This window comes from Kitasatospora sp. MAP12-44 (assembly GCF_029892095.1).
Classification (GTDB): domain Bacteria; phylum Actinomycetota; class Actinomycetes; order Streptomycetales; family Streptomycetaceae; genus Kitasatospora.
The window spans coordinates 7877896-7993238 of record NZ_JARZAE010000004.1 but is presented as its reverse complement, the minus strand read 5'-3'; the positions used below and the strand labels follow the sequence as shown (position 1 = coordinate 7993238).

Here is a 115343-nt window from a genome sequence, read left to right as displayed (position 1 = left end):
GAGCAGGCCGCCGGCGACGGCGCCAAGCGCTGGGACACCTCCCGCAACGCCGCGCTGAACGAGATCCTCGGCTTCTACGGGCTCGGCTACTGGTACACCTGGCAGGTCACCATCCTGGGCCTCGGCCCGGTCTGGCAGAGCGAGAACGAGGCCCTGCGGGCCCGCGCCGCACAGCTGCTGACGGAGGGTCATGTGATGGCCTTCGGTCTCTCCGAGCGCACGCACGGCGCCGACATCTACTCGACCGACCTGATCCTCACCCCGGACGGCGAGGGCGGCTTCCGCGCCAACGGCTCCAAGTACTACATCGGCAACGGCAACGTGGCCGGACTGGTCTCGGTCTTCGGCCGCCGCTCCGACGTCGAGGGCCCCGAGGGCTACGTCTTCTTCGCCGCGGACAGCCGGCACCCGGCCTACCACCTGGTCAAGAACGTGGTGAACTCGCAGATGTACGTCAGCGAGTTCCGCCTGGAGGACTACCCGGTCACCGCCGAGGACGTCCTGCACACCGGCAAGGCCGCCTTCGACGCCGCGCTCAACACCGTCAACGTGGGCAAGTTCAACCTCTGCACCGCCTCGGTCGGGATCTGCGAGCACGCGATGTACGAGGCCGTCACGCACGCCCACAACCGGGTGCTGTACGGCAAGAAGGTCACCGACTTCCCGCACGTGCGCCGGGAGTTGACCGACGCCTACGCCCGCCTGACCGCGATGAAGCTGTTCAGCGACCGGGCCGTGGACTACTTCCGCACCGCCTCCCCCGAGGACCGCCGCTACCTGCTCTTCAACCCGATGACCAAGATGAAGGTCACCACCGAGGGCGAGAAGGTCATCGACCTGATGTGGGACGTCATCGCGGCCAAGGGCTTCGAGGCGGACACCTACTTCGACAAGGCCGCGCGCGACATCCGGGGCCTGCCGAAGCTGGAGGGCACCGTCCACGTCAACCTGGCGCTGATCCTCAAGTTCATGGGCAACTACCTGTTCGCGCCCACCGAGTACCCGGCCGTGCCGACCCGCACGGACGCCGCGGACGACACCTTCCTCTTCCAGCAGGGCCCGGCCCAGGGCCTGGGCGCGATCCGCTTCCACGACTGGCGCACCGCGTACGACGCGCACGCCGGGGTGGCCAACGTGGCCCGCTTCCGCGAGCAGGCCGACGGCCTGTGCGCGCTGCTGCTCGCCCACGCCCCCGACCAGGCGCAGCAGCAGGACCTGGACTTCCTGCTGGAGATCGGCCAGCTCTTCGCGCTGGTCGTCTACGGCCAGCTGATCCTGGAGCAGGCCGAGCTGATCGGCCTGGACGGCGACCTGCTGGACGGGATCTTCGACGTCCTGGTGCGCGACTTCTCCGCGCACGCGACCGAGCTGCACGGCAAGGCCTCGGCGACCGAGGAGCAGGCCGCCTGGGCGCTCGCCCACGTCCGCCGCCCGGTGGCCGACGCCTCGCGCGCCGAGCGCCTGTGGGAGCAGGTCGCCGCGCTCTCGGGCGCGTACGAGATGCAGCCGTAAGCACCTGCACGACAGCACCCGCACGACCGCGGGCCGTGACCACGCTGCTGGTCACGGCCCGCGGTGCGTCCGGCTCTCAGGAGTGCGCCACCCGCCGGTGCCGGCCGTTGCCGGCGCCGCGCGCGCTCATCATCCTGGCCGCCAGGGCGAGCATCGCGATCACCGTCGCGCCCCAGAAGACCGCGAAGACCACCAGTACCGCGATGGTCGACACCTGCGGAGCGATCAGCCCCAGCCCCAGCGAGGCCGCGACCATGAAGAACACGGTGTGGATCTTGATCTCGTAGAGCGCCCGCATGGTCTGGCGCAGTCCGGGCTGGTACGGCAGATCCTGCTTGTCCGGCTTGCCGGCCGCGGCTTCGACCGCCGTCGGTCCGGCGGGCCCGGCGTCGCTCGTGGGTTCCATCGCCGCCTCCTCGATGAGTCCGATTCGGTGAGTCCGATCCGATGCGTCCGATTCGATGAGTCGCCCGCCGCGCCCGCGCGGCCGGGATGCTTCCATCTTCCGCCCGCAGCGCGCCGAGCGCCGCCCGGCGCCCGGCGCCCGTGGTCCCGCGTGGCGGTTGGCAACCGCCGCGTCCGCGGGCTGTGATGGAGACCTCAGCCCGCACACGGAGGAGTCGGTCATGGTCGCCCGCACGGCACACGTCATCATCGGAGCGAGCCTGGCCGGCGCGAGCGCCGCCCGGACGCTGCGCGAGGAGGGGTACGACGGACCGCTCGTGCTGATCGGCGACGAGAACGAACTCCCGTACGAGCGGCCCCCGTTGTCCAAGGGCTACCTGATGGGCGCGGAACCTCGGGAGAAGGTCTACGTGCACCCGCGGGAGTGGTACCGCGAGCAGCGGATCGACCTGCGGCTCGGCGTCGAGGCCACCGCCATCGACCCGGCTGAGCACCACGTCACCCTCTCCGACGGCGGCCGGCTGGACTACGCCAAGCTCCTGCTGACCACCGGCTCCGCCCCGCGCCGGCTGCCCGTCCCGGGCGACGACCTGGACGGCGTGCACTACCTGCGCCGGGTCGGCGACAGCGACCGGCTGCGGGCGGCGTTCCGCTCCGCCGGCCGGCTGGTGGTGATCGGCGCGGGCTGGATCGGCCTGGAGACGGCGGCCGCCGCCCGGTCCGCCGGGGTCGAGGTGACCGTGCTGGAGCGCGCCGAGCTGCCGCTGCTGCGGGTGCTGGGCCGCGAGGTGGCCGAGATCTTCGCCGCCCTGCACCGCGAGAACGGCGTCGGGTTCCGCTTCGGCGCGCGGGTCGAGTCACTGGTCGGCGGCCCGGACGGCGCCGTCACGGGCGTCCGACTGGCCGACGGCACGGTCATCGAGGCCGACGCCGTGGTGGTCGGCATCGGCATCACGCCCAACACCGCGCTGGCCGAGGCGGCGGGCCTCACGGTGGCCAACGGCGTGCAGACCGACCAGAGCCTGCGCAGCTCGTCGCCGGACATCTACGCGGCCGGCGACGTCGCCAATGCCTACCACCCGCTGCTCGGCCGCCACCTGCGCGTGGAGCACTGGGCCAACGCCGTGCACCAGCCGCGCACCGCCGCCCGGGCGATGCTCGGCCAGGACGTCGCCTACGACCGGACGCCGTACTTCTTCACCGACCAGTACACCCTCGGCATGGAGTACACCGGCTATGTCGAGCCGGACGGCTACGACCAGGTGGTCTTCCGCGGGGACGTCGCCGCCCGCGAGTTCATCGCCTTCTGGGTGGCCGGGCAGCGGGTGCTGGCGGGCATGAACGTCAACGTCTGGGACGTCACCGACCCGATCCGCGATCTGGTCCGCTCCGGCCGCCCGCTGGACCTGGCCGCCCTCGCCGACCCCGCCGTCCCGCTCACCGCGATCCCCGACGCCGCCTGAGGCGGCTCAGTCGGCTCAGGCGGCGTCAGGCCACGGCGACGGACCGGTGAAGGCACCGGTCTCGCCGTCCACCAGCCACAGGTGGTCGTGGTCGTCGCCCTGCCCGATGACGAGGAGGTGGTCTCCGGTCGCGACGAGGTCACCGGGAAGCGGGCGACTCCACAGCACCCGGCCGCGACGGATCACCAGCAGGCGTTGGCCCCTACGGGACACCCGGACCGCGTAGCAGTGGTTCCCGCCCTCGAGGAGGGTGACGTAGGTCTTGACGAAGCGCTCGCCCAGCGGGATCCCCCAGGGCAGCCGCAGCGGCGCGAGCCAGCGGTGACGACGGCTGCCACCGACTTTCGCCGCAGAGAGCCGGCCCCGGCGTCGCAGCGGGTAGATCCAGCCGTCGATGACGGTGACCGGGTCGGCGGCGTACGGCAGTGGCCGGACCGTGTGCAGCGTCTGGGTGAGCATCGGCGACTCGAAGGGGCGGACGCGGTGCACCGAGCGCGCCCCCGGGGCGGAGAACCACACCGTGCGTCCGCCGTCGGCGACGGTCGCCTCGTAGCTCCGGTAGCGCTGCCAGCGCGGGCGGATGGTGAGAGCGCCGGCGGCTTCGCCGGTCGCGGCCGAGAACCACTGCAGTCGGTCGTCGTGCCGGTTCCAGGCCAGGACGAAGGACTGCTGGCCGTCGCCGTCTCGGCCGGCTTCCGCAGCCGTCAGGAAGGCGCCGGAGTAGGCGTCCGGCTCGCTGCGCCACAGCTCCTCGCCGGTGCGCGCGTCGAAGGCCCGGGTGCGGCGGTGCTTGCGGCCCTCGGTAGTGGCGATCACCCGGCCCCCCGTGAGCAGGACCGACCCGACGTCGCGGAACTCGCGGTGCCAGAGCTCGCTGCCGTCCTGGAGGTCGACGGCGGTGATCCGGGCGGGTAGCTCGTCCTCGTCCCTCTTGCCCCGCCACAGGACGAGGGTGCTCGCGTCCGCGGCGAACCCCCAGACCTGCTCGCGGTCGCGGACGCACACGCGTTCCCCGCTCGCCGCGCTCAGCACGGTGAATCCGATCGGCTCTCGATCCCGGCAGTAGCGGCCCTGGGGCGTACTGCTGGGTATCACCAGGTACTCCCCAGCGACGACGAGGTTCTCGGGGGACAGATAACTGGCGCTCTCGACCGGCTCCGCGCTCTGCCATCGCAGGTGCCCGTCCTCGCGGTCGAGAGCGACCAACCGCCCGGCGACCATGACGTGCACGGTGTCCCCGTTGACCATCGGCCGCTGCAGGCTTCCGAGCGGAGCCGTCAGGGTCCACAGTCTGCTGATCGAGTCCCTGCTGACGGTGATCGGTACGGCGTCGGTGACCATCGGTATCCCCCCGGAACTGGCGAGTGCGCCCGATGATCATCTCGTACGCCGCATCCCCGTGCCAAGAGGCCTCCATGCCAAGGGCTTTCCCGTGCCAAGGGGATCAGCGCGGCTCGGGGAGCATCGGGAGCGGGCCGGTGCCCAGAGTCATCTTCGGGACCGCCCGGACCGCCGGGCCCGGCACCGGCCGCAGCCGCCAGCGCGCCGCGATCCGGGTCAGCGCCAGGGTGGCCTCGGTCAGCGCGAAGCTGTCGCCGACGCACTTGCGGGCGCCGCCGCCGAAGGGCACCATCGCCCCGCGCGGGATCTCCCCCAGCCGCTCGGGCAGCCAGCGGTCGGGGTCAAAGGCCTCGGGGGCCGTGAACAGCGCCGGGTCGTGGTGCAGCGCGTACGGACTGAACGCCACAGTGCTCCCGGCCCGCAGCCGGCGCCCGGCAAGCTCGGTGTCCACCGTGGTCACCCGGGTGAGCAGCCAGGCCGGCGGCCGCAGCCGCAGGGTCTCGGTCAGGACCCGGCGGGCGTACTCCAGCGCGGGCAGGTCCTCGACCCGCGGCGGGCGGCCGCCGAGCACGTCGTCGAGCTCGGCGTGCAGGGCGCGCTCGGCCTCGGGGTGGGTGCCCAGCAGGTGGAAGGCCCAGCCGAGGGTGTTGGCGGTGGTCTCGGTGCCGGCCGACAGCACCGTCATCACCTGGTCGTGGATCTGATGGCCGGTCAGCCCGGCGCCGGTCTCCTCGTCGCGGGCCGCCAGCAGCGCCGAGAGCAGGTCGCCGCGGTCGGTGGGATCGCCGCGGTGCGCCTCGATGATGGCGTCGATCAGCTCGCCGAGCCCGGTCAGGGCCTGCTGGAAGCGGCGGTTGCCACGTGTCGGCAGCCGGTCCAACGGGCCGAGCGGCAGCACCATCCGGCGGTAGAGGCCGTCCAGGACCACGGCCAGGCTGTTCGCCAGCTCGTCCATGGCCCGCTCGTCGATGTCGGTGGCGAAGAGGGTGCGGGCCGTCACCCGGGCGGTCAGGATCTGCATCCGGGCGCCGATGTCCACCGGCACGCCCTGCTGCCAGTCCGCGGTGACCCGGTCCGCCTCGGCGGCGGCCGCCTGCGCGTACGTCCTGATCCGGGACGGCTGGAAGGCGGGTTGCACCAGCCGCCGCTGCGCCCGGTGTTCGGAGCGGGGGCAGGTGACCAGGCCGTTCCCGATCAGCAGCCGGACCTTGTCGAAGAGCGGGCCGCCCTTGTCGAAGGTCTGCGGGTCCTGCAGGACCTGGCGCACCAGCTCCGGGTGGCAGACCAGGTGGGCGGGCGAGCGGCCGAAGTGGACGGTGACCACGTCGCCGCGGGCCGGCAGCTCGGCCAGGAACTCCAGCGGCCGTCTGCGCAGCGGGACGGCGTGGCCCAGCAGCGGCAGCCGTCCCGGTGCCGTGCCGGTGCTGAACTCCCTGGTCGTGGTCGATGCCATGCAGCGTCCCCCTCGTCCGCGCGGGCAGGTGCGAGGGCCGGCCGCCCGACCGGCTCCTCGCAGCAGGGGCATGCCACCCGTGGCACGGCGGGAAACGGTCGGCCGCCACCCTGCGGGAGCACGCGGGGCGCCCGGCGCGACCGCCCAGCGCGGGCTCCCCCGGTACGGGCTCCGCGCACGCCCGCGAGTGCCCCGGCCGCCCGCCCGCCGCCCGGCACCCGGCCGACTGGGGCTCAGCTAGGGCCTGTCCGGCAGATCGAAGGCGAAGCGCAGCGAGCGCACCCGGTGGTCGAAGCTCGACGGGACCAGCTCCGGTGCGCCCACCGACCGCACCTCGGGCAGTCGGCTGAACAGCTCCCGGTAGAGCAGCGTCATCTCCTGGCGAGCCAGCCGGGCGCCGAGGCAGAAGTGCGGACCGCCGCCGCCGAATCCCAGGTGAGGATTGGGACTTCGGGTGATGTCGAAGACCTCCGGATCGCTGAAGACCTCCTCGTCCCGGTTGGCGGAGCCGAAGAAGAGCACCACCTTCTCGCCGCGGGCGAAGTGTGCCCCGCCCAGCGTGCAGTCACTGGCGAGCGTGCGGCGGAACTGGATGATCGGGGTCGAGTGGCGGATGATCTCGTCCACCGCGCCCTCCAACCGGCCGTCCAAGTCCGCCAGCAGCAGCGCTCGTTGCTCGGGGTGCTCGGTGAGCAGATGCAGGCCGTGGGCCAGCGCGTTGCGGGTGGTCTCGACGCCGGCCACCAGTAGCAGCGAGAAGAAGGCGCCCAGTTGACGGTAGGTCAGCTGCCGCCCCTCCAGATCGGCGGTGACCAGCGCCGAGATCAGGTCGTCGGTGGGCCGGCGCCGGCGCTCCCGGCCCAGGTCGGCGACCATGCCCTGCATCCTGGCCAGCGCACGAAGCCCCCGCCCGGGAAGCCGGATCCGCCGATGCAGCGGACGCCGCACGCCGGTGTGCTCCGAGGCGTGGTTCACCTCGGCCAGGATCGGCGGGCGCAGCTCCTCCGGGATGCCCATCATGGTGCAGATCACCTGGAACGGCAGTTCGGCGGCGACCGCCGTGACGAAGTCCACGGGCCGGCGCTCGATGACGTCGTCCACGATCCGCGCCGCCACGGCCCGGATGTCCTCCTCGACCCGGGCGATCAGCCTCGGGGTGAAGGCCCGCGAGACGATCCGGCGCAGCCGGGCGTGCTGCGGGTCGTCCAGATTGACCATCGAATCGCCGAACAACGCGCGCACCCAGCGCGGCGGTTCGGGCGTGGTGACGCCGGGCGCGCTGCGGAAGACCTCCGGCATCCGGCTGGCCGCCACCACGTCCGCGTGCCGCACCAGCGCATGGAACCCGCGCCCGGCCCGCAGCCGCGACGCCGGACGCTCCACGAAGTAGGCGGGGGCGCCCAGTCGGCGCAGCTGGGCGAAGGCCGCCGCCTGCTCGGCGGCGGGCAGGCCCCAGAACGCCGGATCCGCCAGGTCGACCCGCGCATCGAGATCCCGCTCCCCGGACGCCGCTGCCCGGCCCGTCCTCGACACCACAGCCACCTGTCCGCCTCCCACCGATCACACCGAGTGACCAGTTATACGCGCAGGGCAGCGTACAGCGCCAAACGCCGTACCACCCGAACGAGTTACCCCGCGGCCGGCCTAGCCCCAGGGGTCGCCCTCGGCGGTCATGTTCTCGGCGGCCAGGCGGTCCTCGTCGGCCTGCTGGGGCTTCGCCTGGGCCGACTCGGCGGACTTCTCGATGTCGACGGCGAACGCGTCCGCAGCCTCGTCGTGCGCCAGGGCCGCGCGTTCAGCGGGATCCGCGTGCTCATGCGCCTTGGACCGGAACCTGTCGAAGATGCCCATGTCTCCTCCTCGGGTTGGTCGGACCGATGAGCTGCCCTCCTTGTCACAGTACGTCCCGCGATGTGCCACCGGGAGCCCGAACGAGCGAGGTGACCACCCGGTGGCCGTCAGCCCCGGGCGAGGGCCCGGAGCTGGCTGTAGGCGCCGTTGAAGTGGTCCTGGTCGCCGGGGAGATCCGTTCATCCGTCCGCAGGGTCCCCGCCGCGCAGGCGTCGGCTGACCTCCCCCAGCGCCTCGGCCAGCACCCGCAGCTGCTCCGCGTCCAGCACGTCGATCAGCGCCTCGCGCACTGCGGCGACATGCCCCGGCGCCGCCTCCCGCAGCACGGCCATGCCCTGCTCGGTGAGGTGCGCGAAGACTCCGCGGACGTCACTGGGACAGGACCGCCGCCCCACCAGTCCAGCCTTCTCCAGCTGCACCACCTGGTAGGTGAGGCCGCTCTTGGAGGTGATCAGCCGCTCGGCCAGATCAGCCATCCGCAGCGAGTGGTCCGGCGCGGCCGAGAGGTGCACCAGGATCTCGTACTGGGTGTGCGACAGCCCCGCACCGTCCTTGAGCTGCTGTTCCAGGTGGCGCGCCACCAGGTGGCCCGCCGCGAGGAAGCCTCGCCACGCCGCCATCTCCTGCTCGTCCAGCCACCGGGTCTCCGCCATACCGAGAAGCCTATCCCGGTTGTTCAAATTTGAATCCAGGTGTACGGTCACCCAGAGTTCAAATTTGAACAACCAGCTTCACCCTCCCCCGCCCGCCCCTGGATGACCGGAGACCGGACATGCCTCGCACTCACGCCGTCGCCGAAGCACCCGAACTGCCCCAGGTGCCGTCCGCCCGTGTACGGACCAAGGTGCGCGTCCCGCTGCGCTTCGGCGACGGCTACCGCGTCGAAGCCGACATACTGACCTTCCACGACCTCGCCGACGGCGCCGAGCACCTGGCACTGGCCCTGGGCAACCCGGCCGCGGCCGCCACCCCGCTGGTCCGGCTGCACTCCGAGTGCCTCACCGGGGACGTCTTCGGCTCGGAGCGCTGCGACTGCGGCCCCCAGCTGCGCGAAGCCGTCGAGCAGATCGCCCACGTCGGCGGCTACCTGCTCTACCTGCGCCAGGAGGGCCGCGGCATCGGCCTCTACAACAAGTTGGACGCCTACGCCCTGCAGGACGGCGGCCGGCTGGACACCTATGCCGCCAATGCCGCCCTCGGCCTGCCCGAGGACGGCCGCGACTACACCGCCGCGGCCCAGATGCTGCACACCCTGGGCGTCGACCGGATCGACCTGCTCAGTAACAACACCGACAAGGCCGAGCAGTTGGCCGCCCTCGGCATCGAGGTCGCCACCCGCGTCCCGACCGGCGTCCACACCTCCCCCAGCAACCTGCACTACCTGCGCACCAAGGCCCACGGCACCGCGCTGACCCACGCCCACACCATCCAGCTGCTGCCCGCCGGCGCGTAGGCGCTTGCGCGCTCAGCGCAGCACGCGGCCGGGCAGGTCCGAGCCCACGTAACCCTCCGCGAACAACTGCGCCCCGCTCAGCGAGTCCCGTAGGTGGGCCAACCGGGAGAGCTGCATCCGATGCATGAACGGAGCATCCGAACCGCCGCCCGACGGGCTGTGGGTGAGGTGCAGCAGCCAGTGCGAGAACTCCTGGGCCCGCCAGACCTCCGGGAGGCGGGCGGCCGAGTAGCCGTCCAGCAGGCGCGATCCCGCGCCGGAGTAGTGGGCGACCAGCCCGCGCGCCAGCTCGGCGGCGTCGGCGATGGCGAGGTTCATGCCCTTGCCGCCGGCCGGTGTGATGATGTGCGCCGCGTCACCGACCAGGAAGAGCCGGCCGTACTGCATCGGCTCGACCACGAAACTGCGCATGTCCAGCACGCTCGTCTCGGTGATCGGGCCGGTCTTCAACTCCCAGCCGTCGACGGCGAGCCGCCGGCGCAGGGTGGCCCAGATCCGCGCCTCGGGCCAGTTCTCCACCGCGTCGCCTATCGGGCACTGGAGGTAGAAGCGGCTGACGCTGGGGGTGCGCAGCATATGGCCGGCGAAGCCCTCCTCGTGCAGGGCGTAGATGATCTCCTCGGTGGACGGCGGGACCTCGGCCAGGATGGCCAACCAGCCGAACTCGTGCTGCTTGGAGTACGCCTGCAGCCGCCCGGTCGGCACGGACGCGCGCGCGGCGCCGTAGAAGCCGTCGCAGCCGGCGACGAACTCGCAGTCGAGGTCCAGCGGTTCCCCCGGGCCGTCGTCGGCGCCTCCGCCCTCGCCGCCCTCGCCGCCGGCAGTCGGCTCGCAGCGCAGCACCGCCCGGCCGCTGTCCAGTCCGGCCACCCCGACCACCGGGTGCGAGAAGAGCAGGGTGCCGCCCGCACCGAGGAACGACGCGATGAGATCGCGGACCAGGAACTGCTGGGGGTAGACATGATGCGCACGGCCGCCGGAGAGTTCGGCGTACGGAACGGAGAACCGCTCGCCCCGGTAGCGGAACTCGCAGCTGCTGTGCCGCCCGCCCTGCGCCAGCAACTGGTCCGCCAGGCCGTGGCGGGCCAGGAAGTCGGCCGTCCGGTGCTCGATCACCCCGGCCCTGGCCCGGGCTTCGACGTGGGCCCGGGTGTGCCGCTCGACCACCACGCACTCGATGCCCGCCTGCTGCAGGACGTTGGCCAGCACCAACCCGGCGGGCCCCGCACCGATGATCCCCACCTGAGTCCGAAGACGCATGACTCCCCCAGTCCGGATGGTCCGTCAGGAGCGGTCCGACCGGCGCCGATCCGCTCCACCCCCTTGCGCCAGTCGCCCGGGGCCCGTGCGGCACAGCCTATGCGCCCGGAGCATGACGGTGGATCAGTTGATCTCCTCCGGACGGCTACTGGCGCGCGCTGGCTGATGCGACGGTCAGCGCAGTGGCCAGCGCAGCGGTCAGCGCGGCAGCTCGCCCGGGCCGTACAGCTTCGGGCCCTCGCCGTCGCGGTCCAGCGTGCTCAGCACGGTCCGCAGGGTCTCGCGCAGTTCAAGCACCTGCTCGCGGCTCAGCGGGTCGAACAGGTGCTGGCGCACCGCCTCCACGTGCCCGGGCGCCGCGGCTGCCAGGACCTCGAAGCCCTCGTCGGTCAGCTGCGCGAAGGTGGTCCGGCGGTCGCCGGGGTGCTTGACGCGCCGGACCCAACCGGACTCCTCCAGCCGGTTGACCGCATGCGAGAGCCGACTGGGCGAGGAGCGTGCGAGCCGGGCGAGCTCGCTCATGGTCAGCTCCCGCCCGGGAGCCTCGGAGAGCATCACCAGGATCACGTAGTACGCGTGCGGCAGGCCGGAGTCCCGCTGCAACTGGCGGTCCAGCGCCTCGTTCAGCAGCCGCGAGGTCCACAGGAACGCGCGCCAGGTCTGCTGCTCGTCCTCATCCAGCCATCGGGTCTCGGTCATGCGACTATCCTAGTGGCAATACTTGAACGCTCAACCGTTGAGTGCTCAAGCAATCTCGTCTACACTGACACTTGAAAGCTCAAGTACCCCCACGCCAGACCACCAGACCACCAGACCGCCACACAGCGACGAATCCGAAGGAGAGCCGGCCATGCCCGTGCGACGCCTCAACCACGCAGTCCTCTACATCCGTGATGTGGCCCGGTCCGTCGAGTTCTACACCGACGTGTTCGGCTTCAAGGTGGACGTGGAGATCCCCGGCCGCGCCGCCTTCCTGAGCGCCGAGGACACCCTCAACGACCACGACCTCGGCCTCTTCTCGGTCGGCGCGCAGGCCGGCGGCCCGGTGCCCGGCCAGGTCGGCCTCTACCACCTCGCCTGGGAGGTCGGCACGCTGGGCGAGCTGTCCGAGATCGCCGCCCGGCTGCGCGAGCGCGGCTCACTGGTCGGCGCGACCGACCACCGGGTCTCCAAGTCCGTCTACGCCAAGGACCCCGACGGCATCGAGTTCGAGGTCATGTGGCGCGTCCCGCGTGCGGACTGGCCCGGCGACGACGGCCAGAGCGGCCTGCGGCCGCTGGACCTCCAGGACTCGCTCGAGCGCTGGGGCGCCGACCTGAAGACCGGCGCCGCAGCGGGCTCCCCCACCTGATCGGACCTCAGAGCCTGGATGAAAGCCTGGCTCTCAGTCCTCACCCAGCACGGCGTACCACTCGGTGTCCCCGCGGTCGAACGGGTCGGCCGGCTCGACCTCCTCGGCCGCCCGCATCGGGGGCTGCTCCTGCCAGTTACCGAGCTCGGTCGTGGTGGTGGTGCTTTCGCGTTCCATCTGGTCTCCTCCGGGTTGTCGATCTTCGACTGCTGATCGTGGCCGACCCGTTACCCGAGTCGATCACGCCCAAACGGAACAACCTCCCGGTTCCACCGGATGGCCGCCCTGGTACAGCCACCCGGCCTACCATTCGGCTATGCAGGATCCCTTGAGCCGCGAACCGGAGACTCGTCCGCGGTGGGGTCCGCGGTGGGGTCAGCGGTGGGAGCTGATCAGGGAGAAGCGGCCGCCCTGCGGGTCGTTCAGGTGGGCGACCCGGCCGTAGGGGGTGTCGGTGGCGGGGGTGATGGCGCTGGCGCCCAGGGCCAGCGCCTGGGCGACCGAGCTGTCGGTGGCCGCCACGGAGAAGTAGACGTGCCAGGCGGGCCGGTCCTCGACGCCCGTGTCGTCGGCGAGCCGGGCCAGCGCGGCCACGCTGCGGCCCTCGGTGCGCAGCACCACCCGGTCATGCTCCCAGCGGACCTCCAGCTGCCGGGGGTCGCGGGCGTCCCAGGCGAAGACCTCGCCGTAGAAGAGCGCCGCCTCGAAGGCGTCGCGGGTGCGCAGCTCGATCCAGACCGGCGCGCCGGGGGTGCTCAGCCAGGAGGACCCGCCGTGCTCCTTGCCCTCCCAGATCCCGAACGGGGCGCCCGCCGGGTCGGCGGCGACCGCGAGGCGTCCGGCGTCGAAGCCCAGCGGGCCCACCGCCATCGTGCCGCCCCTGGCCCGCACCCGCTCGGCGGTGACGTCGGCGTTCTCGGTGCCGAAGTAGGTGGTCCAGGCGACCGGCAGCTGCAGGTCCGCCGAGCTGCTCAGCCCGGCCACCGCCACACCGTCGACCACAGCGCGGACGTACGGGCCCCAGCGGTCGGGGCCGGGCTCGAAGCACCAGCCGAGCAGCGGCCCGTAGAAGGCCTGTGCGGCGTCCAGGTCACGGGCCATCAGGGTCACCCAGCTGGGAACCGCAGGCACGCACCGCACCGCTGCCCGCCCCACTGCTGCCTCGGTCATCGGTGCTTCCTCCTCCGTACACGGCTGGTTTCCCTCGACCGTACCCGCACCGTGCCCGCGCCGCAGCGGCGTCGGACCGGGCCTACGGGTGGGTCATCCGCAGGACGTCCAGCGCCTCGTCCAACTGGGCCTCCGTCAGCAGCCCGCGCTCGACGTAGCCGCGGTCGATGACCACCTGACGGATCGTCCTGGACTCGGCGAGCGCCTGCTTGGCGACCTTCGCGGCCTCCTCGTAGCCGATGTAGCGGTTGAGCGGGGTGACCACGGACGGGGAGGACTCGGCGTAGTGGCGGGCCCGCTCGACGTTGGCCGTGACGCCGTCGACCGTGCGCTCCGCCAGCAGCCGGGACGCGCTGGCGAGCAGCCGGACCGACTCCAGCAGGTTGCGGGCGATCACCGGCAGCATCACATTGAGCTCGAAGTTGCCGCTTGCCCCGGCCATCGCCACGGTCGCGTCGTTGCCCACCACCTGGGCCGCGACCATCGCGACCACCTCGGGGATCACCGGGTTGACCTTGCCCGGCATGATCGAGGAGCCGGGCTGGAGGTCGGGCAGGTTGATCTCGCCCAAGCCGGTGCGCGGGCCCGAGGCCATCCAGCGCAGATCGTTGACGATCTTGGTGAGGCCGACCGCGACGGTCCGCAGCTGGCCGCTCAGCTCGACGAGCGCGTCGCGCGCGCCCTGGGCCTCGAAGTGGTTGCGCGCCTCGGTCAGCGGCAGGCCGGTGGCCCGGGCCAGCTCGGCGATCACGGCGGCGGAGAAGCCGGGCGGGGTGTTGATGCCGGTGCCGACGGCGGTACCGCCCAGCGGCAGCTCGGCGACCCGCGGCAGGGTCGCGCGCAGCCGCTCCTGGCCGTAGCGGACCTGGGCCGCGTAACCACCGAACTCCTGGCCGAGCGTGACGGGCGTGGCGTCCATCAGGTGTGTCCGGCCCGCCTTGACGACCTGGGCGAACTCGCCCGCCTTGCTCTCCAGCGCCGCCTCCAACTGGGCCAGCGCCGGCAGCAGGTCGTCGGTGACCGCCTGGGTGGCGGCGATGTGGATCGAGGACGGGAAGACGTCGTTGGACGACTGGCTCGCGTTGACGTGGTCGTTCGGGTGGACCGGGCTGCCCAGCCGCTCGCTCGCCAGGGTGGCCACCACCTCGTTGGTGTTCATGTTGGAGGAGGTGCCCGAGCCGGTCTGGAAGACGTCCACCGGGAAGTGCTCGTCCCAGCGGCCCTGCGCCACCTCCTCCGCGGCCGAGACGATCGCCCCGGCCACCGGCTCCTCCAGGATGCCCAGCTCGGCGTTGACCTTGGCCGCCGCGGCCTTGATCGCGGCCAGCGCCGCGATATGCGCGCGGCCCAGGCGCTGCCCGGAGACCGGGAAGTTCTGCACCGCCCGCTGGGTCTGCGCCTGCCACTTCGCGTGGGCGGGAACCCTCACCTCGCCCATCGAGTCGTGCTCTGTCCGGTACGCCTGCCCCGGCTGGTCCGTCTGCTTCGGTTGGACCGTCTGCTCCGGTTGGTACGTCTGCTCATCGCCCATGGCGCCACACCTCCACCCAGCTCAGCCCGCCCGGGCCGCCGGGTTATTTCCGCCGACCGGGTGAGATCGATCATCAGCAGGTCACGCTCAGGGGGTTTTGCGCGGTTCACCCCGATAGGTGCCGAACGACCAGCGGTTTCCCTCCGGATCGCGGGCGGCGAAGTCGCGCGAACCGTAGTCGGTGTCGTGCGGCTCGCTGGTGATCTCGGCGCCGGCGGCCTTGGCGCGCGCGTACAGCGCGTCGGGGTGATCGGTCACCACGTAGGCGCCGAACGAGCCGGGGACCAGGGGCCAGCGGTCGTCCGGGGTCTCCCGGGCGCTGCCCAGCATGATGCCGCCGCCCTCCGGCCAGGCCAGCTGGGCGTGGTGCACCAGCTCGCCCTCGCCGTAGACCACGACCTCCTCGAACCCGAACGCCTCCGTCAGGAAGCGGATCAGCGCGCGGGCGTCGCGGGACCGCAGACTGGGCCAGACCTGCGGCGCTGGTGTCAGCTCGGCCATCTCGACCGGACCTCCTCGGATGGACTCGCCCCGGTCTCCCCGGGGCACGGGTCCAGCCTCTCGCCGCAGCGGGCGGCGTGCCACGCGGTCACTGCAGGATGTTGACCGCCCGGGCCACCACCAGCACCACCGTCAGCAGCGACACCGCCGACTGCAGCATCATCAGCATCTTGGCCCAGAGCGAGAGCGGCATAGTGTCCGTCGGGCTGAAAGCGGTCGCGTTGGTGTAGGCCACGTAGAGGTAGTCGAAGAACCCCGGTTCCCAGTTGGGCGGGGCGATGTCCGGCTGCTGCATCTGCGGGAAGAGCAGGTCGGGGTAGTCGGCGGTGCCGCGGGCACGGGCCGCCGGGCCGCCGCGGTCCCACTCCCAGTACCAGAGCGCGAAGGCGATCACATTGGTCGCCCAGACGGCGGCGCCGGTACCGAGCAGTCCGAGCGCGGTGGGCGCTCCGGCGCCGGTGACCAGCTCGCGGACCAGCTTGACCGCCGACCAGCCGTTGGCGAGGCTGATCGCCGCGACCAGGGCCAGGCTCAGCGCGCGCAGCACCCGCGAGCTCTGGTCGAGGCGGCGGTGCGGGTTCATCGCGACCAGCGCGATCAGCAGGCCGACCTCCAGGGCGGGCAGCAGCCAGCGCGGGTGGATGCTCAGCCGGGCCGGCAGGAAGAACTGCAGCGCGACAGCGGAGAGGATCGCGACCGTCACCGCCCAGCGCTGCTCGGCCTCGGTCTCGGCCCGCCAGGCCGGGCGGGTGGGGATGCCCGGGCGGGTGGGGATGCCCGGGCCGGCCTCGGCCTGCGGAACCCCGTCAGCGTCGGCACCGGTCACCGTGCTGTCCACGGACGCTCCGGAGCCGAGCAGGGCCTCGATCCGGTCGAGCCGGCGATGGAGCAGTGCGGCGAGGTGGTCCGGCTCGGGGCTGTCCTTCTCGTCATGGGTACTCATGGCGCTCATTGTGCTGGGTGGCCTGCGGGCCGCTGACGGCACGGGGTGCCCGGAGCCGGAGCCCGGGGCGGCTCTCAGACCTCGCGGCGGACGGCCAGCAGCGCCGCGTCATCCGTCAGCCCGCCCACGACGTAGGCCTCGACGTCGGCGAGGAGTTGGTCGAGCAGCCCGCCCGGGTCGTGGGCGGGCAGTGTGGCGAGCCGGGTGGCCAGTGGGTAGAACACTCCGCCGGCGTCCCTGGCCTCGGACACCCCGTCGGTGTAGAGCAGCAGTAGGTCGCCGGGGTGCAACTCGACCTCACGGACCAGGTAGTGCTCGCCGGTCAGCTCGCGCAGGCCCAGCGGCGGTGCGAAACCGGGAGGCTGCACCTCGCTGACCGCGCCAGTGCGGCGCACCCGGAGCATCGGCGCGGGGTGACCGCAGTTGACGACCTCCGCCACTCCCGATCGCCCGGGCAGGCCGACCAGGACGGCGGTCACGAAGCGGTCGCTCGTCGACCCGCGGGCGAGGGCGGAATCCAGCCGCTCGGCCACCACGGCAAGGTCGGCCTCGGTGCGGGCCGCCTCACGGAAGGCTCCGAGGACGTCGGCGGCGGTGTCGACGGCTCCCAGGCCCTTGCCCTGGACATCGCCGAGCAGGATCCGCACGCCGTGCGGGGTGTCAAGCACCTGATAGAGATCCCCGCCGATCCGGGCCTCCGCGGCGGCGGCCTCGTACCGGACGGCCAGACTCAGCGGGCCGATCCGCGCGGGCACCGGGCGCAGCAGGGCCCGCTGGGCCGCCTCGGAGACGGTGCGGACCTGGCGCAGCTCGCGGTCGCGGGCGCGCAGCAGCACGACGTTGGCAACGCTGGCCAGGGTGACCGCCGCGACGGCGATCAGGGCGGCCGCGTGCACGGACGCGGGCACGTCGCGGTTGGCCAGACTGAGCAGCGCGACCGCCACCAGCGCGATCAGCCCGGCCAGGAGCGGGACCCGCGCCGAGCGGCTGCCGGTGCCGGCCAGCACCGGGACAGCGGCCAGCACGGGCGAGACGGTGGTCCCGGGGCCGGTGAGCAGATCGGCCGCGACGGCGGCGGCGAGCAGCAGGTAGGCGCCCAGCAACAGGCCGCGCCAGCGTTGGGGCAGGCCATGCGACCGCCGGGGCGGGCCCACCGCCACGGCCGGCTGCTGCTGGAGCTGCTCGGGCACGGTCTGCTCCCTTCCGTGTCGCGTCCACCCTCAACTCTCCGCCGTTCGCAGCGGCCCGGCGACGTGGCCTCGCGCCCACGCCGGGGCTAGGGCGAGGGCGAGGGCGCGAGGCCACCGGCTCAGCGCAGCAGGGTGTCCAGGAACGGGGTGCTGAAGACGTGGTGCGGGTCGTAGCGGTTCAGGGTCGCCACGGCCTCGTCCCAGCCCGGGCCGCCGCCGGCCCGGTGGCTGTCCGGGATCACCCTGGTAATGACGTCCTGGTCGGCCCAGGTGGCGTCGGCGGTGTAGGCCCAGCCCTTGGACCACTCGACGCGCAGCGCGGCCCGGGTGCCGTCGAAGGTGGTCAGCAGGAACTGCTCCAGATCGCGGCCGAACTGGTGCAGCCCCGGGGTGGAGGGCAGCGTCAGCACGTCGAACCAGACCGCGACGTCCCACTCGGGGTGGTCGGGCCGCGGGCTGAGCGCGGAGAGCAGCGGCGCCCTGGCGCCCGGCACGCCGACCACCGCCGGATCGTCGAGGCCGGTCACCCGGATCTCCACCGCGCCGTTGATCGGGAAGGCGCCCCGCCCCTGGTACTCCGTCAGCAGCTGCTGGTAACCCGAGGTCACCTGGTTGACCACCCACTGCACGTCGGCCCGTTTGGCGAGCACGGCGTATCCGTTGGCCGTCATCCGCAGCGTGGTCGGCCGGACGTACTGTAGGAGGGTCCGCGAGGGGCCCCAGAGGTCGGAGCCCAGGCCGTCCGCGAGCAGGTGGGTGATCACGTCCAGCGTCAGCAGGTCGCGCAGCAGGCCGCCGGAGAGCAGCACGTCGGTGAGGTCGCCGGTCAGGCCGAGCCGGGCGATCAGGAACTGGAGTTGCCCGAAGACCGGTGCCAAGGCCCAGGAGCCGCCGACCAGTTGGCCGGCCAGGTCGGCCACCGGGGTGGGGATGCTGTCGGAGAACGGGTAGTTGTAGGGCTGGTCGACCGCCCGCGAGCTGAACGGCTGCTCCGGGGTGACGCTCCAGGACTTGAGCCACGGGTACTCGGTGAAGGCGAACCAGATCGCCTCGACCCGGCCGTCCCGCTCCAGGAAGTCGGCGAACCGGCGCGAGCTGGAACTCGCCCCCGGAGCCGCGAAGAGCTCGCTCGCCGGGATGTCCAGGCGGCTGACGCAGCGCAGGTTCTGGTCGGCGCCGGCCCGCAGCACGGCCTCCGTCACGAACGCCCGGCCCAGGTGGACCAGGAAGGCGGCGCTGTCGGCCTCGCTGCGCTGGAAGGTGCGCAGCACGTACTGACCGGCGCCCTCGTCCCACACCACGGCGGTGAGTTCGGTGACCAGATTGCTGACCGACCCGTAGCCGTGGCCGGGCAGCGGGCTCTCCCCCGCGGCCGGGACGGCGGTGCCGTGGCCACCGATCGCGAGCACGCCGCCGACCGTCACATCGCCGGGGGCCGGGCAGCTGGTGACCCCGAGGCCCTGGCCGGCCAGGAAGGCGAGCACCTGCTCCATCCCCGCGCCGGCCTGCGCGCGGACGGCGGGCAGGCCGCCCGGCTCGGTGGCCAGCCCCACCGCGGTGAGGTACCGGGTGGTGTCCAGCAGCAGCACGGCGGTCGAGGACGGCGTGCCGTCCGCCACCGTGAGCGGCGCCCAGGTGTGCCGATACCCCTGGGCGCGCAATCGCCAGCCCTGTGCGTTGGCCCAGTTCGCCAGGGTCACCACGTCCTGCGGGGTGCGCGGCGCGCACGTCCAGAGCTGGTCGGTGTGGATCTCGCCGGCCCAGTTCTCGAAGACCCGCTGGTAGAGCTCGATCCCGGCGGGGAAGGCGGGCGGGACGGCTCCCGAGGCCGCGTCCGCCGAGGCCGTGTCGGGCCCGACCATGCCGCGCAGCAGCCAGACCCCGCCACCCAGCGCGGCGGAGCCGGCCAGCAATCGGCGGCGCGTCAGCCCCGCCGCCCCGCCGAGCGAACCGCCGCCCGACGCGTCCGCAACGTCCTGCGCCGCGTCACCCCTCGCGTCACCCACCGCGCCACCCATCGCGTCGCCGCCCTCCGGCGATACCCGCCCTGGTGACCTGCGCACAGCCATGTCTCCCCACCCTCTCCCACACCCGTCGAACCACTGCTGACACTCGGTCAGCTCGTGGCACAGACGCTACTGAGAGGCACCACCCGCCCACCAGAAAGTCGTAATCAATCATTAGTTCGAGTGAAACTCGGCTCGCCGGGAACTTTCTCTGCTTGGCTACAGCCGTCGGAGGCTTGCGCATCGGGGAACAGCCGGCCGAGGTGGTAGTGCAGGACAGCGGCCGCGTCGTTCGCCGTCCGTTGGCCGAGCAGGACGCTGAGGCCGAGGCCGGCGGAGGCTGCCAGGAGGATGACGGCCTCCTGACGGGCGTCCAGGCGCGGGTCGGTGTCACCCGCCTGCTGGGCGGCGGTCAGCCGGCCGACCAGGAAGTCCTCCATCTCGTTGGGGGCCGCGAGGAACGGCTGGCCGGCGAGTACGGGGTCGGTGACGGAGAGCACCGCGTACTCGGTGTAGACGAGGTGGAAGGTGCGGCTTTCCTCGTCGGCCGGGATGGCTTCGAGCAGGACCGCCCGGACGATGTCGCGCGGAGCCGTCGAGGATCCGACCGCCCTCACCCGGTCGCGAACCCGCTCGCCCATGCGTACGGCCAGGCGGGTGAGTGCGGCGAGGAGCAGCTGCTCTTTGGTGTCGAAGTAGTACTGCACGAGCCGCACCGAGATGCCCGCCTCGACCGCGACCGACCGCATGGTGACGGCGTGCAGTCCGGTGTCCGCCGCCGCACGGAGCAGGGCGTCGATGATCTGGGCCCGTCGCTCCTCGTGATCCACCAGCTTCGGCATCGGGCTCCCTTCGAACGTTTTTATGGTACAAACATACCATCAAATGCTGCTTCATCCACCGGGAGGGATCATGACCAGGACAAGCGTCGGACGCTTCGCCTCCGAGGAGGCCCGGACGAAATTCCTTGAGGCGTACGACCGCGCCATGGAGTTGTGGCCGGCCCCGCGCGAGGAACTGGACGTCGAGACCGCCTACGGCACCGTCCACGTCCACCGCTACGGGCCCCGGACCGGCGAGCCGATCGTGCTGCTGCACGGCCACGCCGGGCACGCGTCCAACTGGTACCCCCAGATCGCCGCTCTGGGCGAGAATCACCCGGTCTATGCGATCGACACCTTGGACGACCCCGGCCGTGGTGTTCAGCGCGCTGTCGCAGCCGGCTCCGAGGAGAACGCCGCCTGGCTCGGCGAGGTCTTCGCCCGTCTCGGACTGGAGCGGATCCATCTGGTCGGTCTGTCCTACGGTGGCTGGCTGGCCCTCAACCAGGCCATCCACGGGCCCGAGCGCCTCGCGTCGGTCGCACCGCTGGACCCGGGCGGCATCGAGAAGGTCCCCGCCCGGTTCTACGCGCATATGATCGGCGGCCTGTTCGGGATGCTCGCCCCGCGGCGGCTGCGTCCGGCGCTGGGACGGCTGCTCGCCAACCCCGCACTCAGTTCACCGCCCGAGATGATCGCTCCCCTGATGCTGGGCATGCGCACCTTCAAGCCGAGTACCCGCCCCGCGGCCAGGCCGTTCACCGACGAGGAACTGAGGTCCATCAGGCTGCCCACCCTCGTCCTGGTGGGAAGCCGCAGCGCCCTGCTCCGCCCACGCCAGGTACTGCAGAGGGTCACCGCGCTGATCCCGGGGGTCCGGGCCGAGATCGTGCAGCGGGCCGGCCACGGACTCAACCTGGAGCGCCCCGACCTGGTCAATGAGCACCTGCTGCGGTTCGTCGCCTCATGCCGGCAGGAGGTAGGGGCCGAGTAGAGCATGGATTCCTGCTGCGCTACTCCGGCGCCAGGTCGGCGATCAGCCAGTCGAGTGCCGACTCCTCGTGCAGGGCCGCGTTCGACGCCGTCATGGCGGCGGCGAGGCCGGCGTCCCAACTCGCCTGCACGAGAGCGCCGACGAGCGGGAGCGGCGGGGTTCCCTGCGACCGGGCGTGGGCGGCGAGTTGTTCGTAGTCCTGGCTCGCCATCCGCCACGGCCCGGCCGCGCAGCGGCGCATGACGCGGTTGGCGAGAGCGATGCCCGGCCAGTCGAAGTCGCCGTGGTAGCGCAGCGGTTGGCCGGCGGCCGCGAGGGCGTCGAGCAGCTCAAGTACGACGGTGGAGGCGCTGCCGGAGGTGCAGACCAGCGCGCCGGTGCAGCGGGCTTCGGCCGCGGCCTCGACCACCCGGGGGTTCTCGCAGATATACACCGGGGTGTCCGGCGTCAACTCGAGCTCGAGGGCGTGCAGTTCACGCAGCGTCAGATGGGTTTCGGCGTGGTGGTCGGCCCGTTCCCGCAGAGCCCGCCGGCGCCACCCTCCGCCCGTCGGACGCAGGCCGTAGGTGAGCACGGTGCTCGACACCTCGTCCGGGACCACGGATGCGGCCCGCCACAGCGCGCGGCGACCGGGCGCGCTCGAAGGCGGCTCGGTACCCATCGCCTGCGCGAGGCCCCGCAGGACCAGGCGGGACAGGGCGGTGTCGTCGTCCAGCCCGTGGGCAGTGCCGGTCACCCGGGTGGCGAGCTCCCCTCGGCCGTACGGCGGCGCCTCCTCGTCCCGCCCCGGGCGCAGCACGCCGAGGACCTGGACGGCCTGGCGGAGCAGGCCTGCGGCGTCCTGCGGGGACAGCCTGCCGACGGCGCCGCTGCGGCGCAGCTCGTCCAGCCAGCCGCTCACCCACTCCTGACCGGCGAGCGGGGAGGCGGCCACAGCGGCGTCGACGGCCGCCCAGAGCGCGGTCCGCGCCTGTCGACCGGTGTCCCGTGCGGCGCGCCGGTCGGTCAGCGGTGGCCCCAGGTGTTCGACGGCCGTGCTCAGGCCGCAACCGGCCGCCGTGGATCGCAGTCGGGCGTCCAGCTCCGCGAGCCGGACCGTGGTGGCGGCGCCGCTGGTCCGGCGGCCGAGCAGCAGCGACAGCGCCTGGTGCTCCACCGCGCTGAGGCCGTCCAGGCGGATGCTGCCGACCGCTTGCAGTCCGTTGCGCTCCAGGCGGTGGCGGACCGCGGTCCACAAGCGGCCGAGGGCGGGCTGCGCCAGGAACCCGAGGGTCTGCGCGGGCAGGGTCACACGCTCACCAGCCGTCGGTTGCGTCCGTTCCAGGTGTAGTGCAGGGTGGCGACCCCGCGAACGTGCGGGTCGCGCAGGCACTCGTAGATCTGCAGCGCCGGCACGTCGGGCCAATTGCCCATCAGGCGCTCGCTGGTGAGGACGAAGTCGAGGTCGAGATCGACCAGGATGCGGCCGAGCCTGCCGTGCGTCGGCTCGTCGACCTTGGCGAAGGCGTCGTCCAGCAGGATCAGCCGGGGTGCGTGCGGGGCACTCTCGGCCAGTGTGGTGAACTGCGCGGCGGCCGCGGCGAAGAGCGCGAGATAGGAGAGGACGCGCTGCTCGCCCTGGCTGAGCCCAGTGCGCCCGGTGAACTTCCTGCGGCGGGCGGTCGAGGACTCGTCCAGCACCCATGGCTGGAAGGTGAACCACATCCGGTAGTCGAGTGCGGTCCGCAGATGGGCGGCGTAGCCGACTGCCGGATCAGCGCGGCGCGCGTCCTCGATCCGGCGCTGCAGGACCTCCCGCAGCTGTTCCGACTGCTCGCGGGTCCGCAGGCCGGACGGGCTGCGGAGCAGGTCGACGGCGGCCCGCACATCCGCGTCGACGGTGTCGGCCAACCGCCAGTCGAGCTCGACGCCGAGGCCGTGCGAGGTGCGGACGGACCGCAGGGTGGCGTTGAGGGCGTCGACCAGCGCTCCGGCGGCAAGCATCTGCGAGGAGAGATGATCGCCCAACTCGCCGGTGAGGAACCGCTGGAAGACCTCCCGCTCGCGGTTGGTGAGCCGGGCTCGCGCGTCGGCGGCCTGGGTGGCGATGCGCTCACCGACCAAGGCCACATCGTGCGGGCCGGTGTCGTCGACGAGGCGGCAGACCTTGATGCCGTCGGGCTCCTCCAGGGTGGCGTCGTATCCTCCGGCGAGCTGGTCCCGCAGTTCGCTGAAGCGGTTGAGCAGCGTGGTGTCGGAGGCGTCGTGGCGCTCGGGGTCGAGGCTGCGGTGGGCGGCCTCGACCAGGGCCTGCAGGGCTCTCAGCCTGGTCCTGGCGTCCTCGTGGACGGGGTCGGGGATGGAGAGCTCACCGAGGTGCTCGCCGAGGGCCGCCCCGCGGACGATGTCGGGCGTCGCCAGGGCGGTGCGCAGGGCCCGCCCGCGACGGATCACCGCCTCCTCCTGGGTGGCGAGTTCGGCGCGCCTGGTCTGCTCGTCCTGCTCGGCGCGCACCACCTCGTCGTGCAGGCGCACAGCCTTGCTCTGCGCTCCGGGCAGTTCCCTGCCGATCTCGTCCAGGCGCCGTACCACGGCCTCCTCCTCGGCGAGGATCGCCTGCTCGCTCGCTCCGACGGCGCTCTCCAGCTTCCGGATGTCCCGGCGGGCGGTCGCCAACTCCGCTGCCCGCCGACCGTATCCGAGCTCGGCCTCCTCCCGGGCGGTGCGAGCGCGCTGGTAGCTCCGGCGCTCCTCGCGGTGGGCGGCCAGGCCGTCGGCGGCGGATGCCACGCGGCGGCGAAGCCGCTTGACGCCGTCGGCCAGGCCGTCCAGCGCGGAGCGCACCAGCGGCAGCGCGCGCGGGTCGGCCGGCAGCGCGTGTGCGGTCGCGGCGGACTCGGCGCGGCGGCGGGCGTCGACACAGCGGGTCCGGGCGTCCTGGGCGACCCGGTCCGCCGCCGCGGCCGCCTGGCGGAGATCGGCGGTGATCCGCTCGGTCTCCTCCAGGCGCGCCCAGGCTCCGGTCAGGGTCCGGCTCGTCGGGGGGCGTCGCAGCAGCTCGTCGAGAGCCGCCCGGCGATCCGTCAACTCCCTTGCGTGGGAGCGGGCATGCTCCGTCTCCTGCGCCACCTCGCCGATGCGGTGGGCGAGTTCGTCGAGGCGCCGGCGGCGGGTCTGCGCCCGCACCTCGGCGCCCACGTACTCGGCCACCGGCTTGGTGTGGGCACCGCCCGCGACGCCGAGCCGCCACCGGCCGTCGGTACTCACCGCGCCGCCCGCCGCCGCCCCGAAGGGGACGCCGACCGGCACCAGCGCGACCGCCGCCAGGATGCGGGCCACCTGGGCGGCCGTCACGCCGCCGCCGGCCGCGGGGACGGGGCGCAGCACGTTGGCGAGCGACCAGCCGCCGGCCGGCGCGGTGGGGGTGAGCACGGTGTCCCGGGTGTGCGGATCGAGCAGTACGCCGTCCGCGCTGACCCAGGCGTCGAGCAGCCCGGCCGCCTCCAACGCCGCTTCGAGGCCTGCCCGCCGGGCTTCGGTCAGGTCCGGCGAGAAGTCGACCAGCCGGTACAGCGGGGCGCCGCCGTCCGGGAGCCGGGGAGCGTCCCGCAGCGGCGGCCTCGGGGGTACGGGGTCGCTGTGCCGCTCCCAGTCGGCTCGCTCCGCCCGCAGGGCGTCGAGCGTACGGGCGAGACCGTCGGCCACCAAGGCCGCCTGTTCGCGCTGGTCCGAGAGGGCCTGCCGGTGGGCGTCGAGTGCCTCATGGGCGGCGGACGTCACCTCCTCCCCGACCGAGGCGGGCAGCGTCCGCTCCTCGAAAGGGGCATCCGTGGACGGGTCGCGGCGCACTGCCTCGCGTACGGCGTCGAGTGAGACGCCGGAGCGGACCTCCAGGAGGCCCGTCCAGGCGTCGACCGCGGCCGCGTACGCCTCGCCCTCCGTGACGACGGCTGCCTGACGATCCGTCACGAGAGCTGCCTCGGCTTCGGCCTGGATCGCCAGTCGCTCGTGCTCGGTGTCGGCCTCCCGGGCCTTCGTCTGCGTCTCCCGCAACTCGTCCAGCAGGGTGGCGAGTTCGGTGACGACACGGATCCTGCTCTTGATCACCGGCTCGGCGGCGGCGAGTTGGGCGTTCCAGGAGCGCAGCGAGGCGGCCACCGCAGCGGTGTCGAAGGCCTCCACGCGCTCACCACGCAGGAGTTCGTTGCCGCCGTCCGGATCGGTGATCTCGTGCTCGCTCGCGGCGGCGAGTACCGCCACCGTGCCATTGGCCGGATCGCCCAGGTGAGCGGGCGCCAGGCCGGATCGGTCGGCCAGGTCGCAGAGTTCACGGTGGGCCGTGCCCAGCTCGCGGAGTTCACCGGCCGTACGATGGGCGCCGGCGCTGACCGCGGCGCCGGCCGCCAGCTGCGCGCCGTGCGCCAGTTGGAAGGCCGCGTAACTGGCTCCGGCCGTCGCCTGGATGGCTGCGACCGTGCGACGCCGCTCGCCGAGCTCGGACAGGCTCCGATAGCCCGCGCTGGTCCGCAGGGTGACGAGATCCGCCTCGGCGGTGTCCTGCTCGGCCGCCAACTGCTCGTGGCGCTCCCGTGCTTCGGCCTCCTCACCACGCAGCTCGGCCACCCGTCGGGTGATCTCCCCGGCGGCCAGTCGCCGCTCAGCGAGCTTCTGGAGTTCCGCGACGACCTCGCCCGACCGACGGCGCAGGGCCCCGTGGAGGTAGCCGCGGTAGCCACCCAGGAACCGGTGGAGCGCCTCATTGGTCCGCTCCAGCCGCCCGAGGTCCTGGCGGACGCTGTCGAGATCGTCGAGGTTGCGGGCGACCTTGTCGATCACGTCGTCGTCGGAGCGCGGGGAGGGTCTCGCCGAGTACGGTCACCAGACCGCCGGACTCGATGCGGTCGCCGATCGTCGGGCGGCGCAGCCGGTGCAGCAGCTGGACGAGGTTGCGGTAGCGCGCGGCGTCGGTCAGCCCGAACAACTCCCGGGCCACTCTGGTCCGGTGGTCACGGGCGCTGTCCAGCACGTTGCCCGCGCCGACGGCGGCCCGCAGCCGGTCCAGCGCCAGCGGCTGGCCGGACTCCACCAGCTGGAGGTCGTGCCCGATCCGCAGCGTGGTCGTGAAGAAGAAGGGTGTGGCCGAGTTGGTGGACTTCGACGCGCGCACGGCGGCGCCGACCGTCAGGAACTGCTCACTCCCGTCCTCGTCGGTTCGGCAGAACTCGACCCACAGATAGCCCAGCCGGTTGGTCTGCTCGAAGCCGTCCAGCATCAGCCAGGCCAGCGTGGTGCGACCGGTTCCCGTCGCGTCGAGGGCGCGGGCGTCACCGTCGAGCAGGTAGGGCAGCAGCATTTCCAGGGCCTTGGACTTGCCGGCGCCGTTCTTGCCGCGCAGCAGCAGCCGGCCATCGCCGAACGCGAACTCCTGCTGGTCGTACTGCCAGACGTTGAGAATCCCGGCGCGGCCCAGCCGGAAGCGGTGCGGGGCCGCGTGCTGCGACACGGGGTGGGTCGGGCGGCGGTTCACGAAGAAGGCTCTCCCTGTCGGTCGGGCTGCGCTGCCCGCTGATCGGCGTGCTTGAGCGAGACGGTCGTGGCGTACCGGGCGGCCGCGGCGAGCAGCACCCACTCGCCGACGACGGCGGTGCGGGCCGCGGACACGTCGGTGACGGCCCGCCCGTCGCCGGCGGCCCTCTCGTACCACGGCGGCACGCCGTGGCCGTCGGCACGCAGCGGTCCGGCCGGTGCCACCAGTCGCATGCGGCTGAGGAGTTCGAGGGCGTCGGCGCGCAGCAGGGCCGGGCTGTCCAGGTAGCCGCGCTGCCAGTTGGCACGCCGGCCGTACTCCTCGACCAGTTCGTCGAGGAGCTCGGCGACCAGGCCGGGCGGTATCGGCACGCCGATCGTGAGACGGCCGCCGACCGCCGGATGGCCCGCCTCGTCGGGTCGCAGCCGTCGCACCAGCCGGTCGACCAGCAGCAGCGCGGCCTGGGCGACCGTCCCGGTGCCCGGAAGCCGGAGATCGGTCAGCTCGTCGTCGGGGTCGATCATGGCGACACCCTCGGCCCGGATCTCGGCTTCCAGGCCCAGCAGTTCGGAGAAGGCCTCGGCCTCGCGCCGCTGCCGGGTCCGCAGCCAGTCGCGCTCCGCCTCGGTGAGCTCGTCGAGATAGACGACCGGGGTTTCGACCAGTCTCCGACGCACATAGGTGCGCGGTCCGCCGAATCCGGGATCGGCGGACCGCAGCACGAGGTCCGCGCCGTCGGTGCTCTGCGTCAGCGGGCCGGCCACGATCGAGCGGGCGATCTCCCGGTTGACGGTGAGCAGCGCCTCGCCGCCGGCCTCCGCGGCGACCGAACCGACGCTGCCGTCCGTCTCGGTCAGCGCACCCCAGTCGACGAGTCGGCGCAGCGCGGCCGCCAGCGTCCGCTTCTCCACCGGCCGACCGGAGTCCTCGATGGACAGGCCCGCGTCGACGGCCGCCGCCCGTACGTCGGCGACCAGTTGGGACAGCAGGACCTGCTCCGGCGCGGTCACCAGGACGGAGAGGGCCAGCGCCAGGTAGGCGTAGGTCCGCGGGGTGAACGGCGTGCCGGTGGAGCGCTCCATCCGGTGGCCGGAGCCCGGGCCGAGGCCCGCCTTGAAGAGCCGCGCGTAGGTGGCCTCCACCAGGAGTCGGTATCCGAGTACCTGCTGGAACCGCTGGGCCAACCAGTCGGCGTGACGGCGCACCAGCGGGAAGGCGTCGGCGTGCGGCCCGTCGGCGGTGACCAGCGGGTGGCGCAGCAGCAGGCGGGCGGCGCTGCGGCGCTCGGCGGCGAGCGCGACGTCATGGGAGGAGGGCAGCGCCACTACGCGCCCACCTCCTCGCGGGCCACTGCCGCGAAGGCGGTGACCGCTATCTCCAGGTCGTCCACCGCCAGGTCGCCGTCCACCGAGCGCAGCACGGTCACCGCGCCCGGCACCCGGCGCAGCGTCAGGCGCAGGTCCAGCTCGGCATCACCGGCCCGCGCGTCCTCCAGGCCGAACCCGGGCGGTGCGGCCGGGCCGGCCCACCGCAGCCGGGAGTTCCCGAGCGCCGAGGTCAGCAGCTCCAGCAGCAGGCCCATGGCGGCGGCGCTCAGCCGAACATGCCCGAACCGCCCTGACGCGCTGCGCAGTTCGTCGGCGGCCGCCTGGCGGGCGACGGCCTGCTCGCGGGCCAGGGCGAGCAGCCGGGCCTTCTGTGCGGAGTAGTCCTCGACCGCCGCGGACCGGCCCCGCTGCGCCCGGCTGCCGCGCTCGCGCAGCGCCACCGGCACGTCAACGGCCGGGCCGCTCCACCAACTGACGTACGCGGGCACCGTGCCGTCGGGATCCGGGGCGACGCCCAGATGCCGCGCGCTGTGGAGCCCGAACGCCGCCACCGCCAGATCGTGCGCGTCCTCGGGGTCGGCGGCGTCGAACCAGGCCGCGAGCCGCAGCAGATCCCGGCGGCGGGACATCTCCCCAGCCGCCGACCGCAGCATCCGCTTGGCGTTGGCCAGCAGTGACTGCAGCGCGCGAAGGGTCGCGTCCCGGAGCTGGTCCACCTGGCTGCCCCGCCCGTCCGTGTCCACGAACCAGCCGCGCAGGCCCTCCCAGTCCGCCAGTTCGCGCCCGCGGCTGCGCTGCACCCGGGTCTCGGGCAGGCCGCTGGTCAGGGCGCCGAGCCCGGTGGCGTGAGCGCCGATCAGTTTCAGCAGCCCCGGTAGGTCGGGCCAGAGCCGGGTCAGGGTCGCCGCGATCCTCGGCGACCGGAACGCGACCTCCTCGGTGATCGCCTCGACGTAGTCGAGCAGCAGCTCCTTGAAGCCCTGGTACTCGGCGCCGTCCAGGTCGTACCGGGCGAGGACCTGGCCGAGGTAGGCGTAGAAGTCCCGCACCGATTCGGCGAACTCGGCGAACTGCACGAACAGCGTGCTGATCCTCTCCAGCGCCTCCTGCGGATCGGCGCCGCCCGGCACGTGGACGGCCGCCGCGATCTCTCGCAGCCCCCGGTCCACCAGCGCCAGCAGTTCGCTGCTGACCTCGCGCGCCGCGTCGGCGCTCGCCAGGACCTCCTCGGCATCGCGCTGCACCTGCTCGCCGGGCTTCGAGAGCTGGTACCGGGCCCGTGAGCGCTGGTACTCGGCGATGCTGGCGGCCTTCACCGCGTGGCTGCTGCGCAGCAGGTTTCCCCACTTCACCAGCTGCTCCAGCCGCGCCGTGAGGACGTCGGCGTCGAGCTGCCCCTGCCACACCCCGTCCCGCGCGAGCCTTTCGACCACGTCCGGCACGGCAAGGTCCGCGAGCAGCGTCGAGCAGAACACCCGCATCACGGCCACGTATTCGAGGCGCTCGGGAGCGCTCAGGTACGAGTAGACGGCGAGGCGCTGCCAGATTCCGTCGTCAGCCGGCGGGTGCGCATGCGGAGGCGGGTCGGCAGGGGCGTTCGCGTGGTGCATGATACTGAGCGTACGAGACACCACGGACGGCCCTGCCGTGATCCCGGAAATCGCCCGCAGCCAGGGCTGTGCTCGGGCATTACGGAGATCTGACGGTCCGCCGCCACCGCTCCATCGCCGCCCGCCACGGCGTTAGCGTCGGCGCATGGACATTCTGCTCACCGGCGGTGCCGGGTTCATCGGCTCCGCCATCGCGGCCCGGCTGGTCGCGGCCGGCCACCGGGTCCGGGTGCTGGACGCGCTGCTGCCCGCCGTCCACCCGGACGGACGGGCCGGCGTCACGCTGCCGACCGAGGTCGAGTTCGTGCACGGCGACGTCCGCGACCCCGCCACCGTGCGGCGCGCGCTGGACGGGGTGGACGCCGTCTGCCACCAGGCCGCGATGGTGGGCCTCGGCCTGGACTTCGACGACGCGCCCGAGTACGTGAGCTGCAACGAGCTGGGCACCGCGGTGCTGCTCGCGGCGATGGCCCGCGGCGGCGTGCGGCAGCTGGTGCTGGCCGGCTCGATGGTGGTCTACGGCGAGGGCCGCTACACCTGCGCCGCGCACGGGCCGGTCGCCCCCGGGCCGCGGCTGGCCTCCGAGTTGGACGCCGGGCGCTTCGAACCGCCGTGCCCGCACTGCGCCGCGCCGCTGCTGCCCGGCCTGGTCGGCGAGGAGGCGCCGGCTGACCCGCGCAACGTCTACGCCGCCGGCAAGCTCGCCCAGGAGCACCTGGCCGCCGCCTGGGCCCGCGCCTGCGGCGGCCGGGTCACCACGCTGCGCTACCACAATGTCTACGGCCCCGGCATGCCGCGCGACACGCCGTACGCGGGGGTCGCCTCGCTGTTCCGCTCGGCGCTGGCCGCCGGCCGTCCGCCCCGGGTGTTCGAGGACGGCGGCCAGCGGCGCGACTTCGTCCATGTCAGCGATGTCGCGGCGGCCAACGAGGCGGCGCTGGCGGCCGTCGCGCTGAGCCCGGAGGGCACCGTGCGGACCTTCAACACCGGTAGCGGCAGCGTGCACACGGTCGGCGAGATGGCCACCGCGCTGGCCACCGCGTTCGGCGGCCCGGCCCCCGTGGTGACCGGCGAGTACCGGCTCGGCGACGTCCGGCACATCACCGCCGACTCGCAGCGGCTGCGCGCGGAACTCGGCTGGCGGCCGACCGTGCCCTTCGCCGCGGGCATGGCCGAGTTCGCCGCCGCCCCGCTGCGCGGCGCCCGGACATACCTCGACCACCGCTGAGCGGAGCGGCTAGGGCCTGTCCGCGGCGTTGTCCGCGATCGCCTCGACCAGGGCCGGCCAGAGCGCCCGCGGCAGGTCGTGTCCCATCCCCGGGACCAGCCACAGCCGCGCGCCGGGAACGGCGGCGGCAGTGGCCCGGCCACCGCTCGGGTCGATCAGCGGGTCCTGCTCGCCGTGCACCACCAGGGTCGGCACGGTGACCGAGCGCAGGCCGTCGGTACGGTCCGGCGAGCCGTGGATCGCGGACAGCTGGCGGATGAACCCGTCGGGGCGGTAGGCGCGGTCGTATGCGGCCGCCACCTCGGCGCGGCGCACGGCCGGGTCGAGCGGGTGGTCCGGCGAGGCGATGATCTCGCCGAATGCGACCCCGGCCTCGATCGCCCGCTCGCGCCCCTCGCCCGGCCGGCTCAGCAGGGCGTCGTAGACCTTGCTCTGTGCGTCGCCGCTGACCCCGTCGCCGGGCCGGGACATCAGCGAGCAGAGGCTCAGCACCCGGCCCGGGTGATCGATCGTCAGCTGCTGGGCGATCATCCCACCCATCGACGCACCGACCATGTGCGCGGCCGGGATACCCAGGGCGTCCAGCAGTCCCACTGCCTCGGACGCCAGGTCGCCCAGCAGGTAGGGCGCCCGGCTCGCCCCGGCGGGACGCACCGGCGGGGGCCGGTGCTCGGCCGCGGTGAGTCCGCTGTCGCGGTTGTCGAAGCGCAGCACGTGGTAGCCGCGGTTCGCCAGCAGCTCGCAGAACCCGGTGTGCCACCAGGTCAGTTGCGATCCGATGCCGGCGATCAGCAGCAGCGCGGGGTCCGCCGGGCTGCCGAAGCTCTCGTACTCCGTCTCCAGGCCGTCCAGCTGCGCGCGTGCCATGCCACCCCCAGGTCGTGCCGCCCGTCCCGGTCGGACGAGCCCGCTCGCACGCTACGGGCATCGGCCCGTCGGAAACAAGCTCCGGGTTCGCACACCAAGGGTGACCTCCGGGCCTCGTCCTGCGTTCTTCAGTTGTGATTCCTGCCCAGGCCACACAGCCGGCCCAGTCCGCACAGCCGGCCCAGTCCGCACAGCCAGTCCAGTCCGCACAGCCCCGCAAGGACGTGCGCGTCGTGGTCGTCGGAGCGGGATTCTCCGGCATCGGCGCCGCCATCCGACTGCGCAGGGCCGGGTTCCACGACCTACTCATCCTGGAGAAGGAGTCGCAACTCGGCGGCACCTGGCGGGAGAACACCTATCCGGGCTGCGCCTGCGACGTGCCCTCAACGCTGTACAGCTACTCGTTCACCCCGGACACCGCCTGGAGCAGGGTCTTCGCCGGGCAGCGGGAGATCCACACCTACCTGCGGACGACGGCCGAACGGTACCGCCTCGACGAAGTCCTGCGCTGCGGAGTGCAGGTGCGGGAGGCCCGCTGGGATCCGACGGCCGGGCGCTGGCTGATCGAGACCAGCGACGGACCCTACAGCGCTGCGGTCCTGGTCCTGGCCACCGGGCCGTGGCACGTCCCGCGCCGGCTCGACGTCCCCGGGATCGAGGAGTTCGACGGGCCCGTGCTCCACACCGCACGGTGGGACGACAGCCTCGACCTGACGGGGCGTCGCGTGGCCGTGGTGGGCGGCGGCGCCTCCGCCGTCCAGGTCGTCCCGGCCATCGCGGCCCGCGCGGCGGCCGTGCACCTCTTCCAGCGAACCGCCCAGTGGGTGCTGCCCAAACCCGACCTACCGGTACCTGCGACGGTCAACCGGCTCCTGGACCGCCTGCCCGGTTCCCGCGCGGCTCTGCGCGCCGGGCAGTACACCCTGCAGGAGGGCTTCACCTACGCCTTTCGCCACCCTCGGCTCGCCCGTCTGCTCGAGCTCGGAGCCCGCGCCTACCTGCGGCTCGCGGTCCGCGACCGACAGCTGCGCCAGGCACTCACCCCGGGCTACCGGCTGGGCTGCAAGCGACTGCTGACCTCCAGCACCTTCTACCGCGCCCTGACCCGACCGCACGTCCGTCTGCACCCCACCGCCGTGACGGCCGTACGCGGCAACGAGATCGTCGGCGCCGACGGCACTTCGGTCCAGGCCGATGTGCTCATCATGGCCACCGGCTTCCGCATGGGCGAACTCCCGCTGGCCCGCAGTCTGCACGGCCTCGACGGCCGGACTCTGCAGGAGGCCTGGGACGGCGGGCCGCAGGCGTATCTGGGCACGACCGTCAGCGGTTTCCCCAACCTCTTCCTGCTGCTGGGGCCCAACCTGCTCGGCGGCTCCACCTCCGCGATCACCGTCCTGGAAGCCCAACTGACCTACCTCACCGCCGTTCTGGCCCACCTCGACCGACCCGGCCAGCACGCCCTGGAGGTCCGGCCGGACGCCCAGGCCGCGCACAACACGGCGGTACAGGAGGCGCTGCGGACCACCGTCTACAACTCCGGCGGCTGCACCAGCTACTACTTCAGCCCCGGCGGCCGCAACACCTTCGCCTGGCCCTGGTCCACCGGGCGGCTCATCCGGCAACTGAGCCGCTTCGACCCCGCCCCCTACACCTGCCACGCACCGACCGGCCCCACACCCCTGCCCGCGCAGCCGACGCCACAGCAGTCAGGCCAGCGAGGCCTGGGCCGCCGGTAGCGCGATCTCGAAGCAGCAGCCGCCGCTGACGTTGCGCACCGACGCCCGCCCGGCGTGCGCCTCCACGATGCCGCGCACGATCGCCAGGCCGAGCCCCGCGCCGGTGTCCCCGTGGTGCTGGATCGCCGAGCCGCCCGCCACGCCGCTGATCGGACGCGCCTGGCGCGGGGTGCGGGCGCTGCCGCCGCGCCAGCCGGTCTCGAAGACCCGGTGCAGGTCGTGCTCGGGGATCCCACCGCAGCCGTCGGTGACCGAGAGCACCACCTCGCCCGCCTCACGCCGGGCCGCCACCGCGACCACGCCGTCCTGCGGGGTCGAGCGGATCGCGTTGATCAGCAGGTTGCCCAGCACCCGGGTGATCTCCCGGCTGTCCACCTCGACGGGGGCCGGCTCGACCTGCTCGCCACTCAGGTGCACCCCGCGCTCGCGGGCCAGCGGATAGGCACCCGCTATGGCGTCGCCGACCAGGTCGTACACCGAGATCCGGGAGAGCGTGAGGGTCAGCGCGCCGGCCTGGATGCGGGAGAGCTCGAAGAGGTCGTCGACCATGCCGGTCAACCGGTCCACCTCGGTGCGGATCCGGCCGTGGTAGCGGGCCGGGTCCTCCGCGACGCCGTCCTCCAGGGCCTCGGCCATCGCCCGCAGGCCCGCCAGCGGGGTGCGCAGGTCGTGCGAGATCCAGGCGATCAGCTCGCGCCGGGACGCCTCCAGTGCCTTCTCGCGCTGCCGCGATTCGGCCAACCGGGCGCTGGTGGACGCGAGTTCGGCGCTCAGCTCGGCCATCTCGGAGCCGAGCGGACCGGTCGGCGCGGCAAACCCCTCGTCGCTGCCGACCGTTCGGGCCGCCAGTGCCAACGCCCTGCTGCCGGCCACCACCTGGTTCCCGAGCAGGGCGGCGATGATCAGTGAGACGACGGCGGCCATGCAGAGCACCGTTATCACCACGCCGAGGTCGTGGTCGGAGAGGAACATCGCATGGGCCACCACGACGGTGCCGGCGGTCATCGCCAGCACGGTAACCGCCGCGACGGCGAAGATCGAGAGCGCCACCGAGCGCCGCCGCAGCAGCCACACGGCCGGCCAGCCCACCATCCCGACCGCACTCGTGCCGAGCGCCGCGAGCAGGGCGATCATCAGCAGGTCCTTCACGCGGACGCACTCCCCTGCGTGGTAGCCACTCCGACGGTCGGCACGCCGACCGGGTCGAAGCGGTAGCCGACCCCCCACACCGTGCTGATCAGCACCGGCGCGGCCGGATCGTCCTCGACCTTCTCGCGCAGCCGCCGCACGTGGACCGTGACGGTGGACAGGTCGCCGAAGTCCCAGCCCCAGACCTTGTGCATCAGCTCCTCCCGCCCGAAGGCCGTGCCGGGGTTCCTGGCCATGAACGCCAGCAGATCGAACTCCCGCAGGGTGAGCGACAGCTCACGCTCGCCGCGATAGGCCCGCCGGGCCTGCGGGTCGAGGGTGAGGTCACCGGCGCGCAGCAGCGCGGTACCCGGGCCCGGCGCCGGGGCGGTGTGCCGGCGCAGCACCGACTGGATCCGCAGCACCAGCTCGCGCGGGCTGAAGGGCTTGGTGACGTAGTCGTCCGCGCCCAGCTCCAGGCCGAGGATCCGGTCGGACTCCTCACCCTTGGCGGTGAGCATCACCACCGCGGGTCCGGCGCCGGACGCCCGCAGCCGGCGGCAGACCTCCAGGCCGTCGATGCCGGGCAGCATCAGGTCGAGTACCACCAGGTCGGGGCGCCCGGCCGCGGCCCGCTCCAGCGCCTCGTGGCCGTCGGCGGCCCGGTCCACGGCGTAACCGGCGCGCAGCAGGTAGCCGGTGACCACCTCGGCGACGGTCGGGTCGTCGTCGACCACCAGCACACGGGCGGCCGACGGCGCGGGGGTCGGAGTCGTTTCTGTCACCCCTTGAGCATAAGGAGCGCAGCTCTCCCGAACAGAGCAGCCGGTTCCCCGTACGACTTCCGTAAGGTGCCGGTACCTCCTCGCGGGCGGTGACCGTGCGTAGCGTGAAGAGCGTGACCACAACTCCCCTCCATCCCTCCGTCGATGTCGTCCTGCCGTGTCTGGACGAGGCGGCCGCGCTGCCCTGGGTGCTCGACCGGATCCCGCCGGGCTGGCGTGCCGTCGTCGTCGACAACGGCTCGCGCGACGGCTCCGCCGAGCTGGCCCGCTCGCTCGGCGCCACCGTGGTGCACGAACCGCGCCGCGGCTTCGGCGCCGCCTGCCACACCGGGTTGCTGGCCGCCACCGCCGAGGTGGTCTGCTTCCTGGACTGCGACGGCTCACTCGACCCGGCCGAGCTGGCACGCGTGGTGGACCCGGTGCTGGCCGGCACGGCGGAGCTGGTGCTCGGCCGCCGCCGGCCGACCGCGCTGGGCGCCTGGCCTGCGCATGCCCGGCTGGCCAACGCCGTGCTCGCCGGGCGGCTGCGCGCCCGTACCGGCGCTCCGCTGCACGATCTGGGCCCGATGCGCGCGGCCCGGCGCGAGCGGCTGCTGGCGCTCGGCCTGGGCGACCGCCGCTCGGGCTATCCGCTGGAGATGGTGCTGACCGCCTCCGCCGCCGGGATGCGGATCGCCGAGGTGGACGTCACCTACCGCCCGCGGGCCGGACGCTCCAAGGTCACCGGGACGCTGCGCGGCACCCGGCAGGCCGTCCAGGACATGCGGGCGGTGCTGGCCTCGCCGCCGCCGACCCTGCTGGTGATCGCCAAGGCGCCGGTGGCCGGACGGGTGAAGACCCGGCTGACCCCGCCGTACAGCCCGCAGCAGGCCGCCGCGCTGGCCGAGGCAGCGCTCGCGGACACCCTGCACACGCTGGGCACCGTCCCGGCCGGGCGGCGGCTGCTGGTGCTGGACGGCGCGCCCGGCCGGTGGCTGCCGCCCGGCTGGCAGGTGGTGCCACAGGTGGGCGGCGGGCTGGACGCCCGCCTCACCGCCGCCTTCGGGCACGCCCCGGCCGGTGCACCGGCCCTGCTGGTCGGCATGGACACCCCGCAGCTGAGCGCCCAGGCGCTGGCCGCCCCGCTCTCGGCTGCCGAGCGCCGCGGCGCCGACGCCTGGTACGGGCCGGCGGCGGACGGCGGGTTCTGGGCGCTGGGCCTGGCCCGGCCGAGCGCGGAGCTGGCCGGACGGCTGCTGATGGGCGTGCCGATGTCCACCCCGCACACCGGCGAAGCACTGCTCCAGCGGCTCGCCGACGCCGGGTTGCGCGTCCACCGGCTGCCCGAGCTGACCGACGTGGACACCGCGGCGGACGCCCGCCAGGTCGCCGCCCAGGCTCCGGCCGGCCGGTTCGCGGCCTGCTGGCGCGAGGTCACCCAGCGTGCCGCGGTGACCGGGTGAGCCTGCTCCAGAGCACCGCCACTCGCCCTACCAACCGCCCATGGAGCGACGACCCGTTCGCCGAGGCGATGCGCACCGGACGCGGACCGCTCTGGCTGCGCCGCGCCGACGGCGGACGCCACCGGCTGGACGTCGAGCGCTGGTGCGCGCCGCCTGACGCGGCCGACCGCAGCCTGCTGCTGCGCTGCCTGGTCGCCGGGCGCCCGGCGCTGGACATCGGCTGCGGGCCGGGGCGGCTGGTCACCGAGCTGCTGGCGCTCGGCCTGCCCGCGCTGGGCGTCGACGTCACCAGGGCGGCGGTCACCCGCACCCGTCGGCTGGGCGGCGCGGCGATCTGCCGCTCGGTCTTCGAGCGGCTGCCCGGCGAGGGCCGTTGGGGCACCGCCCTGCTCGCGGACGGCAACCTGGGCATCGGCGGCGATCCGGCCGCCCTGCTGGCCCGCGCCGCCGAACTGCTGGCCCCCGGCGGCACGCTGCTGGCCGAGGTCGAGCCGGCCGCGGCGGACGAACGGGTGACCGTCCAGGTGGAGGACGCCACCGGGCGGTGCGGGCCGCCGTTCCGCTGGGCCCGGCTGGACGCGGCGGCCGCGGTGCGCTGGGCGGCCGCCGCCGGGCTGTCGGAGCACGAGCGGTGGAGTGTCGACGGGCGCTGCTTCGTGGCGCTGCGCCGCTGACCCGCCCGGCGCGCGGGTCGCCGCGCGATGCCTCACGGTGGAGGGGAGAAGCAGCAGCAACCCAGCGCTGGAGGCCGCCATGTCCGAGCACACCTACCGGGTGACCGAGATCGTCGGGACGTCCCACGAGGGCACCGACGCCGCGATCCGCAACGCCCTGACGCGCGCGTCGCAGACCCTGCGCAATGTCGACTGGTTCGAGGTGGTGGGGGTGCGCGGACATGTCGAGAACGGGGTGATCGGGCACTTCCAGGTGACCGTCAAGGTCGGCTTCCGGCTGGAGGACCCGCCAGCCTGACAGAGACCGGTCGGGGCGGACCCGAGAGATCGGGCCGAGACCACCGGCGGACCGCCGCGCCCGCCAGCACCAGGCCCAGCGCGGCGGCGTAGGCGGGCTGTTGGGCGTCTCCGCCGAGCAGGTACTGCACCTGGCCGGCGGCCGGCACGGCCAGCCACTCCCAACGGCCGTCCAGCCCGACCAGGGCCACCACCAGCAGCCCGTACCAGGGGTAGGCGGGCGTCAGGGCCAGCAGCGCCGTGCCGGTGACCAGCAGCGCGCCGCGCCACGGCCGGTCGGGGTCGCCCCGGCGCAGCACATACAGCGCCGCCGCGAGGATCAGCGCGCCGGCCGCGACGGCCGCCAGTGAGTCCGGCAGCAGCAGCCGGATCAGCGCGAACCGCTGCACCTGGCTCTGGTCGTAGCCCTCCTCGCGCAGGTAGCCGGGCAGGAAGCCGAGCACCTTGCTGCCGGAGAGCGCGAGGTAGGGCAGGTAGCTCAGCACGAAGACGCCCAGCGCGACGGCCGGGAGCACCAACCGCCGGGCCCACGGGGTGTCCCGGCCGCGCGCCAGCAGGCCGGACAGCGCCCCGGGCAGCGCGAGCACCGGGATCAGCTTCACCGCCACCGCGGCCCCCAGCGCGGCTCCGGACCACGCGCGCCGGCTGCGTCGGTTGTGGGCACCAACACCCAGGCCGACCACCATCAGCAGCGCGCCGAGGGTGTCCACATGGGCGTCGTTGACCGCCCAGACCGCCACTCCCGGGAACCATCCCCAGAGCGCGGCGCGGCGTCGGCGCTCGGCGGGCAGCAACCACAGCAAGGCGCCCGTGGTGGAGACCGCGAGCAGCGCGCCGCCGACCTGCGCCGCCCGCACGCCGTGCCCGTGGCCCGCCAAGTAGAGGCCGGCGAACCAGGCTTCGGCGACCGGCGGGTAAATGGTCGGCACGGCAGGCCGGTTGACGTGGCTGCAGAAGCCGGGCCCGGCCCGCCGCAGGTCCCAGCCCACGCAGTCGCCGGTCGGCGGGAACAGCGCCGGGGCCTTCGCGCGCAGCGCGGCGAGCTGCGGCGCGTCCGGCGGATAGGCGTACGGGGAGGTGCCGGCGACCTGCACCTGCCCGTCCCAGAGGTAGCGGTAGGCGTCGTCGCTGGTCCGCGGCGCGGCCAGCAGACCGGAGGCGGCCACCGCGACGCTGCCCAGCAGCACCAGCCCCGCCACCCGCCGCGCGGGCACCCGGCGCAGCGTCAGCAGGGCGAGGGCGAAGAGGGCCAGGTCCGCCGGGTACCAGAGGTAGAGCGGACCTTTCTGCCCCAGCGTGCCGCCGCCGGTGAACGTCAGGGCCAGCGCCGCGGTGAGCGCGCTCAGGGCGGCGAGGCAGAACCAGGTGGATCGAGTGGATCGAGTGGATCGGGTACCGGACACCCCGCCACCCTGCCACCCGGGTCGGCGGGTTCAGGGGTCGCTGCTACGTCCGTACGACTTCCGTAAGCACCGCGAAGCCCCTGCCGACGCCTTGCAGGGGGTGTGATGGTGGGGTGCGCCAAGAAGACACTCCCACCCGCCGCCGCAGGTCGTACGACCTCCCGCTGCCCACTCCGCCGGACGCCCTGCGGCGCGGCCCGCTGCGCGAGGGCGCGTTCCGCTCCGCCCTGCACGAGCCCCGCACCGCCGTGGTGATCGGGCGCTGGCTCGGCGCTGCGCTGCTCACCTGCTTCCTGACCGGCCTGCTCAGCCACCTGCTCCAGCAGCCGCCGAGCTGGCTGCGCGACCACCTGCCCAGCCGTCCGGTGGACGGGTACCAGATCAGCCAGGGGCTGCACGTGATCAGCGGGATCGCCGCGATCCCGCTGCTCGGCGCCAAGCTGTGGACGGTCTACCCCAAACTGTTCGAGTGGCCGCCGGTCCGCAGCGTGCTGCACGCCTTGGAGCGGCTGAGCATCGCGATCCTGGTGGCGGCGATGGTGCTCGAGGTGTTCACCGGGCTGCTCAACACCCTCCAGTGGTACCCCTGGCCCTTCCCGTTCCGCCAGACGCACTTCTGGCTGGCCTGGCTGGCGGTCGGCGGGCTGCTGCTGCACATCGCCGCCAAGGCGCCGCTGATCGCCAGGCACTGGCGACGCGTCAGGCCCGGCCTCGCGCAGCGGCGGGCCTTCCTCACCGCCGTCACCGCCTCGGTCGGCGTGGTCACTCTCACCACCGCCGGGCAGAGCGTGCCGTGGCTGCGCGCCCTGGACCTGTTCGCCCCGCGCCGTCCCGACATCGGCCCGCAGGGTCTGCCGGTCAATCGCACCGCCGTCCAGGCCGGCACCACCACCGTGTCGGCCGAGAACTGGCAACTGACCGTCGACGGCCCGCACCCGCTGCGCCTCACGCTCGCCGAGCTCGCACAACTCCCGCAGACCACAGCCGAGTTGCCGATCGCCTGTGTGGAGGGATGGAGCGCAAGCGCGCACTGGACCGGAGTCCGCGTCCGCGACCTCCTCGACCTCGCGGGCGCCCCCACCGACGCCCGCCTCCAGATCACCTCGCTGGAGAACGACGGCCCCTACCGGGTGACCGAGATGCCCGCCGACTACGCCCGCGACCCGCTCACGCTGCTCGCCCTGCGCGTCAACGGCCAGGTCCTCGACCCCGATCACGGCTATCCCGCCCGGATCATCGCCCCCAACCGACCCGGAGTCCTGCAGACCAAATGGGTCACCCGAATCGAGGTGCTCTGATGCGCACCGCACGCACCCTGCTCGTCCTCGCCGGCCTGGTCCTGACCGGCTGCGGCCTCTACGGAATCGCCACCGACCACTACATCGACCTCGTCCACCACCCCTTCGACATCCTGCGCTGGGCCATCGCCGGGCTCCTCCTCCACGACGGCCTGTGGCTCCCCCTCCTCTGCCTCTGCGGCATCACCATCGCCCGCACCACCCCGGTCCGCACCGGCCTGATCGTGGCCGCCGCGGTCTCGGCGGTGGCCCTACCCGCCGTCCTGCGCGCCGACCACCACAACGGCAACCCCACCATCCTGCCGCTCCCCTACCTCAGGAACTGGCTCCTCACCCTCGCCGCCATCGCTCTCGTCACCGCCATCTGGACCGTCCTCTCACGCCATCGACGCAGCCGCAGCCGCCGCTGAAGGCAGCCACCACGCAGCGGTGCTGCTGCTTTCCGGGGAGTCCACCGCCAGTGGCGCGTTGGTCAACTGTCAGCCCGCAGCCCCGTCATGGTTGCGGGCTGCAGCGGTGAAGAGCGGGTATCCGTACTGGTCCAGATGGCCGGAGACGGACCCGAAACGGTCGTCGGCGCCGAGCAGCGCCGCGACCGCTTCGGCGTGCAGGTGGCCGTGCTCCAGGACAAGGCTGCCACCGGGCGCCAGCAGGCGCCCAGCGGTCTGCACGGTCTGCCGGATGACGTCCAGGCCGTCCGGACCGCCGAAGACCGCCAGCTGCGGCTGGTGGACGCCGAACTCCGGTGGGAGCTGGGCCTCGTCCGGCATGAAGGGCGGGTTGGCCAGCACCAGGTCGACGGTGCCGTCCAGCTCGGCGAGCAGCTCCGGCCCGGCGAAGTCGGCCTCGTGCAGGACGATGGGGGTGTCCCCGAGGGCGACCCGACGCTCGCTGTTGCGGCGGGCGTAGTCGAGCGCGGGCGGATCGCAGTCCACGGCGTGCACCGTGGCGTCGGGCCGCCGGTGCGCGACCGCCAGCGCGAGCGCCCCGGAGCCAGTACCGAGGTCGACCACCAGCGGGCCCATGACCTGCTCGGTCACGGCCAGGCCGTGGGCCAGCACCGCCTCGCTCTGCGCCCGGGGCACGAACACACCCGGGCCGACCAGCACCTCGACGCCACCGAGGGTGGCCACCCCGGTGAGATGGCCGAGCGGCACCCCGTCGGCCCGGCGGTCCAGCAGCGCCGCGAATCGTGCCGACGAGGCGTCGTCGGGCCGACCGTCCGGGGGAAGCACCTCCGCGTCCGCGCCGAAGACGTGGGCCGCCAGAGCCTGCGCCTCCTGCCGGGGGGCGATCACGTTTCCCGTGCCGATGAGGACCTGGATCGCGTCCTCGATGAGTTCACTGAACGTTGCCGGCTGCATGGCATCGGCCCCTTCGGATTGCCAATAGCACGTCGCGTCGGCGCAGGGTCGCGGCGTCGCGAGGCCACATCATGCAGCGAAAACGCTGGGGAAAACCCGAGACTTTCTCTGGCCGGACCAATGGTTGGGCAGGTGGCTCTCCCGCTACTCTTCCGAGGGTGCGCCGGCCGGTGCCAGAATTGCCCGCATGGCTACCGTGAACGGAGTACCGGCGTCGTTGGACGCACTGCAGACCCTGGCTCTGACGAACTACGGGCATTTCACCACCATGCTGGTGCAGGACGGCGCGGTGCGCGGCCTTTCGCTGCACCTCGACCGCTTGGTCCGCGACTGCCGCGCCGTCTTCGCGGCGGATCTGGACCGCGAGCGGGTGCGCGCGTACGTCCGTCGGGAGGTCGCCGAGCGGCCCGGGCCGATCACCGTGCGCGTCACCGTCTTCGACCCGACGCTGGAGATGCTGCGCCCCGGCGCGGACGCGGACCCGGTGGTCCTGGTCACCACCCGCCCGGCCGGTGCGTCCGTGCCACCACCCCTGACGGCCAAGCACTTCACCTTCGGCCGCGACCACGCGGCGGTCAAGCACGTCGGCCTGTACAGCCAGCTCAGGCTACGTCGGGAGGCGCAGCTGGCCGGCTTCGACGACGCCCTGCTCGTCGAGGGCGACGGCCGGATCGCCGAGGGCACCACCTGGAACATCGGCTTCGTGGACGAGAGCGGAACCGTGCGCTGGCCGCAGGCCGACGTGCTGCCCGGGGTGACCATGCGGCTGCTCCAGGACGCCTGCGGGCACAGCGTCAGCACGCCGGTGCTGCTCGGGGAGCTGCCCGCCATGCGCATCGCCTTCGCCACCAACACCTCGATCGGCGTACGAACGGTCAGCGCGGTCGACGACGTGAAATTCCCCGGGGACGAAGGCGCGCTGGACGAACTGCGGGCGCTGTACGCGGGAATCCCGGCCGAGCACCTCTGAGGAATTCACCAGTTCCGGGTCCGTAGACTGCAGGGCCGGGTACGAATCCGGACGGCGAGAATCGAGAAGCTCGTGATTGAACGTATTCTTCCGTTCGGCGTGGTGAGTTCCGAGTCCTTCGGGGATCCGACAGAGGTGCGGCTGTATCCGAAGGAGGCGCTGATCGTCCGGAACGCGGTGCAGTCGCGTCGGCGCGAGTTCGCCACCGGGCGGTGGTGCGCGCGGCGCTCGCTGGCCGAACTCGGGTTGCCACCGGGGCCGTTGCTCGCCGATCCGCGCGGGGCACCGCGCTGGCCCGACTCCGTCGTCGGGAGCATCACGCACTGCGTCGGCTACCGGGCCGCGGCGGTCGCCCGCTCCGAGCGGCTGAGCATGCTCGGGATCGACGCGGAGCCGCACGCGGCACTGCCCGAGGGGACCCTGGAGACCGTCTCGCTACCCGAGGAGCGGGTCTGGATACGGCAGTTGCAGGCCGTCGCACCGGGGACGCACTGGGACCGACTGCTGTTCAGTCTCAAGGAGGCGGTCTACAAGGCGTGGTCCCCCGTTACCATCCGCCCGCTCGGTTTCGAGGACGCCAGGATCACGGTCGATCCGGCCACCTCGACGTTCACCGCCCACCTACTGGTTCCGTCGCCGCTGCGGCGCCACGGCCGGCCACTGCACCAACTGCGCGGCCGGTGGCTGATCAGCGGTGGGCTGGTCCTGTCCGCCATCGCCGAGCCCGCCGACACACCGGCCCCCAACTAGGGGCCGGTCTAAGTCACTTGACGTATTCCTGAACCACCTTGGGCGGCCAGACGCCGACCTTGAGCACGCCCATCGAGTAGGCGCGGGAGACCAGTGCGGCCCGGTTGGGGACCCGCAGCTTCCTGAGCAGGCAGGTCACGTGGTACTCGACGCCCTGCCGGCTCAGGTAGAGCTTCGAAGCCAGCGGGACGGTGGAGACTCCGGCGGCTATCCCCTCCAGGATGCGCGCGTCTATCTCGCTGAGGATCTTCTTGCGGCTGCTGGCGACCGCGGCGCCCGCCGCGGGCGCGCTCCCCTCCTCCGCGGTCATCATCACCAGGATCGCGGTGACGTCGGGCGAGCCGTCCCGGACGGCAACGGCGGTGAGCGGCACGGTGAATGCCGTGTCGTCGGCGCCGACCGCGATCACCTCGGTGGCGAAGCGGTCGCGGCGGCCCTCCAGCAGCCCGGAGAACTGACGCTGCAACGGCTGCTGGACGCTGGGGTGCACCAGATCGCTGAAGGTGCGTCCGCACAGCTCCACCGAGGAGCGGCCGAAGCGGCGGAAGAACTCGTGGTTCGCCTGCTGGATCGTCAGGGACCTGTCTAGACAGGCCATGTCCAGATCGGTCCGCCCGGGCTGCGGTCCCTCCTGGGTCGAGCCACCGGGTTCCTGCACCAGTACCTGCGCCAGGTCCACCAGTTCGGGAGCGAAAATCGTCAAGGGACTCATTCTCCTCGGGCCTTGAGCCTCACGGAAATCAACCTTCGCGACATCTCACCCGTGGCCGCAAATGCGCTCTTCGGGCGAGGTCTGGAATTAACCCTAGATAGGTTGAGGCAAGCTGGTCAATGCCGCTCGGGCCACCGCCGCCAACCCCGTGGTCGCCCGTGCGGGGGGTTCGGTCCGCACTGCGGGCTTCGGTGGTTCGGTACGGTACGGTCCGACTCCTGTGCAGGTCAGAGGCCGTATCCGTACCTTGACGAACCCCTGACGGGGTTCGGTCCGCCCGGCCCACCGAAGGGGGTTGACGGACGGACCGAACCAGGGCGCACCGACCGAGGGAACAGGATCCGACCGACGATGGGACGACGAGTGGAGGAGGAGCTGAGTTCAGGCGACGGCGGGATCGGAGCCCTTCCAGAGGGCCACGAACTCACGTCTGCCGGAGGTCCCGAGTTTCCGGTAGGAATTGGTGAGGTGCTTTTCCACGGCGCGCGAACTCACCCCGAGTTCACCGGCGATCTCCTGGTTGGTCAGCCCCCGGGTGACCAGTGCCGCCACCCGGGACTCGGTGGGTGTCAGCAGGGCCTCGGGCGCGGCGCCGGGCGCCTCGTCGCCGCCCAGCACGGCGCGCTCCGCCCGCCAGGGGGCCGCGCAGCCGCGGGCCAGCACGGCGGCCTCCCGCAGGGCCGCCTCCGCCTCCGCGCCCTCGCCCAGGCGCCGGCCCAACGCCCGCAGGGCGCGCGCGAGTTCCAGCTCGTTGGCGGACCCGCGCAGGACGCCGACCGCCTCCCGCAACAGGTCGCTGCCCACCTCGCCGCCCAGCAGCGCGCCGCGCAGCCGCAGGGCCCGGCCCAGGCCGACGGGCGCGCCCCAGGCGGTGGCATACGCGTACTCCTCCTCGGCCAGCACCAGCGCCGAGCGGGTGTCGCCGAGCCGGCGGTGCAGGCCGACCGCCCAGGGGCGCCACGGGAACAGCACGGGGTTGTGCCAGCCGGCCGCACCGAACTGCCGCCCGCTGCTCAGCACGCTGTCCAGCGCATCGCTCCAGCGGCCGCGCTGCGCCTGCGCCGCGCCCTCCAGCAGCCGCAGCAGGCCGGTGGAGATCAGCCCGGTGGGCCGGTGGCGACCCAGATGGGTCAGCACCCGCTCGCCGAACGCCGGGTCGCGCACCTCCAGGGCCACCGCGCAGAGCGCGGCGGTGGCGATGTCCCCGGCCTCCTGCCAGTCGGCCGGGCCCAGCTCGAAGGCGGACTCGACGTGCTCGCGCGCGGGCGTCAGCCGTCCGAGGCCGACGAAGACCAGGGCGCGCTCGGCGTGCACCAGCGCGTCCACCGCGGCGCCGCGCTGACGACGGGTCTGCTCCTCGGTCGCGTGCCAGGAGCGCAGTGTGCGCAGCGAGTCGGCGCCGAGGAAGCAGAGCGCCAGCAGCGGCAGCACGGACCGGGCCCGGGCGGAGGTGGCCGGTTCGCGCTCCAGGATCCGGTCGGCGTGCCGGGCGACCTCGGCGGCCGGCAGCGCGGCGGTCAGCGTCGCCGCGTTGAGCAGCACGGCCAGCAACTCGCGCTCCGCCCCGGAGCCGACCGACGGCTGCTCCCCCATCCGGTGCAGGCGCTCGACCGCGTCGGCCAGTTCGGCCGAGTCCTCGCGGGCGGCGTGCCGCAGTCGTGCCTCCAGGCGCAGGCCCGGATCTCGTGCCGAGCCCGTGAGCAGGTCCGGGGAGCCGAGGTCCTCGGCGGCCTGGCGCAGCAGGTCGACGGCCGAGGGCGGCAGCGTGCCCAGGAAGCCCGGGAAGATCCGCAGGGCGGCGGCGGCCCGGTCCCTGGGGGTGCTCAGCAGCGGTATCGCCTGGGAGATGTGCCGCTCGCAGGCGGAGGTGTCGAAGGAGCGCTCGGCGGTGGCCAGGTCGATCAGCAGCCGGGCCCGGTCCTCGCCCTGCTCCGAACTGTCCAGCAGCGCGCGCCGCAGGTAGCGGGCGGCCACGTCGGGGGCGCCGCGACGGACAGCCGTGTCGGCGGCGGTGCGCAGGACGGCCGCCGACCACGGCATGCTGGAGGTGGCGATGGCCATCAGCTGGGCGGCGACCTGCTCGGTGGGGCGTCCGGCGTGGTAGAGCTGGGCGGCCGCCGACTCGTGCCAGTGCTGACGCTCCGCCACGGTCAGCGAGGACTCCACCGCGTCCTGCACGACGCGGTGGACGAAGCGCGGCTCGCCCTGGCCGGCCAGCAGCCCCAGCTGGTACAGGCCGCGCAGCGCTCCGCCGGTGCCGATCGAGTCGAGCCCGGCCAGCTTGGCGATCAGGGCTGGATCGCCGTGCTCGCCGAGGGTGGCGATCGCCACCGCGAGGTCGCGCACCGATTGCGACTGGGTGCGCAGGCAGCCCGCCAGACGCTCCCTCAGCTGACGGGGGCGCAGCAAGCGGGCCGCGTCCACCTGGTCGACCCTGGGCCGGTGGCCGGTGACCACCAGGTCCACCAGCACCGCCAGCAGGAAGACCGGGTTGCCCGCCGAGACCTCGTGGCAGGCCTGGACGAACTCCTCGTCCCCCGCCTCGCCGAACTTCTGGCGCACCATCGTGCGGGCCGCCTCCAGCGACAGCGGCCTTGGGCGCAGCACCCGGCCGGAGCCGTCCGCCACCTCGCGCACCAGCGGGTCCTGGGCGCGCGGGTCTCCGTCGCGCAGGGTGCAGACCAGCACCGCCCGCAGGCCGTGCAGGCGCTTGCCCAGGTAGGCGAGCCAGCGCAGCGAGGAGCTGTCCGCCCACTGCAGGTCGTCGACCAGGATCAGCAGCGGCACGTCCGCGCTCACCCGCACCAGCAGCGAGCGCAGGTCGTGCAGGACCGCCTCGCAGGCGCAGTCGGGGCTCTCCTCGACGGTCAGGGTGTCGTCGGCGAAGACCAGCCGGGCGGAGCCGCAGTCGCGCAACCAGCGTTCGCGGTCCGCCTCCGGGGCCACCGCCAGCAGGCTGTCGAAGAGTTGGCGCACGACGCCGAAGGCGAAGTCCTGCTCCATCGGCGCCGCGTTGGCCCGCAGCACGTAGACGTCGTCGCCGGCGCAGGCCGGCAGCTCCTGGAGCAGGGCCGAGCGGCCGATGCCCAGCGGGCCGGTCAGCAGGATCTGCGCGGACCTGCCCGCCGCGGCGTCGCGCAGCGCCTCTGTGACCAGCGCCGTCTCCGAAACGCGTTCAAGCAGCATCCGTCAGTGTCCTTCCATCGCGCGCACCAGTGCCGACAGTTCCTGCCGGCCACCGATGCGAAGCTTCTTGTACGTGCGGCTGAGGCGGAGTTCGACCGTGCGCCGCGAGACCGACAGCATGTCGGCGATGTGCTGGTTGCTGTGCCCGTTGCCGGCCAGTGCGGCGGTGTGCCGCTCGGTCTGCGGCAGGGCGGCCCAGGCCGAGGCGCCGGGCGCGGGTGCCTCCTCGGCGTGGGCCTGCCCCAACTCCTCGGCCAGCAGCCGCGCCCGTTCGGGCATCGGGCCGCCGGGGTGGGTGCTGGTGAGGGTGGAGAGGCGGGCCAGCGACGCCTGGGCGGCGTGCCGGTCGCCCTCGCGGCCGGCCAGCTCGGCGGAGGCCAGCTCGGCCAGTGCACGCGCGTAGACCAGACCGACGGGTCCGTCCCGCAGCGTACGGACGGCCCGGCGGGCCCCCTCCAGCCGTTCGCCGGCCATCCGGCCGACCGTCAGCTCGGCCCAGCCCACCGTGCTGGCCGCCCCCCAGTGCCGGGCGCACTGGAGTTCCTCGTGACTGAGCCGCACCGCCTCCGCGTGCTCGCCGGCTGCCTGGCAGGCCAGCGCGGCCATCGAACGCCAGGGCAGCACGGCCGGGTTGACGTGCTGGCGGCTCAGCAGCCGCCGTCCGCACTCGCGCAGCAGCTCCCCGGCCCCGACCGGGTCGCCCTCGCTGGAGGCCAGCAGCCCCCGGGCGAAAAGCAGGTAGGCCCCGGACGTGCTGTCGTCGATGCCGCGCGGTGTCGGCGTCGCGGCCAGCGCCCGCGCGACGTCCAGGCGGCCGCTCTCCAGCGCCAGCATGATGCGCACCGCCCGCAGGTGCAGCGCCGTCGGGTCGCTGCGGCCCGGGGCCTGCTCGGCGGCGCCGAGGTCCTGCTCGGCGGCGCCCAACCGGCCGCTGCGCAGGTACAGTTCGGCGCGCACGGCGAGCACCTGCGCGGCGCCGACGCTCAGCGGATCGCCGCGCAGTTCGGTCAGCAGCGCGCTCAGGCCCGCCTCGGCCTCTTCGTAGTCGTCGGTGAGACAGAGCGCGCGGCAGGCGGCCAGTCGGGCCCGCACCGGGGTGCTGCGGGCCGCGCGCCGGGCCAGTGCACGGCGAGCCAGCTCCCGGGCGGTGGCCGACGCGGTGCCGCGCACGGCGAGCTGCCAGGCGCGCACCCCGGCCTGAGCAGGGGAGGCCGGGCTGTCGGACAGCGGCGGCACCTCGGGCGAGAGCAGCTCGGTGTCGTCCGCCGCGGTGGGCTCGGCCGACCAGAACAGGGCGACCAGGTCGTCCCGTTCGCTGCCGCGCGCGGTGGGCAGGATGTCGGCCACCGCGCGGCGGATGCACTGCGGATCGCCCAGGGTGAGCCCGAGGTCGACGGCGCGCAGCCGCAGTTCGGGGTGGGCGCCGGTGCTGCGGACCAGTTCGTCGAGCAGGCGGTGGCCCGCCTCGGGCGCGGTGACCAGCTGGACAGCGGCCAACTCGAAGGTCATCCGGGCGTGTTGGGCAGGGTCCAGTGGCTCCTTCAGGGTGCGCGACAGGTAGCCGGCCGCGCGCCGGTGGTCCCCGCGCCGGATGGCGGCCGCCGCGCTGCGGTGCAGCGCGAGCACGGCCCAGGGCGCGCCGAACGGCCGGGTGCAGAGCAGCAGGTCGGCCACCGCCCGGTCGTCCATGGCCGCGCGGTGGGCGAGTTCGGCGGCGCGGGCGTGCAGGGCGGCGCGCTCCTCGACGGTCATCCCCTCCAGCACCCGGGTACGGGCCACCGGGTCCACCCGCAGGCCGCTCTCGGTGGGCACGGCGATGCCGGTCGCCTTCAGCTCCGCCCGCAGCCTGGACTCACCGAGCGAGGTCGAGTCGGCGAGCGCGCAGGCCATCGGCAGGTCCAGCAGGTGGCCGCAGACAGCCAGCGCGCGGACGGTGGCGAGCGTCCGCGGGCACAGCGCGCGCAGCGCCCACAGCACGCGCTCGGCGCTCACCTGCGCAGCTGTGGCGCGCAGCCGCTCCACCCGCTCGGCGACCGGCCGGCAGCCCTCGTCGACGAAGCCGCGCAGCGCGTCGCGCAGCAGCGCGGGGTTGCCCGCCGTGATCCTCCAGGCCGCCGCGCTGAAGGCCGCCTCCCCCGGCTCACCGCAGGCCAGTTCGACCGTGCGGGCCACCTCGCAGCGGCTCAGCGGCGCCAGCACCAGCTCATGGGAGGTGGCGCAGGTCGCCGAGGCGAGGCTCAGCCAGTCCGGGCCCCCGGCCGACAGGCCGCTGCCCGCGGCCACCAGGGCCAGCGGGACCCCGCGCGAGCGGCGGACCAGCGCCTGGAGCCAGCTCAGCGACTCCTGGTCGAGCCACTGGGCGTCCTCGACGACCAGCAGGGTCGCCCGCTCCCGGGCGGCGCCGAGCAGGTCGGCCAGTCCGGGGTGGCGGCCACCGCGTTCCGGCGCGGCCAGCGCCCGCAGCGACTCGTCGGCCAACCCGTCGAGTGGCGCCAGGAGTTGGGCGGCCACCCCGTGCCGCAGGGCGCCCTCGGCCGAGCTGGCCCGGGCGTGCAGCACCCGCAGGCCGAGTGCCTCGGCGCGCGCGGCGGCCCAGCGCGCCAGGGCGTTCTGGCCGAAGCCGGGACGGCCCCTGACGGTGACCACGGCGGGACGGCCCGCGCTCAGCGCGGCGAGCACCGAGGCCAGCACGGCCTGTTCGGGCTCGCGGTGCAGCGGGGCGGGTAGGGCGGGCCGCGCGTGCGGGCCACCGCGTACAGGGGAGTTGAACGCAAGAGGCAGGTGCAGGTGCAGGTGCATGGTCATACCAGGTCTTCAGGTCGCCGTCCGGTCCGTTCACGCCCTCGTCGTCGAGGTTCGTCCGCTGCGGTCCTCGCCGGGGTCAGGGCACCCGGGCCAGTGCCCGCACAGCGGGCGTGGCCGGGTTGTGCAACGCCGAGGCCAGCCCCACCCGTCGGCTGACGCCCAGTTTGCGGTACACGCTGGTCAGATGGGTCTCCACGGTTCGTACGGTGACGAAGAGCGCGGTCGCGATCTGGCGGTTGCTGGCTCCTGCCGCTGCCAGAGCCGCGACCTTGCGTTCGGTGTCGGTGAGGATATCGGCCCGAGATGACGTGATCTCCCGCATCCGTCCGCCGGCGGTGATCAGTCGGCGCCGGGCGGTGCGGGCCAGCGCGAGCGCTCCGCAGCTGCGCGCGAGGTCGGCGGCGACCCGCAGGTGCTCGCGGGCGCCTCGCTGGTCGCCGGTGGTCAGCAGGGCCCGGCCCAGGACGAGTTCGGCCCGGGCATGGTCGGCCCGGGCGGGCGAGGCGGCGAGCAGCTCGACCGCCTCGGCGAGCAGGTCGACGCCCGCCCGGCCGGGGGTGATCGCGCCGTGCGCCAGCGCCGCGATCCCCAGCGCCCGGGCGCTGCCCCAGCGACGGGCCAGCTCGCTGCCGTGCGCGGCCGTCTCGCGGGCCTCCTCCACGCGGTTCAGCACCGCAAGGATCCGCGAGGCGCCGGCCCACCAGGGCGCGAAGACCGGGTTGGCGAGGCCGGCCTCGGCCTGTGCGGAGCCGCTGTCGAGCAGCAGCCGCAGGGCCGTGCTGCCGTCACCGGCGGCCCAGCGCAACCGGGCCCGGGCCGTCAGGTACAGGTGGTACTCCAGCGACGCCCCGTCCGGCGCGGGCGGCTCGATCCGCTCCAGCAGCCCCTCGGCCCGCTCCAGCTCGCCGCGCTCGGTCAGCACCGAGGCCAGTGCCAGGTGGGGCATCGGCGAGGACGGGGCGTCGCTGCCCTCCTCGGGGAGGGCGGCCACGCCAGCCCGGGCGTCGGCCAGCGCGTCGGGAATCGCGCCGACGCCGCGCAGCACCAGGGCCCGGTGGGAGAGCGCGAGGGCGCGCGTCCAGCAGGGGCCGTCCTCGCCGCCGTGCACGAGAACGCGGTCCAGGGCGCCGAGGGCCTCCTGCGTCCGGTCGGCCAGGCTCAGCGCGAGGGCGGAGGTGATCAGCGGCCGGCTGGTCGCCGCCGCGCCCGCGCTCCGGGTGACCTGGCGGGCGTGCTCGAGCGTCCGGCGCAGCGAGCGGCCGTCCAGGGCGCTCAGCAGCGCGGCCAGCGCCTCGCCGTCGAGCCGCATCGCCGGGTCCGTCCAGGTCGCGGGGAGCCGCGCCAGGCGCGCCCGGACCGGGGCGGCCGCCGCCCCGCTGTGGGCGCACTCCACGAGCAGCCGGGCCGACTCCAGACGGGTGGTCAGCTCACGCAGGGCGGGGTCGGGCCCGGGCCGGCGCGTGGCCCACAGCGTGTCCAACGCCTCGTCGAGCACCCGCAGCGCCTCGGAGGTCCGCTGGACGCTCAGGCAGGTCAGCGCGTACTGCACCGCGAAGCGCGCCCTGGTCCGGACGTCGGTGGCCGTGTCGAGCGCGTCCCGCAGCAGGGCGAGCGCCGCGCCGGGGTCGGTCTCGGCCAGCGAGAGCGCGAGCCGCAGCCGCGCCGCGACGTCGCCGGGCTCCGCCTCCAGCACCCGGCGCAGATAGCGGACGGCCCGCTCGGGGGCGCCGCAGCCGTCGGCCAGGTCGGCCGCGTCGCGCAACAAGGTCACCATCCACGGCTCGGGCGTGCCGGGCAGCAGGAGATGGCGGGCGACCTCCTCGGCCGGGCGGCCCGCGTCGCTGAGCAACAGGGCCGCCCTGGTGTGCAGTTCGGCGAGCCGGCGCTCGCCGACCGCCTCGAGCACGGCCCCGCGGACCGCCTCGTGCACCAGGTCCACCCGGTCGGGGGCCACCACCTCGGCGTGCCGCAGCACGACGAGCGCGTCCTCGACGAGCACGGTGCTCACGCCGGCCAGGGCGGCCAGGTGCACCAGGGAGTCCTCACCGAGGACGGCGATCGCGGCGGCCACGTCGCGGACCCAGGGTGCACGGGTGTCGAGCAGCTGCGGCACGGACCGGGCGGTCAGCAGGCCGCTGATCCCGGCGACCCGCAGGGCGCCCTCGGCGTCCGGTGACACGCCGTCACGGCGCAGCTCGCGCAGCAGGTGGGTGGCGGTGCGGGGGTTGCCACCGGCCACCGCCACCACGCGCTCGATGAAAGCGGGGGCGACCGGGCCCGGGAAGACCTGACGGGCCATCTCCCCGATCTCGGCCTCGCTCAGCGGGCCGAGCGCCAGGGGGGCGGCCGACTGCTGGGCGCCGAGGTCCGCCCAGGCCTCGGCGGCGACGGGTTCGGCCTCCGTGCGGTGGGCGAGCACCACCAGCAGCGGCAGCTCGCCGACCCGGCGCAGCAGGAAGTCCAGCCAGCGCAGCGTGTGTTCGTCGCACGCCTGGGCGTCGTCCAGGACCAGGACGACCGGACGCTCGGCCGTCAGGTGCACCACGAGGCGGTAGAGCCCGTGCAGCACCGGGTAGGCGCAGGCGGCGGTGAACGGCAGGTCGCCGACCGCGCCCGGACGCAGGGCGGGCCGGGCGTGCCGGGCGCTGCCGCGCAGCAGCGGATGCTGCTGCTCCTCGGCCTCGGGCAGACCCAGCGGGCGCAGCAGCGCCCGCACGCCGGCGTAGGCCGTCGCATCGGCGCTCCCCCCGGACACCGCGTGCAGCGCGGTCGCCTCCCGACAGGCCGGGCCGGCCAGGAATTCCTTGAGAAGACTGGTCCGGCCCATCCCGGCGGGGCCGGAGAGCAGCACCAGGCCCGGCCGGCCGGCCCCGGCGGCCACGGCTCGGGCGTTCAGCTCCGCCAAGTCGTCGGCGCGGCCGGTAAACGCCCCTGGCAATCCAGGGATATCAGCCCGATCCAGCAAGGAACGCCCCCTCGCAATGACGAAAACAATCGGAACTGTGTTCCGAGATCATTTCCCTGCAACGAATCCAGGATGAACAGCGATGAACAGAATGGCTCGAATTTGGTACGTCAGAGTCTAGCGGCCGGGCACGCGCCCGTCCGTCAGAGACTCATTAAGAACACCTTACCTGCCTACCCGGCCCAGCCGCAGGCCAATCTTCCGATTCGAAGCAATCGGTGCAGAAACGGACAGAACGGGGCAAAAGTGCGAGGAGTCTAAGGATTTCCTGGTGCGGAGCATGAGACCAAGAACTCGTGCACCCAACAGACCCGCCCATGACGGGGCGCCCGCGCAGCTTCCGGGCCCCCAGCAGCCATCTCCCGGAGGGAGCGCGATGACTTCCGCGCCACGGCCGATCCTTTTCGTCAGCCTTCCGGAAAGCGGCCTTCTCAACCCGCTGCTCGTGCTCGCGGCCGAGCTCTCCCGCCGGGGCGTGCCCGACCTCTGGTTCGCCACCGACGAGCCCCGACGCAAGGACGTGCAGGCTCTCGCGGTCGGCAGCCCGGTCGAGTTCGCCTCGCTCGGCGAGGTGACCCCCGAGCTGTCGGCGGTCAGCTGGAGCGACGAGGTGTACCGCGAGGTCACCCAGTCGTCGCGCTTCAAGGCTCACCGAGCCGTCATCCGGCAGTCCTACAAACCCGCCCTGCAGGCCGCGAAATTCCGGGCGCTCGAATCCGTGGTGGACAAGGTGCAGCCGGCGCTCATGGTGATCGACTGCATGAGTTCCTTCGCGGTCGACGTGGCGCTGACCCGGCAGATCCCTTTCGTGCTGAGCGTGCCCTTGCTGCCGAGCAATGTGCTCACTTCGTACAACCCGTTCGGGAAGTCCTACACGCCGCCGAATTTCCCGGTCCCGCACTCCGGTCTCCCCTTCCCGATGAATTTCGCGCAGCGCATGAGCAACCGCATGTTCAAACTGCGGACACTCGCGATGTTCTTCAACCCGGCCATGGGGAAGGTCCTCTCGGAGGACAACCGGATTCGCAAGGAACTGAACCTCCCGGCGCCCGAGATGATGACCAGGATCGACCGGGCCGAAATGATCCTGTGCAATTCGGTCCCGGAGCTGGACTATCCGTTCGACATTCCCGAGAAGCTGAAGCTGATCGGCGCGGTGATGCCCCCGCTGCCGGAGACTCGGTCGGACGATGACCTGTCCCAGTGGCTGGACGCGCAGACCTCCGTCGTCTACATGGGCTTCGGCACGATCACCCGGCTGACCCGCGAGGAGGTCGGCTCACTGGTGGAGGTCGCCCGCCGGCTCGAGAGCCGCCACCAGTTCCTGTGGAAGCTGCCCAAGGAGCAGCAGCACCTGCTGCCGCCGCAGGAGTCGCTGCCGGGCAACCTGCGCATCGAGAGCTGGGTGCCCTCGCAGCTGGACGTGCTGGCCCACCCGAAGGTCGAGCTGTTCTTCACGCACGGCGGCGGCAACGGCTTCCACGAGGGACTGTTCTTCGGTAAACCGCTGGTGGTGCGGCCGCTCTGGGTGGACTGCTTCGACCAAGCCGTCCGGGGGCGTGATCTCGGCGTCAGCCTGACGCTCGACCGGCCGCAGGAAATGGACCCGGACGACGTGGTGGAAAAGCTGACCCGGGTGCTCTCTGATCCGGCGTTCCGTCAGCGGGCGGCCGGCTTCGGGCAGTTGCAGCAGGCCGCGGGCGGACGAACCGCCGCAGCGGATCTCCTGCTCGGCCTCCCAGCCCTGACATGACAAACCCGGTCACGTCGATGGCGCACACCGCGCTGCCGTACCACCCGATTTCGACGGACAAATCCCGAAGTGGCCCGCGACGATGCGAGGACAAAATGTCGTTCAGGTACCCCGTTTCCCGGCCGAGTCTCGCCGGACGGGAACTGGAATATGTCACCGACACAATCGGCGACGGCTGGATCTCCTCCCAGGGGCCGTACGTCCAGCGGTTCGAGGCGGCGTTCGCGGACTACAACGGGAGCGCGCACGGCGTCGCCTGCTCGTCGGGCACAGCGGCCCTGACGCTGGCTCTGCGGGCGCTGGGCATCGGCCCCGGCGACGAGGTGATCGTCCCCGAGTTCACCATGATCGCCTCGGCCTGGGCCGTCACCTACACCGGCGCGACGCCGGTCTTCGTGGACTGCGCGGACGACCTGAACATGGACGTCACCCGGATCGAGGAGAAGATCACGCCCCGGACGAAGGCGATCATGCCCGTCCACATCTATGGCCGGCGCTGCGCCATGGACGCGATCATGGACCTCGCCTTCCAGTACAACCTGCGGGTGGTGGAGGACTCCGCCGAGGCCCACGGCGTGCGCCCAGTGGGCGACATCGCCTGCTACTCGCTCTTCGCCAACAAGATCATCACCGCCGGCGAGGGCGGCATCTGCCTCACCGACGACCCCCGGCTCGCCGGGCAGCTGGCGCACCTGCGGGCGATGGCCTTCACCACCGACCACAGCTTCGTGCACAAGAAGCTCGCCTACAACTTCCGCATGACGGCCATGCAGGCGGCGGTCGCGCTGGCCCAGGTGGAGCGGCTGGACGAGATCCTGGCCGCCCGCAAGGAGATCGAGCGCCGCTACGACGAGGGCCTGGCGGACATCCCCGGCATCACCCTGATGCCGGCTCGCGACGTGCTGTGGATGTACGACCTGCGCGCCGAGCGGCGTGAGGAGCTGCGCGCGTTCCTGGGCCGGGAGGGCATCGAGACGCGGCTGTTCTTCAAGCCGATGAGCCGTCAGCCCGGCTATCTGGACCCCGTCTGGCCCTCGCTCAACGCCAACCGGTTCGCCGAGGACGGCTTCTACCTGCCGACGTACACCGGGCTGACCGCCGCCGACCAGGAGTACGTGACCGGGAAGGTCCGCGCCTTCTACGGCGCGGTGGCGTCATGACGAGCGCCGACCCCACCGTGGCCGAACCCACCGTGGCCGAACCCACCGTGGCCGAACCCACCGTGGTCGACTTCCCGCTGCGCAAACCCGGTGAGGCCTTCCCCCCTCCCCGCTACCAGGACTACCGCGGACGCGAGGGCCTGGTGGTCTCCTACCTGCCCAACGGGAACAAGGCCTGGCTGGTCACCCGGCACGAGGACGTCCGGGCCGTGCTGACCAACAAGAAGATCAGCTCCAACCCCGACCACAAGGGCTTCCCCAACATCAGCGACACCATGGGAGTGCCGCGCCAGGAGCAGATCCCGGGCTGGTTCGTCGGCCTGGACTCGCCCGAGCACGACCGCTTCCGCAAGGCGCTGATCCCGGAGTTCACCGTCCGCCGGGTGCGCGAGATGCGCCCGGCGATCGAGCGCACCGTGGACGAGCGGATCGACGCGATGCTGGCGGCGGGCACCTCCGCCGACCTGGTCGCGGACTTCGCACTACCGGTGCCCTCGCTGGTGATCTCCTCGCTGCTCGGGGTGCCGCCGGCCGACCGCGAGTTCTTCGAGTCGCGCACCCGCACCCTGGTGGCCATCCGGGCCTCGACCGACCAGCAGCGCGACACCGCCACCAAGGAGCTGCTGCGCTACATCAACCGCCTGGTCGCCATCAAGGTGCAGTGGCCCGGCGACGACCTGATCAGCCGGCTGCTGGCCACCGGCACGCTCGACCCGCAGGAGCTGCCGGGGGTGCTGATCCTGCTGCTGATCGCGGGTCACGAGACCACCGCCAACAACATCTCGCTCGGCGTGATGACGCTGCTGCAGAACCCGCAGTGGATCGGCGACGACCGCGCCGTGGAGGAGAGCCTGCGCTTCCACTCGGTCGCCGACCTGGTCTCGCTGCGGGTGGCCGTCGAGGACGTGGTGATCTCCGGGCAGCTGGTCAAGGCGGGCGAGGGCATCATCCCGCTGGTCGCCGCCGCCAACCACGACACCTCCGCCTTCGAGTGCCCGCACCTCTTCGACCCGGCGCGCACCGAGCGCCAGCACGTCGCGTTCGGCTACGGCGTGCACCAGTGCCTGGGCCAGAACCTGGTCCGGGTCGAGATGGAGATCGCCTACCGCAAGCTCTTCGAGCGCATTCCGAGCCTGCGGCTCGCGGTGCCGGTCGAGGAGCTGCCCTTCAAGTACGACGGTGTGCTGTGCGGTCTGCACGAGCTGCCGGTCAGCTGGCAGGAGAACTGATCATGCATGTCACCGTGACCGCCGACCGCTGCGTCGGCGCGGGCCAGTGCGTCCTCAACGCCCCCGAGGTGTTCGACCAGGGCGAGGACGGTCTGGTCACCGTCCTGCGCGAGCGGCCGGCGCCCGAGGAGCACGCCGCCGTCCGGCTGGCGGGCTCGCTCTGCCCCTCGCGCTCCATCACCATCCACCAGGACTGAGAGGACCGGCTCCCTTGAACAGCGCCGACAACACCGGCCCGGGCACGTCCAGTGCCCTGTGGCTGCGACGGTTCCACCCGGCCGCCGACGCCCCCGTCCGGCTGGTCTGCTTCCCGCACGCCGGCGGCTCCGCTCCCTTCTACCACCCGGTGTCGGCGCGGTTCTCCCCCCGAGTGGACGTGATCGCCCTGCAGTACCCCGGGCGCCAGGACCGCCGGCGCGAGCCCTGCGTCGAGTCCATCCACGCCTTGGCCGACCTGGTCACCGACGAACTGCTCGCGCTGGACGAACGGCCCACCGTCTTCTTCGGCCACAGCATGGGCGCCACGCTCGCCTTCGAGACGGCCTGGCGGCTGGAGCAGAAGGGGCAGCGGGCGCCGAGGTCGGTCATCGCCTCCGGGCGGCGCGGCCCCTCGACCACTCGTCTGGAGACCGTGCACGACCGCGACGACGACGGCATCCTGGCCGAACTGCGGCTGCTCAACGGCACCAACCCGCAGCTGCTGGGCGACGAGGAGATCGTCCGGATGGCGATGCCGGCGATCCGCGGCGACTACCGCGCGATCGAGAGCTACACCTGCGAGGCGGACCGCCGACTGCGCTGCCCGATCACCGTGCTGACCGGCGAGTCCGACCCGCGCACCACGCTGGCCGAGGCGCAGGCCTGGAGCGTCCACACCGAAGGGGCGTTCCGGCTCAAGGTGTACCCCGGCGGCCACTTCTTCATAGCCGACCACATGGCCGCGGTGAACCAGGAGATCTCGCGCGAACTCGGCCTGGGATAAGGGGCTCTGCCATGCGCACACTACTCGTCGACAACTACGACTCCTTCACCTACAACCTCTTCCACTACCTCGCCGCGGTCAACGGGCGCGAGCCGGAGGTGATCCGCAACGACGACCCGACCTGGCGCCCGGAGCTGCTGGACGCCTTCGACAACGTCGTCCTCTCCCCCGGCCCCGGCACCCCGCACCGCCCCGAGGACTTCGGCCTCTGCGCCGGGATCGCCCGGGAGGGCCGGTTGCCCGTGCTCGGCGTCTGCCTGGGCCACCAGGGCATCGCACTCGCCCACGGCGCCACGGTCGGGCGCGCGCCCGAACCCCGGCACGGGCGCGCCTCGTTGGTGCGCCACGACGGCACCGGGCTCTTCCACGCGCTGCCCGACCCGCTGGAGGTGGTCCGCTACCACTCGCTGGCCGTCACCGACCTGCCGCCCGAGCTGGAACCGATCGCCTGGGCCTCGGACGGCGTGGTGATGGCGCTGCGCCACCGCCGACTGCCGCTCTGGGGCGTGCAGTTCCACCCCGAGTCGATCGGCACCGAGGGCGGTCACCAACTGCTCGCGAACTTCCGTGATCTGACGGAGCGTCATCATTGGCGCCGGGTCGAAACGGCGGTTGTGCCACCAGTTGTTCGGGAGGCCGTTCGGGAGCCCGTTCAGGAGGCCGTTCGGGAGCCCGCCGCGCGGCGGCTGCGGGTGCTGGCCGAGCAACTGCCCACCCGCTGGGACCCGGAGGTGGTCTTCGACCGGCTGTTCCGGGCCGGCGACCACCCGTTCTGGCTGGACAGCAGCCGGGCGGACGGCGAGCTGGGCCGGCTGTCGATCATGGGCAACGCCTCCGGACCGCTGGCCCGCGTCGCCACCGCCGACGTCTTCCGCGGCTCGGTGACCGTCGCCGGCGCGGACGGCACCCGGATCGTCCAGGGCGAGTTCCTGGAGTGGCTGGACCGCGATCTGCGCGAGGTCCAGGTCCGGGCGCCCGAGCTGCCCTTCGACTTCGCGCTCGGCTGGGTCGGCGCGCTCGGCTACGAGCTGAAGGCCGAGTGCGACGGCGACCGGGTGCACCGCTCGCCCGACCCGGACGCCGTCATGGTCTTCGCCGACCGCGCGATCGTGCTGGACCATCTCACCGGGACGACGCACCTGCTGGCCCTGGCCGAGGAGGAGCACGAGGACCCGGCCCGCGACTGGCTGCGCGGCGCCGCGGCAGGCCTCGCCGACCTGGTCGACCGGGCGGCCCCGCCGTGCGAGGCACCCGATGCCGGTGGGTCGGAGCTCCGGCTGCGGCACGACCGGGAGGCGTACCTCAAGCTCATCGACGTCTGCCAGGAGGAGATCCGGGCCGGCGAGACCTACGAGGTCTGCCTGACCAACATGGTCGAGATCGAGGCCGACCTCGACCCCTGGCAGGCCTACCGCTTCCTGCGCCGGGCCAGCCCCGCGCCGTTCGCCGCCTTCCTCGACTTCGGCGAGCTGTCGGTGCTGAGCACCTCGCCCGAGCGGTTCCTGCGGATCGACCGGGACGGGACGATGGAGTCCAAGCCGATCAAGGGGACCCGCCCGCGCGGCGCCACCCCGGACGAGGACGAGCTGCTGGTCGCGGACCTGAGGTCCAGTGAGAAGGACCGCGCCGAGAACCTGATGATCGTCGACCTGGTCCGCAACGACCTCGGCCGGTGCGCGGAGGTCGGCTCGGTCACCGCCGGGCCGGTCTTCCAGGTGGAGACGTACGCGACCGTGCACCAGCTGGTGAGCACGGTCCGCGCGACGCTGCGCCCGGGCACCAGCGCGGTGGCGGGCGTGCGGTCCGCCTTCCCCGGCGGTTCGATGACCGGGGCCCCGAAGATCCGGACCATGCAGATCATCGACCGCCTGGAGGCCGGTCCCCGGGGCATCTACTCCGGCGCCATCGGCTACTTCTCGCTGACCGGGGCGGCCGATCTGAGCATCGTGATCCGCACGGTGGTGCTCAGCGGCGGCCGGCTGCGCTACGGGGTCGGCGGCGCGATCATCGCGCTCTCGGACCCGCAGGAGGAGTTCGACGAGACGGTGGTGAAGGCCACGCCGCTGCTGACCCTGCTGGACGCCGAGATCCCGGGGCAGCGGGTCGCCTCCGGCACGAGCGGGACCCCGCACTTCTAGGGCTTTCCCGGCGGACGGCGGCTGAGCATGGAGCGGAAGCCGCCCAGTGAGTTCCGGGGAGTAATGGTGTCCGTCCGCAGCGATGACCACGCGATCGATCCGGCCGACGGCCCCGAGGCAGGGATCGAGGGCCCCGGCTCGGATGTCGAAGGCCTCGGCTCGGAGGTCGAAGGCCCCGGCGCGGGGGTCGAAGGCCTCGACGGGCTCACGCTCCCGGGCGTCTTCGCGGCCGCCGTGAGCGCGGCGCCGGACGCGGTCGCCCTCACCGACGGGGAACGCTCACGCACCTGGCGCCAGTGGCAGGCGGAGGTCGACGCGCTGGCCCGCGGTCTGCAGGCGCTGGGGGTCGGGGTCGGCGAGGTGGTCGCCGTCCAGCTGCCGAACTGTTGGGAGTTCCAGAGTCTGCACCTGGCCGTCGCGGCCGTCGGCGCTGTCATGATGCCCGTTCACCAGGGCCATGGCAGCGCCGACGTGCGTGCGCTGCTGGAGCGGGTGGACCCGGTGCTGGTCGTGCTGCCGATCGAGTCGGAACACGCGGCGGACCACGGGCGCGCGCTGCGCGAGGCACTGCCGTCGCTGCGGGCCGTGCTGGTCGCCGGGGAACGTGGGGATGAACGTGGGGAGGGCGGCGTCGAGCAGTTGCTCACGCGTTGGCTCGGCAGCTCGCCGCATCCGGTCGACGTCCGGCCGCAGATGCCGTTCGTGCTGATCCCCTCCTCCGGGACCACTTCGGCGCGGCCGAAGATCTGCCTGCACAGCCACGACGGCCTGCTCTCGAACACCGCGGCCGTCACGGCGCAGGCCACCGACGCCTTCACCGAGGCAGTTCTCACCGCCTGCCCGCTGACTCACCTGTTCGGCCTGCAATCGATCCACTCCGCGCTCTTCCGCTCCTGCCGCCAGGTGCTGCTGCGCGGCTGGGACCCGGACCGCTTCCTCGCGCTGGCGCGGGCCACCGGGCCGAGCGTCGTCTTCGCCGTACCCGCCCAACTGCACGACATCGTCGGGAGGTTGGCGGAGGAGCAGCAACCCGCCGGGTTCCGTCCGGTGGAGGTGCGGACCGCCGGAGCGGCGATCCCCGGCGCACTGGTCGCGCAGGTCCGCCGGGCGCTGGACACCGCCCTGGTGGTGGTCTGGGGGATGTCCGAACTCGGCACCGGCACCTGCACGTTGGCCGGCGACCCGGCCGAGGTGGCCGCCCGCAGCGTCGGACGGCCGACCCGTGGCGCGCGGGTGCGGATCGTCGACGAGGACGGCTCGCCGTGCCCGGCGGGCGCCTCGGGCGAGCTGCAGTACCGCAGCCCGGGCATGTTCCTCGGCTACTACGGAGAACCGGAGTTGACCCGCTCGGCGCTGACAGCGGACGGCTGGCTGCGCACCGGCGACCTCGCGAGCCTGGACGAGGACAGCCGGGTCCGTTTCGACGGGCGCTCGGCCGAGCTGATCAACGTCGGCGGACGGAAGTTCAACGCCACCGAGATCCAGGGCCTGCTGGCCGACCTGCCCGGCATCGGCCCGCTCGCCGTGGTCGGTCTGCCGGACGAGCGGCTGGGCGAACTCCCCTGCCTGGTCCTCACCGACCGGGCGGACGCGGCGATCGGCCTCACCCGGGTGACCGAGTTCCTGCGCGAGCGCGGGGTGGCCGACTACAAGATCCCACTGGAACTGGTGACGGTCGACGACCTCCCCCGCACCCCGGCGGGCAAGCTCCACCGGCGGGCGCTGGAGGCGCAGTTGGCGAGTGGCACGGTCCCCGCTGTGGCCCCCGTCGGCGGGCGGGCGGGCGGCGGGCGGGCGGGCGGCGGGTGGTCGGGCAGCGGGCGGTCAGGCGGCGGGTGGTCGGGCGGCTTCGGCGAGGCGCTGGACCTGGTCCGGGCCTGTGTCGCCGCGGTGCTGGCGGACGGGTCCGCGCCGATCCGCGCCGACGCCACCTTCCGCAGCCATGGCCTGGACTCGATCCTGAGCATCCGGCTGCGCAACCTGCTGGTCGAGGCGACCGGGCTGGCGCTACCGGTCAGCCTGGCCTTCGACGCGCCCAGCCCGTCCGCCGTCGCCCGGCTGCTGACCGGCGGCGGGACGGACGAGGACGCCGAGGAGATCGGGGAAGGTACGGTCGGCGAGCCGGTGGCCATTGTCGGGATGGCCTGCCGACTGCCCGGCGGGGTGACCTCCCCCGACGAGCTGTGGACGCTGCTCGCCGAGGAAACCGACGCGATCAGCGGCTTCCCGACCGACCGCGGCTGGGAGTTGGACCGCCTCTTCGATGACGACCCGGAGCACCGCGGCACCTCCTACGCCCGCGAGGGCGGCTTCCTGCACGACGCGGCCTGCTTCGACGCCGCCTTCTTCGGACTCTCCCAGCGCGAGGCGCTGGCCACCGACCCGCAGCAGCGACTGCTGCTCGAGACGGCCTGGGAGGCGCTGGAGCAGGCCGAGATCGACCCGACGAGCCTGCACGGCACCCGCACCGGTGTCTTCACCGGCGCGATGTACCACGACTACGCCACCGACGCGCCGTCCAACGCATTGCCCGGCGCATTGCCCGGCTCATTGTCCGGCGTGGACGAGCTGGAGGGGCTGATGACGATCGGCACCGCCGGCAGCGCGCTGGCCGGGCGGATCTCGTACACCTTCGGCCTTCAGGGCCCGGCGCTGACGGTGGACACCGCTTGCTCCTCCTCGCTCGTCGCCCTGCACCTGGCCTGCCAGTCGCTGCGCTCGGGCGAGTCCTCGCTCGCGCTGGCCGGTGGGGTCGCGGTGATGGCGACGCCGACGTCCTTCGTGGAGTTCTCCCGGCTGCGCGGGCTTGCCCCCGACGGGCGGTGCAAGTCCTTCGCGGACGCCGCCGACGGCGCGGGCTGGTCGGAGGGCGTCGGCCTGCTCGTCCTGGAACGGCTGAGCGACGCCCGGCGCAACGGGCACCGGGTGCTCGCGCTGGTGCGCGGCAGCGCCGTCAACCAGGACGGCGCCTCGAACGGCCTCACCGCGCCCAACGGCCCGGCGCAGCGCCGCGTCATCCGCCGGGCGCTGGCGGACGCGCGGCTGACGCCCGCGGACGTGGACGCGGTGGAGGCGCACGGCACGGGCACCCGGCTGGGTGACCCGATCGAGGCGCAGGCGCTGCTCGCAACGTACGGGCAGGAGCGCTCCGAGCACCGGCCGCTGCTGCTCGGCTCGGTGAAGTCCAACATCGGCCACACCCAGGCCGCCGCCGGCGTCGCCGGGGTGATCAAGACGGTGCTCGCGATGCGGCACGGCGTGCTGCCGAGGACGCTGCACGTGGACGCGCCGTCCTCGCGGGTGGACTGGTCGGCCGGGTCGGTTGAACTGCTGACGCAGGCCCGGCCGTGGCCCCGGGAGGATGGCCGGACCCGACGGGCGGGGGTGTCCTCGTTCGGGATCAGCGGGACCAATGCGCACGTGATCCTGGAGGAGGCCTCCTCGGCCTCAGTCTCGGTCTCGGACTCGGTGGACGGGGACGGCGTCGTCCCGCTGGTGCTGTCCGCGCGCGGCGGGCCCGCGCTACGGGCGCAGGCCCGTCGGCTCGCGGCGCACCTGGCAGCGCGGCCGGAGCTGTCCCCCCGCGACCTCGCCCACGCACTGGCCACCACCCGGGCGCTGCACGACCACGGCGCCGTCGTGCTCGGCCGGGGCCGGGAGGAGCTGGCAGCTGCACTGGAGGCACTCGGCGCGGACGAGAGCGCGGCGGGGAGCGGGGCGGGAAGCGGGGCGCTGGCGTTCGTCTTCACCGGGCAGGGCAGCCAGCGGCTCGGCATGGGTCGTGAACTCGCCCGTGCCTTCCCGGTGTTCGAGGCGGCGCTGAGCGAGATCTGCGCCATGCTGGACCCGATGCTGGAGCGGCCGCTGCGCTCGGTGATGTGGGCCGAACCCGGGACGGCGGATGCGCAGTTGCTGGACGGCACGGGCTACGCGCAGCCCGCCCTGTTCGCCTTCGAGGTCGCACTGTTCCGGCTCTTCGCGTCCTGGGGCGTGTCCCCCGGCCTGCTGGCCGGCCACTCGGTGGGCGAGATCGCCGCCGCGCACGTGGCGGGGGTGTTCGCGCTGCCGGACGCCTGCGCGCTGGTGGCAGCACGCGGGCGGCTGATGCAGGCACTGCCGGCGGGTGGCGCGATGGTGGCGGTGCAGGCAAGCGAGGAGGAAGTCCTACCGCTGCTCGGTGAGTTCGTCTCGCTCGCGGCGGTCAACGGCCCGCGCTCGGTCGTGCTGTCGGGCGCGGAGCAGCCGCTCGCGGAGCTGACCGAGCAGCTCACCGCCGCCGGGCACCGGACCAAGCGGCTGACCGTCAGCCATGCCTTCCACTCACCGCTGATGACCCCGATGCTGGCCGAATTCCGGGAGGTGGTCGGCACGTTGACCCTCAGCGCACCGACCGTCCCGCTGGTCTCCGGCCTGACCGGCCGCCAGGTGAGCGAACAGGAGGCGAGCGACCCCGGCCACTGGGTGCGCCAGGTGCGCGAGCCGGTCCGCTTCCTGGACGCCGTGCGCCGGCTTCAGCGCGAACGGGCCGAGACTTTCGTCGAGTTGGGCCCGCTGGCTGCCCTCACGCCGATGCTCGACGAGTGCCTGGCGGACGCCGTCGAAGCGGGCGGGCCGGTCGTGGTACCGGCGCTGAACAGCGGGGGCGACGAGGAGCGGTCGGTGCTGGCAGCGGTCGGGCGGCTGCACCTGCGCGGGGCGCCCGTCGCATGGGGAGCGGTGCTGCCCGGGGCCCGGTCGGTCCCGCTGCCCACGTATCCGTTCCAGCGGCAGGCGTACTGGCTCGCCTCCGGCTTCCGAGCGGCCGGTGCATCGGTGGCGGACGATCCGTCGTCGGAGCAGCCGTCCCCGTCCCTGGCGAGCAGGCTGTCCGGTCTCGGCGAGGACGAGCAGCTGGCCCTGCTGCTGCGCCTGGTGCTGACCCAGACCGAAGCAGCACTCGGGGGAAGGGAGTTGAGCTCCTCCGACGCCACCCAGCCGTTCTCGGGCCTGGGCGTCAACTCGGTGAACGCCATCGAACTCCGCAACCGGATCATCGCGGCCACCGGCCTGCGGCTGCCCGCCACCCTGGTCTTCGACCACCCGACCCCCGCCGCCATCGTCCGGCTCGTCCGGGCGGAACTCACCCGGCACAGCGCGGGATCGGGCTCGGCCTCGGCATCGACCCCCCGATCCGCCGCCGAGCTGATGGACGAGCTGGAACTCCTGCTCGCGGCCGGCGAGGGCGCCGACCCGGACACCGCCGGCCGGCTCAGGAACCTCGCACGGCAGTGGGCCCCGGCCCCGTCCGTCGCGGACGGCGGCGTCGACCTTGACGCCGCCACGGACGAGGACCTCTTCCGTCTGATGGACGCCGCCAACGACTGACTGCCTTTCCACACCCAGGAGTTGAGCGGGCCCGGCGGCCTTCGGGCCGTCGGGCCCGCGCCGTCTCCCCCCCCCAATCGATCCACCGAACCACTCAACAGCAGGAGGTCATCCATGACCAGGCTCACCCCACCTCCCCCACCGGAGGTCATGATCGAGGCCCACGAGGTGAGCAAGGTGTACGGCACCGTGCGCGCACTGGACTCGGTGAGCGTCTCGGCGAACCGAGGGACCGTACTGGCTCTGCTCGGTCACAACGGCGCGGGCAAGACCACGCTCGTCGGCATCCTCACCGCCGCCCTGCCGCCCACCTCGGGCCGGGCCGCCGTCGCCGGGTTCGACGTGGCCCGCCAGCCCCGCGAGATCCGTCAACGCATTGGCCTCACCGGCCAGTTCGCCTCGGTCGACGGCCAGCTGAGCGGGCGGGACAACCTCGTCCTGCTCGCCCGGCTGCTGGGCGCGGGCCGCAAGGCCGCCCGGAGTCGGGCAGATGAGCTGCTGGAACTGTTCTCGCTCGGCGACGTCGCCGGCCGTCGGGCGCAGACGTACTCCGGCGGCCTGCGCCGGCGGCTCGACCTGGCCGCCAGCCTGGTCGGACACCCCGAGGTGATCTTCCTGGACGAGCCGACCACCGGTCTCGACCCCTCCAGCCGGATCAACCTGTGGGAGATCGTGGAGGGCCTGGTGGCCGAGGGGACCACCGTCCTGCTCACCACCCAGTACCTCGACGAGGCCGACCGGTTGGCGGACTCGATCGCCGTGCTCTCCTCCGGCGCGGTGATCGCCAGCGGCACCGCGGCCGAGCTGAAGGCCAGCGTCGGCCAGCGCACCGTGACCGTCACGCTGGACGGCGCCGACGACCCGGCCGCCGCCGTAGCCGCACTGCGGCAGGGCGGCATGGAGCCGGTGACCGGTCGCCAGGACGGCGCGATCGTCATCCCGATCGAGGCCTCGCGCGACATCGCGGCCGTGGTCCGGGCGCTCGACAACGTCGGGATCGAGGCCGCCGAGCTGTCGTTCGGCGAACCCAGCCTGGACGACGTCTACCTCACCCTGGCCGAGCAGCCCGCCCGGCTCACCTCCTCGTCCCTCGCCCTGGGAGCGGCCGTATGAGCACAACCACCACCGAAGCCGCTGCTCCCGCGACCCGGGCCGCGGTCCCCAGCACGCCGCAGTGGAACGGCAGTTCGATGTTCCATCAGATCCGGGTGCTCACCGGGCGGTCGCTGCGCGCGCTGGTGACCGACCCGGGTGTGGTCCTGTTCGGGCTGCTGCAACCGGTGATCGTGCTCTTCATGCTGACCCAGGTGTTCAGCAAGATGGGACCGCCACCGCACTTCCCGCACGGGATCAGCTACCTGGACTACGTGCTGCCGGCGGTCCTGATCGACAACGCCGTACAGTCCGCCGTGCAGTCCGGGGTCGGCCTGGTCGAGGACCTGAAGAACGGGATCGTCGCCCGGCTGCGCTCCCTGCCGATCGTGCCCAGCTCGCTGCTGATCGCCCGGAGCATCGCCAACCTGGTGCGCAGCGCCGTCCAGGCCGTCATCATCCTGGCGCTGGCTGTCACCGTGCTCGGCTACTCGCCGCACGGCGGACTGGCTCAGGTGGCGGCCTCGGTCGGCCTGACGCTCTTCATCAGCTGGTCGCTCGGCTGGGCGTTCATCGCGGCGGGCGCCTGGCTGCGGCGCTCCGAGCCGATGCAGAACCTCGCGATCATCGCGGTGCTCCCGATGATGTTCGCCTCCAGCGCCTACATCCCGATCGCCGACCTGCCGAGCTGGCTGGGCGCCGTCGCCCGGGTCAACCCGCTGACCTACGCGATCAACGCGACCCGCGCCCTCGCACTCGGCATCCCCGGCGCCGGCGACGTGCTGCCGGCCCTGCTGTTCGGCGGCCTCATCGCCGCGATCGGCGCCACCCTCGCGGTGTACGGCTTCCGCCGGCCGATGTAGCACCAACTCCCCTGCTGCACACAGCCCCTGGGGCCCGGCTTCGTGAGAAGCCGGGCCCCAGGGGCTGTGCGGTGTGCTTCAGGCCGTTACGACAGGCCCAGCTCGTTGTCGAAGAGGTCGAAGACCTCGTCGTCGGAGGCGGAGTCGAAGTCGAACGCGTCACTGCTGTCGCGGTCGGTGGCGGTGCTGGTGCCGGTGTCCCGGAGGGCTCCCCACTTGGCCTTGAGGACGTCCAGTCGGCCGGCGACCTGCTCGAACGCCTCCTCGCTGACCTCCAGCTCCGCGAACGACCGCTCCAGCTTCTCCAGTTCGGCGAGGATCGCCGCCGGACCGGTCGGCGACTGCGGCGCCAGCTCGAGCTGGGTGAACAGGTGGTCCACCAGCTCGACGGGCGTCGGGTAGTCGAAGACCAGCGTGGCCGGCAGTCGAACCCCGACCAGCGCACCCAGGCGGTTACGCAGCTCGATCGCCGTCAGCGAGTCGAACCCGAGGTCCTTGAAGGCCAGTTCGGGAGCCACGTCGGCCGCGTTGCTGTGCCCGAGCACGAGGGCCACCTGACCGCAGACCGCCTCGAGCAGCGCGTCGTGCCGCTCGGCCTGCGGCAGCGCGGACAGTCGGCGTACCAGGTCGGGCGTCGAACCGGCGCCCCCTGCACTCGCGCTGCGGCGGGCGGGCGTGGTGATCAGTCCGCGCAGCAGCGGGGGAACCTCGCCCTGGGCGCGCAGGGTCGCCAGGTCCAGGCGGACCGGCAGGACGCTCGGCTCGGCGCCGGCCACGGCCGTGTCGAAGAGCGCCAGGCCCTGCTCGGGAGCGAGCGGCGGCATCCCCGAGCGTGCCATCCGCTGCGCCTCGGCCTCGGTCAGCTCGCCGGTCATACCACCGCCGGTGCTGGTCCAGGGACCCCAGGCGAGCGAGACGCCCGGCAGGCCCTGTGCCTGGCGGTGGCGGGCGAGCGCGTCCAGGAAGGCGTTGGCGGCGGCGTAGTTGGCCTGGCCCGGGTTCCCGAGCGTGCCGGCTGCCGAGGAGAAGAGGACGAAGGCGTCGAGCGGGAGGTCCTTGGTGGCCTCGTGCAGGTTCCACACCGCGTCCACCTTGGGCCGCAGCACGGCGGCCAGGCGGTCGGGGGTGAGAGCCGGGACGACGCCGTCGTCCAGAACGCCGGCCGTGTGGACCACCGCGCGCACCGGGTGACGGGACACCAGAGCCGTGACGGCGTCCGGGTCGGCCACGTCGCAGGCCTCGACGACCGCGTCGGCGCCGAGGGCGGCCAGCTCGGCCACCAGCTCCGCCACACCGTCCGCCGCAGGGCCTCGACGGCTGACCAGCAGGAGACTGCGGACACCGTGCCCCACCACCAGGTGACGGGCGACGAGACGGCCCAGACCACCCGTGCCGCCGGTGACCAGGACCGTGCCGGCGGTGTCCCAGGCCGGTGCGGCAGCATCGGACGCCGGCACCCGTGCCAGGCGCGCCGCCAGGACCTCGCCGGCGCGCAGCAGCAGCTGCGGCTCTTCCGAACCCAATGCCTTGGCGGCGTCTGTGGCGTCGTCCTCGGCGTCGTCCAGGTCCACCAGGGCGAAGCGGCCCGGGTTCTCCGACTGCGCCGAGCGCACCAGACCCCACACCGCGGCCCCGGCCAGATCCGCACCCGACACCGCACCACGCGTCACGAAGACCAGACGCGAGGCGGCGAACCGCTCCCCCGCCACCCACTCCTGGAGTGTGCCCAGCACCCGCGCCGTCAGCGCGTGCACCGACTCGATGAGAGCACCGGAACCACAGACCCGGACCACGACCACCGGCGGCACGTCGACCAGCGAAGAGAGGTCGTCGACCTCCAGGTAGGAGACAGCGGCGGGAGCCGCGATCGGCGTCCAGTCCAGCTGGAAGAGCGAGTCCCGGGTGAGCGGGTCGGTCGCGCCCAGCTGTTCGGCGGAGATCGGGCGGACCAGCAGCGACTCGACGGACGCCACCGGCGCACCCGCCGTGTCCGCGAAGGCCAGCGACAGCGTGCCGCCGGGCGAGCGGCTCAGCCGCACCCGCACCGCCGAGGCACCCGTCGCCTGCAGCGACACCCCCGTCCAGGAGAACGGCACCCCGCCCTCACCCTCACCACCAAGGAACAGCGCGGCATGCAGAGCCGAGTCGAACAGCGCCGGATGCAGACCGAACGCACCACCCTCCACACCCTCCGGCAGCACAACCTCCGCGAACACCTCCTCCCCGAGCCGCCACACCGCCCGCAACCCCTGGAACACCGGCCCATACGCGAACCCACCATCGGAGAACCGCTCGTACGCACCCTCGACGGAGACCGACTCCGCACCAACCGGCGGCCACACCGACGCGTCGAAGTCGTTCGGCGCCGCACCGGCGGACCCCAGCACACCACTAGCATGCAGCGTCCAGGCCACCTGCGGGCTGTGCGCGGGCCGGGAGTGCACGCTGATCGCGCGACGTCCGGACTCGTCGGCCGCGCCGACACCCACCTGCAGCTGAATGCTGCCCTGCTCCGCCAGGACCAGCGGCGCGGCGAGCGTCAGCTCCTCCACCAGGTCGCAGCCGACCTCGTTGCCGGCCCGGATCGCGAGTTCGACCAGCGCCGTCCCCGGCACCAGCACCGAACCCATCACCCGGTGGTCCGCCAGCCACGCATGCGACTGCAACGACAGGCGACCGGTCAGCAACAGCCCGTCGGAGCCGGCCAGCTCCACCGAGCCTGTGAGCAACGGGTGTTCGGCCGATTCGAGGCCCGCAAAGCGGATGTCGCCCGCGCGAACCGCCGAGCCGGCCGGCCAGAAGCGCTGGTGCTGGAACGCGTAGGTCGGCAACTCGACCTGGCGGGCGCCGGTTCCGGCGAAGAGGGCCGCCCAGTCGACCTTCGCACCGTGTACGTGGAGGGCAGCCATCGCGTGGACAGCGGTGGCCTCCTCGGCCCTCTTCCTGCGCAGCAGCGGGACGAGCAGGGCGTCGTCGGTGGTCGACTGCTGGGCCAGCGCGGAGAGGACGCCGTCGGGGCCAAACTCCAGGAAGCGGGTGACTCCTTGGGTGGTGAGAGTGCGGATGCCGTCGGCGAAGCGGACGGCGTGGCGGACGTGGTCCACCCAGTACTGCGGGGAGCAGAGCTGCTTGGGCGTGGCGAGTTCGCCGGTCAGGTTCGAGACGACGGGCAGGGTGGGCGCGTTGAACGCGAGGCTGGCGACGACCTGGCGGAAGTCCTCCAGCATCGGGTCCATCAGCGGGGAGTGGAAGGCGTGCGAGACGCGCAGGCGGTTCGTCTTGCGGTCCGCGAAGCGGGCCAGGACAGCGTCAACGGCGTCCTCGGTGCCGGAGAGCACCACGGAGGACGGGCCGTTGACGGCGGCGAGGGAGACGAACTCGGTGAGCAGCGGCAGGACTTCGTCCTCCGTGGCCTGTAGCGCGACCATCGCGCCACCGGCGGGCAGCGCCTGCATCAGGCGACCACGGGCTGCGACCAGCGCGCAGGCGTCTACCAGCGAGAGCACCCCCGCGACGTGCGCGGCAGCGATCTCGCCGATCGAGTGGCCGGCCACGAAGTCCGGCCGGATGCCGAAGGACTGGACGAGGCGGAAGAGCGCCACCTCGACGGCGAAGAGCCCCGCCTGGGCGAAGTCGGTCCGGTTCAGCAGCTCCGCGTCCTCGCCCCACACGACGTCGCGAACGGGTGCGTCAAAGCCCGCGCACACAGCGTCGAAGGCCTGCGCGAACACCGGGAAACGGCTGTGGAGTTCACGGCCCATCCCGAGTCGCTGCGAGCCCTGGCCGGAGAACAGGAACGCGGACTTTCCGCCACGCGCCAACCCTTCGACCACCCCGGCGACCGGTTCGCCGGCGGCGAGCGCCGACAGCGCGAGCAGGGCCTCGGCGCGGTCTGCTGCGACGACCACCGCGCGGTGCGCGAAGAGCGGGCGCGAGGTGACCAACGAGCGGCCCACGTCAGCTGGTTCGAGGTCCCCGGCGTGCGCGAGCAGGCGCGCGGCCTGAGCGCGCACTGCAGACTCCGTGCGACCCGACAGCACCCACGGCACCACACCCGCCTCGACCGACGCCGCCTCGACAGCGGGCTCGAACTCGGCCTGCTCAAGGACGACATGAGCGTTCGTCCCACTGATGCCGAAGGACGACACACCCGCGCGGCGCGGACCCATGCCCTGCGGCCAGTCCGTCCGCTCGGTCAGCAGCTCGACCGCACCGGCTGACCAGTCCACGTGCGAGGACGGCGCGTCCACGTGCAACGTGCGCGGCAGCACGCCGTGGCGCATCGCCATCACCATCTTGATCACACCCGCCACACCGGCTGCCGCCTGAGTGTGGCCGATGTTGGACTTCAACGAGCCCAGGAGAAGCGGACGTTCACGATCCTGCCCGTAAGTTGCGAGCAGCGCCTGCGCCTCGATCGGGTCGCCCAGCGTCGTCCCCGTCCCGTGTGCCTCCACCGCATCGACGTCAGCCGTCGACAGACCGGCAGCCGCCAACGCCTGGCGGATCACCCGCTGCTGGGACGGACCGTTCGGGGCCGTCAGGCCGTTGGAGGCGCCGTCCTGGTTGACCGCGCTGCCGCGCAGCACGGCGAGCACGCGGTGCCCGTTGCGCCGCGCGTCCGACAGACGCTCCAGCACCACCATTCCGATGCCCTCGCCCCAGCCCACACCGTCTGCCGCCTCGCGCGAAGGCCTTGCAGCGGCCGTCCGGAGAGAGACCGCGCTGACGGGAGAACTCGACGAACGTGCTCGGCGTGGACATCACCGTCACACCACCGGCCACCGCGAGCGAGCACTCGCCCGTGCGCAGAGCCTGCGCCGCCAGGTGCATAGCGACCAGCGACGACGAGCAGGCGGTGTCCACGGTCACCGCGGGGCCCTCAAGGCCCAGCGTGTACGACACTCGACCCGAGGCCACGCTGCCCGCGCTGCCCGCGCCCTGGTGACCCTCGAACTCCGGTCCGCCGAGCAGGTTGGCGTAGTCGTTGTACATGACGCCGGCGAAGACGCCGGTCTGGCTGCCCCGCAGCGACACCGGGTCGATCCCGGCCCGCTCGACGGCCTCCCAGGTCGTCTCCAGCAGCAACCGCTGCTGGGCATCGGTCGCCAGCGCCTCGCGCGGGCTCATCCCGAAGAACGCCGGGTCGAACTGCCCTGCCTCGCGCAGGAATCCGCCCGAACGGGTGTAGGAGGTGCCCAGGTGCTCCGGGTCGGGGTTGAAGAGCGCCTCCACGTCCCAACCGCGGTCGGTCGGGAAGCCGGAGATCGCGTCCACGCCGTCCGAGACCAGTCGCCACAGGTCCTCCGGCGACTCGACGCCACCGGGGTAGCGGCAGGCCATCCCGACGATCACCACCGGGTCGTCGGCGAGAGGCGCCAACGAGCGGACGGGGACGGCCGGTTCGGGCTGGGTGCCGAGCAGTTCGTCCAGCAGGTAGCCCACCAGCATGTCCGCACTCGGGTAGTCGAAGACCACCGTCGCCGGCAGCCGCAGGCCCGTCACCGTGCCCAGCCGGTTGCGCAGCTCGACCGCCGTCAGCGAGTCGAAGCCGAGATCCTGGAACGCCCGCGTCGGATCCACCGTCTCCGACCCCGCGTGGCCGAGGACCAGAGCGATCTGGCCGCGCACCAGGTCGAGCAGCACCTCGCGCTGCTCGATCGTGCCCAGGCCGGACAGGCGCTGGGCGAGATCGGCCCCCGCACCAGTCGCGGCGGCTCGGCGGACCGGCGTACGGATCAGTCCGCGCAGCAGCGGGGGCACCTCACCCTGGGCGCGCAGGGTCGCCAGGTCCAGGCGGACCGGCAGGACGCTCGGCTCGGCGCCGGCCACGGCCGTGTCGAAGAGCGCGAGCCCCTGCTCGGGGGCGAGCGGCGGGACTCCCGCCCGGGTCATGCGCTCAACGTCGGCCTCGGTCAGCTCGCCGGTCATACCGCCGCCGGTGCCGGCCCAGGGACCCCAGGCGAGCGAGACGCCCGGCAGGCCGCGCGCCTGGCGGTGGCGGGCGAGGGCGTCCAGGAAGGCGTTGGCGGCGGCGTAGTTGGCCTGGCCCGCGCTTCCGAAGGTCCCCGCGACCGAGGAGAAGACGACGAAGGCCGACAGCGCGAGATCTCGCGTTGCCTCATGCAGATTCCACGCCGCGTCCACCTTCGGGCGCAGCACGCCCGCCAGCCGCTCGGGCGTCAACGCCGACACCACACCGTCGTCCAGAACGCCCGCGGTGTGCACTACCGCGCGCACCGGGTGACGGGACACCAGAGCCGTGACGGCGTCCGGGTCCGCCACGTCACACGCCTCGACGACCGCGTCGGCGCCGAGGGCAGCCAGCTCGGCCACCAGCTCGGCCACACCCTCCGCCGCAGGGCCGCGACGGCTGACCAGCAGGAGACTGCGGACACCGTGCTCAGTGACCAGGTGACGCGCGACAACCCGGCCCAGACCACCCGTGCCGCCGGTGACCAGCACGGTACCCTCGCCGTCCCAGGCCGCTGCGGCAGCATCCGACGCCGGCACCCGCGCCAGGCGCGCCGCCAGGACCTCGCCGCCACGCACCCACAACTGCGGCTCCTGCGACCCCAACACCCCGGAGGCGTCGTCCGCATCACCGTCCACATCCACCAGGCCGAAACGGCCCGGGTTCTCCGACTGCGCCGAGCGCACCAGACCCCACACCGCAGCCCCGGCCAGATCCGCACCCGACACCGCACCACGCGTCACGAACACCAGACGCGACCCCGCGAACCGCTCCCCCGCCACCCACTCCTGCACCAGACCCAGCACCCGCGCCGTCAACGCGTGCACCGACTCGATGAGAGCACCGGAACCACAGACCCGGACCACCACCACCGGCGGAACATCCACCAGGGTGGAGAGGTCCTCGACCTCCAGGTAGGAGACCGCCTCAGGCACAGCGACCGGCGTCCAGTCCAACCGGAAGAGCGCATCACGTGCCACCGCACCCGCACCGGTCAGCTGCTCGGCCCGCACCGGGCGGACCAGCAGCGACTCGACGGACGCCACCGGCGCACCCGCCGTGTCGGCGAAGGCCAGCGAGAGCGTGCCGCCGGGCGAGCGGCTCAGCCGCACCCGCACCGCCGAGGCACCCGCCGCGTGCAACGACACCCCCGTCCAGGAGAACGGCACCCCGCCCTCACCCTCACCACCCAGGAACAGCGCGGCATGCAGAGCCGCATCGAAGAGCGCCGGATGCAGACCGAACGCACCACCCTCCACACCCTCCGGCAGCACAATCTCCGCGAACACCTCCTCCCCGAGCCGCCACACCGCCCGCAACCCCTGGAACACCGGCCCATACACGAACCCACCATCGGAGAACCGCTCGTACGCACCCTCCACCGACACCGGCTCCGCACCAACCGGCGGCCACACCGACGCGTCGAAGTCGTTCGACGCCGCACCGGCGGACCCCAGCACACCACTTGCATTCAGCGTCCACACCTGCTCGGACGCACCGTCGACACACGAGTGGACAGTCACCGCCCGACGACCCGAACCGTCCAGCTCACCAACCCACACCTGCACCCGCACACCACCCGCAGCCGGCAGCACCAGCGGCGCGGCAAGCGTCAACTCCTCCACCAGGTCACACCCGACCTCGTCGCCTGCCCTGAGGGCCAGCTCGACCAGCGCTGTCCCCGGCACCAGCACCGAACCCAGCACCACGTGATCCGCCAGCCACGCATGCGACTCCACCGACAGACGACCCGTGAACAGCAGCCCGTCGGAGCCGGCCAGCTCCACCGAGCCCGTGAGGAACGGGTGTTCGGCGGACTTCATGCCGACGGACTCGGCCGTTCCGGCAAACGCCATGGCCGTCGACCAGTACCGCTGATGCTGGAACGCGTACGTCGGCAGCTCGATCCGGCGGGCGCCCGTTCCTGCGTAGAACTCGGCCCAGTCGACCTTCACGCCGTGCACGTGCAGCCGTGCCAGCGCGTCCACAGCCGCCGATTCCTCACTCCGGCCCTTGCGGAGCACCGGGACCAGCACTGCGTCCTCGTCCGCTGACTCCTCAGCCAGCGCGGAGAGCACGCCGTCCGGGCCGAGTTCCAGGAAGCGGGTCGTGCCGAGCGCGTGCAGGGTCCGGATGCCGTCAGCGAAGCGGACGGCATGGCGGACGTGGTCCACCCAGTACTGCGGCGAGCGCAGCTGCTCGCCAGTCGCCACCTCACCCGTCAGGTTCGACACCACGGGCAGCGACGGCGCATTGAACGCCAGACCCTCCAGCACCGCACGGAACTCGTCCAACATCGGGTCCATCAGCGGCGAGTGGAACGCGTGCGACACCCGCAGGCGGCTCGTCTTACGGTCCGCGAAGCGGGCCAGGACGGCCTCCACGGCGTCCTCGGCCCCGGAGAGCACCAACGAGGACGGGCCGTTGACGGCAGCGATCGAGACGAACTCGCTGAGCAGTGGCAGGACTTCGTCCTCCGTCGCCTGCACCGCCACCATCGCGCCACCGGCCGGCAGCGCCTGCATCAGCCGACCGCGCGCCGCCACCAGGGCACACGCGTCCGCCAGCGAGAACACCCCCGCGACGTGCGCCGCAGCGACCTCGCCGATCGAGTGACCCGCCACGAAGTCCGGCCGCACACCGAAGGATTCCAGCAACCGGTACAGCGCCACCTCCACCGCGAACAACCCCGCCTGGGCGAAGTCCGTCCGGTTCAGCAGCTCTGCGTCCGCACCCCACACGACATCGCGGACCGACGCGTCGAAGCCCGCGCACACCGCGTCGAAGGCCTGCGCGAACACCGGGAAACGGCCGTACAGTTCACGGCCCATGCCGAGCCGCTGCGACCCCTGCCCCGAGAACAGGCAGGCCAGCAGTCCGCCGCCGCCCGTCCCCGTAGGCTGATCGCCACGGGCCAACGCGGCCAGTCCGGCCAGGAGTTCGTCACGGTCGGCGGCAACGACCGCCGCGCGGTGCTCCAGGGCAGCCCTGGTCGTAGTCAGCGAGTAGGCGACGTCGAGCGGGCGGAGGGTGTCCTCGCGCTCGACCCGTGCGAGCAGGCGCTCTGCCTGGGCCCGCAGGGCCTGCGGCGTCGCGCCGGAGACCAGCCATGGCAGGACCGGGGTCAGGCCGCTCGCCGGCTCGGCCGGCGGCAGCGATACCGACGGCGACCCCGGCAGCGACACCGACACCGGCGCCACTGCGGGCGCCTCCTCCACCAGGACGTGCGCGTTGGTGCCGCTGATCCCGAAGGACGACACGCCCGCGCGCCGCGGCCGGTCGCTCGCGCCCCACTCCCGGGCCTCGGTCAGCAACTCGACCGCGCCCGCCGACCAGTCGACCTGGTTGCTCGGCTCGTCGACGTGGAGCGTCGCCGGGAGCAGGTCGTTGCGCATCGCCATGACCATCTTGATCACCCCCGCGACACCCGAAGCAGCCTGCGTGTGACCGATGTTGGACTTGATCGACCCGAGGAGGAGGGGCCGGTCCCCCGGCCGGTTCCGGCCGTAGGTCGCGAGCAGCGCCTGCGCCTCGATCGGGTCGCCCAGCGTCGTCCCCGTGCCGTGCGCCTCGACCGCGTCGATCTGGTCGGCGGCGAGTCGGGCGTTGGCGAGCGCCTGCTTGATCACGCGGCGCTGCGAGGGTCCGTTGGGGGCGGTCAGGCCGTTGCTGGCACCGTCCTGGTTGACGGCCGAGCCGCGGATCACCGCGAGCACCGGGTGGCCGTTGCGGACGGCGTCCGACAGCCGCTCGACGACGAGGAAGCCCGCGCCCTCGGCAAACCCGGTGCCGTCGGCGGCCGAGGCGAACGCCTTGCAGCGCCCGTCCGTTGCGAGCGCGCCCTGGCGGCCGAACTCGACGAACACACCGGGCGTCGCCATCACGGTGACGCCGCCGGTCAGCGCGAGCGAGCAGTCGCCCTGGCGCAGGGCCTGGACGGCGAGGTGCAGCGCGACCAGCGAGGACGAGCAGGCGGTGTCCACCGCCACGGCCGGTCCTTCGAGCCCGAGCTTGTAGGACACCCGGCCGGGGACCACGCTGCCGTTCCCGTCACTGCCGGGGTAGTCGTGGTACATCACACCGGCGAACACGCCGGTTCGGGTGCCGCGTAGCGAGGTCGGGTCGATGCCCGCCCGCTCCAACGCCTCCCAGGAAAGTTCGAGCGTCAGGCGCTGCTGCGGATCCATCGCCACCGCGTCGCGCGGGGAGATCCCGAAGAAGTCCGGGTCGAACTCCGCTGCGTCGTACAGGAATCCGCCCTCGCGGGTGTAGTACGCGTCCGGGCCGTCGGCGTTCGGATCGCGCAGGGACGACAGGTCCCAGCCGCGATCGTTCGGAAGCGCCGAGATCGCGTCGCCGCCGGACATCACCAGCTGCCACAGCTCCTCCGGGGTCGTCACACCGCCCGGGTAGCGGCAGGACATCCCGACGATGGCGATCGGCTCGTGCTGGGTCGCGACGAGCTTGCGGTTGTGCGCGCGCAGCCGGTCGGCGTCGTCGCGCGCCGCGCGCAGCGCGTCGCCGTCGCCCTCGTCGCCACCGTCGTCGTCCGGAGCCGAGGAGACCGTACGGACCTCCGCCAGTTCGAGGAGGCTGTCCATCAGCCCCGCGTCGCGCAGGCGGCTGGTCGGGATCGACTGCAGAGCCTGCCGGATCGCGTCCTCGCCACCGCCGCCCGCTGTCGTCGACCACAGCTCCTGAGTGAGGTGGTCGGCCACGGTGCGGGCGTTGGGGTAATCGAAGGCCAGGGTGGCCGGCAGGCGCAGGCCGGTGAGGATGTTCAGCTGGTTGCGCAGTTCGGTGGCGGCCAGGGAGTCGAAGCCGAGCTCCTGGAACGCCCGGTCCGGCTCGATCGCCTCGGCCGAGGCGTGCCCCAGCACTGCGGCGACCTGCGCACGCACCAACTGGAGTACGGCCCGGTCCCGTTCGGCGGCAGGCAGGTCGGCCAACCGTTCGCCCAGCGTGCCGGCCGGGGCGACGGAAGCCGTCGCCGCGCGCCGCACCACCGGCGCCAGGCCGCGCAGCAGGGCGGGGACCTCGTCGGTCCGGGCCCGCAGGGCGGCCGCGTCCACCCGGATCGGCACCAGGTTGGCGCGATCGGAGCGGAGACCGGCCGCGAACAGCGCCAGGCCCGCCTGGTGGGTCAGCGCCGGGACGCCCTGACCTGCCATCCGCTTCCGGTCGACGTCGCGCAGCAGCTCGCCGAGTCCGGCCCCGACCTCCCAGAGGCCGAAGGCCATCGAGGTCGCGACCAGGCTCTCGGCACGACGCTGCGCCGCCAGACCGTCCAGGAAGACGTTCGCCGCCGCGTAGTTGCCCTGGCCCGCCGTCAGAACGAGACCGCCGGCGGAGGAGAACAGCACGAACGCCGCCAGGTCCATCCCCCGCGTCAACTCGTGCAAGTACCAGGCCGCATCAGCCTTCGGCGCCAACACCGCATCGATACGCTCCGGCGTCAGCGCACCCACCAGCGCATTGTCACCCACCCCGGCCGCGTGCACGACACCGGTCAGCGAGCGGCTGGCGACGATCCCGTCGACCAGACCAGACAGCGCGTCACGGTCCGACACATCACACGCCAACACCTCGACGCCCGCACCCAGATCGGACAGCTCCGCCGCCAACTCCCGTGCGCCAGGAGCCTCCAGGCCACGACGGCTGGTCAGCACCAACTGCCGCACCCCGCAGGCGGAGACCAGATGACGGGCCACCACCGCGCCCAGACCACCCGTACCACCCGTCACCAACACCACACCCTCGGCGTCGAACACGACCTCCGAGGTGCCCGGCGCCAGACGCACCAGACGCGGCACCCACACCTCACCGGCGCGCACCGCACACTCCGGCTCACCCAACCCCACAGCCATCAAGACGTCGTCGGTGTCGGCGTCGGTGTCCAGCAGCAGGAAGCGGCCCGGGTTCTCCGCCTGCGCGGACCGCACCAGGCCCCACACCGGAGCCTGCACCACATCCACACCCGCACCCTCGACCACCGCCACCGCACCCCGCGTCAGCACCACCAACCGCGAAGCCGCAAACCGCTCATCAGCCAACCAGGCCTGCAACACCCCCAACACCCGGTGCGTCACCACACGTACCCCCGACGGCACATCCGCCGACGGATCGGTGCTGCAGTCCAGCACCACCACCTCCGGCACCGCACCCGACGCCGACAACTCCTCCCACCGAACCCACGAGAACCCAGCACCGTCACCCGACGGCACCACCGACCACTCCACCCCGAACAACGGATCCACCGAACCGCCGGCACTGGAAGCCAGTTGCTCCACCGAGACCGGACGGCTCACCATCGAGCCGACCGAGAGCACCGGCCGGCCGGCCACATCGGCCACCTCCAGCGCCCACCCGGCGTCGCCCACCCGCGACAGCCGCACCCGCACCGCCGACGCACCCACCGCGTGCAGGGACACACCGGTCCACGCGAAGGGGATAGCCGTCTCGCCCGAACTCGTCAGGATCGCCGCATGCATGCAGGCGTCGAGGATGGCGGGGTGAAGACCGAATCGCCCGGCCTCGTCAGCCAGTTGCTCCGGCAACGCGACCTCGGCGAACAGCTCCTCCCCGCGCCGCCAGACGGCCCGCATCCCCTGGAACACCGGCCCGTAGCCGAACCCGGCCGCTGCAAAGCCCTCGTACGCGCCCTCGACGGAGACCGGCTCGGCCCCGACGGGCGGCCAAGCGCTCAGGTGGCCCGCCGCTGCCGGAACGGCAGTTCCGGGCGTCAGGAAGCCGGACGCGTGACGCGCCCACGCCTCGCTCTGCCCGCCGCCGTCCGGACGGGAGTGCACGGCCACGCTCCGGCGGCCGGAGCCGTCGGGTTCACCGATCCACACCTGCACCTGCACGCCGCCGTGTTCGGGCAGCAGCAGCGGTGCGGCGAGCGTGAGTTCCTCGACCGCCTCGCAACCGACCTCCGTACCGGCTCGCAGGGCGAGTTCGAGCAGCCCGGTGCCCGGCACAAGCACCCGGCCGAGTACCGCGTGGTCCGCGAGCCACGGGTGCGACTCCAGGGACAGGCGACCGGTGAAGAGGTACCCGTCCGTGTTGACCAGCTCGACGGCCGCACCCAGCAACGGGTGGTCCGCCGACCCGACGCCGACCGAACTCAGGTCCCCCAGCGGGCCCGTGGCGTCCAGCCAGTACTCCTGGCGCTGGAACGCGTAGGTCGGGAGGTCGACGGGCCGGACGCCGGCGGCGGGGAAGAGCCCGCGCCAGTCCACGGCAGCGCCGACCGTGTGCAGCCGTCCGACTGCCGTCACCAGCGTGCCGACCTCGTCCCGGTCCCGGCGGCAGACCGGCACCAGCAGGGCGTCGGCGGCCCCCTCGTCCAGGCAGTCCTGGACCATGCCGGTGAGCACCGCCTCCGGCCCGATCTCCAGGAACCGGGTCGCACCGAGCGCGTGCAAGGTCCGGATGCCGTCGGCGAAGCGGACGGCGTGGCGGACGTGGTCCACCCAGTACTGCGGCGAGCGCAGCTGCTCGCCGGTCGCCACCTCACCCGTCAGGTTCGACACCACGGGCAGCGACGGCGCCTTGAACGCCAGACCCTCCAGCACCGCACGGAACTCGTCCAACATCGGATCCATCAAGGGCGAGTGGAACGCGTGCGACACCCGCAGGCGCGTCGTCTTACGGTCCGCGAAGTGGACCAGGACGGCATCCACGGCCTCCTCGCTCCCAGACAGCACCACGGAGGACGGGCCGTTGACGGCAGCGATCGAGACGAACTCGCTGAGCAACGGCAGGACTTCGTCCTCCGTCGCCCGCACCGCCACCATCGCGCCACCGGCAGGCAGCACCTGCATCAGACGGCCACGGGCCGCCACCAGAGTGCAGGCGTCCGCCAGCGAGAACACCCCCGCGACGTGCGCCGCAGCGACCTCGCCGATCGAGTGACCCGCCACGAAGTCCGCCCGCACGCCCCAGGATTCGAGCAGCCGGTACAGCGCCACCTCCACCGCGAACAACCCCGCCTGGGCGAAGTCCGTCCGGTTCAGCAGCTCCTCGTCCGCACCCCACACCACGTCACGGACCGACGCGTCGAACCCCGCGCACACCGCGTCGAAGGCCTGCGCGAACACCGGGAAGCGGCCGTACAGTTCACGGCCCATGCCGAGCCGCTGCGACCCCTGCCCCGAGAAGACGAACGCCGTCGACTCGCTGCTGCGCGCGGACGCCGTGAAGACGCCGGGTGCGGAGTCGCCCCGAGCCAGGGCGCGCAGGCCGTCCAGCAGCTCGGCAGGTTCAGTGCCGACCACCACCGCGCGCCGTTCGAGGGCCGCACGGGTGGTCGCCAGCGCGGCGGCCGTCTCCGACGGCGTCAGCGCCGGGCGGGACTCGACAAACGCGAGCAGGCGGTCGGCCTGGGCCCGCAGGGCCTCCGGCGTCGCCGCCGACACCAGCCACGGCACCGCCCCCGGGGACTCGGTCAACTGCCCGACGGGCGCAGGCTGCTGCGCTCCCTGTTCGAGGATCACGTGGGCGTTGGTGCCGCTGATGCCGAACGCCGAGACACTCGCGCGCCGCGCGCGGCCGGTCTCCGGCCAGTCCGTCCGGTCCGTCAGCAGCTCGACCGTGCCCTCGGTCCAGTCCACGTGCGGCGAGGGCTGGTCGACGTGCAGGGTACGCGGCAGCACGCCGTGGCGCATCGCCAGGACCATCTTGATCACGCCGGCCACACCCGCCGCCGCCTGCGCATGGCCGATGTTGGACTTGATCGACCCGAGGAGAAGGGGTCGGTCGTCCGGTCGGTCCTGCCCGTAGGTCGCGAGCAGCGCCTGCGCCTCGATCGGGTCGCCCAAAGTGGTGCCCGTCCCGTGCGCCTCCACGGCGTCGACGTCGGCCGTCGACAGACCGGCGGCCGCCAACGCCTGGCGGATCACCCGCTGTTGGGACGGACCGTTCGGCGCGGCAAAACCGTTGCTGGCGCCGTCCTGGTTGACGGCCGAGCCGCGGATCACCGCGAGCACCTGGTGCCCGTTGTGCAGCGCGTCCGACAGCCGCTCCACGAGCAGCACACCGACGCCCTCCGACCAGCCGACACCGTCCGCCGCACCGGCGAACGCCTTGCAGCGCCCGTCCGCGGAGAGCCCGCGCTGGCGGCTGAACTCGATGAACATCCCCGGCGTGGACATCACCGTGGCACCGCCGGCCAGCGCGAGCGAGCACTCACCCGTGCGCAGAGCCTGCGCCGCCAGGTGCAGCGCGACCAACGAGGACGAGCAGGCGGTGTCCACCGTGACCGCGGGGCCCTCCAGGCCCAACGTGTACGAGACCCGGCCCGACACGACGCTGCCGCCGCTGGTACCGGACGGGTTCGTGTTGAGCGCGTAGTCGTGGTACATCACACCCGCGTACACGCCGGTCCGGCTGCCCGTGAGCGAGCCCGGGTCGATGCCCGCCCGCTCCAGCGCCTCCCAGGAGGCCTCGAGCAGCAGCCGCTGCTGCGGGTCCATGTACAGCGCCTCGCGCGGCGAGATGCCGAAGAAGGCCGGGTCGAACTGCGCCGCGTCGTGCAGGAAACTGCCCCGACGCGTGTAGCTCTTGCCCTCCTTGCCCACCTCGGGGTCGTAGAGGTCCTCGATGTTCCAACCGCGGTTGGCCGGCAGGTCCGAGACGGTGTCGCGGCCGTCCATCAGCAGCTGCCACAGCTCCTCGGGGCTGCTCACCCCGCCCGGGTAGCGGCACGCCATACCGACGATCGCGATCGGCTCGTCGTCCGAGACGGCGCGCACGACGGGTGCGTCCGGGCCCGTGGCAGTGGCGGTGGCGGTGGCGGTGGCGCCGAGCATCCCGAGGATGTGGGCGGCGACGCTCTGGGCGTTGGGGTAGTCGAAGGCCAGGGTGGCCGGCAGGCGCAGGCCGGTGAGGATGTTCAGCTGGTTGCGCAGTTCGGTGGCGGCCAGGGAGTCGAAGCCGAGTTCCTGGAACGCCCGGTCCGGCTCGATCGCCTCGGCCGAGGCATGCCCGAGGACGGTGGCGACCTGCGCACGCACCAACTGGAGTACGGCACGGTCACGTTCGCCCGCCGTCAGCCCGGCCAGCCGCTCGCGCAGGGAGCTCGTCGGCAGGGCTGAGGCCACAGCGCGGCGAGCCCTCGGCATCAGGCCGCGCAGCAGAGCCGGAACCTCGTCGGTCCGGGACCGCAGGGCGGCCGCATACACCCGGATCGGCACCACGGTGGCGCGCTCGGAGCGGAGACCGGCGGCGAAGAGAGCGAGGCCGGTGTCGTGCGGGAGGACGGGAACGCCCTGGCTCGCCAGGCGCTTGCGGTCGATCTCGGTGAGGAACTGGCCCATGCCCGTGCCGGCGTCCCAGAGGCCGAAGGCCATCGAGGTCGCGACCAGGCCCTCGGCACGACGCTGCGCCGCCAACCCGTCCAGGAAAACGTTGGCCGCCGCGTAGTTGCCCTGGCCCGCCGTCAGAACGAGACCGCCGGCGGAGGAGAACAGCACGAACGCCGCCAGGTCCATCCCCCGCGTCAACTCGTGCAAGTACCAAGCCGCATCAGCCTTCGGCGCCAACACCGCATCGATACGCTCCGGCGTCAGCGCACCCACCAGCGCATTGTCACCCACCCCGGCCGCGTGCACGACACCGGTCAACGGACGGGTGGCGACGATCCCGTCCACCAAGCCCGCCAGCGCGTCACGGTCCGACACATCACACGCCAACACCTCGACGCCCGCACCCAGATCGGACAGCTCAGCCGCCAACTCCCGTGCGCCAGGAGCCTCCAGTCCACGACGGCTGGTCAGCACCAACTGCCGCACCCCGCAGGCGGAGACCAGGTGACGAGCCACCACCGCGCCCAGACCACCCGTACCACCCGTCACCAACACCACACCCTCGGCGTCGAACACGACCTCCGAGGTGCCCGGCGCCAGACGCACCAGACGCGGCACCCACACCTCACCGGCGCGCACCGCACACTCCGGCTCACCCAACCCCACAGCCATCAAGACGTCATCGGTGTCGGCGTCGGTGTCCAGCAGCAGGAAGCGACCCGGGTTCTCCGCCTGCGCGGACCGCACCAGACCCCACACCGGAGCCTGCACCACATCCACACCCGCACCCTCGACCACCGCCACCGCACCCCGCGTCAGCACCACCAACCGCGAAGCCGCAAACCGCTCATCAGCCAACCAGGCCTGCAACACCCCCAACACCCGGTGCACCACCGCACGCACCCCCGACGGCACATCCGCCGACGGATCGGTGCTGCAGTCCAGCACCACCACCTCCGGCACCGCACCCGACGCCGACAACTCCTCCCACCGAACCCACGAGAACCCAGCACCGTCACCCGACGGCACCACCGACCACTCCACCCCGAACAACGGATCCGCCGAGTCCAACTGCTCGGCCGAGACCGGACGACCCACCATCGAGCCCACCGACAGCACCGGCCGGCCCGCCGCATCGGCCACCGCCAGCGACAGCCCGCCGTCACCCACTCGCACCAGCCGCACCCGGACCGCCGACGCGCCCACCGCGTGCAACGACACACCGGTCCACGCGAACGGGACGACGGTGTCCTCGGTGCCGCTCTCCAGGATGACGGCGTGCAACGTGGCGTCGAGGATGGCGGGGTGAAGACCGAATCGCCCGGCCTCGTCAGCCAGTTGCTCCGGCAACGCGACCTCGGCGAACAGCTCCTCCCCGCGCCGCCAGACGGCCCGCATCCCCTGGAACACCGGCCCGTAACCGAACCCGGCCTCCGCGAACCGCTCGTACGCACCCTCGACGGAGACCGACTCGGCCCCGATGGGCGGCCACACCGACGCGTCGAACGACTCGGGCTCGACGGAGTCTGCCGCCAGCACACCGCTCGCGTGGCGCGTCCAGAGGCCGTGCTCCTGGTCGTCCGGCTGCGAGTGCACGCTGAGCGCACGGCGTCCGGACGCATCCGGCATCCCGACCCGCACCTGCACCCGAACGCCACCCTGCGCAGGCAGCAACAGCGGTGCTGCCAGGGTCAGTTCCTCCACCTGCTCGGCGCCGACCTCGTCACCTGCCCGGACCGCCAGCTCGAGCAACGCGGTACCCGGCACGAGCACCGTGCCCTTGACCACGTGGTCCGCCAGCCACGGGTGCGACTGCACCGACAGGCGGCCGGTGAGCAGCACACCGTCGTCACCCGCCAGTTCGACCGCCGCACCGAGCAACGGGTGCTCGGCCGATTCGATGCCCGCGAAGCGGACGTCGCCGCCGCGCAGCGCGGAGCCGGCCGGCCAGAAGCGCCGACGCTGGAACGCGTAGGTCGGCAACTCGACCTGGCGGGCACCGGTTCCGGCGAAGAGGGCCGTCCAGTCGACCTTGCCGCCAGCGACGTGCAGGCCGGCGACGGCCTCGACGAGCGCGACCTCCTCGGTCCTGTTCCTGCGCAGGACGGGAGCGAAGAGCGCGTCCTCGGCGGCCGACTCCTGGGCCATCGCGGAGAGGACTCCGTCCGGGCCCAACTCCAGGAATCGGGCGACTCCTTGAGCCGTCAGTGTGCGGATGCCGTCGGCGAACCGGACGGCGTGGCGGACGTGGTCCACCCAGTACTGCGGGGAGCGGAGCTGCTCGGGCGTGGCGAGTTCGCCGGTCAGGTTCGAGACGACGGGCAGGGTGGGCGCGTTGAACGCGAGGCTGGCGACGACCTGCCGGAAGTCCTCCAGCATCGGGTCCATCAGCGGGGAGTGGAAGGCGTGCGACACCCGCAGGCGGTTCGTCTTGCGGTCCGCGAAGCGGGCCAGGACACCGTTCACGGCGTCCTCGGTGCCGGAGAGCACCACGGAGGACGGGCCGTTGACGGCGGCGAGGGAGACGAACTCGGTGAGCAGCGGCAGGACTTCGTCCTCCGTTGCCTGCAGCGCGACCATCGCGCCACCGGCAGGCAGCGCCTGCATCAGGCGACCACGGGCTGCGACCAGCGCGCAGGCGTCCACCAGCGAGAGCACCCCCGCGACGTGCGCGGCAGCGATCTCGCCGATCGAGTGGCCGGCCACGAAGTCCGGCCGGATGCCGAAGGATTCCAGCAACCGGTACAACGCCACCTCGACGGCGAAGAGCCCCGCCTGGGCGAAGTCCGTCCGGTTCAGCAGCTCCGAGTCCTCGCCCCACACGACCTCGTGGACGGGTGCGTCAAAGCCCGCGCACACGGCCTCGAAGGCCTGCGCGAACACCGGGAAACGGCTGTGGAGTTCAAGCCCCATCCCGAGCCGCTGCGAGCCCTGACCGGAGAACAGGAACGCGGACTTTCCTCCACGCGCCAACCCTTCGACCACCCCGGCGACCGGTTCGCCGGCGGCGAGCGCCGACAGCGCGAGCAGAGCCTCGGCGCGGCCCGCCGCGACGACCACCGCGCGGTGCGCGAAGAGCGACCGCGAGGTGACCAACGAGCGGCCCACGTCGACCGGTTCGAGATCCCCGGCGTGCGCGAGCAGGCGTGCGGCCTGAGCGCGCAAGGCGGACTCCGTACGACCCGACAGCACCCACGGCACCACACCGGCCTCGACCGACGCCGCCTCGACAGCGGGCTCGAACTCGGCCTGCTCCAGGACGACATGAGCGTTCGTCCCACTGATGCCGAAGGACGACACACCCGCGCGGCGCGGACCCGCACCCTGCGGCCAGTCCGTCCGCTCGGTCAGCAGCTCGACCGCACCGGCCGACCAGTCCACGTGCGAGGACGGCGCGTCCACATGCAACGTGCGCGGCAGCACGCCATGGCGCATCGCCATCACCATCTTGATCACACCCGCCACACCCGCCGCCGCCTGAGTGTGGCCGATGTTCGACTTCAACGAGCCCAGGAGAAGCGGACGTTCACGATCCTGACCGTAGGTCGCGAGCAGCGCCTGCGCCTCGATCGGGTCACCCAACGTCGTCCCCGTCCCGTGCGCCTCCACCGCATCGACGTCAGCCGTCGACAGAGCGGCAGCCGCCAACGCCTGGCGGATCACCCGCTGCTGGGACGGACCGTTCGGCGCCGTCAGGCCGTTGGAGGCGCCGTCCTGGTTGACCGAGCTGCCGCGCAGCACGGCGAGCACGCGGTGCCCGTGGCGCCGCGCGTCCGACAGACGCTCCAGCACCACCATGCCGACACCCTCGGCCCAGCCCACACCGTCCGCCGTCTCCGAGAACGACCGGCACCGACCGTCGGCCGACAGACCGCCCTGCCGCGAGAACTCGACGAACGTCTGCGGAGTGGACATCACCGTCACGCCACCGGCCACCGCGAGCGAGCACTCACCCGAACGCAGGGCCTGCGCCGCCCAGTGCAGAGCGACGAGGGAGGACGAGCAGGCGGTGTCGATCGTCACGGCAGGGCCCTCCAGGCCCAGCGTGTACGACACCCGACCGGACGCAATGCTCGGCGCACTGCCACTGCCCTGCTGGCCCTCGAACTCCGGTGCACCGAGCAGGTTGGCGTAGTCGTTGTACATGACGCCGGCGAAGACGCCGGTCTGGCTGCCGCGCAGCGAGACCGGGTCGATGCCCGCACCCTCGATCGCCTCCCAGGTCGTCTCCAGCAGCAACCGCTGCTGGGTGTCGGTGGCCAGGGCCTCCCGGGGGCTCATCCCGAAGAACTCGGGGTCGAACTCGGCGGCGTCGTGCAGGAAGCCGCCGGAGCGCGTATACGAGGTGCCCGCCACGTTGCGGTCGGCGTTGTAGAGCGACTCCACGTCCCAGCCACGGTCGGTCGGGAAGCCGGAGATCGCGTCCACGCCGTCCGAGACCAGTCGCCACAGGTCCTCCGGTGACTCGACACCGCCGGGGTAGCGGCAGGCCATCCCGACGATCACCACCGGGTCGTCCGCCACCAACGGCAACGCCCGTACGGGTATCGCGAGTTCATCCTCCGAACCGAGCAACTCATCCAGCAGGTAGCCCACCAGCACGTCCGCACTCGGGTAGTCGAAGACCACCGTCGCCGGCAACCGCAGGCCCGTCACCGTGCCCAACCGGTTGCGCAGCTCGACCGCCGTCAGCGAGTCGAAACCGAGATCCTGGAACGCCCGCGTCGGCTCGACGTCCGCCGCACCGCCGTGGCCAAGCACCAGCGCGATCTGGCCGCGCACCAGGTCGAGCAGCACCTCACGCCGCTCGACCACGGACAGCCCGGACAGGCGACGCGTCAGGTCGGCAGCAGCACCCGCACCCGCGCCGGCCACCCGTCGCGTACGCGTCCGGATCAGGCCACTCAACAGCGGCGGCACCTCACCCTGCGCCCGCAGCGCAGCAAGGTCGAGCCGGACCGGCAGGACCGCCGGCTGACCGCCGGACAACGCCGCGTCGAACAGCGCCACCCCGTGCTCGGGGGAGATCGGCGGCATGCCCAGACGCGTGATGCGCTCGACCTCGGCCTCGCTCAGGCTGCCGGTCATGCCGGCGGTCTGTGCCCAGGGGCCCCAGGCGAGCGAGAGGCCCGGCAGGCCCTGCGCCTGGCGGTGGCGGGCGAGCGCGTCCAGGAAGGCGTTGGCGGCGGCGTAGTTCGCCTGGCCCGCGCTTCCGAAGGTCCCCGCGACCGAGGAGAAGACGACGAAGGCCGACAGCGCGAGGTCTCGCGTTGCCTCGTGCAGGTTCCACGCCGCGTCCACCTTGGGCCGCAGCACGCCCGCCAGCCGCTCGGGCGTCAACGCCGACACCACACCGTCGTCCAGAACGCCGGCCGTGTGCACTACCGCGCGCACCGGGTGACGGGACACCAGAGCCGTGACGGCGTCCGGGTCCGCCACGTCACACGCCTCGACGACCGCGTCGGCGCCGAGGGCGGCCAGCTCGGCCACCAGCTCCGCCACACCATCCGCCGCAGGACCGCGACGACTGACCAGCAGCAGACTACGGACACCGTGCCCCACCACCAGGTGACGGGCGACGACACGGCCCAGACCACCCGTGCCACCGGTGACCAGCACCGTACCCTCGCCATCCCAGGCCGCTGCGGCAGCATCGGACGCCGCCACCCGCGCCAGCCGCGCCGCCAGGACCTCGCCGCCACGCACCCACAACTGCGGCTCCTGCGACCCCAACACCCCGGAGGCGTCGTCCGCATCACCGTCCACATCCACCAGGCCGAAGCAGCCCGGGTTCTCCGACTGCGCCGAGCGCACCAGACCCCACACCGCAGCCCCGGCCAGATCCGCACCCGACACCGCACCACGCGTCACGAACACCAGACGCGACCCCGCGAACCGCTCCCCCGCCACCCACTCCTGCACCAGACCCAGCACCCGCGCCGTCAACGCGTGCACCGACTCGATGAGAGCACCGGAACCAGAGACCCGGACCACCACCACCGGCGGAACATCCACCAGGGAGGAGAGATCCTCGACCTCAACCGAGGAGACCGCCTCAGCGGCAGCAACCGCCACCCACTCCAGCTGGAACAGCGAGTCCCGACCCAGCGCATCGGTCGCCCCCAGCTGCCCGGCGGAAATCGGGCGGACCAGCAGCGACTCGACGGACGCCACCGGCGCACCCGCCGTGTCGGCGATCGCGACGGACAGCGCTCCGCCCGACGAACGGCTCAGCCGCACCCGCACCGCCGAGGCGCCCGCCGCGTGCAGCGACACCCCGGTCCACGAGAACGGCACGCTGCCGCCCTGGCCCTGCGCGTCACCCTTGAGGAAGACCGACGCGTGCAGGCAAGCGTCGAAGAGCGCGGGGTGCAGGCCGAACGCGCCGCCCTCGGCGCGGTCCGGCAGCGCAACGTCCGCGAACACCTCGTCCCCGCGTCGCCACACCGCCCGCAGGCCCTGGAACACCGGGCCGTAGCCGAACCCGGCCTCCGCGAGTCCCTCGTACGCACCCTCCACCGACACCGGCTCCGCACCAACCGGCGGCCACACCGACGCGTCGAACGCCACCGGCGCCGCAACGGCTGCTCCCAGCACACCACTTGCATTCAGCGTCCACACCTGCTCGGACGCACCGTCGACACACGAGTGGACGGTCACCGCCCGACGACCCGAACCGTCCAGCTCACCGACCCACACCTGCACCCGCACACCACCCGCAGCCGGCAGCACCAGCGGCGCGGCAAGCGTCAACTCCTCCACCAGGTCACACCCGACCTCGTCGCCTGCCCTGAGGGCCAGCTCGACCAGCGCCGTCCCCGGCACCAGCACCGAACCCAGCACCACGTGATCCGCCAGCCACGCATGCGACTCCACCGACAGGCGACCCGTGAACAGGTATCCGTCCGCAGTGACCAGCTCGACGGCCGCGCCGAGCAGCGGGTGCTCGGCCGACGTGAGGCCGGCGAAACGGACGTCACCGGCGCTCCGCACCGGGCCGGCCGGCCAGAAGCGCTGGTGCTGGAACGCGTACGTCGGCAACTCGACCCGGCCGCCACCGGTTCCGGCAAGGAGTGCCGTCCAGTCGACCTTCGCGCCGTGTACGTGGAGGGCAGCCATCGCGTGGACAGCGGTGGCCTCCTCGTCCCGGTTCTTGCGCAGCAACGGGACAAGCAGGGCGTCCTCGCCCGCCGACTCCTGAGCAAGCGAGGTGAGCACACCGTCCGGTCCCAACTCCAGGAACCTGCCGACGCCTTGAGCGGTCAGTGTGCGCACACCGTCCGCGAAGCGGACCGCCTCGCGGACGTGCCTCACCCAGTACTCCGGGGAGCACAGCTGCTCCGCCGTGGCGAGTTCGCCCGTCAGGTTCGAGACGACAGGCAGAGTGGGCATGTTGAATGCCAGGCCCTCTACAACCGCGCGGAACTCCTCCAACATCGGGTCCATCAGCGGCGAGTGGAACGCGTGCGACACCCGCAGCCGCGTCGTCTTACGGTCCGCGAACTGCGCGCGCACCGCCTCCACCGCGTCCTCGGCCCCCGAGATCACCACCGACATCGACCCATTGACCGCCGCGATCGAGACGAACTCGCTTATCAGCGGCAGGACTTCGTCCTCAGTCGCCTGCACCGCCACCATCGCGCCACCGGCCGGCAGCGCCTGCATCAGCCGCCCCCGCGCCGCCACCAAGGCACACGCGTCCGCCAGCGAGAACACCCCAGCCACATGCGCGGCAGCCACCTCGCCGATCGAGTGACCGGCCACGAAGTCCGGCCGCACGCCCCAGGATTCGAGCAACCGGTACAGCGCCACCTCCACCGCGAACAACCCCGCCTGGGCAAAGTCCGTCCGATTCAGCAGCTCCTCGTCCGCACCCCACACCACGTCACGGACCGACGCGTCGAACCCCGCGCACACCGCGTCGAAGGCCTGCGCGAACACCGGGAAACGGCCGTACAGTTCACACCCCATCCCCAGCCGCTGCGACCCCTGCCCCGAGAACAGGAACGCCGACTTCCCTCCGCGCGCCAGGCCCTCGACCACCCCCACCGCCGGCTCGCCCGCAGCCACCGCCGCCAACCCGCTCAACGCCTCGGCGCGGTCCGCCGCGACGACCACCGCGCGGTGCGCGAAGAGCGACCGCGAGGTGACCAACGAGCGGCCCACGTCGGCCGGTTCGAGGTCTCCGGCGTGCGCGAGCAGCCGTGCGGCCTGAGCGTGCAATGCGGACTCCGTGCGACCCGAAAGCACCCACGGCACCACACCGGCCTCGACCGACGCCGCCTCCACCACAGGCTCGAACTCGGCCTGCTCCAGCACGACATGCGCGTTGGTACCGCTGATCCCGAAGGACGACACACCCGCACGACGCGGACCCGCACCCGCCGGCCACACCACCGGCTCGGTCAGCAGCTCGACCGCACCGGCCGACCAGTCCACGTGCGAGGACGGCGAGTCCACATGCAACGTGCGCGGCAGCACGCCGTGCCGCATCGCCAGCACCATCTTGATCACACCCGCAACACCCGCCGCCGCCTGCGTGTGGCCGATGTTCGACTTCAACGAGCCGAGAAACAACGGGTGTTCACGATCCTGACCGTAGGTCGCGAGCAGTGCCTGCGCCTCGATCGGGTCACCCAGCGTCGTCCCCGTCCCGTGCGCCTCCACCACGTCCACGTCGGCCGTCGACAGCCCACCGCTGGCCAACGCCTGGCGGATCACCCGCTGCTGCGAGGGACCGTTCGGCGCCGTCAACCCGTTGCTCGCGCCGTCCTGGTTGACCGCCGAACCCCGCACCACCGCCAACACCCGGTGCCCGTTGCGCCGCGCGTCCGACAGACGCTCCAGCACCACCATGCCGACACCCTCGGCCCAGCCCACACCGTCCGCCGCCTCCGAGAACGACCGGCACCGACCGTCGGCCGACAGACCGCCCTGCCGCGAGAACTCCACAAACGTCCCCGGCGTCGACATCACCGTCACACCACCGGCCACCGCGAGCGAGCACTCACCCGAACGCAGCGCCTGCGCCGCCCAGTGCAGAGCGACAAGGGACGACGAGCAGGCGGTGTCGATCGTCACGGCAGGGCCCTCCAGGCCCAGCGTGTACGACACCCGACCGGACGCGATGCTCGGCGCACTGCCGTTGCCGCGGAAGCCCTCGAATTCGTCGCCGGCAAGCGTGTCCCGGTAGTCGGTGTACATCACACCCGCGAAAACACCGGTCTGGCTGCCGCGCAGCGACACCGGGTCGATGCCCGCGCCCTCGATCGCCTCCCAGGTCGTCTCCAGCAGCAACCGCTGCTGGGCGTCCGTGGCCAGCGCCTCCCGAGGGCTCATCCCGAAGAAGTCCGCGTCGAAGTCCCCGGCCTCGTAGAGGAAGCCGCCGGAGCGCGTGTACGAGGTGCCCGGCACGCCGCGATCGGCGTTGTAGAGCGCCTCCACATCCCAACCGCGGTCGGTCGGGAAGCCCGCGATCGCGTCCACACCGTCCGAGACCAGTCGCCACAGGTCCTCCGGCGACTCGACACCGCCGGGGTAGCGGCAGGCCATCCCGACGATCACCACCGGGTCGTCCACGACCGACGGCAACGCCCGTACGGGCATGGATACTTCGGCCTCGCTGCCGAACAGTCCGTCCAGCAGGTAGCCCACCAGCACGTCGGCGCTCGGGTAGTCGAAGACCACCGTCGCCGGTAGCCGCAGGCCGGAGGCCTTGCTCAGCCGGTTGCGCAGCTCGACCGCCGTCAGCGAGTCGAACCCGAGATCCTGGAACGCCCGCGTCGGATCGACATCCGCCACGCCGCCGTGGCCAAGCACCAGCGCGATCTGGCCACGCACCAGGTCGAGCAGCACCTCGCGCCGCTCGACCACGGACAGCCCGGACAGGCGCTGGAGCAGCCCGGCCGCAGCGGCCGATCCCGCCTCCACCACCGAGCGGCGGGCCCGCCTGCGGACGAGTCCGCGCAGCAGCGTCGGGATCTCGTCCTGGGCCTTCAGCATCGCGAGGTCGAACCGCACGGGCAGCACGACGGCCTGTGCCGCCGAGCCGGCCAAGGCGCCCGAGCCGGCCGAGGCCGCCATCGCGGCATCGAAGAGCGCCACGCCGTCCGCGGCCGAGAGTTCGGGCATGCCGGTCCGGGCGATGCGCTGGATGTCGATCTCGGAGAGCGTGCCGATCATGCCGCCGTCCGGACTCCACGGACCCCACGCCATCGAGACGCCCGGCAGACCCTGTGCTCGGCGGTGCTGTGCCAGGCCGTCCAGGAAGGTGTTGCCAGCAGCGTAGTTGCCCTGACCGGGCCCACCGAAGATGCCGGAGACCGACGAGAACAGCACGAAGGCCGTCAACTCCAGCTCCCGCGTCGCCTCGTGCAGGTTCCATGCCGCGTCCACCTTGGGCCGCAGCACGCCCGCCAGCCGCTCGGGCGTCAGCTCCGACACCACACCGTCGTCCAGCACGCCGGCCGTGTGCACCACCGCGCGCACCGGGTGGCGGGCTATCAGGTCCGTCACCGCAGCGGCGTCCGCCACGTCGCACGCCTCGACGAGCACCTCAGCACCGAGGGCGGCCAGCTCGGCCACCAGCTCGGCGACACCCTCCGCCGCAGGGCCGCGACGGCTGACCAGCAGGAGACTACGGACACCGTGCTCAGTGACCAGGTGACGCGCGACAACCCGGCCCAGACCACCCGTGCCGCCGGTGACCAGCACGGTACCCTCGCCGTCCCAGGCCGCTGCGGCAGCATCCGACGCCGGCACCCGCGCCAGGCGCGCCGCCAGGACCTCGCCGCCACGCACCCACAACTGCGGCTCCTCCGACCCCAACACCCCGGAGACGTAGTCCGCGTCACCGTCCACATCCACCAAGCCGAAGCGGCCCGGGTTCTCCGACTGCGCCGACCGCACCAGACCCCACACCGCAGCCCCGGCCAGATCCGCACCCGACACCGCACCACGCGTCACGAACACCAACCGCGACCCCGCGAACCGCTCCCCCGCCACCCACTCCTGCACCAGACCCAGCACCCGCGCCGTCAACGCGTGCACCGACTCCACCACCGCACCGGAACCGGACAGCCGGACCACCACCACCGGCGGCACATCCACCAGGGAGGAGAGATCCTCGACCTCAACCGAGGAGACAGCCTCAGCAGCAGCAACCGCCACCCACTCCACCCGGAACAGCGAGTCCCGCCCCGCGCCCCGGACCGCCGTCGCGGCGGACACCGCCCGCAGCACCAGCGAGTCGACCGTCGCCACCGGCGCACCCGCCGTGTCGGCGACCGCCACCGCGACCGTCTCCTCGCCCGTCCGGGTCACCCGCACCCGCACGGACGACGCGCCCGCCGCGTGCAGCGAGACGCCCTCCCACGAGAACGGGACGACGCCCTTCGGCAGGCCGTTGAACGCGGTGACGTGCAACGCCGCGTCCAGCAACGCCGGGTGCAGACCGAACGCCACCGCCGAAGCCTCGCCCGCCTCGGGCAGGGCGACGTCGGCGAAGACCTCGTCGCCGCGCCGCCAGGCCGCGCGCAGCCCCTGGAACAGCGGGCCGTAGCCGAAGCCGCCCTCGGCCATGCCCTCGTAGAGGCCGGTCAGGTCCACCGCCTCGGCGCCGGCCGGGGGCCAGACGGAGGCGTCGAAGTCGCCGGTCCGCTCCCCCGCCGCCAGCACGCCGCTCGCGTGCTGGGCCCACGGGCCGCCGTCGCCGCCCTCCGGCCGCGAGCGCACGGCGAGGGTACGGCGGCCGGCCTGGTCCGGGGCGCCGACGCGCAGTTGGAGCTGGACGCCGCCGCGCTCCGGTAGCACCAGCGGTGCGGCGAGCGTCAGTTCCTCGACCAGGTCGCAGCCGACCTCGTCGCCCGCGCGGACGGCCAGCTCCAGGAAGGCGGTGCCGGGCAGCAGGACCGATCCCATCACGACGTGGTCCGCCAGCCACGGGTGCGACTCCACCGACAGCCGGGTGGTGAACAACAGGCCGTCGCTGTCGGAGAGTTCGACGGAGGCGCTGAGCAGCGGGTGGTCCGTCGCGTCCAGGCCGGCCGCGCCGACGTCACCGGACGCGCCCGTGCCGGTCCGCGGCCAGAAGCGCTGACGCTGGAATGCGTACGTCGGCAGGTCGACCAACCGGGCGCCGGTGCCCGCGAAAAGCGCGGCCCAGTCGACCGGTTGGCCCACGACGAACAGCTGTGCCACGGCGGCCAGCGCGGTGGCTTCCTCGCCCTGCTTGGCCCGGAGCATCGGCGCCAACACCGTGTCGCCGTCCGACAGGGACTGCGCGGCCATCGCGGAGAGCACGCCGTCCGGGCCCAACTCCAGGAACCTGCCGACGCCTTGAGCGGCCAGCGTGCGCACACCGTCGGCGAAGCGGACCGCCTCACGGACATGGCTCACCCAGTACTCCGGGGAGCACAGTTGGTCCTCGGCGGCGATCGCGCCGGTGAGGTTCGAGAGCACCGGCACCGACGGCTCGCCGAAGGTCAGACCCGCCACCACCGCCCGGAAGTCCGCCAGCATGGGTTCCATCAGCGGCGAGTGGAACGCGTGCGACACCCGCAGCCGCGTCGTCTTACGGTCCGCGAACTGCGCGCGCACCGCCTCCACCGCGTCCTCGGCCCCAGAGACCACCACCGACGACGGTCCGTTGACCGCCGCGATCGAGACGAACTCGCTCATCAGCGGCAGGACTTCGTCCTCAGTCGCCTGCACCGCCACCATCGCGCCACCAGCCGGCAGCGCCTGCATCAGCCGCCCCCGCGCCGCCACCAAGGCACACGCGTCCGCCAGCGAGAACACCCCAGCCACATGCGCGGCAGCCACCTCGCCGATCGAGTGACCGGCCACGAAGTCCGGCCGCACGCCCCAGGATTCGAGCAACCGGTACAGCGCCACCTCCACCGCGAACAACCCCGCCTGCGCGAAGTCCGTCCGATTCAGCAGCTCCTCGTCCGCACCCCACACCACGTCACGGACCGACGCGTCGAACCCCGCGCACACCGCGTCGAAGGCCTGCGCGAACACCGGGAAACGGCCGTACAGTTCACACCCCATCCCCAGCCGCTGCGACCCCTGCCCCGAGAACAGGAACGCCGACTTCCCTCCGCGCGCCAGGCCCTCGACCACCCCCACCGCCGGCTCGCCCGCAGCCACCGCCGCCAATCCGCTCAACGCCGTCCCCCGGTCCGCCGCGAGCACGACGGCCCGCTGCGCGAGCGTCGACCGCTCGGTGACCAACGAAAAGCCGGCGTCCAGCGCGAGGCCGCTCTGCGCGCCCGCGCCCTGCTCGAGGTGTGTCAGCAACCGGGCCGCCTGGCCGCGCAGTGCGGCGTCCGTCTTCCCGGAGAGCACCCACGGCACGACGCCGGGCTCCACCATCGGTTCCTCGGCGGGCTGCGCCTCCACGGGTTCGGCCTGCTCCAGCAGGACATGCGCGTTGGTGCCGCTGATGCCGAACGCCGACACGCCCGCCCGGCGCGGGCGGCCCGTCGCCGGCCAGTCCGTCCGCTCGGTGAGCAGCTCGACGGCGCCGGCGCTCCAGTCCACGTGCGAGGACGGCGCGTCCACGTGCAGCGTCTTCGGCAGCACGCCGTTGCGCATCGCCATCACCATCTTGATCACGCCCGCGACGCCCGCCGCGGCCTGCGCGTGACCGATGTTGGACTTGATGCCGCCGAGCAGCAGCGGCCGGTCGGCCGGGCGGCCCTGACCGTACGTCGCGAGCAGGGCCTGCGCCTCGATCGGGTCGCCCAGCGTGGTGCCCGTGCCGTGCGCCTCCACCGCGTCGACCTGGTCGGCGGAGAGTTGCGCGTTGCTGAGGGCGGCGGTGATCACGCGCTGCTGGGACGGACCGTTCGGAGCGGTCAGGCGGCTGCTCGCGCCGTCCTGGTTGACGGCGGTGCCGCGCACCACGGCGAGCACCTCGTGCCCGTTGCGGCGGGCGTCCGAGAGTCGTTCGACCAGCAGCAGGCCGACGCCCTCGGCCCAGGAGGTGCCGTCGGCGGCCTCGGCGAAGGGCTTGCAACGGCCGTCGACGGCGAGCCCGCGCTGGCGCGAGAACTCGGTGAACAGGCGGGTGGTGGGCATCACGGCGACGCCGCCGGCCAGCGCCATCGAGCACTCGCCGGCGCGCAGCGCGCGGACGGCCAGGTGCAGCGCCACCAACGCGGAGGAGCACGCGGTGTCGACGGTGACGGCCGGGCCCTCCAGGCCGAAGGTGTAGGAGATCCGGCCGGAGAGCACGCTGACCGCGCCGCCGGTCAGCAGGTGGCCCTCGGTCTCCTCGGACTGGCGGGCCAGCGAGCCGTAGTCGGTGTCGGCGCCGCCGATGAAGACGCCGGTCTCGGTGCCGCGCAGCGAGGCCGGGTTGATCCTGGCCCGCTCGATGGCCTCCCAGGCCGACTCCAGCAGCAGCCGCTGCTGCGGGTCCATCGCCAGCGCCTCGCGCGGCGCGATGCCGAAGAGCTCCGCATCGAAGTCGCCCACCCCGTCCACGAAGCCGCCGTGGCGCACGTAGCTCTTGCCGGGCGTGCCGGGGACGGGGTCGTAGAGCGACTCGACGGCCCACCCGCGGTCCTCCGGCAGGTCCCCGATCGCGTCGCCGCCCTCCGCGACCAGCCGCCACAGGTCCTCCGGCGAACGGACGCCTCCCGGGTACCGGCACGCCATGCCGACGATGGCGATCGGCTCGTTCTGCCTGGCCTCGACGGACTCCAAGCGCTGCCGGGTCCGCCGCAGGTCTGCGGTGACCTTCTTGAGGTAGTCGCGGAGCTTGTCTTCGGAGGTGCTGGCCATGGGAGGAAAACCTCGCAGTTCGGAACTGGCTGTGCGGAAGGGGTGGTTCTGGGCGCTTCGAGCGGGGATGATCCGGTCGGCGGATCCGGTCAGGCGGATCCAGTCAGGCGGATCCGGTCAGGCGAGGCCGAGTTCGCGGTCGATCAGGTCGAACATCTCGTCGTCGGTGGAGGCCACCAGATCGGCGTCCTCGCCCTGCGGGTCGTCGTCGCCCAGGTCACCGAGGCCGGCGAGGTCGACGGTGTCCACGGCGTCGAGCTTCCACTGGAGGGACTTGAGCCGGGTGACCAGCCGGGCCCTGGCCTCATCGCCCAGGGCAGCCCCGGCGAAGGCCGCCTCCAAGGCCTCCAGCTCGGCGAAGACCGGCGACGCGGCCTCGCTTCCCACCTCCGCCTGCGCACCGAGGCGGCCGCGCAGGTGGCGGGCCAGCGCGACCGGGGTCGGGTGGTCGAAGACCGCCGTGGTGGGCAGTCGAAGACCGGTCTCGGCGTTGAGGCGGTTGCGCAGCTCGACGGCGGTCAGCGAGGACATCCCGAGGTCCAGGAAGCCGCGGTCCGCGTCGATCGCCCCGGTCGTGGCGTGGCCGAGCACGGTGGCGACGTGACCGATGATCAGCTCGACCAGCAGGCTCTCCTGCTTGGCCTCGCTCAGCCCGGCCAGCCTCTGCCGGATCCCGTGCTCCACGGCGGCCGTCGCAGCCGCCGTCGCCGCGACCGACCGTCGAGCGGGAGTGCGCCGAGCGGGCACGAGCCCGCGCAGCAGCGACGGGACATCGGCCGAGCCGAGTGCCCGCAGCGCCCGCAGGTCCAGCCGGACCGGTACGAGCAGCGGGCTGTCGAGGGTCGACGCCGCGTCGAGCAGGCCGAGCCCTTGCTCGGCCGACAACGGCAGCATTCCGGAACGCGCGAAGCGTGCAACATCCACGTGGCCCAGCGTGCCCGTCATTTCACTGGATTCTCCCCAGTATCCCCACGCCAGCGAGACCGCCGGCAGGCCCTGGGTCCGGCGGTGGTGGGCCAGGGCGTCGAGGTAGCTGTTGGCCGCCGCGTAGTTGGCCTGGGCCAGGCCGCCGGCGATACCGGCGAAGGAGGAGAAGAGCACGAAGGCCGAGAGGTCGGCGTCGCGGGTCAGCTCGTGCAGGTTGCGGGCGGCGTCCGCCTTGGGGCGGCAGACCTCGGCGAGCTGGTCGGCCGTCATGCCCTCCAGCAGGCCGTCGTGCAGGACGCCGGCCGCGTGCACGACGGCGGTCAGCGGGCGGGTGGCCGGGATCGCGGCGAGCACCTCGGCGAGCCGCTCGCGGTCGGCGGCGTCGCAGGCAACGACGTCGACGGCGGCGCCCAGCGCGGCGAGCTCCTCGCGCAGGGCCTGGGCGCCGGGTGCGTCCGGGCCGCGCCGACTGGTCAGCAGCAGGTGGCGCACGCCGTGCCGGGTGGCCAGGTGGCGGGCGACCAGGCCACCGAGCGTGCCGGTGCCGCCGGTGATCAGCACGGTGCCTTCGCCGTGCGGGTCCCACGCCCAGACGGGCTCGGTGTCCCGGTCCTGCTCGGGCGGGGCGATCCGGCTCAGCCGCGGGACCGTCATCGAGCCTTCCCTCAGGGCGAGTTGGGACTCGCCGGCCGCGACGGCGGCGGTCACGGCGCCCGGCAGGGCCCGCTCGGAGGCGGCGTCCCCGTCCAGGTCGACGAGCAGAAAGCGGTCCGGGTGCTCGGACTGGGCCGAGCGGATCAGGCCCCACACGGATGCGTGGTCCAGGGCGTCGGCCCGGTCGGCCGGGTCGGTGGCCATGGCGCCCTGGGTGACCAGGACCAGGCGCGAGTCCGCGAAGCGGGCGTCGGCCAGCCAGTACTGGGCCAGCGGCAGCACCTCCCGGACGCTCTCGTGCGCGCCGAGGCGCAGCAGGACGGTGTCCGGCACCTGCTCCTCCAGGGCCGACAGGTCCGCGAAGCGGCACACCTGAACCCCGGCCTGCTCGACAACCGCCGCGAGCGCCGGGTCCTCGCCCAGGACGGCCCAGCTGCCGACGGCCGTCTCGGCGCCCGCCAGCGGGATCCAGCGGACGTCGAACAGCGTGGCCTGGCGGGCGGCGCGGTCGAGCCGGTCCGCCTCGATCGGGCGGGTGGCCACCGACTCGGCGGTGAGCACGGCCGCGCCCGTGCCGTCGACGGCCGTCAGCGCGAGGCTGCCGTCCTGGCCCGGGGTCAGCCGGACCCGCAGCGCGTCGGCGCCGGTGGCCAGGACGCGGACGCCGCGCCAGGCGTACGGGAGCGCCGGCGTGTCGTCGCCGACCGCCAGGCTGAGCAGGGCCTGCAGCAGGGCCGGATGGACCCGGAAGCCGGCCGTCCCGCTTCCATCGCCGAGGCCCACCTCGGCAAAGGTCTCGCCGTCGCGCTGCCACAGCGCCCGGACGGTGTCGAACTGCGGTCCGTGGCCGTACCCGTGCGCGGCGAGCCGCTCGTGCAGCGGCTCCACCTCGACGGGTCGGGCCCCGGCCGGCGGCCAGGCCTCCTCCGGCACAGCAGCGGCAGCGGCGGTGGCAGCGGCAGCGGCCGCGCCGAGCGTCCCGGCGGCGTGCCGGGTCCACGGGCCGTCCGCGTGCGTCCGTGCGTACACGGCCAGCGGGCGCAGGCCCGTGGCGGCGTCGGGCGCGCCGACGGTCACCTGGAGGTCGACCGTGCCGTCCTCGGGGACCGTCAGCGGCAGCTGCTCGGTGAACTCCTCGACCACCGCGCAGCCCATCTCGTCGCCCGCGCGGACCGCCCAGTCGAGCAGCGCCGTGCCGGGGACGACCACCGCGTCCAGCACCCGGTGGTCGGCGAGCCACGGGTGGCTGCGCAGGCCGATCGTGCCGCCGAGGACGGCGGTGTCCTCGTTCGCCGGCCGGACCACCGTCTCCAGCCCGGTCGGATCGACCGGGCGGCCGACGAGCACCGGGGCAGCGGCGTCCAACCAGTAGCGGGAGCGCTGGAAGGCGTAGGTCGGCAGGTCCACCGGCCGGCCGCCCGCGACGGCGTCACGCCAGTCGATCCGGACGCCCTGCACATGGGCCTCGGCCAGCGAGGTCAGCACCCGCAGCGGTCCGCCGTCGTCGCGGCGCAGCGAGCCGAGGACGATCGCGTCGGCCTCCTCGGCGGCGATGGTGTCCTCGATGCCGGTGGTCAGCACGGGGTGCGGGCTGGACTCGACGAAGGCGTCGTGGCCCTGGCGCAGCAGCGCGCGCAGCGACTCCTCCAGGCGGACGGTCCGGCGCAGGTTCTCGTACCAGTAGTGCGCGTCGAGCGCGGTGTCGCCGTCAGCGTCGAGCCAGTCGCCGGTGACGGTGGAGAAGAACGGGATCCGGCTCGGGTGGGTCGTGATGCCGGCGAGGTCGGTCAGCAGGGTGTCGCGGATCAGCTCGACCTGCGCGGAGTGCGAGGCGTAGTCGACGGGGATCCGCTTCGCCCGCACCCCGTCCTCGGTGCAGGAGGCGATCAGCTCGTCCAGCGCCTGCGGCTCACCCGAAACCACCACAGTGGCAGGCCCGTTGACGGCGGCGACCGAGATGCGCGTGCCCCAGGCGGCCAGCCGGCGGACGATCTCCTGGTGCGAGGCGGTGACCGCCACCATGCCGCCGTGGCCGGACAGGCCCTGCGCGATGGCCTTGCTGCGGACGGCGACTACCTTGGCCGCGTCCGCGAGCGAGAGCACCCCGGCGACGCAGGCCGCCGCGATCTCGCCCTGCGAGTGGCCCAGGACTGCGGCGGGTGCCAGGCCGTGACTGCGCCAGAGTTCGGCCAGCGAGACCATCACGGCCCACAGCGCGGGCTGGGCGACGTCGACCCGGTCGAGTCCGGGCGCGCCCTCGCTGCCGCGCAGCACCTCGGTCAGCGACCAGTCGACCCAGGGCGCCAGCGCCTGCTCGCACTCGGCCATCCGGGCGGCGAACATCGGTGCGGTGTCGAGCAGTTCGGTGCCCATGCCGGCCCACTGGGAGCCCTGCCCGGGGAAGACCAGGACGGCCTTGCGGGGACGGCCCGAGGTGGCGCGGCCGTGCACCAGACCGGGAGCCGGGGCGCCCTCGGCGAGCGCGTGCAGGGCGGCGCGCAGCTCGTCGTCGGTGGTGCCGAGCACGACCGCGCGGTGTTCGAGGGTGGAGCGGGTGGCGATCAGGGAGTGGGCGATGTCCAGCGGCGTGCCGTCCTGCGACGGCGCGTCGAGGTGGGCGAGCAGGGCGCGGGCCTGGCCGCGCAGGGCGGGTGCGCTGCGGGCGGAGAGCACCCACGGCACGGGCCGAGCGGCGGCGACGGGCTCCACCGGCGGGGCGTCCGGGGCCTGTTCGAGGATCACATGCGCGTTGGTGCCGCTGATGCCGAAGGAGGAGACCCCGGCGCGGCGCGGCCGATCGGTGGCCGGCCAGGGCTCGGCCTGCGCGAGCAGCTCGACGGCGCCCGCCGACCAGTCCACGTGCGGGGTGGGCTCGTCGATGTAGAGGCTCCTGGGCAGCACACCGTTGCGCATCGCCAGCACCGTCTTGATCACCCCGGCGACGCCGGCGGCGGCCTGGGTGTGCCCGATGTTCGACTTCACCGACCCGAGCAGCAAAGGCCGTTGACGCTCCTGCCCGTACGTCGCGAGCAGCGCCTGCGCCTCGATCGGGTCACCCAGCCGGGTGCCCGTGCCGTGCGCCTCCACCGCGTCCACGTCGGCGGACGACAGGCCCGCGTTGGCCAGCGCCTGCTGGATCACCCGCTGCTGGGACGGGCCGTTCGGGGCGGTCAGGCCGTTGGACGCACCGTCCTGGTTGACCGCCGACCCCCGGACGACGGCCAGCACCCGATGGCCGTTGCGCAGCGCGTCCGAGAGCCGCTCGACGACCAGCAGGCCGACGCCCTCGGAGAAGCCGGTGCCGTCGGCGGCGGCGGCGAACGGCTTGCAGCGGCCGTTCGCCGCCAGGCCGCGCTGGCGCGAGAAGTCGACGACGATCCCCGGGGAGGACATCACGGTGACGCCGCCGGCCAGCGCGAGCGAGCACTCGCCGCTGCGCAGCGCCTGGGCGGCCAGGTGCAGGGCGACCAGCGAGGAGGAGCAGGCCGTGTCGACCGTCACCGCCGGGCCCTCCAGGCCCAGCGTGTAGGAGACCCGGCCGGAGAGCACGCTGACGGCGTTTCCGGCGTTGACGTACCCCGCGAGCTCCTCCGGGACCTCGCCGGCGCCGTTCAGGTAGTCGGTGGAGGAGAGCCCGGCGAAGACGCCGGTCCGGCTGCCGCGCAGCGCCCTCGGGTCGATCCCGGCCCGCTCGACGGCCTCCCAGGCGGTCTCGAGCAGCAGCCGCTGCTGCGGGTCCATCGCCTTCGCCTCATTCGGCCCGATGCCGAAGAAGTCGGCGTCGAACTCGGCTGCGTCGTACAGGAATCCGCCCTCCAGCGGGCGGGCCGCGCCGGGGTCCTGCGGCAGCGCGTCGTAAAGGCCGGCCAGGTCCCAGCCACGGTCGGTGGGGAAGCCGGCGACGGCGTCGGTGCCGTCGGCCACCAGCTGCCACAGGTCCTCCGGCGAGCGGACGCCGCCGGGGTAGCGGCAGGCCATCCCGACGATGGCGACCGGCTCGTCCGCGCCCAGGGACGTCGGTGCGGCTGCGGGCGCTACCGCCTGCCGATCGGAGAGCTCGCCGTCCAGGTACGCGCTGAGTGCGAGCGGCGTCGGGTAGTCGAAGACCAGCGTGGCGGGCAGCCGCAGCCCGGTCGCGGCGGCGAGCCGGTTGCGCAGCTCGACGGCGGTCAGCGAGTCGAAGCCCAGCTCGCGGAAGGCTCGCCCGGCGTGCACCAGGTCCGCGCTCGCGTGGCCGAGCACGGCGGCGGCGAGGGAGGTCACCAGGTCGAGCAGCAGCTCGTGCCGTTCGGCGGCGGGCCGCCCGGCCAGCCGCTCGCGCAGCCCGCCGCCGCCGGCCGCGCCGCGCGCGGGGTCGACCGTACGGCGGGCCGCATCGCGGAAGAGCCCGCGCAGCAGCACCGGCACAGCGGAGCGCTCGCGCGAGCGCAGCCCTGCGGCGTCCAGTCGGACGGGCACCAGCAGGGACCGGGCAGCCGACAGCGCGGCGTCGAAGAGAGCGAGCCCGTCGCGGCTGGACAGCGCCAACCCGCCCGCCTGGCGGGAGCGGGCCAGGTCGGCCTCGCCGAGGTGGCCGGTCATCGCGCTGGCCTGCGCCCACAGGCCCCAGGCCAGCGCGGTGGTGGCCAGCCCGTGCACCCGCCGGTGTTGGGCCAGGGCGTCCAGGTAGGCGTTGGCGGCGGCGTAGTTGCCCTGGCCGGCCGAGCCGAGCACGCCGGCCGCCGAGGAGAACAGCACCAGGTCCGCGAGGTCCAGGCGCTCGGTCAGTTCGTGCAGGTGTCGGGCCGCGTCCGCCTTGGGGCGCCAGACGGTGCGCAACCGCTCGGGGGTGAGCGAGGAGACCACGCCGTCGTCGAGCACGCCCGCGGCGTGCACGGCGGCGGTGAGCGGGTGCCGCGCGGGGACGGCGGCCAGCAGCGCGGCCAGCGCGTCCCGGTCGGCCACGTCGCAGGCGGCCACCGTGACGTCGGCACCCTGGGCGGTCAGTTCGTCGTGCAGCGCCTGCGCGCCGGGGCTGTCGAGACCGCGACGGCTGGTCAGCAGCAGATGGCGCACACCGTGCTCGGCGACCAGGTGGCGGGCCAGCAGGCCGCCCAACTCGCCGGTGCCGCCGGTGATCAGCACCGTGCCCTGCGGGTCCCAGGCCTGCGGGACGGTGAGCACGACCTTGCCCACGTGGCGGGCCTGGGACATGTGCCGGAAGGCGTCCCGGGCGTGCCGGACGTCCCAGCCGGTGACCGGCAGCGGGTGCAGTGCGCCCTGCTCGAAGAGGGCGACCAGCTCGGTCAGCATCTGCTGGATGCGCTCCGGCCCGGCCTCCTTGAGGTCGAAGGCGCGGTAGCCCACGCCCGGGTGGTCCAGGGCCAGTCGGCCCGTCTCGCGGATGTCGGTCTTGCCCATCTCGACGAGCCGGCCGCCGGGGCCCAGCAGGCGCAGCGAAGCGTCCACGAACTCCCCGGCCAGCGAGTTCAGCACGACGTCCACGCCCCGGCCGCCGGTGACGGTCCGGAACTGGTCCTCGAAGTCGAGGGTGCGCGAGGAGGCCAGCCGCTCGGCGGGCCAGCCCTGGGCGCGCAGCAGCTGCTGCTTCTGCTCGCCGGCGGTGCCGTAGACCTCGGCGCCCCACAGGCGGGCGAGCTGGGTGGCGGCCATGCCGACGCCGCCGGTGGCGGCATGCACCAGGACGGACTCGCCGGCGGTCAGGCCCGCCAGGTCGCGCAGCGCGTAGTAGGCCGTCAGGAAGACCACCGGGACGGTGGCCGCCTCGGCAAACGTCATGCCCTGCGGGATCCGTACCAGCACCCGGTGGTCGGCGACGGCGAGCGGGCCGAAGCCGCCTTCCACCATGCCCATCACCCGGTCGCCGGGGGCGAGGGTGGCGACGTCCGGGCCGGTCTCGACCACGACGCCCGCCGCCTCGGCCCCGAGGAACCGCGCCCCGCCCGGGTACATGCCCAGCGCGTTGAGGACGTCACGGAAGTTCAGCCCGGCAGCCCGCACCGCGATCCGGACCTGGCCCGGCTCCAGCGGCGCGGCCGCGTCCGGGGCGGGGGTCAGCGCCAGGTTGTCGACGGTGCCCTTCTCGGGGATGTCCAGGCGCCAGGCGGCTCCGTCCGTGGGGAGGGCGAGGGCGTAGGCGGTGTGCGTGCGGGCCAGCCTCGGCACGTGGACGGCGCCCTGGCGCAGGGCCAGTTGGGGTTCGCCCGTGGCGACGGCGGCGGCCAGCGCGCGCCAGGAGGCGGGGTGGCCGTCGACGTCGGCCAGCACGATCCGGCCGGGGTGCTCGGTCTGCGCCGAGCGGATCAGACCCCAGACGGCGGCGCCGGGCAGGTCGCGGACGTCGGCGCCGGAGTCGGCGGCGACCGCCTCGCGGGTGAGGACGACCAGCCGGGTCGGCGCGCAGCGCTCGTCGGCGAGCCAGCGCTGCACCAGCTCCAGGACGCGCTCCAGTGCGGCGGCCGGCAGGTCGGCGCTGGTCGGGGAGGTTGCCAACAGGAGGACGGTGTCGGGCAGTTCGGGGAGCGGCTCGTCCCAGCTGCTGAGCAGCAGCGGGCCGGCCTCGGCGAGGGCGGCGGCCGAGCCGTCCGGATCGCCGCCGGCCAGCGCCCAGCGGACCGGCTGCTGCGCCGTCGGCTCGGCGTCCGGCAGCGCGGTCCACTCCAGGTGGAAGAGCGCCTCCCGGACGACCGCCGGGGCCGCCGTCTCGACCGCCATCGGCCGGACCACCAGCGAGTCGATCACGGCCACCGGACGGCCCGTCCGGTCGGCCATCAGGACGCGGACGGCGTCCGGTCCGGCCGGGGTCAGCCGGACCCGCAGCGCGGTGGCGCCGGCGGCGTGCAGCGAGACACCCGTCCAGGAGAACGGGAGGCGGGTGCGGCCGTCCGCGTCGTCGGCCGGGAGCAGGTGGGCGGCGTGCAGCGCGGCGTCCAGCAGCGCCGGGTGAATGCCGAAGCGGGCCGCCTCGGCATCCGCCCGCTCGGGCAGCTGCACCTCGGAGTACAGGCTCTCGCCGCAGCGCCAGGCGGCCCGCAGGCCCTGGAAGGCCGGGCCGAACGCGTAGCCCCGGGCGAGGAGTTCGGCATACAGGCCGTCCACGGCGACCGGCTGCGCGCCGGGCGGGGGCCAGGCGGTGAGGTCGTCGGCGGGCTCGGCTGCCTCGGCTGCCTCGGTGCTCGGCTCGGCGAGTGCGCCGGTGGCCTGCAGGGTCCACTCCTGGCCGCCCTCGGCCGGACGGGTGTGCACGGTGACCGGCCGCAGTGCGGCGGCGTCGGGCGCGCCGACCGCGATCTGCACCTGCGTCCCGCCGCGCTCGGCGAGCACCACGGGTGCGTGCAGGGTGAGTTCGTCCAGGCGGCCGCAGCCGAGCTCGTCACCGGCCCGGATCACCGCCTCCACCAGCGCCGCGCCGGGCACGATCACCGCGCCCGCCACGGCGTGGTCGGCCAGCCAGGGGTGGGTCCGCAGCGACCACCGGGCGGTGGCCACCAGGCCCTCGCCGCGCGGGAGTTCGAGTGCGGCGCCGAGCAGCGGGTGGTCCAGCGCGCCGAGGCCGGCCGAGGCGACGTCACCGGCGGCGTCCGAGGGCTCGGGCCAAAAGCGCTGATGCTGGAACGCGTAGGTCGGCAGCTGGGTCCAGCGGGTCTCGTGAGCCGCGAAGAAGACGTCCCAGTCGATCCGGGCGCCGTGGTTGCGGGCCTCGCCGAGCGAGTGCAGGAAGCGGCCGAGCCCGCCCTCCTCCCTGCGCAGCGTGCCCGTCGCGGCGGCAGCAATGCCGCTCGCCTCGACCGTCTCCTGCACGCCGGTGGTCACCACCGGGTGCGGGCTGACCTCGACGAACACCCGGTAGCCGTCGCCGAGCAGCGCACGGGTGGCCTGCTCGAACTCCACCGTCCCGCGCAGGTTGCGGTACCAGTACGCGGCGTCCAGTTCGGCGGTGTCGATCGGCAGGCCGTCGACCGTGGAGTAGAACGGGATCCGCGTCGAGCGCGGCGCGATCGGCGCGAGGGCGGTCAGCAACTCCTGCTCGATACGCTCCACCTGGGCGGAGTGCGAGGCGTAGTCCACCGGGACCCGGCGGGCCCGGATGCCGTCCTGCTCGCAGCTCGCGATCAACTCTGCCAGCGCGTCCGGCTCGCCGGAGACCACGACGGAGTTCGGGCCGTTGACGGCCGCCACCGAGACGCGCTCGCCCCAGGCCGACAGCCGCAGCCGGACGTCCTGGACGCACTGCGCCACCGAGACCATGCCACCCAGGCCCGCGAGTGCCGTCAACGCCTGGCTGCGCAGGGCGACCACGCGTGCGGCGTCGTCCAGCGAGAGCGCGCCGGCCACGCAGGCGGCCGCGATCTCGCCCTGCGAGTGGCCCACCACGGCGGCCGGCTCGACGCCATGCGCCCGCCACAGCTCGGCGAGCGACACCATGACGGCGAACAGCACCGGCTGGACCACGTCGACCCGCTCGAGTGACGGTGCGTCAGGCGCCGTGCGCAGCACGTCCAGCAGCGACCAGTCGGTGAACTGCGCGAGGGCGGCGGCGCATTCGTCGATCCGCTTGGCGAAGACCGGTGCGGTGTCCAGGAATTCCAGGGCCATGCCGGTCCACTGCGAGCCCTGGCCCGGGAAGACGAAGACCGTCTCGCCCGGGGTCTCGCAGTGGCCCTCGTTCAGCGCGGCCGCCGCCCGGCCCTCGGCCAGCGCGTCCAGTCCGGTCAGGAACCCGTCGCGGTCGGCGGCCACCACGGTGGCGCGGTGCTCCATCGCGGTGCGGGTGGTGGCCAGCGCACGGGCGACGGCGGTGAGGTCGCACGCCTCGGTGGCGCGCACCTGGGCGGCCAGGCGGCGGGCCTGCTCGCGCAGCGCGTCCGGCCCCTTGGCCGAGAGGACCCAGGGCAGCGGGGTTGTCAGGGCCTCGGGTGCGGGTACGGGTGCGGGGGCCGCCGCTTCGATGATCACATGGGCGTTGGTGCCGCTGACGCCGAAGGAGGAGACGCCCGCGCGGTGCGGGCGGTCCGTCACCGGCCAGGGGGTCGGCTCGGCGAGCAGCTCGACCGCGCCCGCCGACCAGTCGACCTGGGCGGAGGGCGCATCGATGTGCAGCGACTCGGGCAGCACGCCGTGCTGCATCGCGAGCACCATCTTGATCACCCCGGCCACGCCGGCGGCGGCCTGGGTGTGGCCGATGTTGGACTTCACCGAGCCGAGCAGCAGCGGCCGGTGCTCGGAGCGCTCCTGCCCGTACGTCGCGAGCAGCGCCTGCGCCTCGATCGGGTCACCCAGCCGGGTACCGGTGCCGTGCGCCTCAACGGCGTCCACGTCATGCGTGGACAGGCCCGCGTCGGCGAGCGCCTGGCGGATCACGCGTTGCTGGGACGGGCCGTTGGGGGCGGTGAGGCCGTTGGACGCGCCGTCCTGGTTGACCGCCGACCCTCGGACGACGGCCAGCACCCGGTGACCGTTGCGACGGGCGTCGGAGAGCCGCTCGACCAGCAGCAGGCCCACGCCCTCGGCCCAGCCCGTACCGTCGGCCGCCGCCGCGAACGGCTTGCACCGCCCGTCCGGCGCCAGCCCGCGCTGGCGGGAGAACTCCACGAACACCTGCGGGGTGGACATCACCGTCACCCCGCCGACCAGCGCCAGCGAGCACTCCCCGCGCCGCAGCGACTGGGCGGCCAGGTGCAGGGCGACCAGCGAGGAGGAGCAGGCCGTGTCGACCGTCACCGCCGGACCCTCGAAGCCGAAGGCGTAGGAGAGCCGGCCGGAGACCACGCTCGCCGCGTTGCCGGTCATCAGGTAGCCGGCGACGTCGTCCTTGGTGTCGGCGAGAATGGTCTGGTAGTCCTGGAAGTTGGAGCCGACGAAGACGCCCGTCGCGCTCCCCCGCAGCGACTGCGCCGCGATCCCGGCACGTTCGACGGTCTCCCACGCGGTCTCAAGCAGCAATCGCTGCTGCGGGTCCATAGCCAGCGCCTCGCGCGGCGAGATGCCGAAGAAGCCCGCGTCGAAGCCGGCCAGGTCCGTGAGGAACCCGCCGTCGCGCACGTAACTGGTGCCCTGGTGGTCCGGATCGGGGTCGTAGAGCCGCTCGGCGTCCCACCCCCGGTCGAGCGGGAAGCCGGAGATGCCGTCCCTCCCGGCGGCGAGCAGCTCCCAGAACTCCTCCGGCGAGGTCACCCCTCCCGGGTAGCGGCAGGCCATCGCGACGATCGCGATCGGCTCGTCGGTGGCGCTGGCGGTGGCGGTCTGCACGGGGGCGGCGGCTTCCCGGGTGCCGAGCAGTTCGGTGCGCAGGTACTGCGCCACGGCGGTGGTGGTGGGGTGGTCGAAGAGCAGCGTGGCGGGCAGGCGCAGGCCGGTCACGGCCGTCAGGCGGTTGCGCAGCTCGACGGCGGTCAACGAGTCGAAGCCCAGCTCGCGGAAGGCGCGGTGGACGTCGACCGTCCCGGCCGAGGAGTGGCCCAGCACCCGGGCGATCTCGGCGCGGATCAGCTCGACCAGGGCACGGTCCTGCTCGGCCGGCGCCAGGCCCGCCAGGCGCTCGCGCCACGGCGAGGAGCCGTCCCGGGCGGCGGCACCCGCCGCGTCCAACAGGCTTCGCACCTCCGGGAGTCCGGCGATCAGCGGGCTGGGCCGGGCCGCCGTCAGCACGGCGGTCAGCGTCGGCCAGTGCACGTCGGCCACGGTCAGGCAGCTGGTGCCGCGCGCCACGGCCCGCTGCAGCGCGCTGATCGCCGGCTCGGGGGCCATCGGGATCAGGCCGCCACGGCGCACCCGGTCGGGCGTGCTGGCCATCGCCATTCCGCTGTCCGCCCAGGCTCCCCAGGCCACCGAGGTGGCGGGCAGGCCCTCGGCGCGGCGCTGCTCGGCCAGGGCATCGAGATAGGCGTTGGCGGCCGCGTAGTTGGCCTGTCCGGCGTTGCCCAGCACGCCGGTGATCGAGGAGAACAGCACGAACAGCGCGAGCTCGTACGGGCGGGTCAACTCGTCCAGCAGGCGGGCGGATTCGGCCTTGGCCCGCAGGACGGTGGCGAACCGGTCGACGGTCAGCGACTCCAGCACACCGTCGTCCAACACCCCCGCCGCATGGACCACGCCGGTGAGCGGCAGGTGCGCCGGGATGTCGGCGAGCAGCTGCGCGAGGGCGGTGCGGTCGGCGGCGTCGCAGGCGGCCACCGTGACGCGGGCCCCGAGGGCCGTCAACTCGGCTGCCAGCTCGGCCGAGCCGTCGGCCGCCGGGCCGCGCCTACTGGTCAGCAGCAGGTGCTCGGCGCCCGCCCCGGCCAGCCAGCGCGCGACCCGGGCGCCCAGCGCGCCCGTGCCGCCGGTGACCAGGACGGTGCCGCGCGGGGCCGTCCAGTCGGCCTCCGGGCCGGCCTCGGCTAGGGCGCGCTCGGCCGGGACGCGCTCGATCCGGCGGGCGAGCGTGCCCGAGGGGCGCACGGCGACCTGGTCCTCGCCGTCCATACCCGCCAGCACAGCGGCCAAGCGGGTCGCCGTGCGGGCGTCCAGCACCGGGGGAAGGTCGACCAGACCGCCCCAGCGCTGCGGGTACTCCAGCGCGACCACCCGGCCCAGGCCCCACACCTGCGCCTGGACCGGACCGGCCGGTGCGTCCAGGTGGTCGACGGCGACCGCGCCGCGCGTCGCGCACCAGAGCGGCGCCTCGAACCCGGCCTGCTCAAGGGCCTGGAGCAGCTCGGTCGTGGCGGCCAGGCCGCGCGGCACGGCGGCGAAGTCGGGGTGCTCGCGCTCGTCCAGCGCGAGCAGCGACAGCACGCCGGCGAACGGCTGCTCGGCGGCGGCCGCGCGCAGCTGCTCGACGGGCGAACCGGCGGCTGCGGACAGCACCAGGCGCTCGGTGCTCAGCCCGCAGACGTCCAGGCCGGCGAGGAGTGAGTCGATCCAGGTGTCCCCGGCGGCGCTCTCCGGCAGCACGGCCAGCCAACGGCCCTGCCGCGCCCGTGTGTTGGCGGCACCGGTCAGGGCGGTCCAGGTCGTCCGGTACGACCAACCGTCCACCGTGGCACGGGCGCGACGCTCGCGACGCCAGGAGCCGAGCAGAGGGAGCAGACCGTCCAGCGAGGCCTGCGCACTCGGCGTTCCGGCGATCCCCAGGACGGCGGACGCGGCGGCCAAGTCGCCCTGCTCGACCGCCGTCCAGAAGCCTGCCTCCACCGCGTCCACTGCCTGCGCCGCCGGCGCGGCGGGCGTGAGCCAGAAGCGCTGGTGCTGGAAGGCATAGGTGGGCAACTCGACCGGGCGGGCGCCGGTCCCGGCGAAGATCGCCGTCCAGTCGACCTTGGCACCGTGGACGTGCAGGCGCGCCAGGGCGTGCAGGGCGCTCGCCTCCTCGTCGCGGCCCTTGCGCAGCAGCGGCACCAGCAGGACGTCCTCGCCGGCCGACTCCTCGGCCATCGCCGACAGCACTCCGTCCGGCCCCAACTCCAGGAAGCGGGTGACACCTTGGGCGGCCAGCGTCCGCACACCGTCGGCGAAGCGGACGGCCTGGCGAACGTGGCTCACCCAGTACTCCGGGGAGCGCAGCTCCTGCGCCGTGGCGAGTTCGCCGGTCAGGTTCGAGACGACGGGCAGCGTCGGCGCGTTGAACGCCAGGCCTGCCAGCACCGTGCGAAAATCCTCCAGCATCGGTTCCATCAGCGGCGAGTGGAACGCGTGCGACACCCGCAACCGCGTCGTCTTTCGGTCCGCGAAGCGCGCCCGGACCGCCTCCACCGCCTCCTCACTACCGGAGATCACCACCGACGACGGCCCGTTGACTGCCGCGATCGAGACGAACTCGCCGAGCAGCGGCAGGACTTCATCCTCCCTCGCCTGCACCGCCAGCATCGCACCACCGGCGGGCAGCGCCTGCATCAACCGGCCGCGGGCGGCGACCAGGGCGCAGGCGTCCGCCAGCGAGAGCACCCCGGCGACGTGCGCGGCCGCGATCTCACCGATCGAGTGACCGGCCACGAACTGCGGGCGCACGCCGAAGGATTCGAGCAGCCGGTAGAGCGCCACCTCGACCGCGAACAGCCCCGCCTGCGCGAAGTCCGTCCGGTTCAGCAGCTCCTCGTCCGCACCCCACACGACCTCGCGGACCGGCGCCTCGAACCGCGCGCACACCGCCTCGAAGGCCTCCGCGAACACCGCGAAGCGGGCAGACAACTCCCGTCCCATGCCAAGCCGTTGCGACCCCTGCCCCGAGAACAGGAACGCCGTCGGCGCCTGAACCGCGACGCCGTCGAACAGCCCGGTGGCCGCCCGTTCCTCGGCCAGCGCCTCCAGGCTGCTCAGCACCTGCGCGCGGTCACCGGACACCACGACGGCGCGGTGCTCCATCAGCGCGCGGGTGTTCGCCAGCGAGAGGGCGAGGTCGGCGGGGGCGAGGTCGGGACGGGCCCGCAGGTGGGCGGCCAGCCGCTGGGCCTGGGTGCGCAGGGCCTGCGCGCTGCGCGCCGAGAGCAGCCAGGGCAGCGCGGCGGCCTCGCCCTCCACTTGGGGGGACTCGGGGGCCTCGGGGGTCTCGGGGGCCTGCTCGATGATCACATGCGCGTTCGTCCCGCTGACGCCGAACGAGGAGACGCCCGCGCGCCGCGGCCAGGCATTGACCGGCCAGGCGGTCGAGTCGGTGACCAGCTCGACGGCGCCCACCGACCAGTCGACGTGCGGGGACGGCGCGTCCACGTGCAGGGTCCCCGGCAGCACGCCGTGCCGCATCGCGAGCACCGTCCTGATCACGCCCGCGACGCCGGCGGCGGCCTGGGTGTGCCCGATGTTGGACTTCAACGAGCCGAGCAGCAGCGGCCTTTCGCGGTTCTGTCCGTACGTGGCGAGCAGCGCCTGCGCCTCGATCGGGTCGCCCAGTGTGGTGCCCGTGCCGTGTGCCTCGACCACGTCGACCTCGGCGGCCGCCACGCCCGCGTCGGCCAGCGCCCGGCGGATCACGCGCTGCTGGGAGGGGCCGTTCGGAGCCGTCAGACCGTTGCTGGCGCCGTCCTGGTTGACGGCCGTGCCACGCACGACCGCCAGCACCCGGTGGCCGTTGCGCCGGGCGTCGGAGAGCCGCTCGACCAGCAGTACGCCCGCTCCCTCGCTCCACGCGGTGCCGTCGGCAGCCGCCGCGAACGGCTTGCACCGCCCGTCCGGAGCCAGCCCGCGCTGGCGGGCGAACTCCACGAACATCTGCGGGGTCGACATCACCGTCACCCCGCCCGCCAGCGCGAGCGAGCACTCCCCGCGCCGCAGCGACTGCACCGCCAGGTGCAGCGCGACCAGCGAGGACGAGCAGGCCGTGTCGACCGTGACCGCCGGGCCCTCCAGGCCCAGCACGTAGGAGATCCGTCCGGAGGCGACGCTGACGGTGTTCCCGGTCAGCAGGTGCCCGCCGACCTCCTCGGGCCGGGCGGAGGCGCTGTCGTACCCGCCGTGCCCGGCGCCGATGAAGACGCCGGTGGCCGTACCGTGCAGCGACTCGGGCGAGATGCCGGCCCGCTCGACCGCCTCCCAGGCGGTCTCAAGGAGCAGCCGCTGCTGCGGGTCCATCGCCAGCGCCTCGCGCGGCGAAATGCCGAAGAACGCCGGGTCGAACTCACCGGCGTCGTGCAGGAACCCGCTCTCGCGCGTGTACGTCGTCCCGTGCCGCGCCGGGTCCGGGTCGAACAGGGCGTCCAGGTCCCACCCCCGGTCGGCCGGGAACCCGGAGACCGCGTCCACCCCGGCCAGCGACAGCTCCCACAGCTCCTCGGGCGAACTCACCCCGCCCGGGTAGCGGCAGGCCATCCCGACGATCGCGATCGGCTCCCG

56 protein-coding genes and 2 pseudogenes (2 of these 58 only partly in view) are annotated in these 115343 nt (G+C 73.3%); 24 read left to right on the top strand and 34 right to left on the bottom strand.

Going from position 1 to position 115343, the window contains the following annotated elements:
• A protein-coding gene (locus tag P3T34_RS35955; protein ID WP_280672603.1) for an acyl-CoA dehydrogenase crosses the window boundary here: on the top strand, positions 1–1512 show its 3' portion. Its footprint begins 210 nt before the window's first position; the window shows 1512 of its 1722 coding nt (coding positions 211–1722); its start codon lies off the left edge, out of view; it ends in the stop codon at positions 1510–1512.
• 76 nt (positions 1513–1588) lie between these two features.
• On the opposite strand, the gene P3T34_RS35950 is transcribed toward P3T34_RS35955, so the two are convergent.
• Positions 1589–1918 (bottom strand): hypothetical protein, encoded by a 330-nt coding sequence (locus tag P3T34_RS35950; protein ID WP_280670446.1) that lies wholly within the window; start codon positions 1916–1918, stop codon positions 1589–1591.
• Positions 1919–2138: 220 nt separating this feature from the next.
• On the opposite strand from P3T34_RS35950, the gene P3T34_RS35945 reads away from it, so the two are divergent.
• Positions 2139–3380: an FAD-dependent oxidoreductase gene (locus P3T34_RS35945; protein ID WP_280670444.1), complete on the top strand. Its 1242-nt coding sequence runs from the start codon at positions 2139–2141 to the stop codon at positions 3378–3380.
• Between the two features lie 15 nt (positions 3381–3395).
• Here the strand turns inward: P3T34_RS35945 and P3T34_RS35940 are convergent, their stop codons facing one another.
• The 6 genes and pseudogenes from P3T34_RS35940 to P3T34_RS35920 all read right to left on the bottom strand — a co-directional run bounded on the left by P3T34_RS35940 (position 3396) and on the right by P3T34_RS35920 (position 8678).
• Positions 3396–4385 (bottom strand): PQQ-binding-like beta-propeller repeat protein, encoded by a 990-nt coding sequence (locus P3T34_RS35940; protein ID WP_348534766.1) that lies wholly within the window; start codon positions 4383–4385, stop codon positions 3396–3398.
• Positions 4386–4463: 78 nt separating this feature from the next.
• A pseudogene (locus P3T34_RS40015) lies at positions 4464–4730 on the bottom strand (PQQ-binding-like beta-propeller repeat protein); the annotation flags it as partial.
• A gap of 94 nt (positions 4731–4824) precedes the next feature.
• Positions 4825–6174 carry a cytochrome P450 gene (locus P3T34_RS35935; protein ID WP_280670440.1) on the bottom strand — a complete coding sequence of 450 codons (1350 nt, stop codon included), beginning with the start codon at positions 6172–6174 and terminating at the stop codon, positions 4825–4827.
• Positions 6175–6411: 237 nt separating this feature from the next.
• Positions 6412–7710 (bottom strand): cytochrome P450, encoded by a 1299-nt coding sequence (locus tag P3T34_RS35930; RefSeq protein WP_280672601.1) that lies wholly within the window; start codon positions 7708–7710, stop codon positions 6412–6414.
• A gap of 108 nt (positions 7711–7818) precedes the next feature.
• Positions 7819–8025 (bottom strand): hypothetical protein, encoded by a 207-nt coding sequence (locus tag P3T34_RS35925; protein ID WP_280670438.1) that lies wholly within the window; start codon positions 8023–8025, stop codon positions 7819–7821.
• Between the two features lie 179 nt (positions 8026–8204).
• Complete coding sequence (locus P3T34_RS35920; protein WP_280670436.1) at positions 8205–8678, bottom strand: MarR family transcriptional regulator; 474 nt, start codon at positions 8676–8678, stop codon at positions 8205–8207.
• 155 nt (positions 8679–8833) lie between these two features.
• Here P3T34_RS35920 and ribA point away from each other — a divergent pair, with 155 nt between their 5' ends.
• Positions 8834–9478 (top strand): GTP cyclohydrolase II, encoded by a 645-nt coding sequence (gene ribA, locus P3T34_RS35915; RefSeq protein ID WP_280672599.1) that lies wholly within the window; start codon positions 8834–8836, stop codon positions 9476–9478.
• Positions 9479–9490: 12 nt separating this feature from the next.
• Here the strand turns inward: ribA and P3T34_RS35910 are convergent, their stop codons facing one another.
• Both P3T34_RS35910 and P3T34_RS35905 read right to left on the bottom strand, forming a co-directional pair.
• Positions 9491–10738, bottom strand: coding sequence for a 4-hydroxybenzoate 3-monooxygenase (locus P3T34_RS35910; protein WP_280670434.1), 1248 nt, complete (start codon positions 10736–10738; stop codon positions 9491–9493).
• Positions 10739–10936: 198 nt separating this feature from the next.
• Positions 10937–11437, bottom strand: coding sequence for a MarR family transcriptional regulator (locus P3T34_RS35905; RefSeq protein ID WP_280670432.1), 501 nt, complete (start codon positions 11435–11437; stop codon positions 10937–10939).
• 151 nt (positions 11438–11588) lie between these two features.
• Here P3T34_RS35905 and P3T34_RS35900 point away from each other — a divergent pair, with 151 nt between their 5' ends.
• Positions 11589–12089, top strand: a complete 501-nt coding sequence (locus tag P3T34_RS35900; protein WP_280670430.1) for a VOC family protein — start codon at positions 11589–11591, stop codon at positions 12087–12089.
• Between the two features lie 33 nt (positions 12090–12122).
• On the opposite strand, the gene P3T34_RS35895 is transcribed toward P3T34_RS35900, so the two are convergent.
• From P3T34_RS35895 to P3T34_RS35860, 8 genes are all read right to left on the bottom strand, one after another.
• Positions 12123–12266: a hypothetical protein gene (locus P3T34_RS35895; RefSeq protein WP_280670428.1), complete on the bottom strand. Its 144-nt coding sequence runs from the start codon at positions 12264–12266 to the stop codon at positions 12123–12125.
• 198 nt (positions 12267–12464) lie between these two features.
• Positions 12465–13259, bottom strand: a complete 795-nt coding sequence (locus P3T34_RS35890; protein ID WP_280670426.1) for a VOC family protein — start codon at positions 13257–13259, stop codon at positions 12465–12467.
• An 82-nt stretch (positions 13260–13341) separates the two neighbouring features.
• Complete coding sequence (locus P3T34_RS35885; protein ID WP_280670425.1) at positions 13342–14790, bottom strand: class II fumarate hydratase; 1449 nt, start codon at positions 14788–14790, stop codon at positions 13342–13344.
• An 87-nt stretch (positions 14791–14877) separates the two neighbouring features.
• A complete protein-coding gene (locus P3T34_RS35880) occupies positions 14878–15291 on the bottom strand; it encodes a VOC family protein (RefSeq protein WP_280670424.1) in 414 nt (137 codons plus the stop codon).
• 88 nt (positions 15292–15379) lie between these two features.
• Positions 15380–16234 carry a hypothetical protein gene (locus P3T34_RS35875; protein ID WP_280670423.1) on the bottom strand — a complete coding sequence of 285 codons (855 nt, stop codon included), beginning with the start codon at positions 16232–16234 and terminating at the stop codon, positions 15380–15382.
• Between the two features lie 74 nt (positions 16235–16308).
• A complete protein-coding gene (locus P3T34_RS35870) occupies positions 16309–17424 on the bottom strand; it encodes a PP2C family protein-serine/threonine phosphatase (protein WP_280670422.1) in 1116 nt (371 codons plus the stop codon).
• 119 nt (positions 17425–17543) lie between these two features.
• Positions 17544–19493, bottom strand: a complete 1950-nt coding sequence (locus P3T34_RS35865) for a cholesterol oxidase substrate-binding domain-containing protein (RefSeq protein WP_280670420.1) — start codon at positions 19491–19493, stop codon at positions 17544–17546.
• A 104-nt stretch (positions 19494–19597) separates the two neighbouring features.
• Complete coding sequence (locus tag P3T34_RS35860; protein ID WP_280670419.1) at positions 19598–20272, bottom strand: TetR/AcrR family transcriptional regulator; 675 nt, start codon at positions 20270–20272, stop codon at positions 19598–19600.
• A 70-nt stretch (positions 20273–20342) separates the two neighbouring features.
• Here P3T34_RS35860 and P3T34_RS35855 point away from each other — a divergent pair, with 70 nt between their 5' ends.
• Positions 20343–21245, top strand: coding sequence for an alpha/beta fold hydrolase (locus P3T34_RS35855; RefSeq protein WP_280670418.1), 903 nt, complete (start codon positions 20343–20345; stop codon positions 21243–21245).
• Between the two features lie 19 nt (positions 21246–21264).
• On the opposite strand, the gene P3T34_RS35850 is transcribed toward P3T34_RS35855, so the two are convergent.
• From P3T34_RS35850 to P3T34_RS35830, 5 genes are read right to left on the bottom strand one after another with little or no spacing between them, the layout of a single operon-like run.
• On the bottom strand, positions 21265–22536 hold the full coding sequence (locus P3T34_RS35850) for a TIGR02679 family protein (RefSeq protein WP_280670417.1): 1272 nt from the start codon (positions 22534–22536) through the stop codon (positions 21265–21267).
• Positions 22533–26060 (bottom strand): TIGR02680 family protein, encoded by a 3528-nt coding sequence (locus P3T34_RS35845; protein ID WP_280670416.1) that lies wholly within the window; start codon positions 26058–26060, stop codon positions 22533–22535. Before P3T34_RS35845 ends, P3T34_RS35850 begins: the two co-directional genes overlap by 4 nt.
• The gene (locus P3T34_RS35840; RefSeq protein WP_280670414.1) at positions 25981–26751 is read right to left on the bottom strand and encodes a hypothetical protein; all 771 of its coding nucleotides are present in this window, start codon (positions 26749–26751) and stop codon (positions 25981–25983) included. The genes P3T34_RS35845 and P3T34_RS35840 overlap by 80 nt, the downstream gene beginning before the upstream one ends.
• Complete coding sequence (locus P3T34_RS35835; RefSeq protein ID WP_280670412.1) at positions 26748–28076, bottom strand: TIGR02678 family protein; 1329 nt, start codon at positions 28074–28076, stop codon at positions 26748–26750. Before P3T34_RS35835 ends, P3T34_RS35840 begins: the two co-directional genes overlap by 4 nt.
• The gene (locus P3T34_RS35830) at positions 28076–29689 is read right to left on the bottom strand and encodes a TIGR02677 family protein (RefSeq protein WP_280670410.1); all 1614 of its coding nucleotides are present in this window, start codon (positions 29687–29689) and stop codon (positions 28076–28078) included. Before P3T34_RS35830 ends, P3T34_RS35835 begins: the two co-directional genes overlap by 1 nt.
• A gap of 145 nt (positions 29690–29834) precedes the next feature.
• Between P3T34_RS35830 and P3T34_RS35825 the strand changes: the two genes are divergently transcribed.
• The gene (locus P3T34_RS35825; RefSeq protein WP_280670408.1) at positions 29835–30917 is read left to right on the top strand and encodes an NAD-dependent epimerase/dehydratase family protein; all 1083 of its coding nucleotides are present in this window, start codon (positions 29835–29837) and stop codon (positions 30915–30917) included.
• 9 nt (positions 30918–30926) lie between these two features.
• Here the strand turns inward: P3T34_RS35825 and P3T34_RS35820 are convergent, their stop codons facing one another.
• Complete coding sequence (locus tag P3T34_RS35820; RefSeq protein WP_280670406.1) at positions 30927–31784, bottom strand: alpha/beta fold hydrolase; 858 nt, start codon at positions 31782–31784, stop codon at positions 30927–30929.
• A gap of 233 nt (positions 31785–32017) precedes the next feature.
• On the opposite strand from P3T34_RS35820, the gene P3T34_RS35815 reads away from it, so the two are divergent.
• Positions 32018–33523 (top strand): NAD(P)/FAD-dependent oxidoreductase, encoded by a 1506-nt coding sequence (locus tag P3T34_RS35815; RefSeq protein ID WP_280670404.1) that lies wholly within the window; start codon positions 32018–32020, stop codon positions 33521–33523.
• Here P3T34_RS35815 and P3T34_RS35810 read toward each other — a convergent pair.
• Positions 33494–34672 carry a HAMP domain-containing sensor histidine kinase gene (locus P3T34_RS35810; RefSeq protein WP_280670402.1) on the bottom strand — a complete coding sequence of 393 codons (1179 nt, stop codon included), beginning with the start codon at positions 34670–34672 and terminating at the stop codon, positions 33494–33496. The two genes, P3T34_RS35815 and P3T34_RS35810, sit on opposite strands and share 30 nt — an antisense overlap.
• Positions 34669–35436 (bottom strand): response regulator transcription factor, encoded by a 768-nt coding sequence (locus tag P3T34_RS35805; RefSeq protein WP_280670400.1) that lies wholly within the window; start codon positions 35434–35436, stop codon positions 34669–34671. The genes P3T34_RS35810 and P3T34_RS35805 overlap by 4 nt, the downstream gene beginning before the upstream one ends.
• Positions 35437–35540: 104 nt before the next feature.
• Between P3T34_RS35805 and P3T34_RS35800 the strand changes: the two are divergent.
• From P3T34_RS35800 to P3T34_RS35785, 4 genes and pseudogenes are all read left to right on the top strand, one after another.
• Positions 35541–36224, top strand: a pseudogene (locus tag P3T34_RS35800) (glycosyltransferase family 2 protein); the annotation flags it as partial.
• The gene (locus P3T34_RS35795) at positions 36198–36878 is read left to right on the top strand and encodes a glycosyltransferase (RefSeq protein WP_280672597.1); all 681 of its coding nucleotides are present in this window, start codon (positions 36198–36200) and stop codon (positions 36876–36878) included. The pseudogene P3T34_RS35800 and the gene P3T34_RS35795, both read left to right, overlap by 27 nt.
• On the top strand, positions 36875–37552 hold the full coding sequence (locus tag P3T34_RS35790; RefSeq protein WP_348534734.1) for a methyltransferase domain-containing protein: 678 nt from the start codon (positions 36875–36877) through the stop codon (positions 37550–37552). Before P3T34_RS35795 ends, P3T34_RS35790 begins: the two co-directional genes overlap by 4 nt.
• 79 nt (positions 37553–37631) lie before the next feature.
• Positions 37632–37850, top strand: a complete 219-nt coding sequence (locus tag P3T34_RS35785) for a dodecin (RefSeq protein ID WP_280670398.1) — start codon at positions 37632–37634, stop codon at positions 37848–37850.
• Here P3T34_RS35785 and P3T34_RS35780 read toward each other — a convergent pair.
• Positions 37813–39252: a glycosyltransferase 87 family protein gene (locus P3T34_RS35780; RefSeq protein WP_280670392.1), complete on the bottom strand. Its 1440-nt coding sequence runs from the start codon at positions 39250–39252 to the stop codon at positions 37813–37815. The two genes, P3T34_RS35785 and P3T34_RS35780, sit on opposite strands and share 38 nt — an antisense overlap.
• A gap of 200 nt (positions 39253–39452) precedes the next feature.
• On the opposite strand from P3T34_RS35780, the gene P3T34_RS35775 reads away from it, so the two are divergent.
• Together P3T34_RS35775 and P3T34_RS35770 are read left to right on the top strand one after the other, a co-directional pair.
• Positions 39453–40550 carry a molybdopterin-dependent oxidoreductase gene (locus P3T34_RS35775; RefSeq protein ID WP_280672593.1) on the top strand — a complete coding sequence of 366 codons (1098 nt, stop codon included), beginning with the start codon at positions 39453–39455 and terminating at the stop codon, positions 40548–40550.
• Positions 40550–40960, top strand: coding sequence for a hypothetical protein (locus P3T34_RS35770; RefSeq protein ID WP_280670391.1), 411 nt, complete (start codon positions 40550–40552; stop codon positions 40958–40960). The genes P3T34_RS35775 and P3T34_RS35770 overlap by 1 nt, the downstream gene beginning before the upstream one ends.
• Positions 40961–41029: 69 nt before the next feature.
• On the opposite strand, the gene P3T34_RS35765 is transcribed toward P3T34_RS35770, so the two are convergent.
• Entirely contained in the window at positions 41030–41914 is an 885-nt protein-coding gene (locus P3T34_RS35765) for a HemK/PrmC family methyltransferase (RefSeq protein ID WP_280670390.1), read from the bottom strand.
• A gap of 187 nt (positions 41915–42101) precedes the next feature.
• Between P3T34_RS35765 and P3T34_RS35760 the strand changes: the two genes are divergently transcribed.
• Both P3T34_RS35760 and P3T34_RS35755 read left to right on the top strand, forming a co-directional pair.
• Positions 42102–42884 carry an aminotransferase class IV gene (locus P3T34_RS35760; RefSeq protein ID WP_280670389.1) on the top strand — a complete coding sequence of 261 codons (783 nt, stop codon included), beginning with the start codon at positions 42102–42104 and terminating at the stop codon, positions 42882–42884.
• A gap of 72 nt (positions 42885–42956) precedes the next feature.
• On the top strand, positions 42957–43634 hold the full coding sequence (locus tag P3T34_RS35755; protein WP_280670387.1) for a 4'-phosphopantetheinyl transferase superfamily protein: 678 nt from the start codon (positions 42957–42959) through the stop codon (positions 43632–43634).
• Positions 43635–43647: 13 nt separating this feature from the next.
• Here the strand turns inward: P3T34_RS35755 and P3T34_RS35750 are convergent, their stop codons facing one another.
• The 4 genes from P3T34_RS35750 to P3T34_RS35735 all read right to left on the bottom strand — a co-directional run bounded on the left by P3T34_RS35750 (position 43648) and on the right by P3T34_RS35735 (position 53275).
• The gene (locus tag P3T34_RS35750) at positions 43648–44232 is read right to left on the bottom strand and encodes a PAS domain-containing protein (RefSeq protein WP_280672591.1); all 585 of its coding nucleotides are present in this window, start codon (positions 44230–44232) and stop codon (positions 43648–43650) included.
• A gap of 495 nt (positions 44233–44727) precedes the next feature.
• Positions 44728–47532: an AAA family ATPase gene (locus tag P3T34_RS35745; RefSeq protein ID WP_280670385.1), complete on the bottom strand. Its 2805-nt coding sequence runs from the start codon at positions 47530–47532 to the stop codon at positions 44728–44730.
• Positions 47533–47535: 3 nt separating this feature from the next.
• On the bottom strand, positions 47536–50337 hold the full coding sequence (locus P3T34_RS35740; RefSeq protein ID WP_280670384.1) for a LuxR family transcriptional regulator: 2802 nt from the start codon (positions 50335–50337) through the stop codon (positions 47536–47538).
• 76 nt (positions 50338–50413) lie between these two features.
• Positions 50414–53275 (bottom strand): AAA family ATPase, encoded by a 2862-nt coding sequence (locus P3T34_RS35735; RefSeq protein ID WP_280670383.1) that lies wholly within the window; start codon positions 53273–53275, stop codon positions 50414–50416.
• Between the two features lie 403 nt (positions 53276–53678).
• Here P3T34_RS35735 and P3T34_RS35730 point away from each other — a divergent pair, with 403 nt between their 5' ends.
• The 9 genes from P3T34_RS35730 (at position 53679) to P3T34_RS35690 (ending at position 67883) form a co-directional block, all read left to right on the top strand.
• A complete protein-coding gene (locus tag P3T34_RS35730; RefSeq protein WP_280670382.1) occupies positions 53679–55055 on the top strand; it encodes a glycosyltransferase in 1377 nt (458 codons plus the stop codon).
• Between the two features lie 95 nt (positions 55056–55150).
• Positions 55151–56215, top strand: a complete 1065-nt coding sequence (locus tag P3T34_RS35725) for a DegT/DnrJ/EryC1/StrS family aminotransferase (RefSeq protein WP_280670381.1) — start codon at positions 55151–55153, stop codon at positions 56213–56215.
• Positions 56212–57444 (top strand): cytochrome P450, encoded by a 1233-nt coding sequence (locus tag P3T34_RS35720; protein WP_280670380.1) that lies wholly within the window; start codon positions 56212–56214, stop codon positions 57442–57444. The genes P3T34_RS35725 and P3T34_RS35720 overlap by 4 nt, the downstream gene beginning before the upstream one ends.
• 2 nt (positions 57445–57446) lie before the next feature.
• Positions 57447–57641: a ferredoxin gene (locus P3T34_RS35715; RefSeq protein WP_280670378.1), complete on the top strand. Its 195-nt coding sequence runs from the start codon at positions 57447–57449 to the stop codon at positions 57639–57641.
• 14 nt (positions 57642–57655) lie between these two features.
• Entirely contained in the window at positions 57656–58426 is a 771-nt protein-coding gene (locus P3T34_RS35710; protein ID WP_280670377.1) for an alpha/beta fold hydrolase, read from the top strand.
• A gap of 11 nt (positions 58427–58437) precedes the next feature.
• Positions 58438–60564: an aminodeoxychorismate synthase component I gene (pabB, locus tag P3T34_RS35705; protein ID WP_280670375.1), complete on the top strand. Its 2127-nt coding sequence runs from the start codon at positions 58438–58440 to the stop codon at positions 60562–60564.
• Positions 60565–60630: 66 nt separating this feature from the next.
• Positions 60631–65928: a type I polyketide synthase gene (locus P3T34_RS35700; protein WP_280670373.1), complete on the top strand. Its 5298-nt coding sequence runs from the start codon at positions 60631–60633 to the stop codon at positions 65926–65928.
• A 114-nt stretch (positions 65929–66042) separates the two neighbouring features.
• Complete coding sequence (locus P3T34_RS35695) at positions 66043–67041, top strand: ATP-binding cassette domain-containing protein (RefSeq protein WP_280670371.1); 999 nt, start codon at positions 66043–66045, stop codon at positions 67039–67041.
• Entirely contained in the window at positions 67038–67883 is an 846-nt protein-coding gene (locus P3T34_RS35690) for an ABC transporter permease (protein ID WP_280670368.1), read from the top strand. The genes P3T34_RS35695 and P3T34_RS35690 overlap by 4 nt, the downstream gene beginning before the upstream one ends.
• A gap of 86 nt (positions 67884–67969) precedes the next feature.
• On the opposite strand, the gene P3T34_RS35685 is transcribed toward P3T34_RS35690, so the two are convergent.
• From P3T34_RS35685 to P3T34_RS35675, 3 genes are all read right to left on the bottom strand, one after another.
• Positions 67970–72427: a type I polyketide synthase gene (locus tag P3T34_RS35685; protein ID WP_280672589.1), complete on the bottom strand. Its 4458-nt coding sequence runs from the start codon at positions 72425–72427 to the stop codon at positions 67970–67972.
• The gene (locus P3T34_RS35680; RefSeq protein ID WP_280670366.1) at positions 72351–98957 is read right to left on the bottom strand and encodes a type I polyketide synthase; all 26607 of its coding nucleotides are present in this window, start codon (positions 98955–98957) and stop codon (positions 72351–72353) included. Before P3T34_RS35680 ends, P3T34_RS35685 begins: the two co-directional genes overlap by 77 nt.
• A 117-nt stretch (positions 98958–99074) precedes the next feature.
• On the bottom strand, positions 99075–115343 hold the 3' portion of the coding sequence (locus tag P3T34_RS35675) for a type I polyketide synthase (RefSeq protein ID WP_280670364.1). Its footprint extends 96 nt past the window's final position; the window shows 16269 of its 16365 coding nt (coding positions 97–16365); its start codon lies beyond the right edge, outside the window; the stop codon is at positions 99075–99077.

Bases quoted from the DNA above. Each gene is read 5' to 3' on its own strand.
- P3T34_RS35950 (WP_280670446.1), bottom strand. From the start codon at position 1,918: ATGGAACCCACGAGCGACGCCGGGCCCGCCGGACCGACGGCGGTCGAA.
- P3T34_RS35945 (WP_280670444.1), top strand. From the start codon at position 2,139: ATGGTCGCCCGCACGGCACACGTCATCATCGGAGCGAGCCTGGCCGGC.
- P3T34_RS35935 (WP_280670440.1), bottom strand. From the start codon at position 6,174: ATGGCATCGACCACGACCAGGGAGTTCAGCACCGGCACGGCACCGGGA.
- P3T34_RS35925 (WP_280670438.1), bottom strand. From the start codon at position 8,025: ATGGGCATCTTCGACAGGTTCCGGTCCAAGGCGCATGAGCACGCGGAT.
- P3T34_RS35920 (WP_280670436.1), bottom strand. From the start codon at position 8,678: ATGGCGGAGACCCGGTGGCTGGACGAGCAGGAGATGGCGGCGTGGCGA.
- P3T34_RS35910 (WP_280670434.1), bottom strand. From the start codon at position 10,738: ATGCGTCTTCGGACTCAGGTGGGGATCATCGGTGCGGGGCCCGCCGGG.
- P3T34_RS35905 (WP_280670432.1), bottom strand. From the start codon at position 11,437: ATGACCGAGACCCGATGGCTGGATGAGGACGAGCAGCAGACCTGGCGC.
- P3T34_RS35900 (WP_280670430.1), top strand. From the start codon at position 11,589: ATGCCCGTGCGACGCCTCAACCACGCAGTCCTCTACATCCGTGATGTG.
- P3T34_RS35895 (WP_280670428.1), bottom strand. From the start codon at position 12,266: ATGGAACGCGAAAGCACCACCACCACGACCGAGCTCGGTAACTGGCAG.
- P3T34_RS35890 (WP_280670426.1), bottom strand. From the start codon at position 13,259: ATGACCGAGGCAGCAGTGGGGCGGGCAGCGGTGCGGTGCGTGCCTGCG.
- P3T34_RS35885 (WP_280670425.1), bottom strand. From the start codon at position 14,790: ATGGGCGATGAGCAGACGTACCAACCGGAGCAGACGGTCCAACCGAAG.
- P3T34_RS35880 (WP_280670424.1), bottom strand. From the start codon at position 15,291: ATGGCCGAGCTGACACCAGCGCCGCAGGTCTGGCCCAGTCTGCGGTCC.
- P3T34_RS35875 (WP_280670423.1), bottom strand. From the start codon at position 16,234: ATGAGTACCCATGACGAGAAGGACAGCCCCGAGCCGGACCACCTCGCC.
- P3T34_RS35865 (WP_280670420.1), bottom strand. From the start codon at position 19,493: ATGGCTGTGCGCAGGTCACCAGGGCGGGTATCGCCGGAGGGCGGCGAC.
- P3T34_RS35860 (WP_280670419.1), bottom strand. From the start codon at position 20,272: ATGCCGAAGCTGGTGGATCACGAGGAGCGACGGGCCCAGATCATCGAC.
- P3T34_RS35855 (WP_280670418.1), top strand. From the start codon at position 20,343: ATGACCAGGACAAGCGTCGGACGCTTCGCCTCCGAGGAGGCCCGGACG.
- P3T34_RS35830 (WP_280670410.1), bottom strand. From the start codon at position 29,689: ATGCACCACGCGAACGCCCCTGCCGACCCGCCTCCGCATGCGCACCCG.
- P3T34_RS35825 (WP_280670408.1), top strand. From the start codon at position 29,835: ATGGACATTCTGCTCACCGGCGGTGCCGGGTTCATCGGCTCCGCCATC.
- P3T34_RS35820 (WP_280670406.1), bottom strand. From the start codon at position 31,784: ATGGCACGCGCGCAGCTGGACGGCCTGGAGACGGAGTACGAGAGCTTC.
- P3T34_RS35795 (WP_280672597.1), top strand. From the start codon at position 36,198: ATGCGGGCGGTGCTGGCCTCGCCGCCGCCGACCCTGCTGGTGATCGCC.
- P3T34_RS35785 (WP_280670398.1), top strand. From the start codon at position 37,632: ATGTCCGAGCACACCTACCGGGTGACCGAGATCGTCGGGACGTCCCAC.
- P3T34_RS35770 (WP_280670391.1), top strand. From the start codon at position 40,550: ATGCGCACCGCACGCACCCTGCTCGTCCTCGCCGGCCTGGTCCTGACC.
- P3T34_RS35765 (WP_280670390.1), bottom strand. From the start codon at position 41,914: ATGCAGCCGGCAACGTTCAGTGAACTCATCGAGGACGCGATCCAGGTC.
- P3T34_RS35760 (WP_280670389.1), top strand. From the start codon at position 42,102: ATGGCTACCGTGAACGGAGTACCGGCGTCGTTGGACGCACTGCAGACC.
- P3T34_RS35750 (WP_280672591.1), bottom strand. From the start codon at position 44,232: ATGGCCTGTCTAGACAGGTCCCTGACGATCCAGCAGGCGAACCACGAG.
- P3T34_RS35745 (WP_280670385.1), bottom strand. From the start codon at position 47,532: ATGCTGCTTGAACGCGTTTCGGAGACGGCGCTGGTCACAGAGGCGCTG.
- P3T34_RS35740 (WP_280670384.1), bottom strand. From the start codon at position 50,337: ATGACCATGCACCTGCACCTGCACCTGCCTCTTGCGTTCAACTCCCCT.
- P3T34_RS35730 (WP_280670382.1), top strand. From the start codon at position 53,679: ATGACTTCCGCGCCACGGCCGATCCTTTTCGTCAGCCTTCCGGAAAGC.
- P3T34_RS35725 (WP_280670381.1), top strand. From the start codon at position 55,151: ATGTCGTTCAGGTACCCCGTTTCCCGGCCGAGTCTCGCCGGACGGGAA.
- P3T34_RS35720 (WP_280670380.1), top strand. From the start codon at position 56,212: ATGACGAGCGCCGACCCCACCGTGGCCGAACCCACCGTGGCCGAACCC.
- P3T34_RS35715 (WP_280670378.1), top strand. From the start codon at position 57,447: ATGCATGTCACCGTGACCGCCGACCGCTGCGTCGGCGCGGGCCAGTGC.
- pabB (WP_280670375.1), top strand. From the start codon at position 58,438: ATGCGCACACTACTCGTCGACAACTACGACTCCTTCACCTACAACCTC.
- P3T34_RS35695 (WP_280670371.1), top strand. From the start codon at position 66,043: ATGACCAGGCTCACCCCACCTCCCCCACCGGAGGTCATGATCGAGGCC.
- P3T34_RS35690 (WP_280670368.1), top strand. From the start codon at position 67,038: ATGAGCACAACCACCACCGAAGCCGCTGCTCCCGCGACCCGGGCCGCG.
- P3T34_RS35680 (WP_280670366.1), bottom strand. From the start codon at position 98,957: ATGGCCAGCACCTCCGAAGACAAGCTCCGCGACTACCTCAAGAAGGTC.